This window comes from Kocuria nitroreducens (genome assembly GCF_042879195.1).
Classification (GTDB): Bacteria; Actinomycetota; Actinomycetes; order Actinomycetales; family Micrococcaceae; genus Kocuria; species Kocuria nitroreducens.
Map to the genome: position 1 here is coordinate 56,132 of NZ_JBHZTC010000009.1, position 99,209 is coordinate 155,340.

General features: G+C 72.3%; 100 protein-coding genes, 3 tRNA genes and 1 pseudogene (1 of these 104 cut by a window edge). 47 read left to right on the top strand and 57 right to left on the bottom strand.

Features of this window, described 5'->3' with window-relative positions; all coding sequences use genetic code 11:
- Both ACFYE1_RS07835 and ACFYE1_RS07840 read left to right on the top strand, forming a co-directional pair.
- Positions 1–144, top strand: the 3' end of a protein-coding gene (locus ACFYE1_RS07835; protein WP_387741607.1) for a M24 family metallopeptidase. 1,101 nt of this gene lie to the left of the window's left edge; the window shows 144 of its 1,245 coding nt (coding positions 1,102–1,245); the start codon falls outside the window, past its left edge; it ends in the stop codon at positions 142–144.
- 4 nt (positions 145–148) lie between these two features.
- Positions 149–1,435 carry an aminotransferase-like domain-containing protein gene (locus ACFYE1_RS07840; RefSeq protein WP_387741609.1) on the top strand — a complete coding sequence of 429 codons (1,287 nt, stop codon included), beginning with the start codon at positions 149–151 and terminating at the stop codon, positions 1,433–1,435.
- Positions 1,436–1,478: 43 nt separating this feature from the next.
- Here the strand turns inward: ACFYE1_RS07840 and ACFYE1_RS07845 are convergent, their stop codons facing one another.
- Positions 1,479–2,426, bottom strand: a complete 948-nt coding sequence (locus tag ACFYE1_RS07845) for a helix-turn-helix transcriptional regulator (RefSeq protein ID WP_387741611.1) — start codon at positions 2,424–2,426, stop codon at positions 1,479–1,481.
- Positions 2,427–2,634: 208 nt separating this feature from the next.
- Here ACFYE1_RS07845 and ACFYE1_RS07850 point away from each other — a divergent pair, with 208 nt between their 5' ends.
- Together ACFYE1_RS07850 and ACFYE1_RS07855 are read left to right on the top strand one after the other, a co-directional pair.
- Positions 2,635–3,885, top strand: a complete 1,251-nt coding sequence (locus tag ACFYE1_RS07850) for a phospholipase D-like domain-containing protein (protein ID WP_387741613.1) — start codon at positions 2,635–2,637, stop codon at positions 3,883–3,885.
- A gap of 236 nt (positions 3,886–4,121) precedes the next feature.
- Positions 4,122–4,907, top strand: a complete 786-nt coding sequence (locus ACFYE1_RS07855) for a trimeric intracellular cation channel family protein (protein WP_387741615.1) — start codon at positions 4,122–4,124, stop codon at positions 4,905–4,907.
- Positions 4,908–4,957: 50 nt separating this feature from the next.
- Here ACFYE1_RS07855 and ACFYE1_RS07860 read toward each other — a convergent pair whose 3' ends face one another.
- The 14 genes from ACFYE1_RS07860 to ACFYE1_RS07925 all read right to left on the bottom strand — a co-directional run bounded on the left by ACFYE1_RS07860 (position 4,958) and on the right by ACFYE1_RS07925 (position 18,694).
- Entirely contained in the window at positions 4,958–5,620 is a 663-nt protein-coding gene (locus tag ACFYE1_RS07860; protein ID WP_387741616.1) for a GntR family transcriptional regulator, read from the bottom strand.
- Between the two features lie 247 nt (positions 5,621–5,867).
- Complete coding sequence (locus ACFYE1_RS07865; RefSeq protein ID WP_387741618.1) at positions 5,868–6,287, bottom strand: DUF3151 domain-containing protein; 420 nt, start codon at positions 6,285–6,287, stop codon at positions 5,868–5,870.
- A 124-nt stretch (positions 6,288–6,411) separates the two neighbouring features.
- Positions 6,412–7,434: a class II fructose-bisphosphate aldolase gene (gene fbaA / locus ACFYE1_RS07870; protein ID WP_387741620.1), complete on the bottom strand. Its 1,023-nt coding sequence runs from the start codon at positions 7,432–7,434 to the stop codon at positions 6,412–6,414.
- Positions 7,435–7,533: 99 nt separating this feature from the next.
- Positions 7,534–8,187: a TrmH family RNA methyltransferase gene (locus tag ACFYE1_RS07875; protein WP_387741622.1), complete on the bottom strand. Its 654-nt coding sequence runs from the start codon at positions 8,185–8,187 to the stop codon at positions 7,534–7,536.
- Complete coding sequence (gene pyrE, locus ACFYE1_RS07880; RefSeq protein ID WP_387741623.1) at positions 8,180–8,761, bottom strand: orotate phosphoribosyltransferase; 582 nt, start codon at positions 8,759–8,761, stop codon at positions 8,180–8,182. Before pyrE ends, ACFYE1_RS07875 begins: the two co-directional genes overlap by 8 nt.
- A 25-nt stretch (positions 8,762–8,786) precedes the next feature.
- Entirely contained in the window at positions 8,787–9,545 is a 759-nt protein-coding gene (locus ACFYE1_RS07885) for an SDR family NAD(P)-dependent oxidoreductase (RefSeq protein ID WP_387741624.1), read from the bottom strand.
- A 77-nt stretch (positions 9,546–9,622) separates the two neighbouring features.
- On the bottom strand, positions 9,623–10,831 hold the full coding sequence (locus ACFYE1_RS07890) for an acyl-CoA dehydrogenase family protein (protein WP_387741626.1): 1,209 nt from the start codon (positions 10,829–10,831) through the stop codon (positions 9,623–9,625).
- A gap of 125 nt (positions 10,832–10,956) precedes the next feature.
- Entirely contained in the window at positions 10,957–11,595 is a 639-nt protein-coding gene (locus tag ACFYE1_RS07895; RefSeq protein WP_387741628.1) for a sulfate/molybdate ABC transporter ATP-binding protein, read from the bottom strand.
- A 17-nt stretch (positions 11,596–11,612) separates the two neighbouring features.
- Complete coding sequence (locus tag ACFYE1_RS07900) at positions 11,613–12,416, bottom strand: ABC transporter permease (protein WP_387741630.1); 804 nt, start codon at positions 12,414–12,416, stop codon at positions 11,613–11,615.
- A complete protein-coding gene (modA, locus tag ACFYE1_RS07905; protein WP_387741632.1) occupies positions 12,413–13,168 on the bottom strand; it encodes a molybdate ABC transporter substrate-binding protein in 756 nt (251 codons plus the stop codon). Before modA ends, ACFYE1_RS07900 begins: the two co-directional genes overlap by 4 nt.
- Positions 13,169–13,175: 7 nt before the next feature.
- Positions 13,176–13,574: a TOBE domain-containing protein gene (locus ACFYE1_RS07910; RefSeq protein ID WP_387741633.1), complete on the bottom strand. Its 399-nt coding sequence runs from the start codon at positions 13,572–13,574 to the stop codon at positions 13,176–13,178.
- A gap of 61 nt (positions 13,575–13,635) precedes the next feature.
- A complete protein-coding gene (gene recQ / locus ACFYE1_RS07915; RefSeq protein ID WP_387741635.1) occupies positions 13,636–15,441 on the bottom strand; it encodes a DNA helicase RecQ in 1,806 nt (601 codons plus the stop codon).
- Positions 15,438–17,792 (bottom strand): glycoside hydrolase family 65 protein, encoded by a 2,355-nt coding sequence (locus ACFYE1_RS07920; protein WP_387741637.1) that lies wholly within the window; start codon positions 17,790–17,792, stop codon positions 15,438–15,440. Before ACFYE1_RS07920 ends, recQ begins: the two co-directional genes overlap by 4 nt.
- A 50-nt stretch (positions 17,793–17,842) precedes the next feature.
- Positions 17,843–18,694, bottom strand: coding sequence for an enoyl-CoA hydratase (locus tag ACFYE1_RS07925; RefSeq protein ID WP_387741639.1), 852 nt, complete (start codon positions 18,692–18,694; stop codon positions 17,843–17,845).
- Between the two features lie 152 nt (positions 18,695–18,846).
- On the opposite strand from ACFYE1_RS07925, the gene nadE reads away from it, so the two are divergent.
- Positions 18,847–19,671: an ammonia-dependent NAD(+) synthetase gene (gene nadE / locus ACFYE1_RS07930; protein ID WP_387741641.1), complete on the top strand. Its 825-nt coding sequence runs from the start codon at positions 18,847–18,849 to the stop codon at positions 19,669–19,671.
- A gap of 75 nt (positions 19,672–19,746) precedes the next feature.
- On the opposite strand, the gene ACFYE1_RS07935 is transcribed toward nadE, so the two are convergent.
- The 4 genes from ACFYE1_RS07935 to ACFYE1_RS07950 form a co-directional block, all read right to left on the bottom strand.
- Positions 19,747–21,012: a CAP domain-containing protein gene (locus tag ACFYE1_RS07935; RefSeq protein ID WP_387741643.1), complete on the bottom strand. Its 1,266-nt coding sequence runs from the start codon at positions 21,010–21,012 to the stop codon at positions 19,747–19,749.
- Positions 21,013–21,149: 137 nt separating this feature from the next.
- Positions 21,150–21,878 carry a hypothetical protein gene (locus ACFYE1_RS07940; RefSeq protein WP_387741644.1) on the bottom strand — a complete coding sequence of 243 codons (729 nt, stop codon included), beginning with the start codon at positions 21,876–21,878 and terminating at the stop codon, positions 21,150–21,152.
- A 13-nt stretch (positions 21,879–21,891) separates the two neighbouring features.
- Positions 21,892–22,815: an ATP-binding cassette domain-containing protein gene (locus tag ACFYE1_RS07945; RefSeq protein ID WP_387741646.1), complete on the bottom strand. Its 924-nt coding sequence runs from the start codon at positions 22,813–22,815 to the stop codon at positions 21,892–21,894.
- Complete coding sequence (locus ACFYE1_RS07950) at positions 22,812–23,216, bottom strand: GntR family transcriptional regulator (RefSeq protein WP_387741648.1); 405 nt, start codon at positions 23,214–23,216, stop codon at positions 22,812–22,814. The genes ACFYE1_RS07945 and ACFYE1_RS07950 overlap by 4 nt, the downstream gene beginning before the upstream one ends.
- Before the next feature lie 107 nt (positions 23,217–23,323).
- Here ACFYE1_RS07950 and ACFYE1_RS07955 point away from each other — a divergent pair, with 107 nt between their 5' ends.
- The 9 genes from ACFYE1_RS07955 (at position 23,324) to ACFYE1_RS07995 (ending at position 32,075) form a co-directional block, all read left to right on the top strand.
- A complete protein-coding gene (locus ACFYE1_RS07955) occupies positions 23,324–24,130 on the top strand; it encodes an exodeoxyribonuclease III (RefSeq protein ID WP_387741650.1) in 807 nt (268 codons plus the stop codon).
- 6 nt (positions 24,131–24,136) lie between these two features.
- Positions 24,137–25,009 (top strand): hypothetical protein, encoded by an 873-nt coding sequence (locus ACFYE1_RS07960; RefSeq protein WP_387741652.1) that lies wholly within the window; start codon positions 24,137–24,139, stop codon positions 25,007–25,009.
- A 291-nt stretch (positions 25,010–25,300) separates the two neighbouring features.
- Complete coding sequence (gene glnT / locus ACFYE1_RS07965; RefSeq protein WP_387741654.1) at positions 25,301–26,674, top strand: type III glutamate--ammonia ligase; 1,374 nt, start codon at positions 25,301–25,303, stop codon at positions 26,672–26,674.
- 47 nt (positions 26,675–26,721) lie between these two features.
- Positions 26,722–27,627 carry a glutamine amidotransferase gene (locus ACFYE1_RS07970; RefSeq protein WP_387741655.1) on the top strand — a complete coding sequence of 302 codons (906 nt, stop codon included), beginning with the start codon at positions 26,722–26,724 and terminating at the stop codon, positions 27,625–27,627.
- A gap of 29 nt (positions 27,628–27,656) precedes the next feature.
- Positions 27,657–28,385, top strand: coding sequence for a GltB/FmdC/FwdC-like GXGXG domain-containing protein (locus ACFYE1_RS07975; RefSeq protein ID WP_387741657.1), 729 nt, complete (start codon positions 27,657–27,659; stop codon positions 28,383–28,385).
- An 11-nt stretch (positions 28,386–28,396) separates the two neighbouring features.
- Entirely contained in the window at positions 28,397–29,761 is a 1,365-nt protein-coding gene (locus ACFYE1_RS07980; protein ID WP_387741659.1) for an FMN-binding glutamate synthase family protein, read from the top strand.
- Positions 29,758–29,943 carry an FAD-dependent oxidoreductase gene (locus tag ACFYE1_RS07985; RefSeq protein ID WP_387741661.1) on the top strand — a complete coding sequence of 62 codons (186 nt, stop codon included), beginning with the start codon at positions 29,758–29,760 and terminating at the stop codon, positions 29,941–29,943. Before ACFYE1_RS07980 ends, ACFYE1_RS07985 begins: the two co-directional genes overlap by 4 nt.
- Before the next feature lie 55 nt (positions 29,944–29,998).
- Positions 29,999–31,249: an ammonium transporter gene (locus ACFYE1_RS07990; protein ID WP_387741663.1), complete on the top strand. Its 1,251-nt coding sequence runs from the start codon at positions 29,999–30,001 to the stop codon at positions 31,247–31,249.
- A 163-nt stretch (positions 31,250–31,412) separates the two neighbouring features.
- Complete coding sequence (locus tag ACFYE1_RS07995; protein ID WP_387741664.1) at positions 31,413–32,075, top strand: helix-turn-helix domain-containing protein; 663 nt, start codon at positions 31,413–31,415, stop codon at positions 32,073–32,075.
- Positions 32,076–32,401: 326 nt separating this feature from the next.
- Here the strand turns inward: ACFYE1_RS07995 and ACFYE1_RS08000 are convergent, their stop codons facing one another.
- The 3 genes from ACFYE1_RS08000 to ACFYE1_RS08010 all read right to left on the bottom strand — a co-directional run bounded on the left by ACFYE1_RS08000 (position 32,402) and on the right by ACFYE1_RS08010 (position 35,949).
- On the bottom strand, positions 32,402–32,830 hold the full coding sequence (locus ACFYE1_RS08000; protein ID WP_387741666.1) for a riboflavin kinase: 429 nt from the start codon (positions 32,828–32,830) through the stop codon (positions 32,402–32,404).
- A gap of 248 nt (positions 32,831–33,078) precedes the next feature.
- Positions 33,079–34,809: a BCCT family transporter gene (locus ACFYE1_RS08005; RefSeq protein ID WP_387741668.1), complete on the bottom strand. Its 1,731-nt coding sequence runs from the start codon at positions 34,807–34,809 to the stop codon at positions 33,079–33,081.
- 195 nt (positions 34,810–35,004) lie between these two features.
- The gene (locus ACFYE1_RS08010) at positions 35,005–35,949 is read right to left on the bottom strand and encodes a flavin reductase (protein ID WP_387741669.1); all 945 of its coding nucleotides are present in this window, start codon (positions 35,947–35,949) and stop codon (positions 35,005–35,007) included.
- A gap of 141 nt (positions 35,950–36,090) precedes the next feature.
- On the opposite strand from ACFYE1_RS08010, the gene ACFYE1_RS08015 reads away from it, so the two are divergent.
- From ACFYE1_RS08015 to ACFYE1_RS08055, 9 genes and pseudogenes are all read left to right on the top strand, one after another.
- On the top strand, positions 36,091–36,783 hold the full coding sequence (locus ACFYE1_RS08015) for a GntR family transcriptional regulator (protein ID WP_387741670.1): 693 nt from the start codon (positions 36,091–36,093) through the stop codon (positions 36,781–36,783).
- A 122-nt stretch (positions 36,784–36,905) separates the two neighbouring features.
- Entirely contained in the window at positions 36,906–37,532 is a 627-nt protein-coding gene (locus ACFYE1_RS08020; protein WP_387741671.1) for an amino acid synthesis family protein, read from the top strand.
- Positions 37,529–38,080, top strand: coding sequence for an amino acid synthesis family protein (locus ACFYE1_RS08025; protein ID WP_387741673.1), 552 nt, complete (start codon positions 37,529–37,531; stop codon positions 38,078–38,080). Before ACFYE1_RS08020 ends, ACFYE1_RS08025 begins: the two co-directional genes overlap by 4 nt.
- Positions 38,077–38,835, top strand: coding sequence for an alpha/beta fold hydrolase (locus ACFYE1_RS08030; RefSeq protein ID WP_387741675.1), 759 nt, complete (start codon positions 38,077–38,079; stop codon positions 38,833–38,835). The genes ACFYE1_RS08025 and ACFYE1_RS08030 overlap by 4 nt, the downstream gene beginning before the upstream one ends.
- Positions 38,828–40,309 (top strand): aldehyde dehydrogenase, encoded by a 1,482-nt coding sequence (locus ACFYE1_RS08035; RefSeq protein WP_387741677.1) that lies wholly within the window; start codon positions 38,828–38,830, stop codon positions 40,307–40,309. Before ACFYE1_RS08030 ends, ACFYE1_RS08035 begins: the two co-directional genes overlap by 8 nt.
- A gap of 13 nt (positions 40,310–40,322) precedes the next feature.
- Complete coding sequence (locus ACFYE1_RS08040) at positions 40,323–40,529, top strand: tautomerase family protein (protein ID WP_387741679.1); 207 nt, start codon at positions 40,323–40,325, stop codon at positions 40,527–40,529.
- A gap of 162 nt (positions 40,530–40,691) precedes the next feature.
- On the top strand, positions 40,692–41,735 hold the full coding sequence (locus ACFYE1_RS08045) for an LLM class flavin-dependent oxidoreductase (RefSeq protein WP_387741681.1): 1,044 nt from the start codon (positions 40,692–40,694) through the stop codon (positions 41,733–41,735).
- Between the two features lie 439 nt (positions 41,736–42,174).
- Entirely contained in the window at positions 42,175–42,480 is a 306-nt protein-coding gene (locus tag ACFYE1_RS08050) for a DUF4193 domain-containing protein (RefSeq protein ID WP_387741683.1), read from the top strand.
- Positions 42,481–42,689: 209 nt separating this feature from the next.
- Positions 42,690–43,640, top strand: a pseudogene (locus tag ACFYE1_RS08055) (Gfo/Idh/MocA family protein); the annotation flags it as partial.
- On the opposite strand, the gene ACFYE1_RS08060 reads toward ACFYE1_RS08055, so the two are convergent.
- Positions 43,583–45,097 carry a carboxylesterase family protein gene (locus tag ACFYE1_RS08060; protein ID WP_387741685.1) on the bottom strand — a complete coding sequence of 505 codons (1,515 nt, stop codon included), beginning with the start codon at positions 45,095–45,097 and terminating at the stop codon, positions 43,583–43,585. The pseudogene ACFYE1_RS08055 and the gene ACFYE1_RS08060 overlap by 58 nt on opposite strands.
- A 239-nt stretch (positions 45,098–45,336) precedes the next feature.
- Here ACFYE1_RS08060 and ACFYE1_RS08065 point away from each other — a divergent pair, with 239 nt between their 5' ends.
- Positions 45,337–46,398, top strand: a complete 1,062-nt coding sequence (locus tag ACFYE1_RS08065) for a DMT family transporter (protein ID WP_387741687.1) — start codon at positions 45,337–45,339, stop codon at positions 46,396–46,398.
- A gap of 67 nt (positions 46,399–46,465) precedes the next feature.
- Entirely contained in the window at positions 46,466–48,169 is a 1,704-nt protein-coding gene (locus ACFYE1_RS08070; protein WP_387741689.1) for a glycoside hydrolase family 13 protein, read from the top strand.
- Positions 48,170–48,209: 40 nt separating this feature from the next.
- On the opposite strand, the gene ACFYE1_RS08075 is transcribed toward ACFYE1_RS08070, so the two are convergent.
- The 6 genes from ACFYE1_RS08075 to ACFYE1_RS08100 all read right to left on the bottom strand — a co-directional run bounded on the left by ACFYE1_RS08075 (position 48,210) and on the right by ACFYE1_RS08100 (position 49,856).
- Positions 48,210–48,707: a hypothetical protein gene (locus tag ACFYE1_RS08075; protein ID WP_387741691.1), complete on the bottom strand. Its 498-nt coding sequence runs from the start codon at positions 48,705–48,707 to the stop codon at positions 48,210–48,212.
- The gene (locus tag ACFYE1_RS08080) at positions 48,704–48,862 is read right to left on the bottom strand and encodes a hypothetical protein (protein ID WP_387741693.1); all 159 of its coding nucleotides are present in this window, start codon (positions 48,860–48,862) and stop codon (positions 48,704–48,706) included. Before ACFYE1_RS08080 ends, ACFYE1_RS08075 begins: the two co-directional genes overlap by 4 nt.
- A gap of 65 nt (positions 48,863–48,927) precedes the next feature.
- Entirely contained in the window at positions 48,928–49,389 is a 462-nt protein-coding gene (locus ACFYE1_RS08085) for a hypothetical protein (RefSeq protein ID WP_387741694.1), read from the bottom strand.
- Between the two features lie 106 nt (positions 49,390–49,495).
- Positions 49,496–49,568 (bottom strand) — tRNA-Phe (locus ACFYE1_RS08090).
- A 63-nt stretch (positions 49,569–49,631) separates the two neighbouring features.
- Positions 49,632–49,705: transfer RNA gene (locus tag ACFYE1_RS08095), tRNA-Asp, on the bottom strand.
- A gap of 78 nt (positions 49,706–49,783) precedes the next feature.
- Positions 49,784–49,856 (bottom strand) — tRNA-Glu (locus tag ACFYE1_RS08100).
- 157 nt (positions 49,857–50,013) lie between these two features.
- Here ACFYE1_RS08100 and ACFYE1_RS08105 point away from each other — a divergent pair.
- Positions 50,014–50,367, top strand: coding sequence for a metallopeptidase family protein (locus tag ACFYE1_RS08105; RefSeq protein WP_387741696.1), 354 nt, complete (start codon positions 50,014–50,016; stop codon positions 50,365–50,367).
- A gap of 10 nt (positions 50,368–50,377) precedes the next feature.
- On the opposite strand, the gene ACFYE1_RS08110 is transcribed toward ACFYE1_RS08105, so the two are convergent.
- Complete coding sequence (locus ACFYE1_RS08110; RefSeq protein WP_387741697.1) at positions 50,378–51,457, bottom strand: universal stress protein; 1,080 nt, start codon at positions 51,455–51,457, stop codon at positions 50,378–50,380.
- A 179-nt stretch (positions 51,458–51,636) separates the two neighbouring features.
- Here ACFYE1_RS08110 and ACFYE1_RS08115 point away from each other — a divergent pair, with 179 nt between their 5' ends.
- A complete protein-coding gene (locus tag ACFYE1_RS08115) occupies positions 51,637–52,998 on the top strand; it encodes a D-arabinono-1,4-lactone oxidase (RefSeq protein WP_387741699.1) in 1,362 nt (453 codons plus the stop codon).
- 93 nt (positions 52,999–53,091) lie between these two features.
- On the opposite strand, the gene ACFYE1_RS08120 is transcribed toward ACFYE1_RS08115, so the two are convergent.
- From ACFYE1_RS08120 to ACFYE1_RS08155, 8 genes are all read right to left on the bottom strand, one after another.
- On the bottom strand, positions 53,092–54,519 hold the full coding sequence (locus ACFYE1_RS08120; protein ID WP_387741700.1) for an FAD-dependent oxidoreductase: 1,428 nt from the start codon (positions 54,517–54,519) through the stop codon (positions 53,092–53,094).
- Between the two features lie 99 nt (positions 54,520–54,618).
- Entirely contained in the window at positions 54,619–55,572 is a 954-nt protein-coding gene (locus ACFYE1_RS08125) for an ABC transporter permease (protein ID WP_387741702.1), read from the bottom strand.
- Entirely contained in the window at positions 55,562–56,326 is a 765-nt protein-coding gene (locus tag ACFYE1_RS08130; RefSeq protein WP_387741704.1) for an ABC transporter ATP-binding protein, read from the bottom strand. The genes ACFYE1_RS08125 and ACFYE1_RS08130 overlap by 11 nt, the downstream gene beginning before the upstream one ends.
- Positions 56,323–57,471, bottom strand: a complete 1,149-nt coding sequence (locus ACFYE1_RS08135; protein ID WP_387741706.1) for an ABC transporter substrate-binding protein — start codon at positions 57,469–57,471, stop codon at positions 56,323–56,325. Before ACFYE1_RS08135 ends, ACFYE1_RS08130 begins: the two co-directional genes overlap by 4 nt.
- 1 nt (position 57,472) lies before the next feature.
- Positions 57,473–58,864 (bottom strand): sulfate adenylyltransferase subunit 1, encoded by a 1,392-nt coding sequence (locus tag ACFYE1_RS08140; protein ID WP_387741708.1) that lies wholly within the window; start codon positions 58,862–58,864, stop codon positions 57,473–57,475.
- Between the two features lie 2 nt (positions 58,865–58,866).
- On the bottom strand, positions 58,867–59,799 hold the full coding sequence (gene cysD / locus ACFYE1_RS08145) for a sulfate adenylyltransferase subunit CysD (RefSeq protein WP_387741710.1): 933 nt from the start codon (positions 59,797–59,799) through the stop codon (positions 58,867–58,869).
- A 26-nt stretch (positions 59,800–59,825) separates the two neighbouring features.
- A complete protein-coding gene (locus ACFYE1_RS08150; RefSeq protein WP_387741712.1) occupies positions 59,826–60,593 on the bottom strand; it encodes a phosphoadenylyl-sulfate reductase in 768 nt (255 codons plus the stop codon).
- Positions 60,590–62,284: a nitrite/sulfite reductase gene (locus ACFYE1_RS08155; RefSeq protein WP_387741714.1), complete on the bottom strand. Its 1,695-nt coding sequence runs from the start codon at positions 62,282–62,284 to the stop codon at positions 60,590–60,592. The genes ACFYE1_RS08150 and ACFYE1_RS08155 overlap by 4 nt, the downstream gene beginning before the upstream one ends.
- Before the next feature lie 224 nt (positions 62,285–62,508).
- Between ACFYE1_RS08155 and ACFYE1_RS08160 the strand changes: the two genes are divergently transcribed.
- Positions 62,509–63,978: an NCS2 family permease gene (locus ACFYE1_RS08160; protein WP_387741716.1), complete on the top strand. Its 1,470-nt coding sequence runs from the start codon at positions 62,509–62,511 to the stop codon at positions 63,976–63,978.
- Positions 63,979–64,112: 134 nt separating this feature from the next.
- Positions 64,113–64,502 carry a YchJ family protein gene (locus ACFYE1_RS08165; RefSeq protein ID WP_387741718.1) on the top strand — a complete coding sequence of 130 codons (390 nt, stop codon included), beginning with the start codon at positions 64,113–64,115 and terminating at the stop codon, positions 64,500–64,502.
- Between the two features lie 10 nt (positions 64,503–64,512).
- On the opposite strand, the gene ACFYE1_RS08170 is transcribed toward ACFYE1_RS08165, so the two are convergent.
- The 3 genes from ACFYE1_RS08170 to ACFYE1_RS08180 all read right to left on the bottom strand — a co-directional run bounded on the left by ACFYE1_RS08170 (position 64,513) and on the right by ACFYE1_RS08180 (position 67,044).
- A complete protein-coding gene (locus ACFYE1_RS08170) occupies positions 64,513–64,878 on the bottom strand; it encodes a VOC family protein (protein ID WP_387741720.1) in 366 nt (121 codons plus the stop codon).
- A gap of 9 nt (positions 64,879–64,887) precedes the next feature.
- Entirely contained in the window at positions 64,888–65,751 is an 864-nt protein-coding gene (locus ACFYE1_RS08175; protein ID WP_387741722.1) for an SDR family NAD(P)-dependent oxidoreductase, read from the bottom strand.
- 231 nt (positions 65,752–65,982) lie between these two features.
- Positions 65,983–67,044: an AraC family transcriptional regulator gene (locus ACFYE1_RS08180; protein WP_387741724.1), complete on the bottom strand. Its 1,062-nt coding sequence runs from the start codon at positions 67,042–67,044 to the stop codon at positions 65,983–65,985.
- A 33-nt stretch (positions 67,045–67,077) separates the two neighbouring features.
- Here ACFYE1_RS08180 and ACFYE1_RS08185 point away from each other — a divergent pair, with 33 nt between their 5' ends.
- Both ACFYE1_RS08185 and ACFYE1_RS08190 read left to right on the top strand, forming a co-directional pair.
- On the top strand, positions 67,078–68,673 hold the full coding sequence (locus tag ACFYE1_RS08185; RefSeq protein ID WP_387741726.1) for a flavin-containing monooxygenase: 1,596 nt from the start codon (positions 67,078–67,080) through the stop codon (positions 68,671–68,673).
- Positions 68,670–69,629, top strand: coding sequence for an alpha/beta fold hydrolase (locus ACFYE1_RS08190; protein ID WP_387741728.1), 960 nt, complete (start codon positions 68,670–68,672; stop codon positions 69,627–69,629). Before ACFYE1_RS08185 ends, ACFYE1_RS08190 begins: the two co-directional genes overlap by 4 nt.
- Before the next feature lie 108 nt (positions 69,630–69,737).
- Here the strand turns inward: ACFYE1_RS08190 and ACFYE1_RS08195 are convergent, their stop codons facing one another.
- From ACFYE1_RS08195 to ACFYE1_RS08205, 3 genes are read right to left on the bottom strand one after another with little or no spacing between them, the layout of a single operon-like run.
- Positions 69,738–70,637, bottom strand: coding sequence for a spermidine synthase (locus tag ACFYE1_RS08195; RefSeq protein ID WP_387741730.1), 900 nt, complete (start codon positions 70,635–70,637; stop codon positions 69,738–69,740).
- Complete coding sequence (locus tag ACFYE1_RS08200) at positions 70,634–71,176, bottom strand: GNAT family N-acetyltransferase (RefSeq protein WP_387741784.1); 543 nt, start codon at positions 71,174–71,176, stop codon at positions 70,634–70,636. Before ACFYE1_RS08200 ends, ACFYE1_RS08195 begins: the two co-directional genes overlap by 4 nt.
- Positions 71,173–71,490 carry a thiamine-binding protein gene (locus ACFYE1_RS08205; RefSeq protein WP_344123859.1) on the bottom strand — a complete coding sequence of 106 codons (318 nt, stop codon included), beginning with the start codon at positions 71,488–71,490 and terminating at the stop codon, positions 71,173–71,175. Before ACFYE1_RS08205 ends, ACFYE1_RS08200 begins: the two co-directional genes overlap by 4 nt.
- A gap of 226 nt (positions 71,491–71,716) precedes the next feature.
- On the opposite strand from ACFYE1_RS08205, the gene ACFYE1_RS08210 reads away from it, so the two are divergent.
- The 4 genes from ACFYE1_RS08210 to ACFYE1_RS08225 all read left to right on the top strand — a co-directional run bounded on the left by ACFYE1_RS08210 (position 71,717) and on the right by ACFYE1_RS08225 (position 76,064).
- Complete coding sequence (locus ACFYE1_RS08210; RefSeq protein WP_387741732.1) at positions 71,717–71,974, top strand: metal-sensitive transcriptional regulator; 258 nt, start codon at positions 71,717–71,719, stop codon at positions 71,972–71,974.
- Between the two features lie 92 nt (positions 71,975–72,066).
- Positions 72,067–74,160 (top strand): phosphate acetyltransferase, encoded by a 2,094-nt coding sequence (gene pta, locus ACFYE1_RS08215; protein ID WP_387741734.1) that lies wholly within the window; start codon positions 72,067–72,069, stop codon positions 74,158–74,160.
- A 55-nt stretch (positions 74,161–74,215) separates the two neighbouring features.
- Positions 74,216–75,373, top strand: a complete 1,158-nt coding sequence (locus ACFYE1_RS08220) for an acetate/propionate family kinase (protein ID WP_387741736.1) — start codon at positions 74,216–74,218, stop codon at positions 75,371–75,373.
- Between the two features lie 181 nt (positions 75,374–75,554).
- Complete coding sequence (locus ACFYE1_RS08225; RefSeq protein ID WP_387741738.1) at positions 75,555–76,064, top strand: hypothetical protein; 510 nt, start codon at positions 75,555–75,557, stop codon at positions 76,062–76,064.
- A gap of 42 nt (positions 76,065–76,106) precedes the next feature.
- Here ACFYE1_RS08225 and ACFYE1_RS08230 read toward each other — a convergent pair whose 3' ends face one another.
- Genes ACFYE1_RS08230 through ACFYE1_RS08240 form a run of 3 tightly spaced genes read right to left on the bottom strand, consistent with a single transcriptional unit; the run spans position 76,107 to position 78,411 of the window.
- Positions 76,107–76,553, bottom strand: coding sequence for a MarR family winged helix-turn-helix transcriptional regulator (locus ACFYE1_RS08230; RefSeq protein ID WP_387741740.1), 447 nt, complete (start codon positions 76,551–76,553; stop codon positions 76,107–76,109).
- Complete coding sequence (locus ACFYE1_RS08235; protein WP_387741742.1) at positions 76,550–77,251, bottom strand: CE1759 family FMN reductase; 702 nt, start codon at positions 77,249–77,251, stop codon at positions 76,550–76,552. The genes ACFYE1_RS08230 and ACFYE1_RS08235 overlap by 4 nt, the downstream gene beginning before the upstream one ends.
- Positions 77,248–78,411, bottom strand: a complete 1,164-nt coding sequence (locus ACFYE1_RS08240) for an LLM class flavin-dependent oxidoreductase (RefSeq protein WP_387741744.1) — start codon at positions 78,409–78,411, stop codon at positions 77,248–77,250. The genes ACFYE1_RS08235 and ACFYE1_RS08240 overlap by 4 nt, the downstream gene beginning before the upstream one ends.
- 126 nt (positions 78,412–78,537) lie before the next feature.
- Here ACFYE1_RS08240 and ACFYE1_RS08245 point away from each other — a divergent pair, with 126 nt between their 5' ends.
- Positions 78,538–80,952, top strand: a complete 2,415-nt coding sequence (locus ACFYE1_RS08245; protein WP_387741746.1) for a glycoside hydrolase family 31 protein — start codon at positions 78,538–78,540, stop codon at positions 80,950–80,952.
- Between the two features lie 18 nt (positions 80,953–80,970).
- Here ACFYE1_RS08245 and ACFYE1_RS08250 read toward each other — a convergent pair whose 3' ends face one another.
- From ACFYE1_RS08250 to ACFYE1_RS08260, 3 genes are all read right to left on the bottom strand, one after another.
- The gene (locus tag ACFYE1_RS08250; protein ID WP_387741748.1) at positions 80,971–81,531 is read right to left on the bottom strand and encodes a hypothetical protein; all 561 of its coding nucleotides are present in this window, start codon (positions 81,529–81,531) and stop codon (positions 80,971–80,973) included.
- Between the two features lie 175 nt (positions 81,532–81,706).
- On the bottom strand, positions 81,707–82,084 hold the full coding sequence (locus ACFYE1_RS08255; RefSeq protein ID WP_387741749.1) for a hypothetical protein: 378 nt from the start codon (positions 82,082–82,084) through the stop codon (positions 81,707–81,709).
- A 210-nt stretch (positions 82,085–82,294) separates the two neighbouring features.
- Positions 82,295–83,593: an AI-2E family transporter gene (locus ACFYE1_RS08260; protein ID WP_387741751.1), complete on the bottom strand. Its 1,299-nt coding sequence runs from the start codon at positions 83,591–83,593 to the stop codon at positions 82,295–82,297.
- A gap of 59 nt (positions 83,594–83,652) precedes the next feature.
- Between ACFYE1_RS08260 and ACFYE1_RS08265 the strand changes: the two genes are divergently transcribed.
- Positions 83,653–83,967: a hypothetical protein gene (locus tag ACFYE1_RS08265; protein ID WP_387741753.1), complete on the top strand. Its 315-nt coding sequence runs from the start codon at positions 83,653–83,655 to the stop codon at positions 83,965–83,967.
- An 11-nt stretch (positions 83,968–83,978) separates the two neighbouring features.
- On the opposite strand, the gene ACFYE1_RS08270 is transcribed toward ACFYE1_RS08265, so the two are convergent.
- Positions 83,979–84,917 (bottom strand): metallophosphoesterase, encoded by a 939-nt coding sequence (locus tag ACFYE1_RS08270; RefSeq protein ID WP_387741755.1) that lies wholly within the window; start codon positions 84,915–84,917, stop codon positions 83,979–83,981.
- Between the two features lie 311 nt (positions 84,918–85,228).
- Between ACFYE1_RS08270 and ACFYE1_RS08275 the strand changes: the two genes are divergently transcribed.
- On the top strand, positions 85,229–85,639 hold the full coding sequence (locus tag ACFYE1_RS08275) for a hypothetical protein (protein ID WP_387741757.1): 411 nt from the start codon (positions 85,229–85,231) through the stop codon (positions 85,637–85,639).
- Between the two features lie 128 nt (positions 85,640–85,767).
- Here the strand turns inward: ACFYE1_RS08275 and ACFYE1_RS08280 are convergent, their stop codons facing one another.
- Together ACFYE1_RS08280 and ACFYE1_RS08285 are read right to left on the bottom strand one after the other, a co-directional pair.
- Positions 85,768–86,034, bottom strand: coding sequence for a hypothetical protein (locus ACFYE1_RS08280; protein ID WP_387741758.1), 267 nt, complete (start codon positions 86,032–86,034; stop codon positions 85,768–85,770).
- 66 nt (positions 86,035–86,100) lie between these two features.
- Positions 86,101–86,607, bottom strand: a complete 507-nt coding sequence (locus ACFYE1_RS08285; RefSeq protein WP_387741760.1) for a hypothetical protein — start codon at positions 86,605–86,607, stop codon at positions 86,101–86,103.
- 266 nt (positions 86,608–86,873) lie between these two features.
- On the opposite strand from ACFYE1_RS08285, the gene ACFYE1_RS08290 reads away from it, so the two are divergent.
- The 6 genes from ACFYE1_RS08290 to ACFYE1_RS08315 all read left to right on the top strand — a co-directional run bounded on the left by ACFYE1_RS08290 (position 86,874) and on the right by ACFYE1_RS08315 (position 91,227).
- On the top strand, positions 86,874–87,962 hold the full coding sequence (locus ACFYE1_RS08290) for a TerC family protein (RefSeq protein WP_387741762.1): 1,089 nt from the start codon (positions 86,874–86,876) through the stop codon (positions 87,960–87,962).
- A gap of 235 nt (positions 87,963–88,197) precedes the next feature.
- Complete coding sequence (locus ACFYE1_RS08295; protein WP_387741764.1) at positions 88,198–88,596, top strand: helix-turn-helix transcriptional regulator; 399 nt, start codon at positions 88,198–88,200, stop codon at positions 88,594–88,596.
- Between the two features lie 80 nt (positions 88,597–88,676).
- Positions 88,677–89,156 carry a DUF2975 domain-containing protein gene (locus ACFYE1_RS08300; protein ID WP_387741765.1) on the top strand — a complete coding sequence of 160 codons (480 nt, stop codon included), beginning with the start codon at positions 88,677–88,679 and terminating at the stop codon, positions 89,154–89,156.
- A complete protein-coding gene (locus tag ACFYE1_RS08305) occupies positions 89,156–89,362 on the top strand; it encodes a helix-turn-helix domain-containing protein (protein ID WP_253831304.1) in 207 nt (68 codons plus the stop codon). Before ACFYE1_RS08300 ends, ACFYE1_RS08305 begins: the two co-directional genes overlap by 1 nt.
- Before the next feature lie 88 nt (positions 89,363–89,450).
- Positions 89,451–89,618: a hypothetical protein gene (locus ACFYE1_RS08310; RefSeq protein ID WP_387741768.1), complete on the top strand. Its 168-nt coding sequence runs from the start codon at positions 89,451–89,453 to the stop codon at positions 89,616–89,618.
- Between the two features lie 445 nt (positions 89,619–90,063).
- On the top strand, positions 90,064–91,227 hold the full coding sequence (locus ACFYE1_RS08315) for an MFS transporter (protein ID WP_387741770.1): 1,164 nt from the start codon (positions 90,064–90,066) through the stop codon (positions 91,225–91,227).
- Between the two features lie 133 nt (positions 91,228–91,360).
- Here the strand turns inward: ACFYE1_RS08315 and ACFYE1_RS08320 are convergent, their stop codons facing one another.
- A complete protein-coding gene (locus ACFYE1_RS08320; protein ID WP_387741772.1) occupies positions 91,361–91,663 on the bottom strand; it encodes a hypothetical protein in 303 nt (100 codons plus the stop codon).
- 542 nt (positions 91,664–92,205) lie between these two features.
- Between ACFYE1_RS08320 and ACFYE1_RS08325 the strand changes: the two genes are divergently transcribed.
- Positions 92,206–92,817: a carbohydrate ABC transporter permease gene (locus tag ACFYE1_RS08325; protein WP_387741774.1), complete on the top strand. Its 612-nt coding sequence runs from the start codon at positions 92,206–92,208 to the stop codon at positions 92,815–92,817.
- A 112-nt stretch (positions 92,818–92,929) separates the two neighbouring features.
- Here the strand turns inward: ACFYE1_RS08325 and ACFYE1_RS08330 are convergent, their stop codons facing one another.
- Positions 92,930–94,099: a PP2C family protein-serine/threonine phosphatase gene (locus ACFYE1_RS08330; RefSeq protein WP_387741775.1), complete on the bottom strand. Its 1,170-nt coding sequence runs from the start codon at positions 94,097–94,099 to the stop codon at positions 92,930–92,932.
- Between the two features lie 83 nt (positions 94,100–94,182).
- Positions 94,183–94,380, bottom strand: coding sequence for a hypothetical protein (locus ACFYE1_RS08335; protein ID WP_387741777.1), 198 nt, complete (start codon positions 94,378–94,380; stop codon positions 94,183–94,185).
- 521 nt (positions 94,381–94,901) lie between these two features.
- Between ACFYE1_RS08335 and ACFYE1_RS08340 the strand changes: the two genes are divergently transcribed.
- Positions 94,902–95,165, top strand: a complete 264-nt coding sequence (locus tag ACFYE1_RS08340; RefSeq protein ID WP_387741779.1) for a hypothetical protein — start codon at positions 94,902–94,904, stop codon at positions 95,163–95,165.
- 174 nt (positions 95,166–95,339) lie between these two features.
- On the opposite strand, the gene ACFYE1_RS08345 is transcribed toward ACFYE1_RS08340, so the two are convergent.
- Positions 95,340–95,792, bottom strand: coding sequence for a hypothetical protein (locus ACFYE1_RS08345; RefSeq protein ID WP_387741780.1), 453 nt, complete (start codon positions 95,790–95,792; stop codon positions 95,340–95,342).
- Positions 95,793–96,189: 397 nt separating this feature from the next.
- Here ACFYE1_RS08345 and ACFYE1_RS08350 point away from each other — a divergent pair, with 397 nt between their 5' ends.
- Complete coding sequence (locus ACFYE1_RS08350; RefSeq protein WP_387741781.1) at positions 96,190–98,844, top strand: multicopper oxidase domain-containing protein; 2,655 nt, start codon at positions 96,190–96,192, stop codon at positions 98,842–98,844.
- Positions 98,845–99,209: the final 365 nt, after the last annotated feature.

Genomic DNA, 99,209 nt, shown 5'->3' on the forward strand with positions numbered 1-99,209 from the left:
GTGCTCGCCGAGAACATGACGTTCCACCTCATCTGCGGCATGTGGATGACCGGGTACGGCTACGAGGTCTCCGAGACGATCCGCATCACCGCCACCGGGACGGAGGCCCTGACCTCCTTCCCCCGCGCCCTCATCAGGAAGTGAGCCCATGACCACCACGTCCCTCACCACCGTCGACAGCCTGCTCACCAAGCCCACCGCGGGCGTGGGCGGCGACCCCGCCCGGGGTCTCCTGCCCCTGGCCCGCCGGGCGGACGGCCTCGTGGGATCGGTCATCGACTCCTCGACGTCCCTGCTCGCCGCCCAGACCCACGACATCGTCCGCTTCGCGGTGGGCGCCCCGGCCGCCGAGGTGATCCCCACGGAGCAGTTCCGGCGGATCGCCGCCGAGGTCCTCGACGCCGGCTCCTTCACGTACGGGGCCACGGAGGGCGAGCCCGGCCTGCTCGAGACCGTGGTGGCCCACCACTCCACGACCCCGGAGCCGACCCGGTCCGAGCGGCTCGTCATCACCTCCGGCGGCATGCAGGGCCTCGACCTCGCGTTCAAGCTCTTCGTGGACCCGGGCGACCTCGTGGCGGTCGAGTCCCCCACCTACACCAACGGCTCCGGGACCGCCCTGAGCTACGGCGCGGACGTCCTCGAGATCCCGACGGACGAGGACGGCATGGACGTGGACGCGCTCGAGACCCTGGTCGCCGAGGCCGGCCGGACCCCGCGGGTCATCTACACGATCCCCAACTTCCAGAACCCCTCCGGCACCACGCTGAGCGAGCCGCGCCGGCGGCGCCTCCTGGAGCTGGCGCACCGGTGGGGGGCCATGATCCTCGACGACGACCCGTACGGGGGCCTGCGCTTCACCGGGGAGGACGTCCCGGGGTTCCGGGAGATCAGCCCGGACGATCCGCTGGTGTTCTCCGTGCGGACCTTCTCCAAGGTGCTCGCCCCGGGCCTGCGCGTCGGGTGGGTGGACGCCGATCCGCGGCTGCGCCAGCTGCTGATCGCCGGCAAGCAGGCCATGGACACCTGCACGAACGTGCCCAACCAGCACATCGTGGAGCGGTTCGTGCGCCAGGGCGGCTACGACGACCACCTGGCCGGCCTGCGCACGGAGTACCGGAGGCGCAAGCAAGCCATGGACGCCTCGATCGCCCGCCACCTGGGCTCCCGGGTGGTCACGACCGACCCCGAGGGCGGCTTCTTCCTGTGGGTGACCCTGCAGGGCGACGACGCGGCCGTGACCACCCCCCGGCTGTTCGAGATCGCCCTCGCCGAGGGCGTCGCCTTCATCCCCGGTCCCGCACTGTCCCCCTCGGGCCGGTTCCAGGACGCCTTCCGGCTGTGCTTCGCGTCCACGAGCCCGGAGCGCACGGAGGTGGGCGTGCGGCGGCTGGCCCGGGCCCTGGACATCGCCCGCGCGGAGCTCTCCCCCTGAGCGGCGGGCGCCCTCACCGGGCTCTGCCGCGGGCCGGCGGAGCTCAGTGGTCGAGGGTGCGGCGCGGCGTCATGCCGTAGATCTGCCGGTAGTACTGGGCGAAGCGGCCCGGATGGGCGAAGCCCCAGCGGGCGGCGATGTCCTTCACGGTGTCCCCCGCAGCGGGGTCCCCGGCCGCCAGGTCGCGGTGGGCCGCCTCCATCCGGATCCGCCGCAGGTACTGGGCCGGGGTCAGCCCCAGGGGATGGTTGGCACGGAACGCGCGCACGAGTGCGCCCGTGGTCGTTCCGGCCGCACGGGCGGCGTCCTCGACGGTGACCGGCCCCGAGGCGCTGTCGTCGAGGAACTGCACCGCGATGCGGTACCGGCGGGCCTGGGCCTCCATCGACAGATAGCGCTCGTCGGGGTCCCCCACGAGCGGGAAGCACTCGAGCAGTCCCACGACGAGCTGACGGGTGAGCTCGGAGCGCACCAGCGGCTCGTCGAAGGCCGCCGACGCCAGGACACCGGCCCCGTAGCGGGCCAGGCCCGACCAGTACTGCCCCAGTCGGTTGCCGGCCGAGGTGGAGGCCGCGAAGGCCACGGGGGTCCTCGCCCCGTACACGGTGTCGGCGGTCTGCTGCACCAGCGCCACGGGCAGGTGCACCAGGGTGACGTCCACGTCCTGGGCCACCACCAGGGACGGATGCTCGGGGCGGAACAGCACCGAGGACCCGCCGGCGGCGGACCCGGACTCCTCGCGGATCTGCCAGTCGTACCGCACGCCGCGCACGTGCGCCACCGTGAAGACCTCGGTGTCCCCCCAGAGGGACATCGCCCCGCCCACGTGCACCGTGGACACGGCGACGTGCTCGTCCCCGGCCCGGGACAGCTGATAGGAGAAGTGCGGGTCGTCGGTGCTGTACCCGAAACGCATGCCGGTCCGTTCCGCCAGTGCGGACAGCACCGTGGCGTCCGTGACCGTGAGATCGTGCCGGAACTCCCCACCCACGAGCCGACACCACCTTCCGCACGGGCCTCACCCAGCGTCGGTTCAGCTCTCGACCCCATTCTCCAGGTTCAGCGGGGAGCGTGCATCATTGTGACCCGCTTCTCTCCTGTCCGCCCTCGCGCGCCGTCCCGCCGCCGCTGCCCGCGGCACCGGGACGGCCGACCGCAGGACGGCCAGCAGCGGGAAGCCCGGCAGGTAGGCTTTGCAGATGAGAATCACTCGTTCCTCCGGGCGCCGTCTGCTCCGTTCGTTCGCCGTGCGCTCCGTCCTGGGCACGGTGGCCGTGCAGGCGGCGGTGGTGACCACCCTGGTGGCCACCGATGCGATCCAGCGCCGGCGCCGCTCGCGGCGCTCCGGATTCCCGCGCCCGGGCACGTTCGAGCACACGGTCGCCGGGACCGGCACCACGGTCTACACCTACGGGGAGGACCTGTTCCGGGACATGCTGGCCGCCATCCGGGGCGCCCGGCACCGGGTGCAGCTGGAGACCTTCATCTGGAAGGACGACGAGGTCGGCCACGAGTTCCTGGACGCCGTCAACGAAGCCGCCGCCCGCGGCGTCGAGGTGCACGTGATGTACGACGGCTTCGGCAACCTCGTGGTGCCCCGCGGCTTCTACCGCTTCCACCCGGACGTGCACGTCTTCCGGTTCCCCGTCCTGCGCCCGCGCCTGCTGCTGAGCCCGTTGCAGGCGACCGGGCTGACCCACCGCAAGCTGCTGGTCGTCGACGACGAGATCGGGTTCGTGGGCGGCTACAACATCGGCTCGCTGTACGCCACGCAGTGGCGGGACACCCATGTCCGGCTCACCGGCCCCGCCGCCTTCGAGCTGGGCCACTCCTTCGCCGCGGTGTGGAACCATCCCTCGGCGCGCCGGCCCAGGCTCCCGCACGTGAACCCGGGCTCGTGGGACTCCCGGGTGCGCGCCATCAACAACATCCCGGCCAGCCTGGTGTACCCGATCCGCAGCGTCTACCTCGACGCGATCCACCGGGCCACGGACCACATCTACCTCACCACCGCCTACTTCATCCCCGACCAGCAGATCCTCTCCGCCCTGATCGAGGCCTCCCGCCGGGGCGTGGACGTGCGCGTCATCCTGCCCGAGGACTCCAACCACGTCCTGGCGGACTGGCTCTCCCGCGGCTTCTACTCCACGCTGCTGGCCGCGGACATCACGGTGCTGCTCTACCGGCACGCGATGATCCACGCCAAGACCGCGACCATCGACGGGCAGTGGTCGATCGTCGGCACCGCCAACATCGACCGGCTGAGCCTGGGCTTCAACTACGAGACGAACCTGGAGATCCACGACCGGGACGTCGCCGCGGACATGGAGAAGGTCTTCGCCGCCGACAGCGGGAACTGCCGGGAGCTGACCGCCGACGAGTGGGACGAGCGGCACCCCGCGGCCTGGTTCGCCGAGACCGTCCTGGTGCCGCTGCGCCCCTTCCTCTGACCCGCCGGTCCTGCGGGGTCGAGCGGGTCCGGCCCCAGCACCGGGTCCTCGACCGCCCGGTACCGGGCGGGGTGGGTGAGGTGCTCATGGGACAGCTCCTGGTGGTGGGCCGGGACGGTCGAGCGGCCGGCGCCGGACGTCGTGCGAGTTCTCCCCCGTCCGGCAGAGTTCCGCCGGCGCGGTGGCGGGAGCCGGGTGCTACCCTCGGGCGTCGGCAGGCCGTGGCGGAGGTGGACGTGGACGTGGACGTGGTGGCTGTGGAGAACCTGGACCCGAGCATGGCGTTCGACATCGTGGACCTGCTCGGCGTGCTGACCAACGGCGTCCTGGGCGGGGCGGTGGCGCGCCAGCTGAAGATGGACCCCGTCGGCTTCGCGTTCCTGGCCGTCGTCTCCGCGCTCGGCGGAGGCCTGCTGCGCGACACCCTCCTGCAGGTCGGCTTCCCCGTGGCCCTGACGAACCCCGCGTACCTGATCACGGCGATCGCCGGCGCCACGATCGCGTTCTTCCTCCGGCTCCGGGGGAAGTGGACCAACCGCGTGCTGGTCGTGGCCGACGCCCTGGCCCTGGGCTGCTGGGCGGCCACGGGCACGGGCAAGGCCCTCGACGTGGGACTGACCTGGCTGCCGGCCGTCATGATCGGGGTGATCACCGCCGTGGGCGGCGGGATGATCCGCGACATCGCGGTGGGGCGGGTGCCGATGATCTTCGGCGGCAACACCCTCTACGCCACCGGCGCGGTGATCGGCAGCGCCGAGATGGCGGTGCTGCACAGCCTGGGCCATCCCAACTGGGGCATGGCCGGGGCGATCCTCACCGCCGCCACGGTCACCGTGGTGGCCCGGCGCCGGGGGTGGCGGCTGCCCGGGGCTGGCGAGTGGAACGTGCGCCTGCCCAAGCGGGACTGGCCGCGCCCGACGTGGCGCCCCCGCCGCCCCGGCCGCCGGAACGGCGAGGGGCACCGGGACGCGGAGGGCGGCGGCGACGGTCCCGGCCGCAGCACGGAGCCCGGCACGTCCTGACGGCTCGCCGTCCGGCGCAGGACGGGGCGCAGGAGCGGGGCACGGTCCGGTCAGGCGCCCAGGATCCGCTTGAGGCCGTCCTGCATGTGGGCCCGCAGCAGGGAGTCCGCACGGTCCGCGTCCTCCACGGCGAGCGCCTCGACGATCTCGACGTGCTCCCGGAGGCGGGCGTCGGCGGACTCGTAGGTCCCCTGCATGCCGGTCAGGGACATCCGGATCTGGGTGAGCAGCGTCCGGTGCATGCTGAGCAGCCGGGGGCTGCCGGCCAGCTCCACGAGCAGCTCGTGGAAGTGCAGGTCCGCCTCCGACATCGCGCGCCCGTTCGGCTCCGGGGCGGCGTCCCGCATCCCGGCCAGCGGCCCGGCCAGGGCCTCGGCGACCCGGGGCCCGGTGCCCGTGCTCACGATCCGGCGCACGGCCGCGCACTCCACGGCCTCCCGGGCGAGGTACATGTCCCGGACCGCGTCCTCGGTCAGCTCCATCACGAACAGACCGCGGTTGCGGTGGCCGACGAGCAGACCCTCCTGCGTGAGGCGCTGCATGGCCTCGCGCAGGGGTCCGCGGCTCACGTTGAGCTCCCGGGCCAGCTCCTGCTCCACGAGCTGGCTGCCGGGCGGGAAGCGACCGTCGGCGATGGCCTCGCGCAGGATCCTGGCGATGAGCGCAGGGGTCGACTCCTGGACCACGGGAGGAAGGGCCGACCGGGCTGCCATGCTGCTCTCCATCTGTTGTCCGGTCCGGGGCGGAGCACCCGCGGCGTCGGCCGACGACGGCCGCGGCGCGCACCGTCTCAGCACGTCACGCACGGATCTCCTCCGGATGCGGTGATTGTCGACAATCCAACTGTAAGCTTTTCGCCGATCCGGTCCAACCCTCCCGGCCGGTCGACGACGACGATGGTGACCGCGCACGACGAAGGCCCGGGGACGTCCGGCGTCCCCGGGCCCCGACGACCCCCGGTCAGCGCTGCAGCTGCTCGGCGGCGGTGGGGTCCGAGTCGTTGAGGAACTTCTGGATCCGCTCGGCCTCGTCGAACTCGCCGATCGCCGCGGCGGCCCGGCCCAGGGCCGCGAGCGCCCGCAGGAAGCCGCGGTTGGGCTCGTGGGAGAACGGGACGGGCCCGTGGCCCTTCCACCCGTGGCCGCGCAGGGCGTCGAGGCCGCGGTGGTAGCCCACGCGGGCGAAGGCGTAGCCCTCGAGGGTGCGGCCCTCGGCGAGGGCGTCCTCGGCGCACATCGCCCACGCGAGGGAGGCCTTCGGGAAGCGCGCGGCGAGGTCCTCCGCCTCGTCGCCCGCCTCGATGCGCTCGACCAGGCCCGGGTCCTCGGAGAGGTAGGTGGGCTCGGGGCCGCCGAGCAGGTTCTTGCCGGTGAGGCTCATGGGGGACGGGGTCCTTTCGGTGGCGGGACGGCGGGGTCGTGCGGGACGGGCGCGGGAACGGCGGCGGCGCCCCGCTCGGGCGGGGCGCCGCCGCCGTGCTCCGCGGCCGCGGAGGGGAGAGCGGCTACTTGACGGAGGTCCCGGCGGAGCCGAGGTTCTGGCAGGCCTCCACCACGCGGGCGGCCATGGACTCCTCGGCCAGGGCGCCCCACACGCGCGGGTCGTACTTCTTCTTGTTGCCGACCTCGCCGTCGATCTTCAGGACGCCGTCGTAGTTCGCGAACATGTGCCCGGCGACCGGCCGGGTGAACGCGTACTGGGTGTCGGTGTCCACGTTCATCTTGACCACGCCGTAGGCGACGGAGTTCGCGATCTCCTCGGCGGTGGAGCCGGAGCCGCCGTGGAAGACGAGGTCGAACGGACGGTCCTGGCCGACCTTCTCGCCCACCGCCTCCTGGATCTGCTGCAGCAGCTCGGGGCGCAGCTTGACCCCGCCGGGCTTGTACACGCCGTGCACGTTGCCGAAGGTCAGGGCGGTGAGGTACCGGCCGTTCTCGCCGGTGCCCAGCGCCTCGACGGTGGCCAGGCCGTCCTCGACGGTGGAGTAGAGCTTCTCGTTGATCGCGTTCTCGACGCCGTCCTCCTCGCCGCCGACGGCGCCGATCTCGACCTCGAGGATGATCTTGGCCTTCGCGGTGCGGGCCAGGAGGTCCTGGGCGATCTTGAGGTTCTCGTCGAGCTCGATCGCGGAGCCGTCCCACATGTGGGACTGGAAGATCGGGTCCTCGCCGCGGGCCACGGCCTTCTCGGACTCCTCGAGCAGCGGCAGCACGAAGCCCTCGAGCTTGTCCTGCGGGCAGTGGTCGGTGTGCAGCGCGATGTTGACGTCGTAGTTCTTCGCGACCTCGCGGGCGAACGCGGCCATCGCGAGCGAGCCGGTGACCATGTCCTTGACGGAGGCCCCGGACCAGTAGGCGGCGCCGCCGGTGGAGGCCTGGATGATGCCGTCCGAGCCCGCCTCGGCGAAACCGCGGATGGCGGCGTTGAGGGTCTGGGAGGAGGTGACGTTGATGGCCGGGTAGGCGAAACCCTTCTCCTTGGCCCGGTCGATCATCTCGGCGTAGACGTCTGGGGTTGCGATGGGCATGCTGGCTCCTTCGGTTCGGGTGTGGCCTGGGTCCCACTCTAGCCAAACCGGCGCCGTGGGACGACGGGCAAACGGCAGGTGGACGCCGCGGGTCGCCCGTCAGGCGATCGGCTGGCCGAAGACGTGCCGCCGGATCCAGGCGTGCATCGCCACCGCGGCCGCCGCAGAGGCGTTGATGGAGCGGGTCGAACCGAACTGGGCGATCGACAGCGTGGTCCCGGCCGCGGCGTGCATCTCGGGGCTCAGCCCCGGCCCCTCCTGGCCGAGCACCAGCACGCAGCGCTCGGGCAGGTCGTAGGTCTCGAGCTGCTGCGAGTCCGGGAAGTTGTCGATCCCGATCACCGGGAGGCCCTCGGCGTGCGCCCAGGCCGCGAACTCCTCGACGCTCGCGTGGTGGCGCACGTGCTGATACCGGTCGGTGACCATCGCTCCTCGGCGGTTCCAGCGCCGTTTGCCGACGATGTGCACCTCATGGGCGAGGAACGCGTTGGCGGTGCGCACCACGGAGCCGATGTTCAGGTCGTGCTGCCAGTTCTCGACCGCCACGTGGAATCCGTGCCGGCGGGTGTCGAGATCGGCGACGATCGCCGCCATCGTCCAGTACCGGTAGGCGTCCACGACGTTGCGCCGGTCCCCGTGCTCGAGCAGATCCGGGTCCCAGTGCCCGCCCTCGGGCCAGGGGCCAGCCCAGGGACCGACGCCCACCGCGGGGGCGGACGCCGCGGCGCCGGTCTCGGCGGCGGGGTCAGTCAAGCCCGAGCTCGTCCTTCGTGAAGGCGTAGAGGCAGGGCACGCCCGCCGTCTCCTCGATGCGCTCCTTGGCGCCGGTCCGCCGGTCCACGATGATCGCCACGGCCACCACGTTGGCGCCGGCCCGCTGCAGGGCCTCCACCGCGGTGAGGGCGGACCCGCCGGTCGTGGAGGTGTCCTCCACCACGACGACGTCGCGGCCCTGCACCGGGGGGCCCTCGACCTGACGGCCCATCCCGTAGCTCTTCTGGGCCTTGCGGACCACGAACGTGTCGACGGCCCGGCCCTGGTCCCCCGCCGTGCGCATGATGGCGTTGCCCACGGGGTCGGCGCCCATGGTCAGCCCGCCCACGGATGCGCAGGAGATCCCTGCCTCGTCGAGCAGCGCCAGCATCACCTGGCCCACGTAGCGGGACGCCTCGTGGTGGAGGGTCACGCGGCGCAGGTCCACGTAGTAGTCGGCCTCGATGCCGCTCGCGAGCGTGACCTTGCCCCGCACCACGGCGAGGTCGACGATCAGCTGGCGGAGGCGGTCGCGGGCCGTCGCGAGGTCGACGGACGAGAAGTCGGTGGTCATGGGCCCCAGTCTATGGGGAGGGTTGTCAGCGGGGAGCCATGCGCAGCGCCCCGTCCATCCGGACAGTGGTGCCGTTGAGGTAGTCGTTGTCGAGGAACGTCGCCACCAGCTGAGCGAACTCCCCGGGGCGGCCGAGCCGGCGCGGGAACGGCACGCCCGCGGCGAGCCCGGCCCGGAACTCGTCGCTCACCGCCGCGAGCATGGGCGTCTCGAAGACGCCGGGGGCGATGGTGTTCACCCGGATCCCGGCGCTCGCGAGGTCCCGGGCCGCGGTGATGCCCAGGCTGTGCACCCCGCCCTTCGACGCCGCGTAGGCGGCCTGCCCCACCTGCCCCTCGAACGCGGCGACGGAGGCCGTGTTGACGACCAGCCCGCGCTGCCCGTCGTCGTCGACGGGGTCGGTGGCGGCGATCCGTTCCGCGGCGAGCGCGAGGACCGTGAAGGTGCCGAGGAGGTTGACCCGCAGCACGGTCTCGAACAGGTCGAGGTCGTGCACGCCCTTCTTGCCCAGCACCCGGGCCGACGGGCCGATCCCGGCGCAGTTGACCACGGTGCGCAGGGGCCCGGCGGCGGACGCGGCCGCCACGGCCTCGCGCACCTGCTCCCGGTCGGTGACGTCGGCGGGCAGGCGGGTGACGCCGGGGACGTCGGGGGCCGTCCTGACCGCGGCCGGGAGGTCCACGGCGAAGACGCGCACGCCGCGCCCGGCGAGCATCGCGGCGGTGGCCGCGCCGAGGCCGGAGGCGGCGCCGGTGACGAGGGCGGAGGTGTCGGTGACGTCCATGCGGGGTCCTTTCGGGGAGCTGCTCGGGGCGGTGGCGGAGCAGCGGAGGGGCGGTGGCGCGGGAGCCGCGGGTGGGCTCAGACGAACGCGGAGACGCCCGTGACGGCGCGGCCCACGATGAGGGCGTTGATCTCGTAGGTGCCCTCGTAGGTGTAGAGGATCTCGACGTCGTTGAAGAGCTTGGCCATCTCGTGGTCGGTGACCACGCCGTTGCCGCCGAGCAGGTTGCGGCCCAGGGCCGCGGACTCCCGGGCCAGGGAGGTGGTGGTGGCCTTGGCCAGGGCGGCGTGGGGCATGTCGAAGGCGCCGGCCTCCTGGAGCCGGGCGATCTGGGCCATGAGGCCCAGGGCGGCCGTGGCGTTGCCGAGGATCCGGGTGAGGGGCTCCTGGACGAGCTGGAACTTCGCGAGCGGGCGGCCGAACTGCCGGCGGGCCAGGGCGTAGTCGCGGGCGACGTCGAAGATCGCGAGCTGGACCCCGGCGCCCTGCCAGCCGACCCAGGCGCGGGAGTTGCGCAGCATCTCGTTGGCGGCCGCGAAGCTCTGCGCCCCGGGCAGGGCGTTGGTGGCGGGGATCCGGACCTCGTCCAGGACGATGTCGGCGTTCTGCATGATCCGCAGGCCGATCTTGTGCTCGATCTTGGTGGCGGTCCATCCCGGGCGGTCGGTCTCCACCAGGAAGCCCTTCACCTGCCCGTCGGCGGTGTCCCGGGCCCAGACGATCGCGACGTCGGCGATCGTGCCGGCGCCGATCCACCGCTTGGTCCCGGTGAGCACCCACTCGGTCCCGTCCCGGGTCGCGGTCGTGGCCAGGCCGCCGGCGATGTCGGAGCCGTGCTCGGGCTCGGTGAGGGCGAAGGCGCCGAGGGCCCGGAAGCGGCGCAGCTCCGGCAGCCACCGAGTCTTCTGCTCCTCCGATCCCAGGGCGTCGATCAGGCCGAGGATGAGCTCGTTGTGGATCCCGACGAGGGCGCTGAGGGAGACGTCGGCCCGGGCGACCTCGGCGTAGGCCAGCCCGCGGAACAGCCGGCTCGCGCCGGAGAGCTCGAGCTCGCCGAGCCCGTGGGCGGCCAGCGCCGGGAGCAGGTGGGACGGGAACTCCTCGCGGTTCCAGTAGGGCGTGACCACGGGGCGGACCTGCGCCTGGAGGAAGGCGCGCAGCTCGGTCAGCCGCGCCCGCTCGGGCGGCGGGAGGAGGGCGGTGAAGCAGAAGAGGTCGGCGTCCGGGAAGGGGATGCCGGGGTGCTGCTCCACGGACGGGGATTCGCCGGGCAGAACGGGAGTCATGGGTGGTCCTCTCGTCGGCCCGTCACGACGGGGTGGGTCGTGTGAGCCGGGTCATACGACAACGGTGGTGGTCCCGATCGTACTGCGCGAGCCCGGCAGCGGGCCGGACCGGTCCTGCCCAGCGGTCAGCCCGCCACGACCCGGCCGTGCTCGAGCACCACGACGTGCTCGGCCAGGGCGGCGGCGTCCTCGGGGTCGTGACTGATGACCAGGGCCGTCCGCTCCGCCAGCACCCGGGCGAGCAGCTCGCGGACGACCGGCGTGGTGGCCGCGTCCAGGGCGGAGAACGGCTCGTCCAGCAGCAGCAACTGCGGTTCGGCCGCCAGGGCCCGGGCGATCGCGACGCGTTGCGCCTGGCCGCCGGAGAGCTGGGCCGGCCGGCGGTCGGCGAACTGCTCGGCCCCCACCTCGGCGAGCCAGTGCCGGGCGGCGGCCCGCGACCGGGCGCGGCCCGCCCCGCGGCTGCGCGGGCCGAAGGCCACGTTCTCGAGCACGCTCAGGTGCGGGAACAGCAGCGGCCCCTGCGCCATGAGCGCGATGCCGCGCTCGTGCGGGGGCAGCCAGTTCCCGCGCCCGGCCTCGTCGAGGTCGAAGAGCACGGACCCGGCGAGGGTGCACCGGCCGGTGTCCGGCACGAGCAGCCCCGCGAGGACGGCGAACAGGGTGGACTTCCCGGCGCCGTTGTGGCCGGTCACCGCCACGGTGGCCCCCGGCGGGACGGCCAGCGAGAGGGACACGTCCCGCGCGGCCAGCCGGGCGGTCACGGACAGCCCCTCCGTCATCACCGGCCCGCTGCCCGGCGCACGGGGGTGGAGAGCCCCACGACGAGCACCGCCACGACCACGAGCACGAGCGAGAGGGCGACGGCGGCGTCCGGGTCCGTCTCCCGCAGCAGGTAGATCTCCAGGGGCAGGGTCCGGGTGGTCCCCTGCAGGCTGCCCGCGAAGGTCAGGGTGGCCCCGAACTCCCCCAGGCAGCGGGCGAAGGAGAGCACGGCGCCGGACGCCAGCCCCGGCAGCACCAGGGGGAGGGTGACGCGTCGCAGCACGGTGGTGGGCCGGGCGCCGAGCGTGGCCGCGACCTCCTCGTAGCCCGCCGCCGCGCTGCGCAGCGCCCCCTCCAGGCTGACCACGAGGAACGGCAGCGCCACGAACGTCTGGGCGAGCACCACGGCCACGGTGGTGAAGGCGATGCTGATCCCGGCCGGCTCGAGGTGGCGCCCGACCAGCCCGTAGCGCCCGAAGGTGTGGAGCAGGGCGATCCCGCCGACCACGGGCGGCAGCACCAGCGGCAGCAGGACCAGCGCGCGCAGCAGCCGTGCACCGGGCAGCCGCGCGCGGGCCAGCACCAGCGCCATCGGGGTGCCCAGCAGCACGCACAGCGCGGTGGAGACGGTCGCGGTGCGCAGACTCAGCCACAGGGCGGTGCGGGAGGACTCCGAGCCGATCAGGCCGAGGAAGCTGCCCGCGTCCACCCGGGCGAGCACCCCGAGGACCGGCAGCACCACCACCAGGGCGCCCAGGGCCGCCGGGACCCACACCCAGCCGGGGACGGTGCTGAAGCCGCGGGGACGACGCCGGGTCACGGCGCCCCGAACCCCGCCCCGGCCAGGACCTCCCGGCCGCGCTCGCCGGCGACGAGCTCGGTGAACTGCCGGGCCGTCTCCGTCTCGTCGGCGTCCGCGAGCGCGGCGACGGACAAGCGGTTGACGGCCCGGGGCGCCTGCGGGATCCCGACGACCTCGACCGCGTCCCCGGCCGAGCGCGCGTCCGTGGTGTAGACCAGGCCGGCGTCCGCCTGCCCCGAGGTGACCTTGCCGAGCACGTCCGTCACGGAGCCCTCCTCGCTGACCGGGCTCAGCCGCACGCCCGCGGCCTCCTCGATCCGCTCGGTGGCGGCGCCGCACGGCACCTGCGGCGCGCACACGACGACCTGCACGCCGGGGTCCGCCAGGTCCCGGAAGGACCCGACGCCGGCCGGGTTGCCGGCGGGCGCCACCACGGTCAGGACGTTGGTCGCGAAGACCTCGGGCTCGCCGTCGACGAGGTCGGCGTCCACGGCCCCGGCCATGCTCCGCTCGTCCGCGGTGGCGAGGACGTCGGCGGGCGCGCCCTCCGTGAGCTGCTGGACCAGGGTGGAGGACCCGGCGAAGCTCAGCGACACCTCGACCCCCGGGTGCTGCGCCTCGAACTGCCCGGCGAGCTCGGTGAAGACGTCCGTGAGGGAGGCTGCGGCGTGGACGTCGAGAACGGTCGCGGGAGCACCACCACCGGCCCCGCACCCGGCGGCGCCGAGTCCGAGGGCGGCGAGGAGGACGGCGGAGGCTCTCGCGTGCACCGCCGCCTCACGTCCCGGGGGTCTCGACGACGACACTGGTCGACTTGACGACGGCCGTGGCCACGCGGCCCGGCTCCAGGCCCAGGTCCCGGACGGCCTCGGTGCTCATGAGCGAGACCACTCGGTGCGGACCGCACTGCAGCTCCACCTGGGACATCACGGTGTCCGAGACGACCTCGGTGACCAGCCCCACGAACCGGTTGCGCGCCGAGCTGGCGACGCGCGCGGGGTCCTCGGGCCGGACGGAGCGCTCCTTGAGCAGGCAGGCCAGCTCCAGTCCGTCCACCACGGTCTGGCCGTTCGCGCTCCGGGTGCTGGCCAGCGCGCCCTGGTCGATCCAGCGCCGGACGGTGTCGTCGCTGACGCCGAGGAAGCGGGCGGCGTCGGCGATCCTGATGTCGGTCATGACGCCATGATATCCGCGTCTGCGGTCATGCACCCGCTGTGGCGTCCGCAGCTGCGGAGCCTCAGGTGCCGGTGACGACCTGGCGGACGGCCTCGCCGTAGCGCTCGAGCTTGGCCTCGCCGACGCCGGAGATCCCGCGCAGCTCGCCCAGCGAGCTCGGCCGGGCCTGCGCGATCGCGGCGAGGGTCGCGTCGTTGAAGACGACGTACGCCGGCACGCCCTGCTCCTTCGCCACGGTGGAGCGCCAGGCCCGCAGCTGCTGGAAGAGCTCCTGCTGGGGCTCGTCGAGGACCGGCCGTGCGGCCGCGGTCCTCGGCGGACGGACGGCCTTGACCCGCTCGGGCTCGCGGCGCAGGCGGACCTCCTCCTGCCCGCGCAGCACCTCCCCCGCCGCGCCGGTGATCGCCAGGACCCCGTACTCGCCCTGCACCTGGAGCAGGCCCTGGGCGAGCAGCTGGCGCACCACCCCGCGCCACTCCTGATCGCTCAGCTCGGTGCCGATGCCGAACGTGGAGAGCTCGGTGTGGCGCATCCGCACCACCCGTTCGGTCTCCCGGCCGAGCAGGATGTCCACCAGGTGCCCCGCGCCGAACTGCTGACCCCGCTCCCGCTGCAGCCGCACGATCGTGGACAGGAGCTTCTGGGCCGGGACCGTGCCGTCGAAGGCCTCGGGCGGGTTCAGGCAGGTGTCGCAGTTGCCGCACGGTCCGCTCGCCTCGCCGAAGTAGCGCAGCAGCTGCTGCCGGCGGCACTGGACCGTCTCGCACAGCGCGAGCATCGCGTCCAGGTGGAGCGTCTGGGCGCGCTTGCGCTGCCGGTCCCCCTCCCCGTCCTCGATCATCCGCCGCTGCTGGACGACGTCCTGCAGCCCGTAGGCCAGCCACGCCGTGGACGGCAGCCCGTCGCGCCCGGCGCGGCCGGTCTCCTGGTAGTAGCCCTCGACGCTCTTGGGCAGGTCGAGGTGGGCGACGAAGCGCACGTCGGGCTTGTCGATCCCCATGCCGAAGGCGATGGTCGCGACCATGACGACGCCGTCCTCGCGCAGGAAGCGGGTCTGGTGCTGCGAGCGCAGCTCGGCGGGCAGGCCGGCGTGGTACGGCAGCGCGGTGACGCCCTGCGCGGCCAGCCACTCCGCCGTGCGCTCGACCGAGGCGCGGCTGAGGCAGTAGACGATGCCGGCCTCGCCGTCGTGCTCGGTCCGGATCAGCTGCAGCAGCTGCCGGCGGGCGTCCTTCTTGGGCCCGACCCGGTACTGGATGTTGGGCCGGTCGAAGCTGGAGACGAAGACGCGGGCGTCGTCCAGGCGGAGGTTGCGGACGATCTCCTCGCGCGTCTCCGCGGTCGCGGTGGCGGTCAGCGCGATGCGCGGGACCCCGGGCCAGCGGTCGTGCAGGATCGTCAGCCCGAGGTAGTCGGGGCGGAAGTCGTGGCCCCACTGGGCCACGCAGTGCGCCTCGTCGACGGCGAAGAGCGCGATGCGGGCGCGGTCGAGCAGGTCGGCCGCCACCGGCAGCCGCTCGGGGGCGAGGTAGAGCAGGTCGAGCTCACCGGCCAGCAGACGGCTCTCGACGGCGCGGCGCTCCTCGGCCGTCTGGGTGGAGTTGAGGTACGCGGCGCGCACCCCGACCTGCTCGAGGGCGTCGACCTGGTCGTGCATGAGCGCGATGAGCGGGCTGATGACGACGCCGGTGCCCTCCCGGACGAGCGCGGGGATCTGGTAGCAGAGGCTCTTGCCGCCGCCGGTGGGCATGAGCACGAGCGCGTCGTCGCCGCCGGTGACCGCCTCGATGATCTCGGCCTGCTGCCCGCGGAAGGCGTCGTAGCCCCAGACGCGGGTGAGCACCTCGAGGGGCGCGGACGGCGTCATGGGGTGCGGGGGGCGCGCGGGGCGCGGCCCGGGGGCTGGCGCGGTGCGGGAGTGGGCGGGTGGGGCGCGTGCAGCGGGGCGGTCGCGGGCCGGCCGGCCGTGACGGTCAGGGGCTCGTCGTCGATCCGCAGCGCCACCTCGCCGGCGGCCCCGTCCAGGAGCCGCACCGTCGTGCCCGAGCGGATGATCTCCACACCGATCCGGTGGCCGCGCCACCGGAGGCGGAAGGCGATCCGGCGCAGCCGATCCGGGAGCCGGGGGGCCAGGCGCAGCTCGTCCCCGTCGGTGTCCAGGCCGCCGAACCCGCAGACCACGGCCAGCCACGACCCGGCGGCGGAGGCGAGGTGCAGGCCCTGCTCGGCGTCCTGCTGGATGTCCCGCAGGTCCACGAGGGCGGACTCGCGGAGGTACTCGAGGGCGAGGTCCAGGTGGCCCACCCGGGCGCAGACCACGGCCTGGACGCAGGCCGAGAGGGACGAGTCGCGGACGGTGCGCTGCTCGTAGTAGTCCAGGTCCCGGGCGGTCTGCTCGGGGGTGAAAGCCTCGGCGCACCACCACAGGGCGAGGACCAGGTCGGCCTGCTTGACGACCTGGCGGCGGTAGATCTTCGCGTAGTGGAAGTGCTCCTCCACGGGGTAGCCGTCGCACTTGGCCTCGAAGTCCCACTCGCGGTAGGTCGTGAACCCCTCGTTGGAGGGGTGCACGCCGCGCACGGCGTCGTACGGGACGTGGATCGCGTCCGCCAGGGCCCGCCACCGCTGGAGCTCGTCGGCCGTCACGGAGAGCCGGCCCACGTGCTCGGGGTGCTCCTCGCACGCGTCGGCGGCGGCCCGGAGGTTGCGCCGGGCCATGAGGTTGGTGAACACGTTGTCGTCCACCACGCCGGTGTACTCGTCCGGCCCGGTCATCCCGAACAGGTGGACGCCGCCCTCGTGGTCCTCGTGCACCATGGCCGCCCACACGCGCGCCGTCTCCACGAGGACGTCGAGCCCGCCGACCGCGGTGAGGTCCTCCCCGGTCACGTCGGCCCACCACCGGAAGGCCCGCGCGATGTCGGCGTTGACGTGCATGGCCGCGGTACTGGCCGGCCAGTACGCCGACGTCTCGTGCCCGTCGAGGGTGCGCCACGGGAAGGAGGCGCCGCCCAGGTCCAGGACCTGCGCCCGCTCCCGCGCCCGGTCCAGGGTCGAGGAGCGCCACTGCAGGAGCCGGGCGGCGTCGCGGGGGCGCAGCAGCGCCAGGGCCGGCAGCACGAAGCCCTCCACGTCCCAGAAGGTGTGCCCGCTGTACCCGCCGCCGGTCAAGCCCTTCGCCCCGACCGGGGCGTGGCTGACGCAGGCCGCCGCCTGCAGGAGCTGGAACAGGTCGAAGCGGAACGCCAGCTGCAGCTCGGGATCGCTGTCGATCTCCACGTCGGCGCCGTCCCAGTACTTGTCCAGCTCCGCGCGCTGGTCGGCGAGCAGCCCGTCCCAGCCGCGCCGCCGGGCCCCGGCCATCGCGGCGAGCACCTGACCGCGGAGGTCGTCGGCGGGGTCGTCCACGGCCGAGGAGTGGCACAGGTACTTCACGAAGCGCACGCTCTCACCCGGGCCGACGTCGGCGACGACGGTCGTCACCACGTGGTCCTCGTCGCACTGCGTGCTCACGGCGCCGTCGGCCGGCAGGTCCACGTCGTGCTCCACGGCGGCCGCGACCCCGATGCGGCTCTGCCCGGTGCGGTGGACCAGGACCCCGCCCGTGTCGTGGCAGTGGTGGAGCTCGGCGCGGAACGGCTTCTCCAGGACCGCGGCCACGCGCGGGTCCGAGTTCTCCACCTTGGGCGGGGTGCCGTTGGCCACGAGACCGGACCGGAGCACCACCTGGACGGGGCGGTCGACCGCCTCGACGACGTAGTGGATCGCCGTCACCGGGCGCTGCACCAGCGAGACCAGGCGGGTGGACGTCAGGCGCATCCGGGCACCCCGGGGGGTGGTCCACTCGGTCTCGCGGCGCAGCGTGCCCTCCCGCAGGTCCAGCACCCGCTCGTGCTGCTCCGGCGGCGACTCCCGCACGTCCAGGGGGACGCCGTCGACCTGCAGGTGCACGGTGCTGCCGTCGGCCACGCCGATGATGGCCTGCCCGTGCTCGGGGTGCCCATAGCCGCCCTCGGGATAGGACAGCGGGTGGTACTCGTGGACCCCCGACATGAAGGTGCCGCGGGAGGCGCTGGGCTGCGCCTCGTCCAGGGTGCCGCGCACACCGACGTACCCGTTGGACAGGGCGAAGACGGACTCCACGGCACCGTGCGCGCCGGGGTCGAGGGCGGACTCGCGCACCTGCCAGGCGGACGCGTCGATCGAGGGTTTCGGCATGGCACCACGGTAGCCCCCGCGACCGGGCGGCGCCCGGCAGCGGCGCGGGCTCAGCGGTGCGTGAACCGCGGCGCGCGCTTCTCCGTGAACGCGGCCATGCCCTCCTTCTGGTCCTCCGTGGCGAACAGCGTGTGGAACAGCCGCCGCTCGAGGTGCACGCCCTGCGCGAGGGTGGTCTCGAACGCCGTGTCCACGGCCTCCTTGGCCGCGAGGACCGAGGGCAGCGACTTCGCCGCGATGGTCCCGGCGACGTCCAGGGCCTCCGGCAGCAGGTCCGCGGCCGGCACGACGCGGGAGACGAGCCCCGCCCGCTCCGCCTCCGCGGCGTCGATGTGCCGGCCGGTGAGGACCATGTCCATGGCCTTGGCCTTGCCCACCGCGCGGGCCAGCCGCTGGGACCCGCCCATCCCGGGGATCACCCCGAGGTTGATCTCGGGCTGCCCGAACCGGGCCGTGTCCGCCGCGATCAGGAGGTCGCACATCATCGCGAGCTCGCACCCCCCGCCGAGGGCGTAGCCCGAGACCGCGGCGACCACGGGCGTGCGCACCCGGGTGAAGGCGTCCCAGCCCGCGAACCAGTCGGCCAGGTACATCTCCGGGGCGCTTCGTCCCGCCATCTCCTTGATGTCGGCGCCTGCGGCGAAGGCCTTCTCCGAACCCGTGAGGACGATCGCCCCGATCCCGGGGTCGGCGTCCAGGGCGGTGGACGCGGCGACGACCTCCCGCAGGGTCGCGGCGTCGAGGGCGTTGAGCGCCTTCGGACGGTTCAGGGTGATGACCCCGACCCTCCCGCGGACCTCGACCAGGATGTTCTCGTACGCGTCCTGGGGCGGGCTCTCGGGCGTGTTCTCAGGGCTGCTCCCGGGGGTGCTCCGGTGCTCGGTCCCGTGCTGCTCGCTCATGCTGCGCTCCTGGTTCGCTCGGTCGGTCGGATCTCGGTGCTCTCGGCCGCGGGGGCGGTGCGGGGCATGGCCCGCATCCTACGCAACGGCCCCGCTGCCTCCCGGCCGTGTTCCCTTGCCCTCCCTGGAGCGGCCCGCACTAGCATGGGCCCATGCGGACACTGCAGGCGACAATCATCGAAGAGATGGGCGTGAAGCCCGAGATCGACCCCCAGCAGGAGATCGAGGCGCGCGTCGGCTTCCTCTGCGACTACCTGCGGGCCAGCGGCACGAACGGTTTCGTGCTCGGCATCAGCGGGGGCCTCGACTCCACGCTGGCCGGCCGGCTCGCCCAGATGGCCGTGGACCGGCTCGCGGAGGAGGGTGTGGACGCGGACTTCGTGGCCGTCCGGCTGCCCTACAACGTCCAGCACGACGAGGAGGACGCCCAGGCGGCCCTGGAGTTCATCCGGCCGAGCAGCACCGTGACCTACAACGTGGCCCCCGCCGTGGACGGCTTCGAGGGCGAGTTCCGGGAGGCCGCCGGCCGGGAGATCTCCGACTTCAACAAGGGCAACATCAAGGCCCGCGTGCGGATGATCGCCCAGTACGCGCTCGCCGGGGAGCGGAACCTGCTCGTGATCGGCACCGACCACGGCGCCGAGTCCGTGACCGGGTTCTTCACCAAGTACGGCGACGGCGGCGCGGACGTGCTGCCGCTGTTCGGACTCGACAAGCGGCAGAACCGGCTCCTGACGAAGACCCTGGGCGCCGAGGAGCGGCTGTGGGCGAAGGCCCCCACCGCGGATCTCCTCGACGACGCTCCGGGCCAGACCGACGAGGCGGAGCTCGGGCTGTCCTACGACGACATCGACGACTACCTCGAGGGCCGCGAGGTCGACGACGCCGTGGCGGAGAAGATCGAGCACCGCTGGCGCATCACCCGGCACAAGCGCACCACCCCCGCCACGATCCTCGACCACTGGTGGCGGGACTGACGCCCCGGGCACCGGCAGCACGACGGAGCCGCGCACCCGATCGGGGTGCGCGGCTCCGTCGTCGTCGGGGGCCCGTCAGCGGGTGACCCAGGTCCGCCCGGCGGCGTAGTGGGCGGTGTAGCCCGTCGAGAAGCGCTGGCGCACCTCGGCGCCGTAGCGGTACTCGTCGGTGACGGGGAAGCCCCAGCCGCGCTCGGAGCCGGCGGCCTTCCAGGCCCGACCGATGGCCCCGTACTGCTTGATCGCGCGGGACCCCGTGCCGGTGCTCCACATGACCATGGTGGAGCGCCCGTCGCGGCGGAAGACCTGGTAGGCACCACCGGTGACCGGGCGCTCGTCCGTGACGGGCAGACCGAAGTTGTGCTCCCGGCCGGCCGCGACCCACCGGCCGCCGATGGATCCGTAGTTCTTCACGGCCATCGCCCCGTTGGCCGGGGCCCAGTAGATGGTGGTGGTGCGGGTGCCCTTCCGGAACTGCTGGTAGACGCCGCCCTCCACCAGGCCTCCGCGCTCGTTCATGGTGGGCTCGCCGAGCACGGAGGACCCGCCCAGGCGCTGGTACTTGGTGCCGATCGCGCCCCGGACGGCGTAGGTCGGCGCGGTCGCCGGCGGCACGAACCCCTGCGCCGGGCTCGCGAACGACCCGGGCACGGCCTGCCCGGTCGGATAGGCGTAGTAGTAGATCGTCAGGTAGGTCTCCCACCCGGGGCCGCCCGAGCCCGACGTGGCGACGTGGCTGACACCGATCCCGAGGTGGGTCAGGTCCCGGGCGAACTGGTCGGTCCCGTTGCGGGGGAAGAAGTCCAGCAGGTAGTGCGCGAGCGCCTCGACCGCGTCGACGCCCTCGAAGGCGCCGGTGAAGACGCCCTTCCCGTAGTACTGGTCCATCCGGACGCCGCCGGCGGGGGCACCCGCCCAGGGATCCGGGTTGCGCGACTCCTTCCGGGCCCCGGCCATGGTCTCCGCCCACTGCTGGGCGTTGCGGGACAGCGCGGTGTTGTAGACCAGCGGGGCGCGCCTGGCCTGGCTGCGGTGGTCGTTGACGATCCTGAAGGCCTCGGTGATGTGCTCGACCGTGGTCGGGTGGGCGCCCGCGGAGGCCGCCCCGGCCAGGTCGCCGGTGGCCGGGTCCGCCGGGGCGGGCGCCGGAGCGCCTGCCGGGGCGGCGTCGGCGCCCGAGCCCCCGTGCAGGCTCGGGGCGGGTGCACCGGCGGTGCCGGACGGCTCGGACAGCTCGGGCGGATCGGCCGGAGGAGTCGGCGCGGCGAGCGCCGCCGGTACGCCGCCGAGGAGGAGGGCGAAGGTGGTGGACACGACGAGCGCGGTCCGTGCGAGGTTCATGGGGGTCTCTCCCTGCTGGGGGCGGCGCCGCCGGGGGCACGGGCCAGCAGGAAATTAGCATGTGCAATCACTGGAGGGAAGGGGTGCGGGGAAACCCCTGGTCCCCCGGCGCGGCGCTCCCGCCACGCCGGGACGGGTCAGCGTACGGAGACCCGGCGGTACAGCCCCCAGCCCAGCAGCGCGAGCAGCACCGGCGCCGCCGCGGCCAGCAGCAGCACCAGCCCCTCCGGGAATCCTGTGGCGCCCGTGCCGGCGGCCGCACCGGAGCCCGGCGCCGTCGCGGCGACCCACACGAGCACGGCCAGGGTCGTCACGACGGTCCCGATGATGGACAGCGTCAGTGCCACGGGCCCGCCCCGCACGTACACCGTGGCGAAGACCGCCCCGACCATCTGCGCCCCGAGGTAGAGCAGGAACGCCACGAGGAAGGCCCGCGCCGGGGATCCGGCGGCGAAGAGGGCGACGTCGAAGGCGGGCAGGCCCAGGAACCACCCGCCGGTGGCGCCCTCGACCAGCAGGAACGCGGTGAGTACCGCCGCGGCCAGCAGGGCGAGGAGCACGAAGGTCACCACGGAGCCCCACCACATCGACCGGCGGGTGGCCCCCAGTGCCAGGGCGAGCGGCGTGCTCGTCCCGATCACCTGGGCCGCGTGGATGAGCAGGGCGATCCCCGGCCACCAGTACAGGACCTGGTTGTGCCGCAGGCCCGCGGCCACGGCCTCAGCGGGGGCGTCCAGGACGAGGTGCAGCACGGCCCCGACGAGCAGGCTGAGCAGCCCGGACACGGCGATCACGGTGATGACCATGCCGGTTCCGGCGAACCTGTTGACGGTGTTGAGCTTGAGGACGGGGGTGAGTCGTGACATGGCGGAGGTCCTCTCAGGCGTTCTGGAGCTGGTCGGCGGTCACCGGGACGAGCCCGTGGGCGGCGACGGCCGCCTGCAGGGAGACGGCGTCGATCTCGATCCCGTGGCGTGCGGCGGCCGCACGGGCGTCGTCGTCGTGGGGCGCCGCCACGGTCACGGTGCGCAGGGCACCGATCCGCTGCTCCCGGGACACCCGGTGCTCGAGCTGCCGCTCGGCCAGGTAGCCGGCGACGTCGGCGGCGGGACCCGCCACGGTGTGGGCGCTGGCGCGGGCGGTCTCGAGGCCGGCGTCCAGGACGAGCCGGCCGCGGTCGAGGAGCAGGACGTGGTCGAGGAGGTTGGCGACCTCGTCGACCAGGTGCGTGGAGATCACCACGGTGCGCGGGTGCCTCGCGAAGTCCGCGAGGAGCCGGTCGTAGAACAACTCCCGCGCCACCGGGTCCAGCCCGCCGTAGGGCTCGTCCAGCATCGTGAGCTCTGCGCGGGACGCGAGGCCCAGGACGATGCCGAGGGCCGTGTGCTGGCCGGTGGAGAGCTTCTTGATCCTGGTCCGCGACGGCAGCCGGAGGTCCTCGGCGAGACCGCGGGCGAGCTCCGCGTCCCAGCCGGGGTGGAACGCCGGCGCGGCGTCGAGGACGTGGCGGACCCGGAACTCCTCCGGATAGCGCTGCCGGTCCCGCAGCAGCACCGTGCGGGACAGCGCCTCGGGGTTCTCCCACCCGGGGCGGCCGAACAGTTCGACCCGCCCGCCGCGGTCGGGGCGGACCTGCTGGCCGATCACGGACAGCAGGGTGGTCTTGCCGGAGCCGTTGCGCCCCACCAGGCCGTAGATCCGGTCCGGGGCGAGGTCGAGGTCGACGCCGTCGAGGGCCCGGGTCTCCCGGTAGGTGCGGGAGACGCCGCGCAGGGCGACGACGGGGGATGGCGTGCCGTTCATGGGGTGGACTCCTGACGTGTCGGTGCAGCGGCCTCGGTCGGGCCGAGCGCGGAGCGGACGAGGTCGAGGACGTCCTCCGGCGGGAGCCGGAGGGAACTCGCCTCGGTGACGAGCGGTGCCACGTAGCGGTCGGCGAACTCCTGCCGCCGCTGCTCGAGGAGCCGTTCCCGGGCGCCGGCGGCGACGAACATGCCGATGCCCCGGCGCTTGTAGAGGATCCCCCGGTCCACGAGCCGGTTGACGCCCTTGCCGGCGGTGGCCGGGTTGATGCGGTAGAAGGCGGCGAACTCGTTGGTGGACGGGACCTGGGTCTCCTCCGGGTAGGCGCCCGCGAGGATGTCGGCGCAGATCCGTTCGGCGATCTGCTGGAAGATCGGGCGGTCGTCGGCGATCACGGCCATTCCCCTCACTGGTTCATTAGTTATGTAGCTAACCATGACACTCGGACGGACACCGCGCAAGGGGCTGCTGCGAATGCCCGTCCGGGCCAGCCGGTAACGTGGGGACCATGAGGATCGCCACCTGGAACGTGAACTCCGTCCGCGCCCGCGCCGACCGCGTGGAGGCGTGGCTGCAGCGCTCGGACGCGGACGTCCTGGCCATGCAGGAGACCAAGGCGAAGGACGACAACTTCCCCTGGGAGCTCTTCGAGTTCATGGGCTTCGACGTCGCCCACTTCGGCCTCAGCCAGTGGAACGGCGTGGCGATCGCCTCCCGGGTGGGCCTCGAGGACGTCGAGCGCACCTTCCCGGACCAGCCGGCCTTCGGCAAGCCCGGCGAGGAGCCCGTGCAGGAGGCCCGGGCCATCGGGGCCACGTGCGACGGCGTGCGGGTCTGGTCCCTCTACGTCCCCAACGGCCGCGGCCTGGAGGACCCGCACATGCCCTACAAGCTGGAGTGGCTGCGCGTGCTCAAGGACCACGCCAAGCAGTGGGTCGACGAGGACCCGCAGGCACAGGTTGCCCTGGTGGGCGACTGGAACGTGGCCCCGCAGGACGAGGACGTGTGGGACCTGCAGTTCTTCCTCGACAACGGCCTGACCCACGTCAGCGCGCCCGAGCGCGCGGCCTTCCGGGCCTTCCTCGAGGAGGCCGGCTACGAGGACGTGGTCCGCCCCCGGCACCCCGGCCCGGGCGTCTACACGTACTGGGACTACAAGGGGCTGCGCTTCCCGAAGAAGGAGGGCATGCGCATCGACTTCCAGCTCTACTCCCCCGCCTTGGCCGGCCGCGTCACGGACGCGTCGATCGACCGCGAGGAGCGCAAGGGCAAGGGCGCCTCGGACCACGCCCCCGTCGTCGTCGAGATCGCCTGAGCGGCCGTGGCCCAGCTGCTGCAGGTCGGCCGGACGTTCCGCTCGGCCACCGGGATCCCCCACCAGTTCGCCCTGCGGGTGTACGTGCCCGCCGAGGAGCTCGACGCCGTGTACGCCCCGCTGCTGCCCCGGGCGCTGTCCCCCGAGGAGGCCGGGGTCAACGAGCTGACCGAGCAGCTCGCCCGCCTGGCCGAGCCGGGCGAGGAACCCCTGCCCCCGGCCGTGGAGCCGCTGTGGACCCTGCCGTTCTCCGCGGCCCCCCGGGGCCGGGACATGCTTGCGGCGGGGGTCGGCGACTTCCCCGTCTACCACCCCCCGCAGCGGCTGCGCCGCTCGCTGCGGCTCGTGGCGCTCGCCGAGGAGGAGGGCGGCCAGCCCCTGCCCAACCTGCTCATCCCCGAGGACGCCGTCCGGGCCGCGGGCGATCGCGTGAGCCGGGAGCACTTCGTGCCCGTCCACGCGCGCCAGTCGGCGTTCACGGTGCCCATGGCGTGGTTCTCGCTCTTCACCGCCCAGGACCACACCGAGAGCTTCCACCACGGCAACCGCGTGCACCGGTGCGCCGTGCCGGTGGACCTCGCGACCCTCCGCGTGGTGCGGGCCGCGCAGGTGGTGGAGGACGCGGGCGGCGAGGACCTCGAGGACCTCGCCGAGGACCTCACGCACCTGGGCCGGTGGCTCGGAGCGTTCTCCGCCAACTCCCTCGTGGTCCTGCACTACGGCTCGCTCGCGGATCCGTTCCAGCCCGACGAGAGCCCGCAGGACTTCTCGGACGCCGTGGAGCTGCTGGCCTCCCAGGACGCCCACGGCGCCGCGGTGGCGTTCCGCCGGCTCATGCACCGCTGGCTGCGCCTCGCGCACCTGGAGAGCGCCAGCTGAGCCCTGCGGCAAGAGGTCGTCGCGAGTCCCAGGGCGAAGACGGCCGACCCCGCCCGCAACCCCCGGCCCCTCGCCGAAACCGTGCCCGACGTGACGCGCACGCGGGCAGTCCGGCGGCCGGACGGGGATCCCGGGCGGACCAGAGCACCCACGGTGTGCCCGGCCGGACCTCAGGAGGCTGTGAAGGAGCTTAAACACGGCGGTTACCGGCCTTCTTCAGCTCGAAACATCCCATGGGTTTACTAGTGGTGAACACCGTTTCACATTGTGACACTAGTGAAGGATGTTCCCATGACCGCCACCGCTCCGTTGACGCGTTCCGAGGTCGATCTCGACCCGTCCGCGCTGCCCGCGCCCACCCTGGCCGAGCTGGCCCGGGCCGACGGCGTCGACTTCCTCCTCGCCACGTTCGTCGACATGACCGGCCGCCCCTGCGCCAAGCTCGTTCCGGTCGCGGCCGCCGACGAGCTCCAGTACGACGGCATGGGTTTCGCCGGCTACGCAGCCGGCCTGATCGGCCAGGACCCCCAGGACCCGGACCTGGTCGTCGTCCCCGACCTGGCCTCCTACACCCCCCTGCACTTCGTCAAGCAGGGTCTGGGCATGGTCCAGTGCGACCCGCACGTGAACGGGAAGCCCTGGCCCTACGCCCCCCGGGTGGCCCTCAAGCGCACGCTCGCCCGTCTGGCCGAGCGCGGCCTGAACCCCATGGTCGGCGCCGAGCTCGAATACTTCCTGGTGAGGAGTCACGAGGACGGCTCCATCCGGACCGCCGACGAACGGGACTGCTCCCCCCATCCCTGCTACGACGCCCGCGGGGTGACCCGGATGTACGAGCACCTCACCTCCATCTCCGAGGCGATGAACTCCCTCGGCTGGGGCAACTACGCCAACGACCACGAGGACGGCGCAGGACAGTTCGAGCAGAACTTCCAGTACGCCGACGCCATGGTCACCGCCGACCGGGTCATCGTGGCCCGGTACATCATCTCCATGCTGGCCACCGAGGCCGGCATGACCGCCACGTTCATGCCCAAGCCGTTCACCGAGCGCCCCGGCTCGGGGATGCACATGCACCTGTCCCTGTGGGAGGGGAACCGGCCGTTGTTCCCGGACGACGACGACGCCCGAGGCCTGGGACTCTCGGCGCAGGCGTACTCCTTCATCGGCGGAGTGCTCGAGCACAGTTCGGCGCTGCTGGCCTATATGGCCCCGACCGTGAACTCCTACAAGCGACGCAACGCCCAGACGTCGGTCTCCGGGGCGACATGGTCCCCGCGCAAGGCGACCTACGGCGGCAACGACCGCACCCACTTCATCCGCGTTCCCGACGACAAGCGCATCGAGCTGCGCGGCGGTGACGGCTCCGGCAACCCGTACCTCATGATGGCCAGCGTCCTGGAGGCGGGCCTGGACGGCATCGACCGGCGGCTCGACCCGGGCGACCCGTGCGGACCCGGGGAGCAACCCGAGACCGCGGTCGAGCTGCCGGCCACCCTTCTGCACGCGACCGCGGCGCTGCGCCAGGACGACGTGGTGCTCGCCTCGGTCGGCGGCGACCGCGCGATCGGCGAGTACTACGCGAAGGCCAAGGAGGAGGAGTTCCTGTCCTGGCACAACCAGGTGAGCCAGTGGGAGCTGACCACCTACCTCACCCACTTCTGAGTCCCCGGCTCAGCATCCTGTCCCCAGCGCACCCGAGGAGAACCACCATGTGCGGAATCGCCGCCCTCCAGATCAAGAACCCGGCTCTGCGCCCGCAGCTGGGCGCCCTGCTGAACACCATGCTGTGCGAGGTGATCGAGCGCGGCCCCGACTCCGCGGGCATGGCCGTCTACGACAACCCGGAACTCAACGACCAGGACTCCACCGTGCTGAGCCTGCTCGGATCCGATCTGGGCAGGACCACCGCCCAGATCCAGGCCGAGCTCGACCTGCAGCTCCCCGGAGCCGAGGTGTCGGTCGAGGTCCTGGGCAACACCACGCTGGTAACGGGCAGGGCCACGTCGAAGGAGATCGCAGCCGCCCTGGACACCGTGCTGCCCGAGTACGACGTCATCGGCCGGGGACGGCACGTGACCGTCATGAAGAGCGTGGGCAACCCCCGCGACGTCGCCGAGGCGCACGAGCTGGCCTCCATGGCGGGGTCCCGCGGCGTGGCCCACACCCGCATGGCCACCGAGTCCGCCGTCACCGCGGCCGGCTCCCACCCCTTCTCGGTGGCCGACGACCTGTGCCTGGTGCACAACGGGTCCTTCTCCAACCACGCCTCGATCCGCAAGGACCTGCAGCGCGCCGGGGTGGTCTTCGACTCCGCCAACGACTCGGAGGTCGCCGCCCGCTACATCGCCACCCGCCTGGAGGCGGGCGAAGACCTCGAGAGCGCGCTGGAGAACCTCAGCGAGGTCTTCGACGGCTTCTACACCCTGGTCGTGACCACCAAGGACGGCATGGCCGTGGTGCGCGACCCCATCTCCTGCAAGCCGGCCGTGGTCGCCGAGACCGAGGACTGGGTGGCCATGGCCTCCGAGTTCCGGGCCCTGGCCGATCTACCGGGGATCGAGAACGCCTGCGTCTTCGAGCCCGAACCCGGCCAGGTCTACACCTGGCGCGCCTGAGAATCCCACGAACACCGGAGGAGAACGACATGACCGCTGTCGCCAACGAACCCACCCTGACCGCCGCCGAGACCGAGGGCACCACCGTGGTGGATCTCGCCCGGTCGTCGGTGCGCGAGCTCAACCAGGCGCTGCACGACCCCGCGGACACCAGCACCGAGTGGCTGGTGCGCAACCCGGCCGGCAAGCACAACATCGCCGTCGGCATCGACCGGGCCCTGACCATGACCGTCGAGGGCCACGTCGGCTACTTCTTCGCCGGCATGCACAAGAGCGCCGACATCACCGTGACCGGCAACGCCGGGCAGGGCCTGGCCGAGAACATCATGTCCGGCCGTGTCCACGTCAAGGGCGACGCCTCGCAGGCGGTCGCCGCCACCGGCCACGGCGGGCTCGTCGTCGTCGACGGCAACGCCTCCGCCCGCTGCGGGATCTCCATGAAAGGGGTCGACATCGTGGTCGGCGGCAACGTCGGGCACATGTCGGCCTTCATGGCCCAGGCCGGCCGCCTCGTCGTGTGCGGCGACGCCGGGGACAGCCTCGGGGACTCCCTCTACGAGACCCGCATCTACGTCAAGGGCACCGTGAAGTCCCTGGGCTCGGACTGCATCGAGAAGGACATGCGCCCCGAGCACTTCCGAGAGGTCGCGGAGCTGCTGACCGCGGCCGGACGCGAGGACGACCCGACGGACTTCCGCCGCTACGGCTCGGGCCGCACCATGTACCACTTCAACGCCGCCAACTCCAGCGCCTACTGAGGAGACCCGCCATGACCATCTCGGACGTCCACTCCCCCACCGCGGCCCCCCTTGCGCCCGCTCCGGGACAGCTCGGCCTGCGCGAGTCGGCCACCTTCGACCGGGCCACCATCGCCGACATCCAGCACGCCGCGACCACTGGCGTCTACGACATCCGCGGCTGGGGCGCCAAGCGCAAGCTGCCGCACTTCGACGACCTGCTCTTCCTGGGCGCCTCGATGTCGCGCTACCCGCTCGAAGGGTATCGGGAGCGCTGCGACACCGACGTCGTCCTCGGCGACCTCCACGCCTCCAGGCCCCTGCACCTGGACATCCCCGTCACGATCGCCGGCATGAGCTTCGGGGCCCTGTCGGCCAACGCCAAGGAGGCGCTGGGCACCGGAGCCAGCGCGGTCGGGACGTCGACGACGACCGGTGACGGCGGGATGACCCCCGAGGAGCGCGGCCACTCCAAAACGCTCGTCTATCAGTACCTGCCCTCCCGCTACGGCATGAACCCGGACGACCTGCGCCAGGCCGACGCCATCGAGGTGGTGCTGGGTCAGGGCGCCAAGCCCGGTGGTGGCGGGATGCTGCTGGGCCAGAAGATCACCGAGCGGGTCGCAGCGATGCGCACCCTGCCCGTGGGCATCGACCAGCGCTCGGCCTGCCGCCACCCCGACTGGACCGGGCCCGACGACCTGGAGATCAAGATCGCCGAACTGCGCGAGATCACCGACTGGGAGAAGCCCGTCTACATCAAGGTCGGGGCGTCGCGGCCCTACTACGACACCGCACTGGCCGTGAAGGCCGGCGCCGACGTCGTGGTCGTGGACGGCATGCAGGGCGGCACCGCCGCCACCCAGCAGGTGTTCATCGAGAACGTGGGCATTCCCACCCTGGCGGCGATCCCCGAGGCCGTGCGAGCACTCCAGGACCTGGGGATGCACCGCAAGGTTCAGCTCATCGTCTCCGGCGGGATCCGCACCGGCGCCGACGTCGCCAAGTCCATGGCACTGGGCGCCGACGCCGTGGCCATCGGCACCGCCGCCCTCATCGCCCTGGGCGACAACGACCCGAGGTACCAGCACGAGTACGCCGCGCTGGGCTCGGCCGCCGGCTTCTACGACGACTTCCAGGACGGCCGCGACCCCGCCGGGATCTCGACCCAGGACCCGGAGCTGTCGGCCCGGCTGGACCCCGTCGAGGGCGGGCGACGGATCGCCAACTACCTGCGCGTGCTCACCATGGAGGCCCAGACGATCGCCCGGGCCTGCGGGAAGTCGAACCTGCGCCACCTCGAGCCCGAGGACCTGGTGGCCCTCACCGTCGAGGCCGCCGCCATGGCCAAGGTTCCGCTGGCCGGCACCACCTGGGTCCCGGGACTGTCGCAGTGAGCGCGAGCAGGTGTGCGGTGGTCGGAGCCGGGCTCATGGGCGCGGCCACCGCGTGGCAGCCGGCCGCCCTCGGCGAAGAGGCCGTGCTCGTCGAGAGCGACGTCCCCGCCGGCGACTTCGCCACCGGCGCGTCGCCCGTCCCGGCCGCCTTCCGGCCGGGCACCGCAGCTCTCGTGCGCTGAGCTCCCGCCCCCGTTCCCTTCCTGCTCGCCGAACCGACCGCAAAGGACAGATCCGATGGACGAAGGACTCTCTGCAGGGGCCGTGTGGACCATCGCGGCCACCGCCCTGATCATTCTCATGACCCCCGCACTGGCGTTCTTCTACGCCGGCATGACACGGGTCAAGTCGACGTTGAACATGCTGATGATGAGCGTCGTCTCGATGGGCATCGTGGGCGTCGTATGGATCCTGTGGGGCAGCTCCATGGCCTCCAGCGACGGCGCCCTGTTCCAGCTGATCGGCAACCCGCTCGCCGACTTCGGGGCGAGGGCCTCGCAAGGCACCGACGCCCTGCTGGGTGTCGCCTTCAACGCCGCCTTCGCCATCGTCACCGTGGCCATCATCTCCGGCTCCATCGCGGACCGGGCGAAGTTCGGGGCCTGGTGCCTGTTCGTGCCTTTGTGGGTCACGTTCGCCTACGCCCCCATGGCCTACGCCGTGTGGGGCGGTGGCCTGCTCAGCGCAGACGGTGCGATCGGCGCGTGGGCCGGTGAGGCCCTCGACTTCGCCGGAGGCACCGTCATCCACATGAACGCCGGCATGGCCGCGCTGATCCTGGCCATGATCCTCGGCGTGCGCCACGGCTTCGGCCAGGATCCGGACCAGCGTCCCCACAACCTGCCCCTGGTGATGCTGGGCGCTGCGCTGCTGTGGGTCGGCTGGTTCGGCTTCAACGTGGGCGCGGCCGCCGACGACGTCCAGGCGGCCACCATTCTGGTCAACACCTTGGTCTGCCCCGCCGCGGCGATGCTGACCTGGTTGCTGACGGAGAAGATCCGGGACGGGCGGCCGACGACGTTCGGCGCCGCCTCGGCGATCGTTGCCGGCCTGGTGGCGATCTCCCCGGCCTGCGCCGACGTCGACGCGATCGGCGCGGTGCTGATCGGGCTGGTCACCGGGGTGGCCTCCGCCGTGGCCATCGGGCTCAAGTACAAGCTCAACTACGACGACTCCCTCGATGTGGTCGCCGTCCACCTGGTCTCCGGGTTCATCGGCACCGTGGCCCTGGGCTTCCTGGCACTGCCCTCGGAGGCCGGCTCCGGCGGGCTGCTCTACGGGGGTGGCCTGAACCGGCTGTGGGCGCAACTGGTGGCCACGCTCTTCGCCTGGACCTACTCGGCCGTGGTCACTGCGATCATCGGTGTGGCCATCCACCGGACCATCGGATTCCGCGTCGACGAGACGGTGGAGCTGGACGGTCTCGACGAGCACGAGCACGCCGAGTCCGCCTACCACTTCGGGGCCTTCAGCACTCCCGCGCACTGAACCGCTCGGGCGGGGTGGTGACGTTCCTGTCGGGGCGTCACCACCCCGTCCTCGGTCTCCTCCTCCGGCTGAGGGCACCGTGACCCCACTCGCCTCTCGCGGCGCCGCCCACCCTCTCCGGGCAGCAACGGTCCCGGGGGACTGCCGCGGCTACCATGGGGTGGTGGCCACCAGCGAGCAGCAGTCAACGGACGACGCGGCGGTACCGGCCGGCGCCCTGTCGTCCGTCCCGGGCCCTGGGGCGCCTCCCGTCGGCCGTCTCGAGCGCTCCATCGGGGAGCAGGTCAAGCACTTCCGACGCACCCTGGGGCTGACCGCCTCGGACCTCGCCGAGCGCACCGGGTTGTCCAAGGCCATGATCTCCAAGATCGAGAGCGCCTCGACCTCCTGCTCGCTCACGACCCTCGACCGGGTGGCCCACGAGCTCGGCATCCCGGTGACCGCGCTCTTCCGCGGCGTGGAGACCGAGCGGGAGGCATCCCACACCAAGGCCGGCGAGGGGGCCGTGGTGGTGCGCAGCGGTACGCGCCGAGGGCACCAGTACAAGATTCTCGGCAGCCTGCGCAACCGCGAGGACGCCCTCGAACCGACGCTGGTCACCCTCACCCGCACGTCCGACGTGTTCCCGCTCTTCCAGCACCCGGGCACTGAGTTCCTCTACATGCTCGAGGGCGAGATGGAGTACACGCACGGGGCCCACCAGTACCGGATGCTCCCGGGCGACTCCCTGCTGTTCGAGGGGGAGGCCCCGCACGGACCGGCGGAGCTCATCACCGTGCCGATCAGGTTCCTGGCCATCGCCGATCCGCACCCGAACCGTCCCTGAGCTCAGGCAACCGGCCCGCCGACTCGATGTGGTGGCGTGCCGGCGTAGTCGCCGGAACTGGAAGGTCGCCGAGTCCCGTGGGGCCCAGATGGTTCTCCGGCCCGGTCAAGCCTTCACCGGCGAGGTCCGGACGTCTGGGACGCGTGGAGCGTCGCCGGCAGGAGATGCCGTGGTCAGGTGGGCCTGGCATCGCCGTGCCAGGCCCTTGCTGAGTCCGGTGCGACGTGCCAGATCCGCCGGGTTCATGGTGCCTCGTCCCTCTGCACGTTCGGCCTCGAGGACACCAGATACTCGCTGGACAGCCCAGGGGGGAAGTTCTTGCCCGGTCATCCCAGCTCCCGTTCCGGGGCTGTGGGCACCCGGGCGGACAAGAGCCAGGGGCAATGAGCGGCAGCCCACGCCCGGGTGTCCTCGACGTCGCGGTGCAGTTGCTCGGTGAGGGCGTGGACGTCCGGGAAGCTCTGCTGCTCTCGCAGCTGGGTGATCAGCTCGATCCGCAGCGTCTGCCCGTAGAGGTTCCCGTCGACGTCGAGGAGATGGGCCTCGAGCAGCCGGGGGCCCTCGCCGGCGTAGAAGGTTCGGCGCCGGCCGACCGACACCGCGGCGACGGCCCAGGCTTCGGAGCCGATCCGGACCTGTGCGGCCCACACTCCGTCCGCGGGTTCGAGGTCAGTCAGCGCGATGTTGGCCGTGGGGAATCCGAGGGTTCTGCCGCGGGCATCCCCGTGTTCGACGACGCCTTCGATCACGGTCATGAGGAAGTCCTTTCTCGGCACAGAACGGCTCCGAGGTTGTCGGCCCGTCGGTTCCGGACCGGCGCCGACGGGCCGAGGCACGCATGTGTGCGTCGGGAAGTGGTGGAGTGGAGGGTGGTTTCCCGTGGGAGGGCGAAGGAGACGGTTGAGCCCGTGGGCGGCGTTGCGGCCTCCGGGGTGCTGGCTTCGACCGTCTTCTGCTGTGCTCGCGGAAAGCATCCGTGGGGGTGGACGCAACGCTGCCTGACCTATCGCGTTCGGGTTGCCGTCGGCGAGGAGTCGTTGTTCTGCACGGCAGTGGACCCGTCACGGGTGATGTCGGCATCGGTGGTCGTCCCGACGCCGCTCTGCGCAACGTTCTGTTCCTGCTGGGAGTGCTCCGTGCCGGACGGAACCGCGGTGGCGCAGTGCCGTCCCGGCTGCAGAGGGGCGATCAGCGGATCCCGGCGCAGAAGCATGACGATCGCGATGGCCAGAGCGAGGATCACGAAGATGAACGGCGCGGCCGAGAGGATCACTGCCGTCTGGAGTGCTTGCAGACCACCGGCGTAGAGCAGGACCGCGGCCATGGCGCCGGTGAGGATGCCCCACACGGCCAGGACGGAGCGCTTGGGGTACATGTCGCCGTCGCTGGAGATCACCGCCAGCACGTAGGTGTTGGAGTCGGCCCCGGTGACGAAGTAGAGCACGACGAGCACGATGGCCACTACGGAGGTCAGCAGGGTCAGCGGCAGCTGGTCCAGCAGGCCGAAGAAGGCGGTGTTCACGTCCTGGGCGGCGGCCTCGCCGATCCCGGCGTCCCGGTTCATGTCCATGAACATCGCGCTGCCGCCCATGACGGTGAACCACGCGGAGAACACCAGGGTGGGCACGCCGAGTACGACGGCCACGAACTGCCGGATCGTGCGCCCCCGGGAGATCCGGGCGACGAACACGCCCACGAAGGCGCCCCAGCTGATCCACCACGCCATCATGAAGTAGGTCCACCACTGCATCCAGGCCAACTCGTCCGCGGTGGTCGGCAGCATCAGGCTGATCTCGAGGAAGCCACCCACGTAGCCGCCCAGGGAGCGGAAGAAGATGTTGATGAGGTAGGTGGTGGGTCCCGCGATGAGGACGAACAGCAGCAGAGCCGCCGCGATGACCATGGTCGTCTGGCTCAGGTAACGGATGCCCTTGCTGACCCCGCTCATGGCGGAGGCGGTGAAGATGACCGTGATCACAGCGATGATGCCCACCTGGACGGGGATGCTCGTCAGCGTGGTGCCGGTGACCTGGGTGAGACCCTGGCTGATCTGAGCGGCACCGAGGCCGAGGGAGGTAGTGGTCCCGAACAGGGTGGAGAGGATCACCAGGACGTCGACGGCCTTGCCGACCAGCCCGTCGGCATGCCGCCCGATCAGCGGCCGCAGGATCGGGGAGACGAGACCCTTGTTGCCCAGCCGGTGGGTGGAGTACCCGATGGCCAGACCGAAGATTGCGAAGACGGCCCACGCGTGCAGACCCCAGTCCAGGAAGGTGAACCGCAGCGCCTCCACGACCGCGTCCTGACTGCCGGGCTCAGCGAGGTCATGGGGCGGTGTGAGGAGGTGGGAGACCGGCTCGGCCACGCCGTAGGTGATCAGCCCGATGCCCATCACTGCTCCCAGCAGCATCGCGATCCAGGCGTAGGTCGGGTACTCGGGCCTGGAGTCATCGGGCCCCAGGCGGATCCTCCCGTACTTGGTGACTGCCAGGAAGATGAGCAGTCCCATGAGGCCCAGCGGGATGAGCAGCATGGACCATCCGGTGGACTCGGTGACCCAGTTCAGGGCTGTCGTGCTGATCTCGCCCATCGGTGTGGGGAAGAAGCCTGCGAGGACGATGAAGACGACGATGAGGGCAACTGACACCCAGAACACCGGATTCTTGGTTCTGCCGTCCGCACGGTCGTTCGGCGGTGAGTTCGTGGCGCCGTCCGCAAGAGTGTCCTGGGACATGGTGGGCTCCGTTTCTTGGAGAGACTGAATCGTCTGGGGGGGGGGATCACGTGGGGCGGCGGTGCCCTGATGTGAGCCGATGGTGGTGTGGCCTGGGTCTGGACGAGCAGCTCCGGCCGCTCATGAACGGTGCAACTCCCACGGAGCCGGTCCTCCACGCAGGGTGCGAAGGTCGGAACCGGGTTGTTGGTGGGGTCAGAGCTGCTCGAGGTGGTCGCTGTCGTAGAAGCGGCCGGCCTTGTAGATGATGGGGCTGGCCTCACTCACCTCTGCGTGGCGGACGCGGCAGATGAACACGGTGTGGGTCTTGGCCTGGAAGCGCTCACGGATCTCGGCTTCCAGGCACGCCGGGGAGCTGTCGATCAGCGGGCTGCCGCTGGGCCCGGGGTGCCAGTCGACCTCGGCGAACTTGTCGGGGGCCTTGGAGGCGAAGGTGGCGATGGTCTCCCGCTGTTCCGTGCCGAGGATGTTGATGCCCAGGTGGGTAGCGGCGAACAGAGCGGGGTAGGTGGAGGAGGTCTTCTGGATGCAGACCATCACCAGCGGCGGTTCCAGGGACACCGAGGCGTAGGAGTTCACGGCCAGGCCCCTGGGGGTGTCGCTGTCCTGGGTGGTGACCACGGTGACGCCGGTGATGAACTGGCGGTTGAAAGTCTTCATCACCTGCGGGTCCGGCTCACCGGAGAGGTCGTCGAGCACGATCTCCTCCGGCTGCAGCGGGGTGTCGCTGAGGTGACGGACGCCGAGGCTGTGGAGCAGCTCCGAGCCGTCCCAGGTCACCTCCTCCCGGGTGATCCGCCCGTCCACCAGGCTCACGTGGTTGGATCCGCGGGTCTGGACCCGGCGGCCGGTGGGCGGCACCCCGAGGAAGGTCTCGGTGTGGGTGCCCGTGCTGGTCCAGAAGATCGCAGCGGTATCCCCCTGGGTGACCAGCGCATCGATGGTGGTCACCAGATCCGGGAAGCCTGCCCGGACGGTCCGGATCTCCTCCTGCAGCTGGGCCAACGTGATGGTGTGTCCGCTGGCCCGGCTCACCCGCACGTAGTCCGGGGCGGCCACGGTTTCCAGCGCCTCGACCTCCCCACGGTCCCAGGCGGCCTGCCAAACAGCTGTGAGCGTTACTTCGAGTTCCTGTTGCATGGCACAGAACGTAAGCCTCATCACACCTTGACGTCAATGGGTGGGGCAAACTTCGCCTCCTTACCAGGAAATACGGGACTAGTCCGCATATTCGCGGGTCGGCCCTTGACGACGCATGGCAGGCAACATACCGTGTGATGCATGCAACAGACGACGAAGATCGGGGAGCTGACCTCCTCCGCCGAGGTCCCACTGCTGGACCGGGTGCGGCACCTGGTGCTCAGCGGGCAGTTCCCGCCGGGAGCTCCGCTGTCGGAGATCTTCCTGGCCCAGGAGTTCGAGGTCAGCCGCACGCCCATCCGGGAGACCCTCAAACAGCTCCAGCACGAGGGCCTGGTGGAGATCCGCCCGAAGGTCGGCACCTTCGTGCGGGAGCCCACCCGTCGGGAGATCGTCGAGCTCTTCCAGCTCAAGGAGGGCCTGGAGGGTCTGGCCGCCGGTCTGCTGGCACGGCGTGGCAGCGTGCCGGAGCTCGACGTGCTCGAGCGCAACATCGCGGAATCCGACCAGGCGGCCACCGATCAGGACGCCACCCGGTACGCGGAACTGGTGCACGAGTTCCACCACACGATCATCACCGGAGCGGACAACTCCAAGCTGGCCGAGCACTACGACCGGCTGATGAACCAGCTGGCCTACCACCGCCTGGTGCTGCGCACGGCCGAGCACCCCGGGCGCATCAAGGCCTCCACCAGCGAGCACCGCGTCGTACTGGAGATGATCCGGGACAAGGACCACTTCGGCGCTGAGGCCGCCATGCGCAACCACGTCTACGCCTCTGCCCGGGAAGTCCTCACCGACTCCCGCACAGCCGGCGCCCCACTCCACTCTTGATCATCGCTTCAACCACTGCCGGCCACGCCGGCGCGAAAGGACCACGCCATGCGCTGCCTGGAGCTGTTCCCCGGGAAGGTCACGCTGGACTTCCCCCACACCCCGCACCTGGTGGGTGCGCGATGACGAGCACAACGACCCGCCTTGCCGAGAAGGCCGGCATCCGCAAGATCGTCCACTACCAGGAGGAGATCCTGCTGGAGAACGGTCAGGCCCCGGCCGTGCCGGTCGTGCGCGCCACCGTCGCCGCAGTGGTCTCCAACCCTTGGGTCGGGACCGGCCCGGAGACGGACCTCTCCCCGGCCACCGAGCAGCTGGCCCCGCCCCTGGCGCGCGTGCTGACCGACCGGCTGCTGGAGAGCCTCGGCGGGGCCGGACAGGTCGAGGCCTTCGGCAAGGCCGCCATCGTGGGCACCGCCGGGGAGATCGAGCACGCCGGGGCGCTGATCCACACCCCGTACTTCGGCAATCTCGTGCGGGAGTTCTTGGAGGGCTCCTCGATCATCTGCTTCGCCGACGACCGGGCCGAGGCGGGCCAGGCCCTGGTCGTGCCCATGTGGCACAAGACCCAGGCGGCCACGCGCAGCCACTACCAGACCATCACCACCCGGGTCAGTGATGGGCCCCGTGCCGACGAGATCGTCGTCGTCGCCGCCGCCTCCACCGGCCCCCGCCCGCATCCCCGCATCGGGGACCGGGTCACCGACCCCGCCGTCACGTCCGCCGTTCTCGAAGGAGCCTCCGCATGAGCACCCGCAAGATCATCACCCTCGTCGAAGAGACCGTCACCGAAGGCGGCCGTCCCGTTGAACCTGCCGCCCGCGTGGCTGTGGTGGCCGCCATCATCGCCAACCCCTGGGACGGTCAGGGGTTCGTCGAGGACCTCAACCCCGGCATCGAGGCCACCGCCTCCGAGGTCGGCGCCCTGCTCGCTGCCCGGGTGGTCGAGGCCCTCGGGGCTCCGGTGGAGGCCTTCGGCAAGGCCGCCATCGTGGGCCTGGACGGAGAGATCGAGCACGGCTCGGCCCTGATCCACACCCTGAAGTTCGGCGACCACTTCCGCAAGGCCGCCTCCGCGACCACGCTGCTGCCGGCGGTGGAGAAGCGCGGGCCCGCCGGCGTCGTCTTCGACATCCCGCTCAAGCACGTCACCGACGCCACCATCCGCTCCCACCACCAGAGCATCGAGGTGCGCCTGGCCGATGCTCCGCACCCCGGGGAGATCGTCATCGCCCTGGCCGCAGCTGCCCAGGGACGACCGCAGCAGCGCCTGGCCTCGCTGAGCACCGAGCAGTGACCACGGTCCAGCCCCTGCCGATCGTCCTGCTCCACGGCGTGGGGCTGGACCACACCATGTGGGAGCCCCTCCGCACGGAGCTCGCCCAGTGCACCGACCGCCCGGTCGTGGCCCTGGATCTGCCCGGCCACGGCGCTCAACCACCCCTGAGCGGCACGGCCACCCTGACCGGGCTGGCCGAGGACGTCGCCGCCCGCCTGCCCGGGCGAGTCCACCTGGTGGGGTTCTCCCTGGGCGCGCTCATCGCCCAGCACCTGGCCCGGTACCGCCCGGAACTGGTCGCCACCCTGACCAGCGTCAGCTCGGTGTGCCGGCGCACTCCGGAGGAGGCGGCCTCGGTGCAGCGGCGGCTGGACAGCGCCCGGGCGGACTTCCCCGGCAGCGTGGAGACCTCGATGCAGCGGTGGTACCCCGCGGACAGCGGGGTGGACCAGGGCACGGTTGCCGGAACACGGATCACCTTGCTGGCGAACTCCGTGGAGTCCTACCTGCATGCCTACGAGGTGTTCGCCACTGCCGACGCCGAGATCGGCCCCGAGCTGGACAGCATCGGAGTCCCGGCCCTGGCGGTGACCGGGGAACTGGACCCCGGCTCCACCCCGGAGATGACCGGACGTCTGGCGTCCGCGACCCCGGGTGCCCGGGCCGTCGTGGTTCCCGGGGCCCGCCACATGCTTCCCGTGGAGCAACCGGGGGAGCTGGCCCGCATCATCCACCACTTCATCGAGGAATCGAGCCGAGAAGACCATGCCTGAGCGCTACGACCACTTCATCAACGGACAGTACGTCGCCCCGGTCGAGGGCGCGTACTTCGAGAGCACCAACCCGGCCACCCTGGAGACCCTGTACTCCGCGGCCCGCGGCACCGCCGCCGACGTCGACGCCGCGGTCCAGGCCGCCGACCACGCCTTCCACGACCCCCGGTGGCGGGACCTGTCCCCCACCAAGCGCGGACACCTGCTGCGCCGCCTGGGCGATCTGGTCGGGCAGGACGCCGAGGAACTCGCCCGGATGGAGTCCCAGGACAACGGCAAGCTCCTGCGCGAGATGCGCGGGCAGCTGGCCGGCCTGCCGGAGTACCTCTACTACTACGCCGGTCTGGCCGACAAGGTCCAGGGCAGTCAGATCCCCACCAACTCCGTGCAGATGCTCAACTACACCCAGCGCGAAGCACTGGGCGTCGTCGGGGCCATCACCCCCTGGAACTCCCCGCTGACGCTGACCACCTCCAAGCTGTCCCCGGCCTTGGCCGCGGGCAACACCCTGATCATCAAGCCCTCGGAGTACACCTCACGCACCGTGCTGCGCCTGGCCGAACTGGCCACGGAGGCCGGGTTCCCCGACGGGGTCATCAACGTCGTCACCGGCTACGGCGTCGAGGCCGGCGCGCCGCTGGTCGATCACCCCGGCATCGCGAAGATCTCCTTCACCGGCTCCACCGCCACCGGCTCGACCATCGCGGCCTCGGCCGCGTCCCGGTTCATCGGGTGCACCCTGGAACTGGGGGGCAAGAGCCCCAACATCGTGTTCGAGGACGCCGACGTCTCCAACGCCGCCATGGGCGTCATCGCCGGGATCTTCGCCGCCGCCGGCCAGACCTGCATCGCCGGCAGCCGCGTCTTCGCCCACCGCTCCGTCTACGAGGAGCTGCTGGAGAAGGTGGTGGAACGCGCCCGCAGCATCGTCATCGGCGACCCGATGCTCGAGACCACCGAGCTGGGCCCGCTGGCCTTCGCCGCCCAGCAGGAGAAGGTCAACTCCTACGTGGAGCTGGGCGTCTCCGAGGGCGCGACCGTCCTCACCGGCGGCGGCCGGCCCGAGGTCGAGCTCCCGGGCTACTTCTACTCCCCCACCGTGCTGACCGGGGTGAACAACGACATGCGCGTCACCCGGGAGGAGATCTTCGGACCCGTCGCCGCGATCATGCCCTTCGACACCGAGGACGAAGTGCTGGCCCTGGCCAACGACACCGAGTACGGGCTCGCCGCCGGGATCTGGACCCAGAACCTCGCCCGGGCCCACCGGATGGCCCGCCGCCTGGAGGCCGGCACGGTCTGGGTCAACACCTACCGGGCGATGTCCCCGATGTCACCCCGGCAGGGCTTCAAGAACAGCGGGGTGGGCATCGAGCACGGCCTGGAGTCCATGCACGAGTACACCCGCCTCAAGAGCGTGTGGATCAACACGGACGAAGGCCCGGTTGCGGACCCCTTCGTCATGCGCAGCTAGAGAGGAGAACCCGATGCCCTTGATCGACGTGTCCATCGCCGAAGGCCGCAGCCCCGAACAGCTGCGCGCCCTCGTCTCTGCCCTGCACCGGGCCACCGAGGAGTCCGTCGGCGCCGTCCCGGAGAACACCACGGTGATCATCCGCGAGGTGCCGACCACCCACTGGTCCAAGGCCGACCGCACCATCGCGGAAAGAAGCAGCACCGCAGCACCGAACTGACGGCCTCCGGCCACGAGAAGCACCACCGCAGCACCGAACACGTCATCCGGACACGCGGCCATCGCCGGGCGTGGAGCCGCAGGCCGGGGCTCCCATCCGACAGCCCGGGGCGGCCGCCCCGGAACAGACCGCATGCAGTCAACCTACAGAAGGGCAACCACAATGCGATTCTCCCTCTTCGTGCACATGGAACGCTGGGACGACCAGGTGAGCCACCGGCAGCTCTTCGAGGACCTCGTCGACCTCGTGCACGTCGCCGAGGACGGCGGGTTCTCCACCGTGTGGATCGGCGAGCACCACGCGATGGAGTACACGGTCTCCCCGACTCCTATGCCGCTGCTCGCCTACCTGGCCGCCGAGACGGAGACCATCCGCCTGGGTGCCGGCACCTTGATCGCACCGTTCTGGAACCCCGTCCGCGCGGCCGGCGAGAGCGCACTGTTGGACGTCATCAGCGGCGGACGCCTCGAGCTCGGGGTCGCCCGCGGCGCCTACCAATTCGAGTTCGACCGGCTCGCCGGCGGCATGCCCGCCGCCGCCGGCGGCCAGCACCTGCGCGAGATCCTCCCGGCCATGCGCGCCCTGTGGCAGGGCGATTACACCCACGACGGGGAGATCTGGCAGTTCCCCACCTCCACCAGCGTGCCCAAGCCGGTGCAGGGCGAGATCCCCATCTGGGTCGCGGCCCGTTCCCCCGAGTCCCACGAGTTCGCCGTCGAGAACGGGTTCAACATCATGGTCACCCCGCTCATGAAGGACGACCGCGAGGTCGCCGACCTCACCGACAAGACCAAGGCCGCGATGGCCAAGTTCCCGGACGCGGACAAGCCTGAGGTCCTGTGCCTGCGCCACACCTACGTGCACAGCCCCGAGGAGCCGGACGCCTGGCGTCCAGCGGCCGCAGCGATCAACCGCTACTACCGGACCTTCGATGCCTGGGCCGGGAACAAGACCACCCCGGCCAACGGCTTCCTCGCCCCCTCGCCGGAGGAGAAGTTCGCGGACCGACCCGAGTTCGAGCCCGACAGCCTGCACAGGTCGGCGATGATCGGCACACCCGATGAGGTCATCGAGCGGATCAAGCACTATCAGGACCTGGGTGTCGACGAGTTCGCCTACTGGATCGACAACGGCATGACCCACGCCGAGAAGAAGAAGTCCCTGGAACTGTTCGTCGATCACGTCGTTCCCGCCTTCAGCGCGTGAAGCCCTCGGCTGCGCCGCTGTCACCCCCCACCAGGGACAGAGCGACGGGCCCGCCGTGCTCACCGGCCAGGCGGTGTTCCTTCCCGGCGTGACTGTCTCGACCGGACGCTGCAGTGCCGGGCCTCCGCACACGCCGTTCCAGCCGGCCGACACCGGAAGCGCCCGGGTGCGGCGGTCAGAAGTGGCCCGGGACATGTGCCCCAGTCCCGGGCCACCGGGGCGGCAGGCTCCCCGACCTCGATCATCCGGACTGCGGTGCGCATCCGGAGGTCGGTGACGATGGAGCGCCGCCCGCCGGAACATGCCCATCGCGACGCCGAAAATCCATCGATCCGGCGGGGATTCGACAGTTCCTCATGTCGTGGGGGTACACTCTGGTCCTTCCCTGCAGGGCACCCCCTGCACAGCAGCACCCCGTTCCAGGAGGACGCACCACATCATGGCCACCGATTACGACGCCCCGCGCACCCGGCCCGAGGACGAGCCGGCCAACGAGTCCCTGGAAGCGATCCAGGTCCAGCGCAGCGCCACCACCCAGACCGCGGTCATCGACGCCGAGGACTTCGACACCGCCGAGGGCATCGACCTGCCCGGGGCCGATCTCTCCCACGAAGAGCTCACCGTGGCCGTCATCCCGGAACAGGTCGACGAGTTCACCTGCGGCTCCTGCTTCCTGGTCCGGCACCGCTCCCAGCTCGCCCGCCAGGCCGGCGCGGTGAAGTACTGCACCGACTGCGAGAGCTGAACAGGCCGTTGCACCCCGCCCGCACCCCGCCGCCGTCGCACCCCGTGACAGAACGGGCCGGTGCCGGAGTCCACCCCGCCCTCTGACGGTTCCCCTGCCCCGCCCCGCGTGCCGGAGTGGCCGGTGCTGCTCGCGGTGGTGATCGTGGCGCTCACAGTCGGGCCGAAGCGCGACGGTGCGGCGCGGCACCGAGCGGCTATCGTGAGCGCATGAGCGAACAGGGTGCAGGACGAGTGCTCACCGCCGGACTCGTCGGATACGGCATGGCCGGGCGGGACTTCCACGGAGACCTGCTGCGGCGGGCCGGCGGCCAGGTCACCGACGTCGTCACCGGCAGCCCGGAACGGGCGTCCCGCGCGGGCGCCGACTGGCCCGGGGTGCAGGTGCACCGGGACCTGACCGGCCTGCTGGAGCACTCGCGGCCCGACGTGCTGGTCGTCGCGTCCCCCACCGGTCTGCACGCGGAGCACGCGCTGGCCGGCCTGGAGGCGGGGATCCCCGTGGTGGTCGACAAGCCGCTGGCCATGGACCACGAGGGTGCGGCGGCCGTGGTCCGACGCGCCGAGCAGAGCGGGACGCCGCTGACGGTCTTCCACAACCGGCGCTGGGACAGCGAGCAGCTGACCCTGGCCCGCGTACTCGCCGAGGGGCACCTCGGGGACGTGCACCGGTTCGAGCGCCGCTGGGAACGGTGGCGCCCGGTGCCCAAGGACCGGTGGCGGGAGAACGCGGTCGGCCAGGGCGGCGGACTGCTGCTCGACCTCGGTCCGCACCTGGTGGACGCCGCGATCCAGCTGTTCGGGCCGGTGGCCGCGGTGCGCGCCGAGCTGCGCGACCTGACGACACCCACCGAGGACGACGTCTTCCTGGCCCTGGACCACGCCTCGGGCACGACCAGCCACCTGTGGGCCGGGAGCCTCGTGGGGGCGCCGGGGCCGCGGACCCGGGTGCTCGGCTCGGCCGGCGCCTTCCTGGTTCCCGGGCACGACGACTGCTCCGGGCCCTTCGACCTCCTGGACCCCGGGGAGGGCATGACAGGCCTGCTCGTCCACGGCACCGGGACCGCCCCCGTGCCCACCGCCCCCGGCGAGCCGGCTGACTTCTACCGGGCCGTGGCGCGGTGGCTGCTCGGCGACGGCGAGGTCCCGGTGGACCCCTGGGACGCCGTGGCCGTCGCCGCGGTGCTGGACGCGGCCCGGCGCAGCGCCCGCACGGGGGCGCGGGAGGTGCCGGCGGCCCCCTGAGCTTGGCGCAGCGCGCCGCGGACACGGCCGAGGGGCTGTGCGCCCCCGGCCGACCGGTAGCGCAGGACACCGGGGACGCACCCGGTGTCCGCCAGCGGCTCGCCGCGGGCGAAGTCGGCCCACAGCCGCCGGAGGGGCCGGCCGTGGGCCTGGACGTCCTCCCACGCGGCCCCGGCGAGCAGCCCGGTGCCGGCCCACGTGGCCTCGTCGCCGAACAGCAGCGGGAGGTCGATCGTGTGGGCGGATCCGTACGGGCTGCCGGGCGCGCCCCAGCCGAGCACGTAGGTGTGGGCGCGGCCGCCGGCCCGGACGTGCCGAGCGGCGAACCGGCGGACGGCCCGGGCGTAGACGGCCGCGGTCACGTGACCCACGACGGCCCGGCGGAGTAGCGGGCCGATCAGCGGGAGCCGTGTGACCCGGTGCAGGACGGGCAGCGTGGGCAGGTAGAGCCGGGCCTCCTCCGCGGTGTGGCCGATGAGCACGTCGACGTGCGGGGCCACCCGGTCCCAGGCGGCCTCGACGCCCTTCTCGACGGGCAGGGGGTGGTGCCCGTACTGGGTGCCGAACGGCATCCGGCCCCTGAGTCCGAAGGAGGACGCGCCGGCCTCGACCTCGGCCTGCCGGGCCACCACCTCGGCGGCCGGCATCCCGGCGGTGACGGCCCCGGCCGCGGCCGCCATGGCCGCGCTCATCGCAGCCCGGCCGCGCGCGATGCCCAGCGGAGGACTCTGGAGGATGGCCCGGCGGAACAGCAGCTCCGCGCCCGGGACGGCCATGAGGTGGGCCACGGCGTCACCACCGGCGGACTGGCCGAACACGGTCACCCGGTCCGGGTCCCCGCCGAACGCCGCGATGTTGCGCCGCACCCAGCGCAGCGCCTCGAGCTGGTCGAGCAGACCGAGATTGGCCGGGCGGTCCCGGCCCGCGCCGAGGTAGCCGAACAGTCCCAGCCGGTAGGTGACGTTCACGGCCACGACGCGCTGCTCGGCGACCAAGGGCCGGGGATCCATGATCGGGGCGTCGCCGGCCCCGGTGGTGTAGGAGCCGCCGTGGATCCAGACCATCACCGGCAGCCGCTCCTCCTCTCCGCGATCGAGGGGCAGGGTGACCGACAGCCGCTGACAGTGCTCGTCCTGCGGGAGCCCGGCGAGGGTGTCGCCGAGGAGTTCCGTGAGGAAGGGCGAGTGCGCCTGGGGGCAGGCCGGGGCCGGGGCCGTGGCGGTGAGCGGCTCCTCCCGGTCCGCGACCGGGACGGGCGCGGCGAACCGGCCGGCCGTGGCGTACGGGATCCCGGTGGCCCGGACGACGTCGCCGTCGACCCGGCCGCGCACCGGACCGCAGGGAGGACTGAACGTGGGAGGGGCGGCGGTCATGCTCTCCTTCTACCACGACCCGCCGGGGACGTCAGGGGCGCCTGCGGACCGGACGGCACCGGGGAGCTCCGTCCCCTCCCGGCCCACCGCGCCGTGCTCGGCGGCACCCGTCGACGGTCCTGGGTAGATTGGGCTACCGACCGACAGGAGCCTTCCATGACCGCACACCCGCAGCGCCCGGCGCGACTCCGCGGCTCCGCGCGCGCCCGCGCAGGGGCAGACGACGTGCTGGCGGCGCCGTGAGCCGCACGGGCCACCACGCCGGCGTCGCGGCGATCCTGCTGACCTCGGTGCTGTGGGGCACGACCGGGACCGCAGCGACCTTCGCCCCCGGGGCCGGGCCGCTGGCGATCGGAGCCGCCGCCCTAGGGGCGGGCGGGCTGCTGCAGGCGGCGATCGCCCTGCCCGCGCTGCGCCGCTCGCGGCGGGCGCTGCGCTCGCAGGCCGGGCTGGTGGCGGTCGGGGCCGTGGCCGTGGCCGTCTATCCGCTGGCGTTCTACAGCTCGATGCACCTGGGCGGCGTCGCGATCGGCACGGTCGTCTCACTGGCGTCCGCGCCGCTGGCCTCGGGCGTCCTCGAACGCTTCCTCGAGCGCCGCCCCCTCAGCCGGTGGTGGATGGTCGCCGCGTTCCTGGGCGTCCTCGGCAGCGCCCTGCTGTGCCTGTCCAGGGCCGGCGGGTCCGAGGCCTCGGCCGCGGACACCGCCGCCGGCATCGGGCTCGGGCTGGTGGCCGGGGCGACCTACGCGTTGTACTCGTGGGTGGTCCACCGGCTGATGGGCCGCGGGGTGGGGCGTGCGGCCTCGATGGGCTCGGTCTTCGGGGCCGGCGGGGCGCTCCTGCTGCCCGTCCTCGCCCTCACGGGGGCGCCTCTGCTGACCTCGGCGCAGTCGTTCGCGGTGGCCGCGTACATGGCGCTGGTGCCGATGTTCCTCGGGTACTTCCTGTTCGGCATCGGGCTCACCCGGGTGCGCCCGAGCACGGCGACCACGCTTACCCTGACCGAGCCCGCCGTCGCGGCGGTCCTGGCCGTCGTCGTCGTCGGCGAACGGCTGACGGGCGCCGGCTGGACCGGGCTGGCCGTCATCGCCGCCGCGCTCGTCGTCCTGGCCCTCGCCCCCACCAACGTCGTCGCGAACCGGCCGGGAACGTCCGTCCGGCCACCGTCCGGCCAGGCACCGTCCGCCCACGCACCGCCCGCCGAGGCGCCGTCTGCCCCGGCGCCCGCGGTGGGGCACCCGGCCGCCGCGCGGACGGCCGCCGTGCAGGCGGCCGTGACACCGCACCCGGGGACTGACTAGGTTGGGGACGCCCCCACCGGGCAGCCCCCCAACCGGACACGCCGAGGAAGCACCCGAGGAACAGCCCATGACGCAGCAGGTCAGCCAGTCCCCCATGACCGAGGACGGCCAGTGGTGGCGCTCCGCGGTGATCTACCAGATCTATCCCCGCTCCTTCAACGACTCCAACGGCGACGGCCTGGGCGACCTGCCCGGCATCGTCGACCGCCTCGACTACCTCGCCGACCTCGGCGTGGACGCCCTGTGGTTGTCCCCGTTCTACGTCTCGCCGCAGCACGACGCCGGCTACGACGTCTCCGACTACCGGGACATCGACCCCCGTTTCGGCACCCTCGAGGACTTCGACCGGATGCGCGCCCGGATGGCAGAGCTGGGCATGCGGCTGATCGTGGACCTGGTGCCCAACCACACCTCCAGCGAGCACGAGTGGTTCCGGGCCGCCGTCGCCGCGGGGCCGGGCAGCCCCGCGCGGGACCGGTACATGTTCCGGGACGGCCGGGGCGAGCACGGCGAGCTGCCGCCGAACAACTGGCGCTCCGTGTTCGGCGGCGAGGCCTGGACCCGCCTGCCGGACGGGCAGTGGTACCTGCACCTGTTCGACAGCACCCAGCCGGACCTCAACTGGGAGAACCCGGAGGTGTGGGAGGAGTTCCGCTCCGTCCTGCGCTTCTGGCTGGACCGGGGTGCGGACGGCTTCCGGGTGGACGTGGCCCACGGCCTCGTCAAGGCCGAGGGGCTGCCGGACTGGGACCACCAGGTGCACATGGTCGAGGGCGAGCACGACGCACGGGAGCACGACGCCCCGGACACCCCCCTGAGCAACGGCAGCCCCTACTTCGACCAGGACGGCGTGCACGAGGTCTACCGCGACTGGCACCGGGTGCTCGCCGAGTACGAGGGCGACCGGATGATGGTGGCCGAGGCGTGGGTCGAGCCGGCGCACCGGCTGGCGATGTACGTCCGCTCCGACGAGATGCACCAGGCGTTCAACTTCGACTTCCTGGTGGCCGGGTGGGACTGGGGCCGGATGTCCCGGGCCATCGAGGACTCCCTGGCGGAGTCGGCGAAGGTCGGCGCGCCCACCACCTGGGTGCTGTCCAACCACGACACCGTCCGGCACGTCTCCCGCTTCGGGCTGACCGACCCCATCGCCTACCCCAAGGGGATCGACGCGGACGGCGAGCAGCCCGACCACGAACAGGGTCTCGCCCGCGGCCGCGCCGCCGCCCTGGTGGAGCTCGCGCTGCCCGGCTCCGCCTACCTGTACCAGGGGGACGAGCTGGGCCTGCCCGACCACACGCGACTGCCCGCCGAGGTGCGCCAGGACCCGGCGTTCGCCCGCACCCGGGGCGAGGAGGTCGGCCGCGACGGCTGCCGCGTCCCGCTGCCCTGGACCGCGGGAGAGCCGGGCCACGGCTTCGGGGCCGACCCGTGGCTGCCGCAGCCCGAGGCCTTCGCGGAGTTCGCGGCGGACCGGCAGGTGGGGGTCCCCGACTCCACGCACACGGTGTACCGCACGGCACTGCGGGTGCGCCGGAAGCTCGGTCTCGGCCGCGGCACATTCGGGTGGCACGCGACCCACGACGCCGCAACGGGCCTGCTCTCCTTCGTGAACACCACCGGCGCCGGGGAGCGGGTCCTCGTGGCGGCGAACATCGGCGGCGCCCCGGTGACCCTGCCCGCGGGAGAGCCGCTCGTGCTCAGCCGTCAGGACGCCGTGCAGGACGGTGCGCTGCGGCCCGAGCGGGCCGTGTGGTGGCGCCTGGCGTGAGCGACCGCGCCCGGCCGGGCCGGACGGTGCGGCCTGCGGATCAGTGGCTGGTGCGCCCCCGGGTCGACGCGAGCACCGGCGTGAGCAGCCGGTCCGCGAGCACGCCCGTGGCCACCGAGTACACCGCCTTGTGCAGGACGTCGACGGCCTGCTCGCCCGCCGGCCAGGACGCCGGCGGGGCCCCGACGCCGGTCGCGTTCTCCACGGTCTGGTCGAAGGCCAGCCGGACCACCGTGTGCCAGGCGTGGGCGTGCGGGCCGCGGATGCCGGTAACGGCCCACACTCCGCGCAGGGCGCCGAGGGCGGCGCCCGTGCCGTAGTGCATGGCGGAGTTCCAGCCTGCGGGCTGCTCGCGGTCGCCGGGGTGCCGCCCCAGCAGGGTGAGCAGGGCGCGCGCGGGGACGTAGGAGTCCGGGCGGTGGGTGAGCGCCTGCTCGGCCTTCTCCCCCAGCACCATCAGGCCGGCACCGGCGATCCCGGCCGCGGCACCGGTCGCCGCGGCCCGTCCGAGCACGCTCCGGCGGGCGGGCCCGGTCACGGCCGCTCCTGCCCGTCGGAGGTCCGGTCGGCGTCGAGCCCCTGCTGCTCCAGGTCGCGGTCGAGCTCGGCGCCCGGCTCGATGACCACGCCGTCCTCGCGCTGGTCGTCGACCGGTCCGTTCCCCGGTTCCTGCTCGCGTCCGTGCTCGGTCATGTCGACTCCCTCGGTCGTGGCCCCCGGGCCGGGCGGCCTGCCTCCCAGTGTAGGCAGGATGCTGATCATTCCGAGGGGGTGGGCTCCGCGCACGCCCGGCGCAGCCAGTCGCCGACCGGCGCCAGCGTCCGCTGCAGCTCGGCCAGCTCGGCGGGCTGCACGGACGGGCCCGCGGCGTCCAGGGCGGCCACGGCGTCGTCGAACGCGGAGCGCAGCTCGGCGGGCAGCCGGGGGACGAGGTCCCGCACGGAGGCGGCCGCCCCCTGCGGGCGGAAGTGGGGGTCCGGCTCGTCGCCGGACAGCGGCACGAGGCTCAGCGCGGCGTAGGCGCTCGCCACGTCGAAGCAGGCCTCCGGTTCCGAGGAGGACCCGGACGGCACCGGGGCGGGCGAGCCCGCCGTCGGCTCGAGGACGAGCCCGGACGGCTGCTGGCCGGCGCCGCAGCCCGCGAGCGCCAGCAGGCACAGGACGGACAGCGCGGCCGCTGCTGCCCCGCGGGGGCTCGGGCGTCGGGGATACCGGATCACGGCTCCCAGGGTAGGGAGCGAACCTCGGTGTCCGCTGGCAGCCGGCAGCACGCCCCCGGCACGAAGAAACCGCCGGCCCCCACGAGGGGACCGGCGGTTTCCGCGGTGGCTCCGACCGGCGTCGATCCGGTGACCTTACGATTTTCAGTCGTACGCTCTACCAACTGAGCTACAGAGCCCCGGCACATCCGCAGCGGATATGCCGCGACGGCGCCGCATCGTGTCGATGAACGCCGTCCGAGCGACCCTGACGGGACTTGAACCCGCGACCTCCGCCGTGACAGGGCGGCACGCTAACCAGCTGCGCTACAGGGCCTTGCTGTTTCCAACGAGGACTGATCCTACCAGCATTCCTCGGCGGTTGTACAAATCGGCGGGGGACCCTCCGATCGCGTACCCCCAACGGGATTCGAACCCGTGCCGCCGCCGTGAAAGGGCGGTGTCCTAGGCCGCTAGACGATGGGGGCCAGAACGCCCGCATCGACGACCACGACCTCGGCGACCGAGGACCGTGACACGGGAGAAACCGAGTACAGCTTAGAGGCTCGCCCGGATCCTGCACAATTCGAGCCCGGTCCCTCGGGACCCAGCCACCGCCCGGGCGCGTCCGGTAGGAATGGAAGGATGATCGAGATGACCCGCGAGGAGTTCGACGGTGCCGTCGACGACGCCATCGACCTGATCCCGGACCCGCTCTTCCGCGCGATGGACAACGTGGTGATCCTGGTCGAGGAAGAGCCCCCGGCGCACTCCCCCGAGCTGCTCGGCCTCTACGAGGGCGTGCCCCTCACCGCCCGGGACGGCGGGTGGGGCGCCGGCTCCCTGCCGGACCGGATCTTCGTCTACCGGGGACCGCTGCAGCGCATGTGCGCGGAGCGCGAGGAGCTCGTGGAGGAGATCACGGTCACCGTCATCCACGAGGTCGCCCACCACTTCGGCATCGACGACGAGCGGCTGCACGACCTGGGCTGGGGCTGAGCCGGCCCGCTCAGGCGTCCCAGGGGCGGACGTCGTCGGAGTCGAAGTCCTTGCGGGTCTCGATCCGCTCGTCGTGGCGGTCCGGGACGATCAGCACGGGCCCGGCGGCGTTGTGCAGCACCCCCTGCGACGCGGAGCCCAGGAGCATCCCGGCGAACCCGCCCCGGCCGCGCGTGCCCATCACCACCAGGCCGTTGCGCCGGGTCTGCTCGACCAGCACCTGCACCGGCGCCCCGTCCGCCAGCTCGGAGCCGATCTCCAGGTCCGGGAACCAGCTCTCGAGCCAGGCGACGCCACCGTTGAGCGCCCGCGCGACGTCCTCGTACATCACCTCGAAGTCCACCGCCGTCGGCATCCACGCGAGCGCCCCGCTCACGGGCGGCAGCGCGCACAGCACCGTCAGCGGGACGCCGAGCAGTCGTGCCTCCTCCGCAGCGTAGAGCATGGCGGCCCGGGCCTGGGCGGAGCCGTCCGAGCCGACGACCACGCGGTCCACGAGGGCCCGGGTGCTCGTGAGCTCCTCCGCGCCCAGGTGCTCCTGCGCCCACGGCAGGGGCACCACGCCCGTGGGGCACTTCGCGTGCGCCGGCACCGCCGTGGAGACCGTGCCGAGCAGCCGGCCCAGCAGGCCGCCCCGCCCCCGGGAGCCGAGGACCATCAGCTCCGCCGTGCGGCTCAGCTCGATCAGGGCCCCGGAGGGGTCCCCCGTCTCGACGGTCGCCCGCAGCTCGACCTCCACGTCGCGGACCTGGTCCGCCGCGTGGTTCAGCAGCTCCTCGACGCCCTGGGTGAGGGCGGCCTCGTCCACGGTGGCGTAGCCGGTGTCGAACCCCGAGCCCGAGAACACGGGCAGGCTGTACGCGGTGACCAGCCGCACGGGGCGGCCGCGGCGGCGCGCCTCCCGGGCCGCCCAGCGCAGGGCCCCGAGGCTCTGCTCGGACCCGTCGATGCCCACGACGATCTCTCCGGTGGCGTCGAGGGACCGGCCTTGCCCACCGCCCGCGGGGACGCGGTGGCGCACCGCCTCCCCGCCCAGCGTGGTCTCGTGCGGATCCTCGCGCTCCCGGTCCGGGGACGGGTGGTCGGTCATGGTGCTGCCTCCTGTGCGCGTCCTCGGTCCGCGGCGCTCCGGCCCCGCCGCGGGCTTCGCCTCCGATGGTACGCGCGGCGGGGCGGCAGGGCGGGGTCCCGCGGGGCGCCGGAGCGCCCCCGGGATGAGAGGATGAGGGCGCACTGTGCACCTGCCTGCGAGGAAGGACGGTCCCGCCGATGAGCGAGATCTCGTTGCCCGGCGCCCTGCCCGGCGAGACCGGGACGGAGGAGTGGGCCACGTGGGCCAGGACCCACTCCGTGACCCCCCGGCACGTGCTGCGCCCCACCTCGGTCCCGGAGCTCGCGGAGGGCGTCACCGCCGCCGTGCGCCGCGGACTGGGCGTGCGCGCGGTGGGCTCCGGGTGCAGCTTCTCGGCGCTGCCCCTCGCCCCCGACGTCATGCTCGACCTCTCCGGGCTCTCCGGGCTGCCGGCCGTCGACCGGGAGAGCCTGCGGGTCACGGTCCTGGCGGGCACCACGATCCGCGACCTGAACCAGGAGCTGGACGCCCACGGGCTGGCCGTCACCAATCTGCCGGACAGCGACTGGCAGACGGTCGCCGGCGCGGTCTCGACCGGCACCCACGGGACCGGCCTGGCCTTCGGCTCCCTGTCCCAGCAGGTGGTCGCCCTGAGCCTGGTCACGGCCGGCGGCGAGCTGGTGGAGTGCTCCGCCGAGCAGCGCCCCGAGCTGTTCCAGGCCGCACGCGTGGGCCTGGGAGCCGTGGGGGTCGTCGCGAGCGTCACCCTGGAGTGCGAGCCGACGTTCCGGCTGCACGCGGCGGAGCTCAAAGAACCCCTCGGCCAGCTCGTGGACACCCTGGGCAGCCGGATGGCCGGGGCCGACCACTTCGAGTTCTTCTGGACGCCGGGCACCGCCACCGCCCAGACCCGGATCCTGACGCGCCTGCACAAGCTCCCGGACTCCTACACGCGGCCCGGGTCCCCCGTGGCCCGCACCGTGCGCCGGCTCGACGACGCCGTGCTGCGCAACACCCTCACCGCGGGGCTGAACCAGCTGGCCACCGTCCTGCCCCGCTCCACTCCGGGGCTCAACCGCCTCGACGCCCTCACGAACAGCCCGCGGCAGTACAGCGACCTCTCCTTCCGGGTGTTCACCGTACCGCGCCGGACCCGGTTCGTCTCCTCCGAGTACGCTCTGCCCGTCGAAGAGCTCGTCGTCGCCTTCCGGGAGCTGCAGACGCTCATCGAGCGCCGGGACTACTCGTTCTCGCTCCCGGTGGACGTGCGCTGCTCCGCGGCGGAGGACGCCTGGCTCTCTCCCGCCCACGGCCGGGAGACCGGCTGGATCGCGCTGCGGCAGTACTGGCGCCGGTACGATCCGAAGGTCTTCGCCGCGGCCGAGGAGATCTTCGTGGCCCACGGCGGCCGCCCGCACTGGGGCACCGTGCACACGCAGGAGGCGGAGCACCTGCGCTCGGTGTACCCGCGGTTCCAGGACTTCCTCGACGCCCGGGCCTCGGTGGACCCGGACGGGGTGTTCCTCAACGCCCACGTCCGCGGGCTGCTGGGCCTGTAGGCCCGGCCTCCGCCCCCGGTCCGACAGCGCGAGGGGCCGCGTCCGGCAGGACGCGGCCCCTCGCGGGTCAGCACGGCGGCTCGGAGCGGCGGCTCAGACGGGCGAGGTGACCGGCTCCGTCACGCCCTCCCGGGAGACGCTGACCATCTCCTCGCGCTCGACCACCTTGACGCGCTCGCGCGGGTTGCCCTCGGCGTCGTGGGAAGACTGGCCGAGGTTCTGCTCGTACTCGTCGAGGGCCAGCCACCCCTCCCAGGTGGTGTACTCGACGCCGCGGGCCTCGAGCACGTCGTTGACGGACTCGGGGTCGGGACGGCTGGCGCCCGGCAGCACGGAGCGGTCCTCCAGGAGGTGGGTGACCGTCTCCAGGGCGTCGGACTTGGTGGCCCCGATCAGCCCCACCGGACCACGCTTGATCCACCCGGTCGCGTAGAGACCGTGCAGCACGGTGCCGTCCTCGGCCAGGACGCGGCCCTCCGCGTTGGGGATCACGCCGCGGCCGTCGTCGAACGGCAGCTCGGGCAGCCGGGAGCCCAGGTAGCCCACCGCGTGGTAGACGGCCTGCACGGGGTAGTCGACGTGCTCGCCGGTCCCGGTCACGGAGCCGTCACCGTTGAGACGCGTCCGCTCCATGCGCAGGCCCGTGACCCGGCCGTCCTCCCCCAGCACCTCGCGGGGGCTCTGCAGGAAGTGCAGGTGCAGCCGGCGGGAGGCGGTCTGCGGGGAGTCGTCGGCCCGCCACTTCTCGAGCGTCTTGACCATGACCTTGACCTGGTTGTTCTCGGCGATCGTCCGCTCGGAGCCCTCGTCGTACTGGTAGTCCTCGTCGTAGACGACGATGTCGACGTCCCGCGACTTGGCGAGCTCGCGCAGCTCGAGGGGGGTGAACTTCACCTGGGCGGGGCCGCGGCGGCCGAAGATGTGCACGTCCGTGACCGGGGACGCCTTGAGCCCCTGGTAGACGTTGCCGGGGATCTCCGTGACCAGCATGTCGTCGGCGTGCTTGGACAGCACGCGGGCCACGTCGAGGGCCACGTTGCCGTTACCGATGACCGCGATCTCGCGGGCCTCGAGCGGCCAGGTGCGCGGGAAGTCCGGGTGGCCGTCGTACCAGGCCACGAACTCGGCGGCCCCGTGCACGCCCTTCAGGTCGTTGCCGGGGATGTTCAGCGGGGCGTCGTAGACGGCTCCCGTGGCGAAGATCACGGCGTCGTAGTGGGCGCCGAAGTCGGCGAGGGTCAGGTCCCGGCCGAACTCCACGTTGCCGAAGAAGCGGATGTCGCCGCGGCCCAGGATGGCGCGCAGCGCGGTGATGATGCCCTTGATGCGCGGGTGGTCGGGGGCCACGCCGTAGCGGATGAGGCCGAACGGGGTCGGGTAGCGGTCGAACAGGTCGATGCTGACCTCGAGCTCCCCGTTCTTCACGGGCCCGGACTTGGTGAGCATGTCCGCGGCGTAGATGCCGGCCGGGCCGGCGCCGATGACGGCGACGCGCAGGGGGCGGGTGGTGGTGTCAGCCACGTGGGTTCCTTTCGATTGCGCGCACGGCGTCCGCCGCGCGCATCGTAGACCGGGTCCAAGGGTAGTGAATCTGGCGCAGAATCTCCTGGGTGAGGAGGCTCACGAGCGGTGGCCGAGCAGCCCTCGGCCGCGCAGCAGGCGCCGTTCCACGGGGTTGAAGAACAGCAGCTCCACGAGGATGCCGACGGCGAGGATCGCGATCACCGCGACCATCACCACGGCCATGTTCGACACGGTCCTGCCCTGGGCGAGCAGGGAGCCGAGGCCGAACCCGATGGAGCCGCCGATCGCGATGAGCTCGGCGCCCATGAGAGAGCGCCACGAGAACGCCCAGCCCTGCTTGAGGCCGGCGACGTAGCCGGGCAGGGCCGCGGGCAGCACGATCCGGCTCGCCATCGTCCAGCCCGACGCCCCGAGCACGTGCCCGGCACGGCGCAGCTGCGGGGGGATCTGGTCCACGCCCGCGAGCATCCCGTTGACGATGGAGGGCACGGCGCCCATGAGCACCACGAAGTACACGGTGGCGTCGGAGAGCCCGAACCAGATGATCGCGGCGGGCACCCACGCCACGGAGGGCAGCACCTGCAGCCCGGAGATGAGCGGGCCGACGGCGTTGCGCAACCCCTGCCACTGCGCCACCAGCAGGCCCAGCGGGGTGGCCACGGCCACCGCGATCAGGAAGCCGCTGATCCCGCGCCACAGGCTGGTGCCCAGCGCGCCGAGCACCGTGCCGTCGGAGAGCAGCACGGTGACCTGGCGGGCGACGTCGAGCGGGCCCGGCACCACGTCCGGGCGGGGCCCGAGGACGGCGACGAGCAGCTGCCACAGCAGCAGGGCGAACAGCAGGGCCACCAGGGGCGGGGCCACCTTGGTGCGCAGCACCTCGACCCCCGACGTGCGGCGGGTGCGCTCGGTCTGCAGGGCGTCGAGCCCGGCGAGCTCGTCCCCGGCGGGGCCCGGGCGGGGGCCGACCGGGGCCGGAGGGGGCGCGACGGCGGGGCGGTCCACGGCGGACCGGGCCGGGACGGAGGGTGCGGCGGTCTCAGGCGGCATGGCGGCTGATCTCCTCCCGGAGTCGTGCGGTGATCGTGCGGGTCAGTTCCCCGAGGGTGTCGTCGAGCGACTGGGCGTTGCCCTCGAAGCCGTAGGCGTCGGGGTCCTTCCAGGGGCGGGTGTCCCACTCCTGGACGATCCGCCCCGGGCGGGAGGACATGAGCAGCACGCGCTGGCCCAGGCGCACGGCCTCGCCGACGTTGTGCGTGATGAACACGATCGTGCGGCCGGTGGCCCGCCAGATCCGCAGCAGCTCCTCGTGCAGCAGGTCCCGGGTGATGGCGTCCAGCGCGGAGAACGGCTCGTCCATGAGCAGCACCTCCCGCTCCTGGGCGAGCGCCCGGGCGAGGGCCACGCGCTGGCGCATCCCGCCCGAGAGCTCGTGCGGGCGCTTGTCCGCGGCGTGGCCGAGCCGGACGAGCTCGAGCAGCTCGCGCGCCCGCTCCGGGCGCTCGGCCCGCGGCATGCCGCGCAGCTCGAGGGCCAGCTCCACGTTGCGGCGCGCGCTCAGCCACGGGAAGAGGGCGGCGTCCTGGAACATCAGGGCCGCGCCCTCGGCCGGGACCGTCACGGAGCCGCCGGTCGGCTCCTCCAGGCCCGCCACGATGTTGAGCAGCGTGGACTTGCCGCATCCGGAGGCGCCCAGCAGCGCCACGAACTGGCCCCGCTCCACCTCGAGGTCCACGTCCTCCAGGACGGGACCGTCCGCGGGGCCGAAGCTCTTGCTCAGGCCCTCGAGCCGGATCGCGGTCACGGCGACTCCTCCCCTGCCGGTGCGGACGGTCGCAGCCGCTCCAGGAACCGCTCGTCCACGAGCCCCTCGAGCGAGGCGTCCTGGGTGGTCCCGGCCGCGATGCCGTCGGCGAGCAGCGCGGGATAGGTCCCGGTGAGCGGGTCGACCGTCCACTCGAGCGCGCCGAGCGCGTCGATCAGGGTGTTCTGCGGCAGCGCCTCGGTGCCGGCCGCCACGAGCCCGTCGTTGAGGGTGCCGGCCACGGTCACGGGGTCGTCCTCGTGGGTGTCGAGCCAGTCCACGGACCGCTCCAGGCCGCGGACGAGCCGCTCGACGGTCTGCGGGTGCCGGGCGAGGTAGTCCTGGCGGACCACGAGCACCGTGGTGGGGAACCGGCCGTCCGCCCACAGGTCCCGCTCGTCCACGAGGACGCGGGCGCCCTCCTCCTGGACGGCGCGGGTGGCCCAGGGCTGGGGCAGCCAGCCGCCGTCGATCTGGCCCTGCCGCAGCATCTGCAGGGCCTGCCCGTTGGGCATGGGGGTGATCGCGACGGAGCGCGCCCCGTCGCCGTCGACCTCGTAGCCCTGCCCGGCGAGCCAGGTGCGCAGGGCCACGTCCTGGGTGCCCCCGAACTCGGGGCTCGCCAGGGTGCTCCCCGCGAGGTCGCCCTCGTCCGCGAGGTCGCCGGCCACCACGAACTGGGCACCGCCGGAGGCCGCGCCCGCCACGATCGCGAGGGACTCCCCGCCCGACTGCGCGTAGGAGTTGATCGCCGGGTTCGGGCCCACGAACGCGGCGTCCAGGGTCCCGGCGTTCATGGCCTCCACGGCGGTGGGCCCGCTGCCGAAGACCTGTGCGGTCAGCGCGGTCCCGCCCAGCTCCTGGGCGAAGAGGCCCTCCTCGAAGCCCACCAGGGCGGGTCCGTGGGTGAGGTTGCCGAAGTAGCCCAGCCGCAGCTCGGCGGCGTCGGAGGTCTCCACCGAGGCCTGCTTCCACGCCTCGAAGGTCCCGTCGGCGCGCAGCCACGTGGCGGCCGCCGTGAGGGCGGTCAGGAGCGCGAGCGCGGTCAGCACCAGCGGCCAGCCGGGGCGACGACGGGACGCGGCGGGACGCCCGCCGCTGCCGGCCGTCACCGTGGCGAGGTCCAGCGGCTGCTGCCCGCCCACCTCAGGCGTCCCGCACGAGCCCGGCCGCGAGCGTGTTGCCCGTGGCCGGGTCGACGACCAGGAAGGCGCCGGTGCGCCGCAGCCTGTCGTAGGGGTCGACGGGCAGCGGGGAGGCCAGCCGGAGCCGGACCCGCCCGATGTCGTTGAGCTCGAGGGTGGTGGCGTCCCGCAGCACGAGCTGCTCGAGGTCCAGCCGCCCCTCGAGCTCCTGGACCATGGCCTGGACCGTGGCGGCGCCGTGCTTGACGAGCACGCGGGCGCGGGGCTGCAGGGGCCGCTCGCCGAGCCAGGCCACCGAGGCGACGAGGTCCCGGACGGGCTCCGGCAGCTCGTCGTCGGCGCTCGCGACGAGGTCGCCGCGGGCGATGTCGATGTCGTCGGCCAGCTGCAGGGTCACGGACAGCGGCGCCGCGGCCTCCGTCAGCCGCTCGCCGGGCAGGGGCGCTCCGGGGGCGGGCGCGGTGCCCGCCACGTCGATGCCGGTGACCGTGGTGCGCCGGCCCGCGGGCAGGACCACGACCTCGTCGCCGACCGCGACGGTGCCCGAGGCGATCTGGCCCGCGTAGCCGCGGTAGTCCCGCAGTGCCTCGGCGTCGGCGCCCGGTGCCGTGCCGCCCTGCGGGCGGATGACGTACTGGACGGGGAAGCGGAAGGGGCGGGCGGTGCCGCGGCCGGACTCGTCCACCGTGGGCAGCTCCTCGAGCACCCGCAGCAGCGGCCGGCCGGAGTACCAGGGGGTCCGCGCGGAGGGCTCCACCACGTTGTCGCCCTCGAGGGCGGAGACGGGCACCACGTGCACGTCCTCGACCCCCAGCCGCGCGGCGATGCTCGTGGCGTCCGCCGCGACCCGGTCGAAGACCTCCTGGTCGTAGTCGACGAGGTCGATCTTGTTCACGGCGACCACCACGTGCGGCACGCGCAGCAGCGACACGACGGCCAGGTGCCGTCGGGTCTGCTCGACCACACCGTGCCGGGCGTCCACGAGGAGCACCACGGCGTCGGCCGTCGAGGCGCCCGTGACGGTGTTCTTCGTGTACTGCACGTGGCCGGGGCAGTCGGCGAGGATGAAGGAGCGGCGGTCCGTGGCGAAGTAGCGGTAGGCCACGTCGATGGTGATCCCCTGCTCCCGCTCGGCGCGCAGGCCGTCGGTGAGCAGGGCGAGGTCGAGCCGGCCGGTGCCGCCGCCGAAGCCGCGCTCGGCGGAGGTGCGGCCCACGGCCTCGAGCTGGTCGGCCAGGATCGCCTTCGCGTCGTGGAGCAGCCGGCCCACCAGGGTGGACTTGCCGTCGTCGACGGAGCCGGCGGTCGCGAAGCGGAACAGGGAGCCGGGGTCGATCGTGGGGACGTGCTCGGCCGCGGGGGCGTGCCCGGTCACGGTGCTGGGGGATGTCATGTCTAGAAGTACCCGTCCTTCTTGCGGTCCTCCATGGCGGCCTCGGAGATCCTGTCGTCCGCGCGGGTGGCCCCGCGCTCGGTGAGCGTGGACACGGCGACCTCGGCCACCACGTCGGCCACAGTCCGCGCCCCGGAGAGCACGGCGCCGGTGCAGGACATGTCCCCCACGGTGCGGTAGCGCACGGTCTGCCGCTCCACGGTCTCGACCCCGTCCGGCGCCGAGAACTCGCCCACGGCCATCCACATCCCGTCCCGGCGGAAGACGTCCCGCTCGTGGGCGTAGTAGATGGGCGGCAGCTCGATGTTCTCGCGCTCGATGTAGCGCCAGATGTCCAGCTCGGTCCAGTTGCTGATCGGGAACGCCCGCACGTGCTGGCCGGGGGTGTGCCGGCCGTTGTAGAGGTTCCACAGCTCGGGACGCTGGTTGCGGGGGTCCCACTGCCCGAACTCGTCGCGCAGGGACAGGATCCGCTCCTTCGCGCGGGCCTTGTCCTCGTCGCGGCGGCCGCCGCCGAACACGGCGTCGAACCTGTTGTCCGCGATGGCGTCCAGCAGCGGGAGGGTCTGCAGCGGGTTGCGGGTGCCGTCGGCGCGCTCGAGCAGCCGGCCGTCGTCGAGGTAGTCCTGCACGCTCGCCACGACCAGCCGCAGGCCGAGCCGCTCCACGGTGCGGTCCCGGAAGCCGAGGACCTCCGGGAAGTTGTGGCCGGTGTCCACGTGCAGCACGGGGAAGGGGATCCGGCCCGGCCAGAACGCCTTGGCGGCCAGGTGCAGCATGACCACCGAGTCCTTGCCGCCCGAGAACAGCATGGCCGGGCGGTCGAACTCCGCCACGACCTCGCGCAGGATGTGGATGGACTCGGCCTCGAGCGCGTCGAGGCTGCTGTGCACGCCGGCCTCCGCGGAGGCCGGGGCGGTGGTCGGGGTGGTCACGTTCGTCTCCGTCGTCGTGGGTGCGCTCACAGGTGGATGCCGCACTCGATCTTGTCCTTGCCGGCCCAGCGGCCCGCGCGCGGGTCCTCGCCCGGGGCGGTGGGCCGTGTGCAGGGGGCGCAGCCGATGGAGAGGTAGCCCTCCGCCATCAGCGGGTTCGTCGGCACGCCGTGGTCCTGCGACCACTCGACCAGCTCGTCGAGGGTCCAGCGCACCATGGGGTTGACCTTGACGAGCTTGTGGGTCTCGTCGAAGGTCACCATCGGGGCGTTGGTGCGGGTCCAGGACTCGTCCCGGCGCACGCCGGTGAACCACACCTCGTAGCCCTCCAAGGACTTCTTGAGCGGGGCCACCTTGCGGATGGCGCAGCACAGGCCCGGGTCGCGGGCGAACAGGTCCTTGCCGTGCTTCTCGTCCTGCTCGGCCACGGTCAGCTGCGGGAGGGCGTCGACCACGGTGATGTCGAGCATGTGCGCCACGGCGTCCCGGGTGCCGATGGTCTCCGGGAAGTGGTAGCCCGTCTCGAGGAAGAGCACGTCCACGCCGGGCAGCTGCTCGGCGACCAGGGCCGGGAGCACGGCGTCGGCCATCGAGCAGGCCACGGTGACGTTGCGCAGGTCGAAGTTCTCCGCGACCCAGCGGATCGCCTCCGCCGTGGAGGCCTCTCCCTCGGCCGGGACCCGGCCCTGGGCGTCGAGCTCGGCGTGCAGCGCCGCGGCGCCGGCCGCCGCGAGGTCACGCAGCTGCTGCTCGTCGCGCAGGGCGGGACGGAGGCCCGTGTCGGTGCCGGTCATGCCAGTTCACTCTCCTCGACCCTGCGGGTCCACTCGGCGAAGCTCTCGTCCTCGGTGCGCTGGGCCAGGAAGCGCCGGACCAGTCCCTCCACGTAGTCGGCGAGGTCGTCCTGGAACACCTTCAGCCCGCGCACGGTCCGGCCCAGGCCGGCCTCGGCGCGGTCGTCGGCGGCGAGCCCGCCGCCCAGATGGACCTGGTAGCCGGGCTTCTGCCCGCCGTCCTCGGTGGGCAGCAGCTGGCCCTTGAGCCCGATGTCCGCGGTCTGGATGCGGGCGCACGAGTTGGGGCAGCCGTTGACGTGCATCGAGATGGGGTGGGGCAGCTCCACGCCGTCGAGCCGTCGCTCCAGCTCGTCGATGGTGTCCGAGGCGGTCTGCTTGGTCTCGACGATCGCGAGCTTGCAGTACTCGATGCCGGTGCACGCCACGGTCGAGCGGCGGAACGCGGAGGGCTTCGCCTGCAGGTCCAGGGCGTCGAGGTCGGCAACGGCGTTCTCGACGTCGGCCTCCTTGATGTCGAGCAGCACGAGCTTCTGGTGCGGGGTGGTGCGCAGCCGGTCGGAGCCGTACTTCGCCATCACCTCGGCCAGGGCCAGCAGCTTCGCCCCGGAGACGCGGCCCACGCGCGGGGCCACGCCGATGTAGAACCGGCCGTCCTTCTGCCGGTGCACGCCGATGTGGTCGCCGGGCGTGGCCGCCTTCTCCGGCGCGGGACCGTCCGCGAGCTCGTAGCCGAGGTACTCGTCCTGGAGCACCTGCCGGAACTTCTCCGGCCCCCAGTCCTGCACCAGGAACTTCAGCCGGGCGCGGTTGCGCAGCCGCCGGTAGCCGTAGTCGCGGAAGATGCTCGTGACGCCCTTCCACACCTCGGGGGCCTGCTCCTCGGTCACGAAGGCGCCGAGGCGCTTGCCGAGGAACGGCACCACGGACAGGGCGCCGCCGACCCACAGGTCGTAGCCGGGGCCGAGCTCGGGGTGGACCACGCCCACGAACGCGCAGTCGTTGATCTCGTGCACCACGTCCAGGGACGGGTGGCCGGTGATCGCGGTCTTGTACTTGCGCGGCAGGTTGGAGAACTCCGGGGAGCCGATCCAGGTGGACTTGATCTGCTCGATCACCGGGGTGGGGTCGATGATCTCGTCCGCGGCGATCCCGGCGAGCGGGGAGCCCAGGATCACGCGCGGCACGTCACCGCAGGCCTCGGTCGTGTCCAGGCCCGCGTCCTCCAGCCGGCGCCAGATCTCCGGGACGTCCTCGACGCGGATCCAGTGGTACTGGATGTTCTGCCGGTCCGTGATGTCGGCCGAGTCCCGCGCGAAGTCCGCGGAGATCTGCCCGAGCACCCGCAGCTGCTCGCGGGTGAGGGCCCCGCCGTCGAGCCGGACGCGCATCATGAAGTACTCGTCCTCGATCTCGGCGTCGGACAGCGAGCCCGTCCGCCCGCCGTCGATGCCCGGCCTGCGCTGGGTGTAGAGACCCCACCAGCGGAAGCGTCCGTGCAGGTCCTGGGGGTCGATCGAGGCGAAGCCGTGCTTCGAGTAGACCTCCTCGATCCGGGTGCGCACGTTGAGCCCGTCGTCGGCCTGCTTGAAGACCTCGTTCGGGTTCAGGGGGTCCCGGCCGTCGACCTTCCACTGCCCCTCGGGCTTCGGCTTCCGGGCAGCGCGGGGCGCGCGCGTCGTCTGTGTCATGCCGTCGATTGTTCGCGCGTCCCGCGGGCCAGTCACGCCAGGCGTCACAAACCGCCATGAACCGTCTCGACGGGACACAGGGGTGGACACGAGGGCCGATCCGTGCATGGGCGCCCGGGCGCCGGAAGGTAGTGTCGTCACGGTGGCACGCCGGTGCCGCCGTCAGCCCGGGAGCCCTCCTCGTGGAGTCGTGCTCCCTCCCGTCGAGTGCCTGAAGGACCACCATGGCATCCTCCGCTTCCGTCTCCACCGAGACTCCCTCCGGTCCGCCGCGCAGCGGCCTGGACCGCTTCTTCAAGATCAGCGAGCGCGGTTCCTCGGTGACGAGCGAGGTCCGCGGCGGCGTGGCGACGTTCATCGCGATGAGCTACATCGTGGTGCTCAACCCGCTGATCCTCGGCTACGGCCCGGACGGCGCCGGCAACGTCCTGGGCGGCGAGCGCGTCGCCGCCGTGACGGCGCTCGTCGCCGGTGTGCTGACCATCCTCATGGGCGTCGTGGCCCGCGCGCCCTTCGCGATCGCCACGGGCCTCGGCGTCAACGCGTTCCTCGCCGTGACGATCGTGACCACCCCCGAGCTCACGTGGCCCCAGGTGATGGGTCTGGTGGTGTGGGCGGGCCTGATCATGTTCGTCCTGGTGCTGACCGGCTTCCGCACCGCCGTGTTCAACGCCGTGCCGGCGTCCCTGAAGACCGCCATCGTGGTGGGCATCGGCCTGTTCATCGCCCTGATCGGCTTCGTGAACGCGGGCTTCGTGCGCCGCATCCCGGACGCCGCCGGCACCACCGTGCCCGTGCAGCTCGGCGACGGCGGGACGCTGCTGGGCTGGCCCATGCTCACGTTCGTGGTCGGCCTGCTCCTGACCCTGGCCCTGATCGTCCGCAACGTCCGCGGCGCCATCCTGATCGCCGTGGTCGCCACGACGGTCCTCGCCCACGTGCTCGAGGCCGTCGTGCCGTCCGGTTCCTCGGTGGACGCCCCCACCGGATGGTCGCTCGTCGTGCCCGCGGCCCCCACTTCGTTCGTGGCGCTGCCGGACCTCTCCCTCGTGGGCTCGGCCGCCCCGCTCGAGGCGTTCCAGAGCCTCGGCGCCCTTGCCGCGGCGCTGCTGATCTTCACGATCCTGCTCTCGATCTTCTTCGACGCGATGGGCACGATGGTCGGGCTCTCCCAGCAGGCCGGTCTCGTGGGCCGCAACGGGCAGATCCAGAACGTGGACAAGATCCTGCTCGTGGACGCCGCCGGCGCGATCGCCGGCGGCGCGGGCTCCGTGTCCTCCAACCAGATCTTCGTGGAGTCCTCCACCGGCATCGCCGACGGCGCCCGCACCGGCCTGGCCAACGTGGTCACCGGCGTGCTGTTCCTGCTCGCCATGTTCATCACCCCGCTGGTCAACGTGGTGCCGTTCGAGGCCGTGGCCCCGGCCATGGTCGTGGTGGGCTTCCTCATGGCCAAGCAGGTCGTGCGCATCGAGTGGGACGACTGGGGCCTGTCCGTGCCCTCCTTCCTGACCTTCGCCGTCATGCCGTTCACCTACTCGATCGCGGACGGCATCGGCGCGGGCTTCGTCTCCTACGTCTTCATCCGCCTCGTGCAGGGCCGCGGCAAGGAGGTCCACCCGCTGATGTACGTCGTGGCGGCGGCCTTCGTGGTGTTCTTCGGCAAGGGCGTGGTCGGGGGTTGGATGGCCTGACCTCCTCCTCCCTCGCCGAGGTCGCGGACAGCGGCCGCCGGACGCGTTCCGGTGGCCGCCGTCCGCGACCTCGCGCACCGGGGAGCGGTCCCGGGGGCGGCCCCCGAGGGCCGGGGCGATGAGAGGATCGGGGCATGATCGACGACGACGCCCGCTGCCCCTGCGGCACCGGGGAGACCTACGGCGGTTGCTGCGGCCGCTTCCACGGCGGCCGCCCGGCGCCCACGGCCGAGCTGCTCATGCGCTCGAGGTTCAGCGCCTTCGCCGCCGGGGACGAGACCTACCTGCTGGCCACGTGGCACCCGGGCACGCGTCCGGAGTCGGTCGGCGCGGACCCCGCGCTGCGCTGGACCCGGCTCGACGTCCACGGAGCCACGGGCGGCGGCCCCTTCGACGACGAGGGGTGGGTGGACTTCACCGCCGCCTGGCGCGCCGCGGGCGGGTCCCGGGGGACCCAGCGGGAGAACTCCCGGTTCCGGCGCGAGGACGGCCGGTGGTACTACGTGGACGGCGTGGTCGCCTGAGCCCGCCGGCTCATTCGTCCTCGAGGTCGGAGAGCACGCAGAACTCGTTGCCCTCCGGATCGGCCAGCACCACCCAGGTCACCTCGGGCCCCTGCCCCACGTCCACGCGGCGGGCCCCGAGGGACTCCAGGCGGGCGACCTCGGAGTCCTGGTCGGTGTCCACGGCGCGCAGGTCGAGGTGCAGCCGGTTCTTGACCGTCCGCGGCTCGGGGACGACGACGAAGTCGAGGCGCGGGCCGCTGCCCTCGGCGGGCACGATCCCCACGAAGCCCTCGGCCTCCCCGTGGACGACGTAGCCCAGGGCGGCGCACCAGAAGCGGGCGAGGATCTCGGGGTCGCGGCAGTCGATGGCGACGGCGGACAGGGTGCTGGTCATGCGCTCAGCCTAGGCCCGGCGCCGCCGCCCGGAAAGGTGCTGCAGGACCCGCGGCGCGAACCGCAGGACCGGCCAGTAGGAGCCGGGGAGGAGGCGCGCCACGAGGTCCGGCAGCACGGCACTGGGCGCCACGAGCAGCCGGTTCCGGCGCCGCTCCACCGCCCCCAGGATGTCGGCGGCCGCCCGCTCCGCCGGATAGCTCAGCAGCGCCGCGAAGTCCTCCCGGTCCTTCCGCGCCCGCTCCTCGGGCACGGCGGCCGGGGTGCGCGCGGTCTCGGCGATCCTCGTCCGGACCCCGCCCGGGTGGACCACGGTGACCCCCACCCGGCCCGCCAGCTCGTGGCGCAGGCCCTCGGTGAACCCGCGCAGGGCGTACTTGCTCGCGGAGTACGCCACCTGCCCGGGCGGGGCGATGAGGCCGAACAGGCTGGAGAGGTTGACCAGGTGGCTGCCGGGGGCGGCGAGCAGGGCGGGCAGCAGCTCGCGGGTGAGCACCACGGGCGCCCGGAAGTTGATGTCCATGAGCCAGTCGAACTCCTCGGCGGAGACCTGCTCGAAGGACCCGCCCAGGCCCACCCCCGCGTTGTTGACCAGCAGGTCGATCCGCGGGTGCTCGGCCCGGATCCCCTCGGCCACGCCCGGCAGTGCGGACAGCTCGGCCAGGTCGGCGACGACCGTGCGCACCGGCAGGTCCGGGTGACCGGCGCGGATCGCCCCGGCGACGGTCTCGAGTCCCGCCGCGTCCCGGTCGAGGAGCACCAGGTGGGTGCCGCGGGCGGCGAGGCCGTGGGCCAGCTGCTCGCCGATGCCGGAGGCGGCGCCGGTGAGCACCGCGGTGGCGCCGGCGAAACGGAAGGGGGCGGACGGGGACATGGGCTGCTCCTCGGGTCGGGGATCGGGAGGTCGGGATCGGGAGGTCGGGATCGGGAGGTCGGGATCGGGAGGTCGGGATCGGGAGGTCGGGATCGGGAGGTCGGGATCGGGAGGTCGGGATCGGGAGGTCGGGATCGGGAGGTCGGGATCGGGGCGTGCTGTCCAGTGTGCGGGCGGGAGCTCCTGGTCGCTTGACCTTTCACGACAGGAAGTTGACGCGCGGCGACACCGTCAGGCGACCGGGACGCCCCGGCGGCGGACGTCCCGCGGCGGGGCGCCCCACCAGCGGCGGGCGCACCGGGTGAGGGCCGAGGTCTCCGAGAGGCCCACGAGCGCGGCGATCTGGCCGAGGGGGACGTCGGTGGTGGTGAGCCAGCGCAGTGCGGCGCTGCGCCGGGTCTCGTCGAGGACGGCGCCGAAGGTGGTGCCCTCCTCGGCGAGCCGGCGCTGCAGGGTGCGGGGGTGCAGGTCCAGCACCCGGGCCACGGCCTCGATCTCGGGGGCCGCGGTGCCGAGCAGCTGCACCAGCACGCCCCGGACCCGGGGCGCCCACGCCGAGCCGGTCCCGGGGAGCTGGGTGTCGAGGAAGGCCAGCGCCACCTGCCGGACCCCGGCGTCCCCGTGCAGCGGCCGGGCGAGCGTGCTCGTGGGGATCCGCAGGAGGACCTCGGGGCGGCCGGTGCGAACGGGCGCCCCGAAGAACTCCTCGTAGGCCCGCAGCGGCGCCACCGGCCGGTGGGCCAGCTCGACCGTGCGCAGCCCGTAGCGGCCGCCCACCAGGGAGGTCAAGGCCCGGTGCAGCAGGCCCAGGCCGAGGTCGGTGCCCTGCGGGCTGCCGCTGCCGGGGTCCTGGGCGGTCGCGGAGGTGCCACCGTAGCGCACCGCCGTCACCCCCCGGGCGCCGTAGGGGTCCTGCACCAGCGCCAGCTCGAGGGACGGGGCGTGCACGAACAGGTACCGGGAGGTGCACTCGAGGGCGTCGCGCACCGTCTCTGAGTGGCGGGCGGCGAGCGCGAGCGGGCCGAGCACGCCCGGGTCCTGCCGCGCGGCGACCCGCAGCCCCAGATCTGGGCAACCCAGCTCCCGGGCGGCACGCTCGAGCACCCGCCCCACGGCCCGCTCCGGGACCAGGAGGTCGTCGGTGTCCAGGGCCGCCCGGGGCAGGCCGGCGGCGTCGGCCAGAGCCTCGGCGTCCCCGCCGAGCTCCGCGACCGCGGCGCGGAAGCCGCGCAGACCCGCGGACCGGATGACCGTCATGTCGCCCAGGGTCAAGCAATCGTCGCGCAGCGTCAAGTCTTCACGAGCGCGGCGGGCGATCCTGGAGGCATGCCAGCACCTGCCACCGCCAGCGAGCCGTCCCGCGAGATCCCCGGCAGGTCTCCCGGCGGGTCCCCCGACCAGCTCCCCGGTGGGTCCGTCCGCGGGACCGACCACCGGGACGTCGTCGTCGTCGGGGCCGGCCTGTCCGGCATCGGCGCGGCCTACCGCCTGCAGACCGAGTGCCCCGAGCTGACCTACGCCGTGCTGGAGGCCCGGGACGACCTGGGCGGGACCTGGGACCTGTTCCGCTACCCGGGCGTGCGCTCCGACTCCGACATGTTCACGCTCGGCTACTCCTTCAAGCCGTGGCGGGACCCGCAGGCACTCGCAGACGGCCCGTCGATCCTCGCCTACATCCACGAGACCGCGGAGGAGTTCGGCATCGACCGGCACCTCCGCCTCCGCACCAAGGTGGTCTCGGCCGACTGGTCCGGTGCCGAGCAGCGCTGGAACCTCGGCCTCGAGGTCCGGGGCGAGGACGGCACGGTCCACGGGCGCACCATGACGTGCTCGTTCCTGTACTCCTGCGCCGGCTACTACGACTACGACCGCGGCCACGACGCCGCGCTGCCCGGCCTCGAGGACTTCCGGGGCCGGGTGGTGCACCCGCAGTTCTGGCCCGAGGACCTCGACTGGGCCGGCCGGCGCGTGCTGGTGGTCGGCAGCGGCGCCACCGCCGTGACCCTCGTGCCGGCCATGGCCCGGGACGCCGGGAGCGTGACGATGCTGCAGCGCTCCCCCACGTGGATCAGCGCCGTGCCCGGCCGGGACAAGCGGGCCGACGCGCTGCGCCGGGCCCTCCCCGCAGGGCTCGCCCACCGGGTCATCCGGACCAAGAACATCCTGTTCAGCACGGCCGTGTACCAGTTCTGCCGCCGCCGCCCGGCCGCGGCCCGGCAGTTCTTCACGTCGCGGGCCGCGCGCATCCTCGGCTCCGTAGAGCTCGTGGCGGAGCACTTCACCCCCTCCTACGACCCGTGGGACCAGCGGCTGTGCGCGGTGCCGGACGCGGACCTGTTCAAGGCGCTGAAGAAGGGGCGGGCGGAGGTCGTCACCGGCACGATCGACACCTTCGTGCCCGAGGGCGTCAGGCTGAGCGACGGCCGGGTCCTCGAGGCCGACCTCGTGGTCACCGCCACGGGCCTGCGGCTGCTCCCCTTCGGCGGGATCGTGCTCACCGTGGACGGGACGCCGGTGGAGCTGTCCGAGCAGTTCGTGTGGAACGGCGCGATGCTTACGGGCGTGCCGAACTTCGCGCTGTGCATCGGCTACACCAACGCGTCCTGGACCCTGCGCGCCGACCTCACCCACCGGCTGGTGTGCAAGGTGCTCCGGCACCTGGAGCGCCACCACGCCGGGGCCGTGGTGCCGCACGCACGTCGGGGCATGGCCGAGCAGCCGCTGCTGGACCTCAGGTCCGGTTACGTCCAGCGCGCCATCGGCGCCTTCCCGCGCCAGGGCGACCGGCACCCGTGGCGGGTGCGGCAGAACTACCTGCTGGACTCCGCGACCACCCTGCGCACCCCGCTGTCCCGCACCCTCGACCTCGTCCCCCGCACCGCGGCCCGCCGCGACGCCCGCCCGCAGGAGGCCCACGCATGACCGACCAGCACGTCCCGCGCCCCGCCGCGGACTCCCCCGCCGACGCCCCGGAGGCCGCGACGACGGTGGAGGCCACGACGACGACGACGACGGTGGAGGTCGCCGGCCGGCCCGTGCGCATCCGCCGCTCCGGGCCCGCGGACGCGCCGCCGGTCGCGCTGCTGCACGGCATCGGCCGGAGCCTGGAGGACTGGTCGGCCGCCCACGAGCTGCTGGCGCAGGACCACCGCGTGCTCAGCATGGACCTCCCCGGTTTCGGGCTCACCCCCGCCGGCGCGGACCGGCCGGGGCTGGGGACGTTCGCCCGCGCCGTGCTCGGCGTGCTCGACGCGATCGGCGAGGAGCGGCCGGTGCACCTCATGGGCAACTCCCTGGGCGGCGCCGTGGCCATGACCGTGGCCGCCGAGCGCCCCGAGCGGGTCGCAGGGCTGCTGCTCGCCAACAGCGCCGGGTTCGGCCGGGAGGCCAACGTCTCCGCCCTGCCCATGGTGTGGGCGGGACTGTCCAGGCTGCCCGTGGTGGGCCACCGGTTCCTGCCCCTGGCGAGGGCCGCCGCGGTGCGGTCCAACCAGAACTGTTTCTTCGACCCGTCCCTGGCCACTCCCGAGCGGCTCCGGCACGCGGCGCGGGTGGGCGCCCAGCCGGACTTCCGGGCCACGTTCCTGGGCACCTACCGGAGCATCGGACTGCCGATGATCGGCGTGCTGCCCGGCTGGCGGAGGACCCTGCTCGAGAAGGTGCGGGCGTCGGGCGTGCCCGTGCTCGTGGTGTGGGGCGACGCCGACGCCGTGCTGCCGGCCCACCACGCCGGGGCAGCGGCCGCCGCACTGCCGGAGGCCCGGGTGCACGTCTTCCCGGACACCGGGCACATGCCGCAGATCGAGCGCACCCGGGAGCTGGTGGAGCTGGCCCGGGGATTCGTCGCATCGGTCGAGGAGTCGCGCTCCGCCCGCTGACTCCCTGATCCCAGGGGACGCCTCCGAAGGGTTGCCCTCCGCGCCCAGCACCCGCCGCGGGGCAGCGTTCCACCGCCGAGCGCACGCACGTCCTGCTCGGTCGCGGTCTCAGGCTCCACGGCCGTCCACCACGTTCTCCGGGTCGTGGCGCGGCGGGGTGCTGCCCACGAACGAGCGCACCCACGCCGCGTCCTTGTACTGGGCGGGCACCGCGCCGCCGAGCAGCTCCCGGCCCAGCGCGGCCGCCCCGGGCGAGCCCTCCAGCGGCAGCGGCGCGGAGGAGGCGGCCAGCACGATGTTGCCGTAGCGGCGGCCCTTGAGCATCGCCGGGTCCGCCACGGCGGCGACGTGCGCGAACACCTCGGACAGCGCGGCGAGCTCGGCGCGGGCTCCGGCGAGGTCCCGGGTGTCACCGCAGTTGAGCACGTACAGCCCGCCCGGGGCCAGGACGCACTCGACGTGCCGGGCGAACTCCACCGTGGTGAGCGGCTCGGGGGTCACGGCGCCGGCGAAGACGTCGCGGACCACCACGTCCCGGGTGGCGGGGCTCAGCGACTCCGTGACGGCCCGGGCCTCCCCCACCCGGATCCGCAGCAGCGGGGCGCGCGGGAGGTCGAACCACTCCCGGACCAGCGCGGCGAGCCGCCCGTCGAGCTCGACGACGACCTGCCGCGCCGACGGATGGGCGTGGGCGAGGAACCGGGCGAGGGAGCAGGCGCCGCCGCCGAGGTGCAGCACCCGCAGCCGTTCCGGGTCCGGGTGGGCGCCGAGGTGGACGTCCACGACGGCGGCGATCCAGCGCATGTACTCGAAGTCGAGCCGCTCGGGGTGCTCCGGATCCACGTGGGAGGAGGGGACGCCGTTGACGTGCAGCACCCAGGAGCCGGGGGCGTAGGCGTCGGGCACGAGCTCGGCGGTGCCGGTCGAGATCTCGTAGTTCCCGGCCGCGGGACCGGTGCGGGCGGCAGGCGCCGGCGCGGCGCGCGAGCGGCGGGACGCCCGGCTCACGCGGTCCTCGTCCGCAGCATGCGGTGCATGCGCTGACCGGCCCAGGGTCCGCCGGCGGGGAAGGACTCGGCCAGGGCCCGGAAGCCGTGCTTGGCGTAGAAGCGCTCGGCGCGGGCGTTGCCCTCCATGATCCACAGGTAGGCGTCGGCGGGGCCGATCGCGGCCTCCTGCAGGGCGGCGCCGACGCCCGTGCCGTGGGCGGCCCGCAGCACGTAGAGCTGGAACAGCTGCAGCGGGACGAGCGGGGCGGGCACCCCGGCCCGCCCCTCCCACGCGGCGGGGGACGGGCCTGCGGAGACCAGCCCGAGGGCGGTCCCGTCGTCGTCGACCGCGAGGAGGGTGCGCACGTCCGGGTCGGCGAGGAGGGCGCGGTCGTACCCGGCGGTGCGATCGGCCGCGGCCCGCTGCCGGTCGGCGAAGGCGTCGCCGAAGATCGGACGGTAGGTCTCGTCGAGGTAGCGCAGGTGCAGGGCGGACCAGGCCGGGGCGTCGGACGGGCCGGGGGTCCGCAGGTGGACCGCGGCGGGGGCCGTGCTCAGGACTCGATGGCCTGCCGCTGGATCGCGGCCTCGAGGCGCTCGACCTTGCCCTGCAGCTCGCCCGTGCGGCCGGGGCGGATGTCGGCCTTGAGCACGAGGGAGACCCGCGGCCCGTAGTCGCCCACGGCCTCGGTGGCGCGCTTGACGACGTCCATGACCTCGTCCCACTCGCCCTCGATCGTGGTGAACATGGCGTCGGTCTCGTGCGGCAGGCCGGACTCGCGGACCACGCGGACGGCGGCGGCAACGGCGTCGTGGACGGAACCGCTCGGGTTCTCGCCACCGGACGGGGAGACGGAGAAGGCAACCAGCATGCCCCCATCCTCCCACCCGGCGGCTCCCGGGTGAACCCCGGGGACGACGACGGTCCCGCCGCCACGCAGGCAACCTGGCCGGGCAATCGACCCTCGAGGTGATGCGGCAGTTCCTCCTGGGCTGACGGGAGGGTGGTGCCCTGGTGCACCATACCCCTCGGGGTATGCCAGATCCCCCCGGGGGTATAGAATCCTCGGAGCAGACCGTCCCACCCAGGAGCGTCCCGTGCATCTCGACCCCCAGAACCTCACCCCCGCCATCAACCGGCTCAAGCGGGCCCAGGGCCAGCTCGGCGCCGTCATCCGCATGCTCGAGGAGAGCCGCGAGTGCAAGGACGTGGTGACGCAGCTCGCCGCCGTCTCCCGGGCCCTCGACAAGGCGGGCTACTCCATCATCGCCACGGGCCTGGAGCAGTCCCTGCGCTCGGAGGACCCGAGCCTGGACAAGGCCGAGCTGGAGAAGATGTTCCTCTCCCTGGCCTGAACGGCTCGACCCGAGCGGTCCCGGCCGGGGCGGCGGCGTGCGAGCCTAGACTGGGCACGGACCCAACCCGACCGCCGGAGGACCCCGCCACCATGACCCAAGGCATCTACGTCAGCGCGATGACGCCGCAGTCCGGCAAGTCGCTCGTGGCCCTCGGCCTGGCCGACTCGCTGTTCCGCAAGACGGACCGCTTGGGCTATCTCCGCCCCGTCCACCTCGGGGAGACGCCGGCGGAGGATCCGATGGTGCAGCTGATGAAGCGCAACTTCGACCTCCCGGACGAGCGCTGCCGCGGCGGCACCTCCCTGGCCCGCACCCGGGAGCTGCTCGCGGCCGGGGACCACGACGAGCTCGACGCGATGGCCGTGACCGTCTACGGCGAGATGGCCCGGCACTGCGACGTGGTCGTGGTGGACGGCACCGACCTCCTGGCGCACAACGCGGCCACCGCCGAGTTCGACATGAACGCCCGGTTGGCCAACAACCTGGGCGCCTCCGTGCTCGCCGTCATCGGCGCCGACGCGTCCGAGAGCCCCGAGGACGTGCTCAACGCGGTGGAGGTCACCCGCGCCGAGCTGCACCAGGTGCGGTGCGACATCTTCGCGGTCATCGTCAACCGCGCCCGCCCCGACTGGGTGGAGCAGATCGAGCACAACGCCGCCCGCGGCGTGCGGGGCCTGCCTGTGTACGTCATCGCCGAGAACGAGGCGGTCGCCGCGCCCACGGTCGCCGAGCTGCAGGACCGGCACGGGTTCGGGGACGGCCCGTCCACGGTCTCCCTGGACCGCGACGTCAAGGGCGTCAAGGTCGCCGCGATGACCGTGGCCCACTACCTCGAGCAGCTCGCCGACGGCGACTTCGTCATCACGCCGGGAGACCGCTCCGACATCGTCGTCGCGTCCCTGGCCTCCGCCCTCTCCCCCGCCCTGCCCGTCCCCTCCGGGATGCTGCTGACGGGCGGCTTCGACACCGAGGGGCGGATCCGGGAGCTCACCGCCGCGGCGCCGTTCCCCGTCCTGACCACCGGGCTGGACACCTACCGGGCCGCCCGGGAGGTGTCCCGGACCCGGGGCACCCTCTCCGGGGCGCACCCGCGCAAGGTCGCGGCCGCGCTCGGCGAGTGGGCCCGGAGGGTGGACGGCGAGGAGCTCGTGAGCCGGCTGGACCTGCCGCGCCCCGCCATGCGCACGCCCCTGCGCTTCCTGCACGAGCTCGTCGAGACCGCCCGGGCGGACCGGAAGAACATCGTGCTCCCCGAGGGCGAGGACCCCCGCATCCTCAGGGCCGCGGAGATGATCCACCGCCGCAACTTCTGCGACCTGACGGTCCTGGGCGACCCCGGGCGGATCGCGCAGCTGTGCCAGACGGAGGGCATCAACCTCGACTTCGCCGAGGACGGGCTGACCCTCGTGGACGTCGTGCACGACGAGGAGCTGCGCGAGAAGTACGCCGGCGAGTACGTGCGGCTGCGCTCCCACAAGGGCGTGCAGCGGGACACGGCCCTGGAGCGGATGCTCGACGGCTCCTACTTCGGCACCATGATGGTGCAGATGGGGGACGTGGACGGCATGGTCTCCGGGGCCGCACACACCACCGCCAACACCATCCGCCCCGCCCTGGAGTTCGTGAAGACCTCCGAGGGCGTGCGGATCGTCTCCTCCGTGTTCTTCATGCTCCTCGAGGACCGCGTGCTGGTCTACGGCGACTGCGCCGTGAACCCCAACCCGGACGCGCAGCAGCTCGCGGACATCGCGCTCGCCTCCGCCCGCACGGCCCGCCAGTTCGGGGTGGAGCCCAAGGTCGCGATGCTGTCCTACTCCACCGGCGGCTCCGGCTCCGGCCAGGACGTGGAGAAGGTCCGTGCGGCCACCGAGATCGTGCGCGGCGCGGACCCGGACCTCGAGGTGGAGGGACCCATCCAGTACGACGCCGCGGTGGACGCCTCGATCGCGGCGTCCAAGCTGCCCGGCTCCACCGTGGCCGGGCAGGCGACCGTTTTCGTCTTCCCGGACCTCAACACCGGCAACAACACCTACAAGGCCGTCCAGCAGTCCGCCGGCGCCGTGGCCGTGGGCCCGGTGCTGCAGGGGCTGCGCAAGCCCGTCAACGACCTCTCGCGCGGGTGCACCGTGGACGACATCGTCAACACGGTCGCGATCACCGCGATCCAGGCCCAGGGCATGTGACCCACCGGCCCACCGATCCCACACCCACCGTCCCCACAGCCCCCGGGAGTCCTCCATGCTCGTGCTCGTCGTCAACTGCGGCTCGTCCTCGCTCAAGTACCAGGTCCGGGAGCTCGAGGCCGGCGAGGACGGCGGGACGGTGCTGGCCTCCGGGCTGATCGAGAACATCGGCAGCTCGCAGATCGAGGACCACACGCAGGCGCTCGAGCTGCTCGCGGAGCGCCTGGGGGTCGAGCTGGAGGGACGCACGATCGACGCCGCGGGCCACCGCGTGGTGCACGGCGGCGAGCGGTTCTCCGCGCCGGTGCTCGCGACCGACGAGATCATCCAGGACATCGAGCGGCTGGTCCCGCTGGCACCCCTGCACAACCCCGCCGCAGTGCTCGGCCTGCGGGCCGTGCAGAAGACGTGGCCGCACCTGCCGCAGATCTGCGTGTTCGACACCGCGTTCCACCGCACCATGCCCGAGCACGTGTGGCGCTACGCCGTGCCGGAGGAGTTCTACGAGCGCTGGGGCATCCGCCGCTACGGCTTCCACGGCACGTCCCACGACTGGGTGACGGGGCAGGCGGCGCAGTTCCTGGGCGTCCCGCGCGAACGGTTCAGCTGCGTGGTGGCGCACCTGGGCAACGGTGCGTCCGTGACGGCGGTCAAGGACGGCGCCTCCTACGACACGTCGATGGGCTACACCCCCCTGGCGGGCCTGGTGATGGGCACCCGCACCGGGGACCTGGACCCGTCCGTGGTGACGGCCGTCCTGCGCCGGGACCCGGAGATGACCCCCGAGCGGCTCGACGCCGTGCTCAACAAGGAGTCCGGTCTGCGGGCGATCGCCGGCAGCCACGACATGCGCGCCGTCCAGGAGGCCGCCGACGGCGGCGACGAGCGCGCCGAGCTGGCCCTGGAGATGGCCGCCCACCGCCTGGCGAAGTACGTGGGCGGCTACCACGTGGCCGTGGACGGCGCCCAGGCGCTGGTCTTCACGGCCGGGATCGGGGAGAACGCCTCGGCCTTCCGCGCCCGCGTCTGCGGCCGGCTGGGCGCCCTCGGGGTCGTGCTCGACGACGACGCCAACGCCGCCCGCTCGCGGGAGGTCCGACGGATCTCCGCGCCGGACTCCGCACTGGAGGTGCTCGTGGTGCCCACCGACGAGGAGCAGGCGATCGCGGCGGCGACCGCGGCCCTCGTCGCGGACGGGAACCCCGCCGCCTGAGCAGGTTCGGCCCCGCCGTTCGGGCAAGTGCGGGGATCACGCCGTCCGAGCAGTGCGGGCGTCACGGTCCGCCGCACAGGAGGAGCCGCCCCGCCGTGTGTTCGCGAAAGCGATCACGACGGATAGGTTCGGTGCTGGGGCCCGTGCGGCGGCCTCGTACCTGCGTCAGGAGGCACCGACCATGTCCCAGCAGCCCTACGAACCCCGGGGCCACGGCGGCCCTCCCCCGCTCCCCGGTGCTCCCCCCTACGCCAAGGTCCGCCCGCCCCGGCCACCGGCGACTCCCGACCTGCGGCTGCTGCTGCGGCTCACCGTGGCGTCCTTCGTGGTGGCGGTCCTCGGCGGCGCGGTGGGGTACCTGGCGGCGCCCGAGCAGTATTCCGGCCTGCCCGCGGGGACGGCGTTCAGCACGATCGTCCTCGTCATCTCGGTCCTGTTCGGCTTCGGGCTCACCGCCGGGCTCTACGCCCTGGTGTACTTCCCGCTGCGCGAGCAGCGGCAGTGGGCGTGGATCCTCGGCCTCGTCCTCGCGTCCATGGCGCTCCTGACCACCCTGGCCAACGTCGTCCTGGTGCTCGCGGCCCCCATCGACGCGTCGCTGGGCCTCGTGACGGGAGCGCTCAAGGCCGTCGTGGACACGGCCTGGCTCGTGGTGGCCGTCCGCCCGGGAGTGCGGGCCGTGCTGCGCTGAGCGCGCGGGCCGGGACAACGGCGCCGTGGCCCCGGCCCGCCCTCAGGACAGGGTGCGGGCCACCCGGTCCATGACGGCGGCCAGCCGGTCGGCGTCGTCACCCTCGAGCGCACGGAGGAACAGCTCCTCGACGTCGCGGGCGTGGGCGGGCCGCAGACGGCGGAAGGCGCGCAGCCCCTCGTCGGTGAGCTCGGCCTCGAGGCCGCGCGCGTCCTCCGCGCAGCGCCGCCGCCGCACCCAGCCGCGCTTCTCGAGCACGCCGATCTGGTAGCTGAGCCGGCTCGGGGAGAAGACCATCCGCTGGGCCAGCTCCCCCATCCGCAACCGGTGGTCGTGCGCGTTCCGCAGCAGCAGGAGCACCTGGTAGTCCATGAGCGAGCAGCCGTGCTCCTTGAGCCGGGCCTCGATCTCGGTGGTCAGCCGCGCGGTGGTCTCGAAGTACAGCTGCCACACGTCCCACGGGCGGGCGGTGGCCTCCGGCCCGGTCACTGGCCGACCCGGGCGAGCAGGTCCGCGAAGTCCGGGACTCCGTCGAACCCGTCGCCCCGCTCGCGGCCGCCCGCACCGGCCCGGACCGAGCCGGCCGTCCGTGCGGCCGGCTCCACGCCCGGCCTGAGCTGGGGCCCGAGCCGGTGCGCCAGCTGGGCGCCGGCCCGCCGGATGCGCGACTCGAGCGAGACCCCGGCCCAGTCCTCGGCGGCCGCGTAGACCCCCAGGGGCAGCACCAGCGCCTTGAGGTGGGAGAACAGCGGGCGCATGGCGGTGTCCAGCATCAGGGAGTGCCGTGCGGTGCCCCCGGTCGCCGCCACCAGCACGGGCAGGTCCTCCAGCGAGGCCTCGTCGACGAGGTCGAAGAAGGACTTGAACAGCCCCGAGTAGGAGGCCTGGTACGTCGGGGTGGCGGCGATCAGGGCATCCGCCCCGGTGACCGTCTCCAGCGCGGTCCGCAGTTCCGGACCGGGGAACCCGGTGAGCAGGTGGTCGGCGATGGCATGGGCCAGGGGGCGCAGCTCCACGCGCCGGATCAGCACCGGCGCCCCGTCCAGGGCGTCGCGGGCGGCCTCGGCGAGACGGTCGGCCAGCAGGGTGGTGGAGGATGCGTCGGACGTCCCCGCCGACACCACGGCCAGAGTGAGCGGACGTGCCGCGCCGGGGTCCGGCGTCGTCGGAAGGTCCCGGGCGCTCATCGGTGGGCCTTCTCCGCGGTCTGCGCGGCGCGGGCCCGCCCGGCGGGCGAGTCCTCGGCGCCGCCGGGCACGGGGTCCTGGCCGGCGCGGTGGCGGGCCACCAGCGAGGCGTGGGTCGGGGCCTCCGGGACGTGGGCGGGCTTGAGCGCGGCGAACTCCTGGCGCAGCACGGGCACGACCTCCTCACCGAGCAGGTCGAGCTGCTCCAGGACGGTCTTCAGCGGCAGACCGGCGTGGTCCATGAGGAACAGCTGGCGCTGGTAGTCGCCCGCGTAGTCACGGAACGCGAGGGTCTTCTCGACGACCTGCTGCGGGGAGCCCACGGTCAGCGGCGTCTGCGCCGTGAAGTCCTCCAGCGAGGGCCCGTGGCCGTAGACGGGGGCCTTGTCGAAGTAGGGGCGGAACTCCCGCACGGCGTCCTGGGAGCTCCGGCGCACGAACACCTGGCCGCCCAGGCCCACGATCGCCTGGTTGGCGGAGCCGTGGCCGTAGTGCTCGTAGCGCTGCCGGTAGAACTCCACCATCCGCCGGGTGTGCTCGGCGGGCCAGAAGATGTTGTTGTGGAAGAACCCGTCGCCGTAGTAGGCGGCCTGCTCCGGGATCTCGGGCGAACGGATCGAGCCGTGCCACACGAAGGGTGCCACGTCGTCGAGCGGGCGCGGGGTCGAGGTGAAGCCCTGCAGGGCGCTGCGGAACCGGCCCTGCCAGTTCACCACGTCCTCCCGCCACAGCCGGTGGAGCAGGCTGTAGTGCTCGATCGCCAGGGGGATGCCCTGGCGGATGTCCTGGCCGAACCAGGGATAGACCGGACCGGTGTTGCCGCGGCCCATGGTGAGGTCCACGCGGCCGTCGGTCAGGTGCTGCAGGTAGGCGTAGTCCTCGGCGATGCGCACCGGGTCGGTGGTGGTGATCAGGGTGGTGGCCGTGGACAGCTCCAGCCGCTCGGTCTGCGCCGCGATGCTCGCCAGCAGGATCGGCGGGTTGGCCGGCGCCACGAACGGCGGGTTGTGGTGCTGCCCGGTGGCGAAGACGTCCAGGCCCACCTCCTCCGCCTTCTTCGCGATCGTGACGGTCGCCTTGATCCGCTCGTGCTCGGTGGGGGTGCGCCCCGTGGTGGGGTCCTGGGTGACGTCCCCGATGGTGAAGATGCCGAACTGCATGTGCTCCTCCTGCTCCGCGGCGGCGTCCGGCCGGACGGCCCGCACAGTTTTTTCAAATTTGAACTACTACGGTCAAGGAGTCCCCGCTCCGGATTATTCCCGCCCGGCTCTGCCTAGGCTGGGCGCATGCCCCTCCCCCACTTCCTGCCCACGGGTGACGGCACGGTCGACCCGGGCGCCGTCGTCGCCGGCGAGCACTACCGCATCAGCGTGCTGAGCCCCGGGCTGCTGCGCCTGGAGTACAGCCCGGCCGGCCGCTTCGAGGACCGCCCGTCCGCGTTCGCCGTCGACCGCCGGTTCCCGGTGCCGGACTTCCGGGTGCAGCGCACGGCGTCCGGGATCGAGCTCCTGACCGAGCGGATCCACCTCAGCTACGACGAGCGGGCCTTCAGCCCGACAGGGCTGTCCGCGCAGATCCGCGGCGGCGTGACCAGCTACCACAGCGTGTGGCGCTACGGCGCCCCGGTCCCCACCCTGGGCGGGACCGCCCGCACCCGGGACGAGGCCGACGGTCCGGTCGCGCTCGAGCCGGGCGTCACGTCCCGCGAGGGCTTCGGGGTGATCGACGACTCCACCTCGGTGCTGCTCACGGACGACGGCTGGTACGCGCCGCGCGCCGGTGAGGAGGGTGCCGTGGACCTGTACTTCTTCGGCTGGGGCCACGACCACCAGCAGGCGCTGCGCGACTTCTACGCCCTGTCCGGGCCGCAGCCCGTCCTGCCCCGCTGGGCGCTCGGCAACTGGTGGAGCCGGTACCACGCCTACGACGAGGCCGAGTACCGGCAGCTCGTCGCCGGGTTCGACCGGAGCCGGCTGCCGTTCTCCGTGCTGGTGGTGGACATGGACTGGCACCTCACGGACGAGCACGTGGAGCGCCGGCACGGCTCGGGCTGGACGGGCTACACCTGGAACCGCGAGCTGTTCCCGGATCCCCGGGGCTTCCTCGCGTGGGCGCACGAGCGCGGCTACCGGGTCACGCTCAACCTGCACCCGGCCGACGGGGTCCGCTCCTTCGAGGACCCGCACCCCGCGATGCTCGAGGCCCTGGGCCGCGAGCCGGGCTCGGAGGAGCCCGTGGCCTTCGACGTCACCGACCGGGACTTCGTGGCGGCGTACTTCGACGTCCTGCACCGCGGCCTGGAGGCCGACGGCGTGGACATCTGGTGGGTCGACTGGCAGTCCGGGCCGTACTCCCGGCTGCCGGACGTGGACCCCCTGTGGGTACTCAACCACTACCACTTCCTGGATTCGGGCGCGGACGGGTCCCGCCCGCTGACGCTCTCCCGCTACGCCGGGCCGGGCAGCCACCGGTACCCGGTCGGCTTCTCCGGCGACACCGTCATCTCCTGGGCGTCCCTCGCGTTCCAGCCGTACTTCACGGCGACGGCGGCGAACATCGGCTTCGGCTGGTGGAGCCACGACATCGGCGGGCACATCTGCGGCGCCCGCGACGACGAGCTGGCCACCCGCTGGCTGCAGTTCGGGGTGTTCTCGCCGATCCTGCGCCTGCACTCGGGAGACAACGACTTCATCGCCAAGGAGCCGTGGCGCTACCGCTCCCCCTACGCCGAGGTCATGGAGCGCGGACTGCGGCTGCGGCACCGGCTGGTCCCCTATCTGCACACCGCCAACCGGGCCGCCGCCGTGGAGGGCATCCCCCTGGTCCGGCCGCTGTACCACGAGCACCCGGAGGCGGAGCAGGCCTACCGGTACGGGCACCAGTACCTGTTCGGGGCCGAGCTGATGGTCGCCCCGGTCACCTCTCCCGCGGACCCCGTGGTCACCCGCGCGGCGGTGCCGGTGTGGCTGCCGGAGGGGTCCTGGACGGACCTGTTCACGGGCACCGTCTACGACGGCGGGCGGGAGCTCGTGCTGCACCGGGGCCTCGGCGACGTGCCCGTCCTGGCCCGGGCCGGCGCGATCGTGCCCCTCGCCGGGCCCGACGACGACGCCGCGCCGGACATCGTCAATCCCGTCGAGCTGGAGGTCCTGGTGGTCGCCGGCGCCTCGCACCGCACCGCGCTGGACGAGGACGACGACAGCGGCGACGGCCGCGACCCGGTCCGCTGGGCGCGCACCCCGCTCGCCGTCGACATCGCCGCTGGGGAGTTCACGGTCGGCCCGGCGCAGGGCCACCTCGGCTGCCTGCCGGCGGCGCGCACCTGGGTCCTCACCTTCCTCGGCTTCGAGGAGCCGGCGGAGCTGACCGTGACCGTGGACGGGAAGACGGTCCCGGCGCGGGTCGCCCGGCGCGGGAACGGGGTGCACGGGCACCGCACCTCGGTCACGGTCGACGACGTGGCGCCCGGGGCGCGGATCGTGGTGCGGTCGGCGGGCTTGCGCACCGTGGCCGCCCAGGATCCCGCCGACCGCGTCTTCGACCTGCTCAACGACGCCCAGATCAGCTACGAGGCCAAGCGGCGGGTGCACGAGGCCGTGCGGCGGGATCCCGTCGGGGCGCTCGGGCAGGCGCCGGCCCTCGGGGTCGAGGGGCCGCTGCTCAGCGCGCTCACGGAGCTGGTGCTGGCGGCGCGGGCCTGATGCCGCGCGCAGCGAGGATCAGCACCCCGCCGTGGGTCCGTCCTCGTCCAGGCCGAGCTCGACGACGAGGATCGGCAGCCTCAGCCGTTCGGCGGTGAAGGACACCACCCGGGCGTGCGGGATGCCCTTCTCCCGGACGAAGCGGCAGGCGACCAGCCCGTGGTCACGGTTCTGGCCAATCATCAGCAGCCAGTGCCTGCCCGCGGCGTCGAGCGCGTGCGCCTGGCGCTCCAGGTCTCTTCCCGCCGGGTCGGTTTCGGTGCTTCGCCGGGCGAAACGGGCCGCATAGGCCCTCATGTCCGCCTCGGTGCGCAGCATCCCGGCGGCGACCCGCCGGACGTCCTGGTTCCTCAGTTCGGGGGCGATCTGCTCCTCGCGGATCCCGTCGGCACAGCCCCCGTGCTCCTCGCCGGCGCTCCGGTGACCGGCGTGGATGATGCGCTCGATACGACGCAGTCGCGCGTCGTCCTTGTGCAGCTCCTGGTAGTCGCTGATCAGCGCCGCGATCTCGGCGTCCAGGTGGTTCTGCTCGGGCTCCTGGGGATCGTTGCCGTCCCGGGCCGGTCGTGATGGGGACAAGCCGGCCTCCTGCGGGCTGGACACTGACGTTCCAACGTCAACGGTGACACCCGCAGGACCTATTCCGCCATGGCTGCTCGACGACCGCGACGCAGCCTGACCCGGACGGTCCTGCACCCGGCACCGAGGTGGCGTCGGTGCCGGGCGCAGCCGGGGTCCGGAAAGGGAGGTGGGCTCAGCCGCCCAGGCCGGCCTGGTGGTTGGTCCCCACCTGGTCGACCTTGCGGTGGAAGCGCATCCCGGCCATCCCGCCCAGCACTGCCCCGATCAGCGGGACCAGGGCGGCGATGATCAGGGCGATGATGCCCCTGTCGTCAGGGCCCCTTCCCCGATCGGGATCCGGGGGAAGCCGTTGAGCTGAGCCAGGACGTTGAACTGGGATCCGGCCACCGCACCGAGCACTGCCAGGACGATGGCGATCAGGATCGCCCAGCCACACGGCGATGCCCTGCTTGGCCCCGTCGAAGCGGGCCATGCGCCCGGCCACGTAGCCGCCGCAGAAGTAGGCGATGAACAGGATCACGGCGAGCACGACCCCGCTGACGATCCCCACCGTGGTCGCATCCTGCGCGGCCTGCTGGGCGACCTGTCCTGGATCGGTGTCGGTGGCCCCCCCACCCCGGCCCCGATGGCTGACAGCAGCGCGGTGAGCAGCACCGCCATGCCGGTGGCGGTGAGCCAGCCGAAGAACGCCGAGCCGAATGGCCGGGGCGGTGTGGCACGTCGCATCCGCTTCTTGCCCTGCCCCTGCGGGGTGTCGGGGCTATTCGGCGTCCTTGTCCTCGCGGGCGGCCCGGGCTTGTCGGCGCTCCTTGGCCCGGACCCGGTGGAACCGCTCGAGCTGTCCCAGGACCTGCTCTCGGGTCATGTCGTGGAGCCTGGCGTACCTCTTGATCTCCCAGGGATAGTAGAACGGTTCCCATCCGATCTCGTCGTCGGCCCGCCACGACCCGCCCACGAGGTAGCGCACCACGGTGTTGAGGAAAGCCATGACCGGCACCGCGAACAAGGCCCCGGCGATGCCGTAGAGGATCGCCCCGGTCGCCACGGTCAAGAACACGGCCAGTGGGTGCAGGGAGACGGCCTTGCCCAGGATGAGCGGTTGCAAGACGTTGCCCTCCAGCTGCTGGACGAGCAGCACCACCCCCAGCATCAGGAGCGCGTTCGTCGTCCCGTTCGCCACCAGCGCCACCAGCACCGCGACCGCCCCCGTGACGACCGCCCCCACGATCGGGATGAAGGAGCCCAGGAACACCAGGATGCCGATCGGCAGGGCCAGGGGCACCCCGAGCAGGGCCGCGCCCACCCCGATGCCCACGGCGTCGATGGCCGCCACCAGACCCTGGGCCCGGGCGTACTGGACCAGCGCCGTCCACCCGTGCCGGCCCGCGCCGTTGACCGCCCGGCGCACGGGCGACGGGAAGAGACCGACCAGGAACAACCAGATCCGTTCGCCCTCCATCAGCAGGAAGAGCAGGGTGAAGAGCAGGATCACGACACCGGTCAGCACGTGCCCGGCCGTGGCGCCGAAGGACATGGCCCCGTCCAGGATCGCTTCGCTGTTGTTCTCGACAGTGGCCCCGAAGTCGTCGATCCAGTCGTCGACGGAACCCACGTCCCATCCGAACGGGGTGCCCTCGAGCCGTTCCAACAGTTGCCGGGTGCCGGCCACCACGCTGCCGGACAGCTGGGCGAAGCCCAGCACGATCTGCCGCCCGGCCAGGAGCAGCAGGCCCACGACCACCCCGACCAGACCGAGAACCGTCAGACCGGCGGCCGCTCCCGCCGGCACCCGGTGGCGGCGGGCCCATTTCACCGGAGGGAAGAGCAGACCGGCCAGCAGACCCGCCAGGAGCACGGGAATGACGACCACTGTGATCGTCGAGAGCAGATACCCGAACAGTCCCACGGCCGCGACCACGGTCAGCAGCCGCCAGGACCACGCGGCGGCCACCCGCACCGGAACCGGCACGCCTGCGGCGGCGTCACCGTGCGACGGCGGCAGCTGCCGGTCCGATCCCGGGTCGGTGGGACGCAAAGCGCCGTGTGCTGTCGAGGGCATGGTCGAATCCTGACACGATCGCCGGCAAGCACACCCCGTCAAGGTCCAGAAGGAGCACCATGCCCCCCCTCGGGCTCTCCTGCGCCGGGCAACAGGTTTCCCTCACCGGGGAGGTCTCCGATCTGGTCCCCTCCCGCTCCGCCCTGGTCCTCCCCGACCCTGAGAACCCGGACCTGGACCCGGTGCTGGTCAGCGCCCAGTACGCGTTCCCCGACACGGCGCAGGGCGCGGTCGTCGAGGTCACCGGCACCGTTCCGTCGGATTTCCAGGCCCGGGTGGACCAGGACGACGAGGCCGGCATCTACGACCGCCACGTCGGGCAGCCCTGCCTGGACCGGGCGACCCTCGGCATGACGGCCCCCTCCGGGCAGTGACCAGGGCAACCTCAGGCCGGGTGCAGTTCGACCGTCAGCAGCTGCGGTGGGGCGTTGATCCGCACGGGGAGCAGGCTGAAACCGATCCCGCAGGTGACGTACATGGCGTTGCCCTCGGCCCCGTAGCCGGCCGGGGCGAAGCCGTCGGCCACGATCTCCTCCTCCTTGGTGAGTCCCAGATGGGCCCAGGAGGACAACAAGGGGAGGGCGATCTGCCCGCAGTGGGTGTGCCCGGCCACCGCCATGGGGGCAGCCCCGGCGGCCAGCTCCGGGAACGTGGTCGGGTGGTGCATCATCACCAGTCTCGGCGCCGCCTCGGGCACCTCGTCGAAGGCCTCCGCCGGCTCTGCCCCGCCCACCGAGGACGGGCCCACCCCGACCACGAACAGTCCCGGTCCGGGGCCGGAGCCGAGCACGGGGACGGCCTCATTGGCCAGGACCTGGATGCCCTGTTCCTCGAGGGCGGTGGTGAGTTCCTCCACGGCCCCGACGGCGTGGTCGTGGTTGCCCATCACCGCGTACACCGGGATGCCCGCCGCGGTCAGAGGTTCCAGCAGCCGGGCCGCGTCCTGCACCCGCTCCTGGACGCTGGCCTCGCCCCGGTAGAGGAAGTCCCCTGGAAGCAGCACGGCATCCGGCTCGGCTGCCACGGCCCGGTCCACCACCCGCTCGATCATCCCGGTGTTGTCCCACCACATCCCCACCTGCAGATCGGAGAACACCAGCACCTCCGCACCGTTCCAGTCCGGGCCCAGCCCCGGGATGCGGGCCTGAATGCGCTCCTCGTCGAGGATGAGCCGCGGCTCGATGGCGACCCCGTAGCCGGTCACGAGCAGTCCCAGGGTCACCACCACCGCTGCCAGGCGCGTGCGGAAGCGGCGAAGGCGGCGGTGTCGGTGTCCTCGGCGGCCGGGACCGGGCTCGTCCTCCGGGGCAGCGAGGTGGGCCATCGCAGTCCTCTCGTGGACGAACCCGACAGCACGCGGCGGGCTCGGTTTCGCAGGAACAGCGCTGCCGGGACCAGCACGCCGGCCTTCCACCCTAGCGGCCCGGGCCGTGCTACGACCGGTTCTGGTGGCCCGGATCTCCTGGAGGATCGCACCGACCGCGGTGTGACGTGGAGGGGAAGGGCACGGCTGTCCGGCCGTCGACACCCGGCCGCTCCCACGCCCCGACCAGCTCCGGCGGCTAGGGTGGGGCGACACAGGTCAAGGACACGCCACCTGGAACAACCGTCACCGGAGAACCGAGGAGCACGCTGATGACCCATCGCACACTGACCCTTGCCGCGGCCGGTCTGGCCGGGGCGCTGCTGCTGACCGGGTGCCAGGACGAGACCCGGTTGACCCAGCTCGACCAGTCGGAGGTCCCCACCGAGGAGCTGGTCGGGCAGGAGATCACCCTGACCAACGAGGTGGAGGAGATCTTCGGCGAGGAGTTCCTGACCATGGGCGACGAGCAGACGGTGGTGTTCGTGTCGGAGATGCCCGCCGACCTGCGCCCCGGCGACGAGGTCGAGGCCACCGGCATGGTCGAGGCGGGCGACCTGTTCAGCGAGCCCGGAGACCGTGACCGTCTGCTGGGGCTCACCGACGAGGAGACCGCAAACCACCTCGTCAACCGCGAGTCCGAGCCCTACCTCACCGAGGCCAGCGTCACCGTGGTCGAGTGAGAAGCCGGGTCGCTCGTCCGCGCGTCACCGGGCAGCCCGTCGCCGAGAACCACAGAGCATCCGATGAAGGGAGCTCCTCCGACCGCACCGGCGGCTGGAGAAGTTCCCGTCGTCGTTCGGGGTGAGGTCTACTCCTCGATCACCTGGACGTCCTCGGCGACCACGCCGAGGTCGAGTGCTCGCTCGACGAGGTAGGACGTCTCGTCGTCGTTGAAGTCGACCCCCCATCCGGTCTCCACATCGGTCTCCACGACCTGGCGGACCGTTCCGGTGACCTGGACCATGTCCCCGTCCTCGATGTCTTGGGCGGCCGCGTCCACGCCCACGATGGGGGTGTCGTCCTCACCGACGGTGAAGAGGTTGGGGCCGAGGATCTCGGTGACCTCGTTCTGCATCGTGACGGTCTCGTTGAGGATCGCGGCCTGGGCGGTGGGGCCGGCCTCCTTGATGTCACGCAGGCATCACGAGACCCTGGGCGTCGGATGGGCGCGACGTCGTCGAGCCCTCCATACCCGGCCTTCCACCGTCTGGACACAGGCGGTGGCGGAGGTGCCGGACTGCTGGAGGGCGGCGGTGAGGCGGGCGGTGTTGTCCAGGTGCTTCTGGTGCCAGGGCCGGCCCAGCCGGACCTCCAGGTCCAGTTCGTGGCTGTTCCCCCGGCAGCCGGCCACGATCTCGTTCAGGCGGCCCACGAAGTCCTGACCGGCGACCAACAGGTTGACCTCGTGGTCGCGCACGAAGGAGCGGATGTCCATGGTCGAGGAGCCCACCACCGCGACCTCCTCGTCGATGAGCACGAATCCGGAACGCAGCACCTGGCAGACCAGCCCGCCCGGGGAGGGCTCATCCAGCTCCGGAGCCTGAGCCGAAGCAGGTTCCAGGACCAGGTCGTCGGTCTCGCAGTACCAGTCGGTGGCGAACAGTGCCTCCAGGTGGCCCACCGCCGAACCGTGGATGCAGACCGTCATCCCGATCCGCTGCAGGCCGCGGCTCGGGGGCTGCAGGCGTCCAACAACCCCGGCCGAACGTCGCCCTGCATCTCGGCGGGCGGCAGGGAGACGGCATCGGAGGACCTGGAACGAATAGGTGAAGTGTGCTTCACTTGTCGGACTGGGAGGGGAGTATCCCACCGACGTCCTGTCGTCATTGCGGTCCACGAGGACCCGGCAGGCGGGCTCGTGAGGGCCGGGAGAGACCTCCGGTTCGTTCCTCACGACCGGGAGGTGTTCTTCTGATGGATGTTCCGTTCTGGACATGGGCCGCAGTGCTCGGCTTCATCGTGGTGATGCTGGCCGTCGACTTGTTCGCCCACCGCCACGCCCACGTCATCGGCGTGCGCGAGGCCGCGGCCTGGTCGGGGGTGTGGGTGGCCTTCGGCGTCGCCTTCGGAGCCCTCGTCTGGTGGATCTGGGGAGCCGAGTTCGGTCAGCAGTACTTCGCCGGCTACCTGATCGAGAAGTCCCTGGCCGTGGACAACGTCTTCGTGTGGGCCATCATCTTCAGCTACTTCGCCGTGCCCCGGGCGTTCCAGCACCGGGTGCTGTTCCTGGGCGTGCTCGGCGCGCTGGTCTTCCGCGGGATCTTCATCGCCGCCGGCGCCCTGCTGATCCAGAACTCCTCCTGGATCCTCCACGTCTTCGCCGCGTTCCTGCTCTGCACCGGGTGGAAGATGATCCGCCAGCGCGAGGAGCACCTGGACCCCGAGAGCTCTGCGGTGCTGCGCGCCTTCCGCCGCTGGGTGCCGATGACGGATGCCTACCACGGGCAGAAGCTCCTGGTCCGGAGGAACGGCGTGCTGCTGGCCACCCCGCTGCTGGCGGTGCTCGTGCTCATCGAGGTCACCGACGTCGTCTTCGCCGTCGACTCCATCCCGGCGATCTTCGCCGTCACCGACGAGGTGTTCCTGGTCTTCACCGCCAACGCGTTCGCGATCCTGGGGCTGAGGGCCATGTACTTCCTGCTGGCGGACATGATCCACCGCTTCGTCTACCTCAAGACCGGCCTGGCCCTGGTGCTGATCTGGGTGGGCATCAAGATGCTGCTGAAGATCGACGTCGTCTACATCCCCACCCCGATCTCCCTGGCCGTGGTGGCCACGATCATCACCGTGTCCGTCCTGGCCAGCCTGCGGGCGACCCGCGGCCAGGGTCGTCGAACTCCGCCGAGCCCGGCGAACCCGCCCTTCCACGTGGCGACCGAGGCGGAGAACGCCACCCTGGAACCCGTCAGGGGCCGTCGTCGATCCTCCCGACCGCAGGAGGACCGAGCCCACGGCTCCCTCAGCGACACCGAGCACGCCCACCACGAAGGAGACCTCCGATGACCACCACCACCGGCCCCCGACGCCCTGTGGCCGCAGTGCTCACCGACGACCCGATGGGCCGTCACGGTCGCCCGGTGCGCAGCACGTGTCGCCGCCGAGCAGGACGGGCCGGTGGTGCCGCTGGGGCCGCTGCTGCGAGCGGCCTTCACTGCCGACCCGGTCGTCGCCGTCCGGCCGGCTCCCGCAGGCTCGCTGAACTCTGACCCACCCACCCCGTTCAGGAAAGGACCCCGGCATGACCCGCGGCGCTCATCCCGACACCACCGAGGCCTCCTCCGCGCCCCGGCACCACCCCGAGGGACCCGGACCGCGGCGCCCCAGCCCGCTCCGGCGACCGCCATGGACGCTGCTCACCAACCACGGTCATGTCCTGCTGGCCGTGGCCGGCTCCCCGGACGCCCGGGTCAGCGAGATCGCCGCCCGGGTCGGGATCACCGTGCGCGCCACGCTGGCCATCCTCAAGGATCTCGAGGCCGCCGGCTACCTCACCCGGCACCGGGTCGGCCGGCGCAGTCACTACACGGTCGACCGGCACCAGCACTTCCGTCACCCGGCCACCGCCGACCACGAGGTGGACGAACTGCTGGCCATCTTCAGCCCGACCCCGGCCGGCCCACCACACTCCGGGACCTGAGGCAGCGCCCATTGCTCCGCCCCGACCACAGAACAGCGCACTCTATTGACATTCGATAGATATCAAGTGACACTCGATGCATGAGTATTGAACACCGGGCCGTTGCCCCCCTCAGGATCTTCCTCGTGCTGCTGTTCGCCATCCTGGTGCTGTTCCAGTTCATGTCGCTGCCGGGGCAGTTCGCGCACATGGCCCAGGAGTCCCCGGACATGGCGTACCTGAGGTGGCCGGCGACGGCCGTGACGGTGTTCTGGGTCCTGTGCGCCCAGGTGGTGATCGTGTCCACCTGGAAGCTGCTCACCCTGGTCAAGAAGGACCGCATCTTCAGTACAGCGTCGCTGGTGTGGGTCGATGCCATCGTATGGGCGATCGGCGCCGCGTGGGCGGTGCTGCTGGGAGTGTTCCTCTACGTCGGCTTCAACGCCGACGACCCCGGGCTGCCGCTGCTGCTGTTCTTGATGCTGACGGGTGTCACCGTGCTGGGACTGCTGATGGTGGTGATGCGGGCGCTGCTGCGCCAGGCCACGACCCTGCGCACCGACATGGAAGCGGTGATCTGATGCCCATCGTCGTGCGCATCGACGTCGAGCTGGCCAAGCGCAAGATGAGCGTCGGTGAGTTCGCCGAACGCGTCGGGCTGACTCCGGCGAACGTCGCCGTGCTCAAGAACGGCCGGGCCAAGGCCGTGCGCTTCTCCACCCTGGAAGCCATGTGCCGGGTGCTCGAGTGCCAGCCCGGCGACCTGCTCGAGTGGGTCGAGGACTGAACGACCCGGCGCACCTTGATCCAGCTCGCTCCAAGCCGCCGCCCTCCCCGCGATCCGCGGGCGCTCCGCGCCCGTGAAAGGACATCCCGTGAAGCACATCCTCCCCCTTCTCACCGTCGTCGTCGGCCTCGCCATGGGTGCGGCCGGCATCGTCCTCGGGGAGGCCGACGACTCCCCGGGCCTCCAGCTGTTGGGCGTCCTGCTCGTCCTCGCCACGGTGGTGTTCGGCGTGCGGACCGTCCGACGCAGCAGCTGACCGCCCGGACGCCGGCACCGCCGGTCGAAGCAGGCCGAGGCGCGCTCCACCTCTGACCGGCCGGCGACCGCACGAGAAGCAGCTTCGGGCCCTCTCCCCGACCCGAGGGCGGAGGTCCGCTCGTGCCACCCCCAGGTCGGAGGCCGCCTGCGTGGCGGGTCCCTCGCCTCGCACCCCGGCTCCAGAGCACAGAAGGCCTGCAGACAGAAGGCCCGCACGGAACCCCTCCTGCCGAGTCCGGGAGCTGATTCTCGGAACAGTTCCGAGCGGAACGGTCAGCGGTCACGTACACGGCTGGGGAAGGCCGGGCATAGGCTGGCGCCACCATGTCGATCATCCGTCTCCGCAACCGGCAGCCTCCCGCTGTGCCACTGGACCACAGGGGGAGCCCAGTCATCGCTGAGGCATGCCACGAGGGCGGAGCCGTCAACAGAGGCCTCGGTCGGTGCTGAACAACTCGGTCTGGCGGGTGCCGGGGATGCCGCTGCTGCTGACGATGACCGTCCTGGGTTTCTCGGGGTACGCCGCTCTGCTGGCGGCCGCGCCGCTGTGGGCGGTGCGCGGCGGCGCTGACGCCGTGGGCGCGGGGCTGGTGAACGGCGTGCTCATGCTCTTCACCGTGCTCACGCAGCTGTTCGTCCCCAGTGCGCTGCGCCGCTTCGGCTGGGCGCCGGTCCTCGTGGCGGGCATGCTCCTGCTGGGTCTGCCCGCACTGGCGCACGGCCTCAGTGATGCACTGGGACCGACCCTGGCGCTCTCCGCGGTGCGCGGGCTCGGATTCGGGGTGCTGACGGTGACCGGCAGCGCCCTGGTGGCCGAACTGGTGGAGCCACAGCGTCGCGGGAAGGCGATCGGTGCTTACGGCCTGGCGATCGCGGGACCGCAGATTCTGCTCTTGTCGGCGGGGCCCTGGATCGCCGAACAGCTCGGTTTCTGGGTCGTGTTCGCCGTGGCCGCCCTCCCCGTGGTTGCTGTCGTGCCCGCGATCGGTCTGGCCCGGATGCTGGGCCATGTCCCGGAGGCGGAGATCGAGGACGGGCGGGCGCCCTACCGGCGGCTCCTCCCTCCGATGGCACTGCTGATCGGCGTCACACTCGCCGGTGGTGCGCTGATCACCTTCATGGCCCAGATGAGCAGCAGTGCCGGGCTCACCGCCCTGGCGTTGCTGGCGATGAGCGTCGCCGCCGCGCTCACCCGCTGGCGGATCGGCGCATGGTCCGACAGATACGGACCGCACGGGTTCATCTGGCCGCTCGTGCTGCTGACCACGGCAGGCATGGTCGTACTCGCCTGGGCCGTCCGCGATCCCCAGGCAACAGCGGCCCCGGTGCTGATGATCGGAGCCACGATGGTGGGCATCAGCTACGGCGGCCTGCAGAACCTCACTCTGGTCGTGACCTTCCAAGCCGTCGACCGGCAGCACTACGGCCCTGCCAGCGCGGTGTGGAACATCGGCTTCGACGCCGGGACCGGTCTCGGTGCGGTCGTGGTGGGGATGGTCGCCGCAGGAACGTCCTTCAGCACCGCACTGCTGGTTGCCGGAGCGATGTCACTGCTGACCTTGCCGTTGGCGCTGCGGCGACGCACCCCCGGGGCGCGGGTGAACTGACGCATCAGCGCACTTCCGGCGCGGGCGCGGCGCCGCGGCACGGGGTGGGTGCCACCTCGTCCGCCGCACGTCCTCGGGCGCGTGCTCAACGACCGTCGTCGACGTCATCCACCGCTCTGCCCGCTCCGGGGCCTCACCTCCTGTGCCGGCAGGCGGGCTCGCTGGTGTAGGTGAGGATCACCTCGTCGTCCTCGGGACGTTCCCGGGTGGAGCGGTGGATGACGGTGGCCAACACCGCGGTGATGACCGCTTCGTCGTCCTCGGGGCGTTCCCGCTCGGCGCTCCGACGGCTGGGGGGACGTCCGACGTTCTCGGCCGATGAGGCGCCGTGCCGGGTCTGCTCCAGGGTGTGAGCCCGGAACCCTCGAACCGTGCCCTCGCTCTGCTGCGGTGCCGGCGGTGTTGATCTGGAGTGGATGCTGGGTGCCGTGGTCATTGCGCTTCCCTACTTCGTTGTAGTGGTGTGCTCGGCCGGTGCCCGCCCATGCGGGGCGTGAGGGGCCCGGTGGAGTGCCTTGTTTCCCGGACCTCCTGGCCCGCCGCGGGGCCGGTGGGGTCTCGAGGATCCGGGTGGAACCGGGCGTGCTCGTAGACGCCGAGGACTCCGGGATGTGCGGACGGCGCGCTGGTGGGGAACTCGCGCTTGCCCGCAGGTGCACCTGACCCTAGTGAACTGGATCACGGACCGGAACCGCCCGGTGAAATATGTCGACTCATGGGGACCTGAGAACGGGCCAGAGCGTGTTCGGCCCTGGGTGCGGCCGGAGCTCCGGTGCAGCCGGGGTGGGAGAGGCAACCGCCGAGCACGGTTCAGCAGCCTGATGTCGTCTTGGCGGACCGGGGACCAGGACTGCCCACCATCGCGCCAGGTCACGGGTGCGGCGGTCCCCTGAGGCCGGACTTCTCAGGGGGAGCAACACGCACGGACATCCCACGACGAACACTGTTGCGCGGGCGGCCGGTCTGTCGAGGACAGCGGTGCCGTCCGTGTACCTCCTCTCGCCGCTGATCCTGACCTGGATCGTGTCCTTCCAGGCGGCCCCCCTGGGCACCCAAGGGTGGGTGGGCAACCTGGTGACCTCCCTGATGGGTCTGCTGCTGTTCAACGAGGGCGTGGGCGTGGTCAACGGCCTGTTGCGGGACCTGGCCGGGGACGGACTGCCCTGGCCGTCCGACGGGACGCCGGCGATGCTGTCGGTGGTCGCCATGACGATCCGGACGCGGGTCGCTTTCGCGATGGCCTTTCCCCTGGCCGCGCTGCAGGACGCGCCCGAACGGCTCTGCGAGGCGGCCCGCCCGGACGGGGCCGGTGCGTGGCAGGTCTTCCGCTGCGTCGCCCTGCCCCTGCTGGCGCCCTCCACACCGTTCCTGGTGGTCATGAACGTGATCTGGTCCTTCCAGATCGTCGGCATCGACTGCACCTTCTGCAACGTGATCCTGCCCTCGGCAGCCACCGCCCCGGGCATCTTCCTGGCCCGGCAGTTCTTCCTGTGGACGCCGCAGGAGCTGCTGGAAGCCGCCCGCCCGGACGGCGCAGGACAGCCGCGCCTCCTGGCCGCACCCGTTGCCCCCCACCCCCCGGGGCGGTGACGCCCGTGCACCGGACCACGGGGGCGCGCGACAGATCCGCCCTGGTCGCAGCAACTCCGCCCCCGGTGGTGGTGCTCCGGGACTGGGTGCTCCGGACAGGAGAGGATTCTTCTCAGTCGTGATCCGTCGGCCCGCAGCGGCGCAGAGCCAGGGCGGTCGCGTCGTCGTCGAGCCCGTGAGCCAGGGCGTAGGCGGTGAGCCGGGTGACCAGTTCCTGGGCGGTAGCGCTCGACCGGGCGGCTTCGGCAGCCTTGGCGAGTGCGGCAGGAATGTCCGGGAAGTAGTCGAGGAACCCGTCGGAGACCACCAGCAGGGTCTCTCCCGGGGCCAGGTTCTCCCGGTGGGCACCCCAGGTGATGCCTGCCACGGCTCCGAGCGGGGGCCCTGAGGAGGCCAGTCGACGGTAGCCGCCGTGGGAGTCGTAGATCACGGCCAGCCCGTGCCCGGCATCGACGTAGGTCACCGTGCCGGTGGCCGGGTGCAGGCGGGCGGAGAAGACGGTGACGAAGGTGGCGGTGTCGGCGAGCATCTTCTCCACCGCCGCTCCGACCCGGTTGATCGTCTCCTGCTGGTCGTTGTACCGGGAGGCCCCGTGCAGCACCGCCCGCATCGAGGCCGCTACCAGGGCGGCCGGGATGCCCTTGCCCATCACATCGGCCACGTGCAGCTGCAGCTGTTCACCCAGCAGGTACCAGTCGTAGAAGTCCCCGCCCAGCTCTCGGGCCGGGGTACAGCGGGCGGCCAGTTCGTAGCCGCACAGATCCGGTGCTGTGTCCGGCATCAGCGCCTGCTGGATCTGCCCGGCCCGTTCGATCTCGTGCTGGGCCGCCAGCTCCCGCTCCACCCAACCGGCCATCTCCGCCAGGATCCGCCGCTCCCGGGGGTCCAGGTCCCGCGGTGCGGGATCGGTCAGGCACAGCGTGCCCACCCGCTCCCCGCCCGGGGCCCGCAGCGGGTGCCCGGCGTAGAAGCGGATGTGCGGCTCCCCCACCACGAACGGGTTGGTCCGGAAGCGCGTGTCCTCGGCGGCGTCCTCCACCACCAGCGCCTCCGGCCGCTGGATCGTGTAGGTGCAGAACGACTGGTCACGGTCACAATGGCCCGCCCCGTCCAGGCCGACCTCGGCCTTCGTCCACTGCCGGTCCGCGTCGAGGAGGTTCACCGCCGCGGCCTTCACCGCGAAGATCTCCTGCGCCAGGCGCACCACCCGGTCGAAGCGCTCCTCCCGCGGGGTGTCCAGCACGTGGAGGGCGTGCAGGGCTTGGACTCTTGCGGCATCCATGACATCCATGAAATTCACTGTAAGCGTGTCGCTCCGGGGCGCGAACCCGGACGGGCAGTATGACGAGGGTCACAGTCGGTGGATCACAGGATGTGGTTGCCGCTGGACGGAGCGCAGTCGGCCAGGACGGTCAGGCTGCGCCGGATCGTTCGGACCCGGCCCGGCCACCTGAGTTCGCGCAACGGCACCCGGTCTTCTCGGGCGATGGCCAATCGTCCGATGACGGTGTGCGCCGCAAGCACGGCGGTCATGGCCAGGACGAGGAACAGGAACGAGATCATGGCTGGCTCCTCCAAGACGTGGCGCCCCGACCGGGTCGTTGCACTTGGGGACAATACGGATCTGTCGGGACTTTGTGCTGGGTCATCAGTGGGCGAGGCACCGTCGACGCGGCAGGAACCGTCGGGACTGCTGCACGCATAGGTGGCCTCTGATCCGGCTTGCCCACGGGGAGGCCTGGCGGGAATCCGCGGACTGCCCGCATGCTGATCTCAGGACACATCGAAGGAAATCCCTGTGCCGCCTCTGATGCCTGCACTGGCTTCCACCAGCCCGGCCCCAGCCGTCACCGTCATGCTGGTTCTCGGTGCGGTCCTCGCCGTGGTGTGCGTGGTGGTCCTCGTGCGTCTCTACCGGCCGAAGCGCCTCGCTGAACGTGCCCTGACCCACCGGAGTGTCTCAGCTGACGGCGCCACCGTGGCACTGGGTGGGACCGGCGCGACGCATGCCAACGGCGGCTTCGACGAAGGGTGCGACGGTGGCGGGGGCGGGGGCGAGTGCTGATCGAACCCGGGTCCTTGCCGTGCTCGTGCTGGGCTGCCCGGCGCTGATCAACGCCCAGCTCGTCGTCGAGGCACCGATCCTGCGCCGGGAGCCGGCCCGCGCAGCGCAGGCCGGTGCAGCGACCGTGCCGGCGATCATCTCGCTGCTCGCCGCCGCACCGCCGCTGGTCATGGTTCGGGCGCCGGGCGCCTGCGGGATGTTGTCGCTGGGTGGCCTGGTGGGCCCTGGGGTTCTCGCACTCGTCCGCGTGGATCAGCCCCCGCGTGCCGATGCGACCCGCTGACCGAAGGGCTCCCCCGAACAGTGGATCGGTGCGGGGTGAGGCAGACGTCGGTCCGGGCGCCCTGGCCGAGGCCTGTTCCTCGTTGCTCGGTGTTGGATCACTGGATGCCCCGACCCTGCGGCATGGGTGGGTCCTGCTGGGATGAGGAGTCCACTGGCCGTTCAGCAGTGGTGTTCAGGAGGCCATGGGCTGGGCGTGGTCTGGGTGAGTGAGGCCGACGGGGGCGGCGATGACGGTGAGCCAGTCGGTGTCGCTCAGCCAGCCGTGGGGACGGATGGTGTGGTGCGTGTGGAACGCGACGTCAGGGACCGTGCACAGCTCGTTGAGATTGATCCGGTAGACGTCCTGGCTGTTCTCGTCGTGAGCGACGGCTTCCTGGATCGCTCGGGCGGTGCGGTGCCGGCCCGAGGCGTAGTGGCGGTCCTCCAGGAGAAGGGCCTCGTGCTGTGTGTGGCAGACGTACCACTGCGCCAGGGCCGGGTCCTTCGCCGCGTCAGGGTTCCAGTACTCTTCGACGTCCTCGAGACGGATGGCGGCTGTACCAGGGCCGTCGATGCCGGCATGGCAGTAGTGGCAGATCCAGCGGATCAAGCCGCGGGTGACAGTGGCATAGATCTCGGGCCGCATTCGGGCTCCTCCCCCTGGTGGTGGGGTCAGGTTAAGACCTCAGGTTCACTATCGGAAAGAGGCCGAAGGGCCTACAACCATCGACACCCGGGCTGTTCGCGGACCGCATCGGGTCCGTACGGCCATGTCCCGGTCGACGGACCGGCCGTCGGCCACGACATGCCCAGCACGGGCAGGCGGAGACCGGATCGGGCCGTCGTGGTCGAGCACCGGACCCCGCAGCCAATGCGTCTCGTCAGGTCCATGACTGCCTCACGTTGGGAACGACCCCGAGCGACGCTTATACTCGCATTTGATTCGCAATATTGAGGAAGGGACCAGGTACGTGCACAGCACTCCGCGGCCCCCCGGCCGTGCCTCGTGGCATCGCAAGGCTGCCGCACCGATACGTGTCTGGATGGGCGTGCTGCTGGTCGTCATCGTGGTCCATCGCTGGGTCCCCGACACCCGCTGGCTGATGGTGCACCTGGTGACCCTGGGCCTGGTCACCAACTCGATCATGGTGTGGTCCCAGCACTTCAGCGAGTCGTTGCTGAAGAACCGGCTCCCTGACGACGCCAGGGGCCGGCAACTGGCCCGCATCCGCCTGCTCAACGCCGGGATCGTGGTGCTGATCGCCGGGTTGCTGAGCACCTGGTACTGGCTGATCGTGCTGGCGGCGGCCCTGATCGGGTCGGCACTGGCGTGGCACGGGACTGCGCTGCTGGGACAGCTGCGAACGGCGCTGCCGTCGCGGTTCGCTGTGACCGTGAAGTTCTACGTGGTGGCCGCGTTCCTGCTGCCCGTCGGGGCCGTGCTGGGAGCCGTGCTGGCCTCAGGGATGCCCGAGTCGTGGCATGCGCGGGCCCTCTTGGCGCACGAGGCGACCAATGTGCTGGGCTTCGTGGGGTTGACGGTGGCGGGGACGTTGCTGACGCTGTGGCCCACGATCCTGCGCACCCGCATGGTCGAGACCTCCACCCGGATCACCGCAGTCGCTCTGCCGGTGATGACCGGAGGGATCATGACCACGGTCGTCGGGTCCTTGTCCGGGGCGGTGTGGGTGGCCGTCGTCGGTCTGGCCGTCTACGCGGGCGGACTGGCGGCCGTCGTGCTGGTCATGGTCCGCACTGCAGCGCGTCGGCGGCCCGTCGACTACGCGGGCTTCTCCATGGCTGCCGGGGTGGCGTGGTGGCTGGCCACGACGGTGGCCATCGTCTGGCTGGTGGGCGCCCGGGGCTTCGACACGGCGGTGCTGCGGCAGCTGACCGCGCCGTTCGTGGCCGGCTTCCTGGCCCAGGTGCTGTTGGGGGCCATGACCTACCTCCTGCCCGTCACGATGGGCGGGGGCCCGGCGACCGTGCGGGCAGCCCGCCAGGCGATCAACCGGGCGGCCATGTTCCGTGTGGTGGTCATCAATCTGTGCGTGCTGCTCTTCAGCCTGCCCCCTGACCTCCTGCCGCCCTGGGTGCGGGCGGTGGTCTCGCTTCTGGGTGCCGCGGCCTTCTTCGCGTTCGTTCCCCTGATGGTCTCCGCCGCCAGGATCTCGGTGGCCGGGCGGAAGGCCGCCGTGGCGCAACGGGCTCGAACCGATATGCCGACGCCGAGCCCGGTCCCGCCGACCGAGGTGGTGCCGCCGTCCCGGCATGCCCGAGGGGCCGTGGCCGGGGTCCTCACCGTAGCCCTCGGCGTGGTCGTGGGCATCGCCCTGAATCCGGCGGCGGCCGGCTTCGATCTTCGCGCCCAGGGTGCAGGCCTGGTGCCGGCGACCGGGAGGACCACCACCGTGCAGGTCAGCGCCGAGGAGGGCATGCGGTTCGAACCGGCCTCGGTGGAGGTCCCGGTGGGTGACGAGCTGGTGGTCGAGCTGACGAACAACGATCCGACGAACGTCCACGACCTCGTGCTGGCCTCCGGGTTCAGCAGCGGCAGGGTGGCCCCCGGGCAGACCGTGACCGTCGACGCCGGGGTGATCGGTGGGCCGGTGGAGGGGTGGTGCTCGATCGTCGGGCACAGGACCATGGGCATGGGCTTCGACGTCGTCGCGGTCGGTGCCGACGGTACCGCCGTGGATGCAGCACCGTCGGCAGCGCAGGAGGTGGCCGGGCACACCGGCATGCACGCGGTCGGCTCGGAGCCGGCTGCGGATCCGGCCGTGGCCGTGGACCTCGACGCCGCACCCGGGGATCGGTTCGACACCCGTTCCCCCGCGCTGGGGCCCGTGGACGGTGCGGTGGAGGACGGGCGCCGGATCCACCGGGTGGAGCTCGACGTCGAGGAGATCACCCAGGAGATCGCTCCAGGAGTGCAGCTGCAGGCCTGGACCTACAACGGCCGGTACCTGGGGCCCACGCTGCACGGGCAGGTGGGCGATCTCTTCGAGGTCACCCTGGTCAACGGCGGGTCGATGGGACATTCGGTGGACTTCCACGCCGGTGCGATCGCCCCGGACGGGCCCATGCGCACCATCGCCCCCGGAGAGTCGCTGGTCTACCGGTTCGAGGCCACCCGTTCGGGCATCTGGCTCTACCACTGCTCCACAGCCCCCATGAGCACGCACCTGGCGTCCGGGATGTTCGGAGCCGTGGTGATCGACCCGCCCGGACTGCCGGCGGTGGACCGGGAATACCTGCTGGTGCAGAGCGAGACCTACCTGTCCCCGGCCGAGGACACCGCCGACGGGGAGGCGAACGCGGTCGTGGCCCCGGAAAAGGTGGCGCAGGGTGTGCCGTCGCTGACGATGTTCAACGGGCACGCCACCCAGTACGTCCACGACCCGCTCACCGCGCGGACCGGTGAACGGGTGCGGATCTGGGTGCTGGCGGCCGGACCGTCGAAGGGAGTGAGCTTCCACGTGGTGGGTGGCCAGTTCGACACCGTCTACAAGGAGGGCGCCTCCCTTCTGTCTCCGAGCGGCACGGGGCAGGGCGGGGCCCAGGCCCTGGACTTGGCGCCGTCCCAGGGCGGGTTCGTGGAACTGGAGTTCTCCGAGCCTGGAACCTACCCGTTCGTCAATCACTCCCTGGCCGAGGCGGAACGCGGGGCACGGGGCCTGATCCGGGTCTCCCCGTGACGAGTGTTCCCGCGTCAGGCGCACCCCGCCAGCACCTGCCTGCCAGGCCTGCAGACAGGGGCGTGCGGAGTTCCCGCCTGCCCGAGACGCAGAGCGTGGTGAGGGCCGTATGGGCGGCCGGGATCCACCGGCCGCGGGCACCCGCGATCGTGCACGCTGATCGTCCAGCTTCCTGTTGGGCGAAGATGCGGCGCCTGCCTTGTCGTCGCCACGGGATCCCGTCGGAACCCCCGTCATTGCTCGGCCAGGAATCGCAGGAATGCAGACCCACCGAACCTCGTGAAGGAGAAAAAATGCTGTCGGACACCGCTTACCCCGTCGTGAGGGCCACGCTGCCCGTGGTGGGGGAGAACATCCAGGAGATC

Coding starts and splice junctions, on each gene's coding strand:
- ACFYE1_RS07840 (WP_387741609.1), top strand. CDS start 149: ATGACCACCACGTCCCTCACCACCGTCGACAGCCTGCTCACCAAGCCC.
- ACFYE1_RS07850 (WP_387741613.1), top strand. CDS start 2,635: ATGAGAATCACTCGTTCCTCCGGGCGCCGTCTGCTCCGTTCGTTCGCC.
- ACFYE1_RS07860 (WP_387741616.1), bottom strand. CDS start 5,620: ATGGCAGCCCGGTCGGCCCTTCCTCCCGTGGTCCAGGAGTCGACCCCT.
- ACFYE1_RS07865 (WP_387741618.1), bottom strand. CDS start 6,287: ATGAGCCTCACCGGCAAGAACCTGCTCGGCGGCCCCGAGCCCACCTAC.
- fbaA (WP_387741620.1), bottom strand. CDS start 7,434: ATGCCCATCGCAACCCCAGACGTCTACGCCGAGATGATCGACCGGGCC.
- pyrE (WP_387741623.1), bottom strand. CDS start 8,761: ATGACCACCGACTTCTCGTCCGTCGACCTCGCGACGGCCCGCGACCGC.
- ACFYE1_RS07885 (WP_387741624.1), bottom strand. CDS start 9,545: ATGGACGTCACCGACACCTCCGCCCTCGTCACCGGCGCCGCCTCCGGC.
- ACFYE1_RS07890 (WP_387741626.1), bottom strand. CDS start 10,831: ATGACTCCCGTTCTGCCCGGCGAATCCCCGTCCGTGGAGCAGCACCCC.
- ACFYE1_RS07910 (WP_387741633.1), bottom strand. CDS start 13,574: ATGACCGACATCAGGATCGCCGACGCCGCCCGCTTCCTCGGCGTCAGC.
- recQ (WP_387741635.1), bottom strand. CDS start 15,441: ATGACGCCGTCCGCGCCCCTCGAGGTGCTCACCCGCGTCTGGGGCTAC.
- ACFYE1_RS07920 (WP_387741637.1), bottom strand. CDS start 17,792: ATGCCGAAACCCTCGATCGACGCGTCCGCCTGGCAGGTGCGCGAGTCC.
- ACFYE1_RS07925 (WP_387741639.1), bottom strand. CDS start 18,694: ATGAGCGAGCAGCACGGGACCGAGCACCGGAGCACCCCCGGGAGCAGC.
- nadE (WP_387741641.1), top strand. CDS start 18,847: ATGCGGACACTGCAGGCGACAATCATCGAAGAGATGGGCGTGAAGCCC.
- ACFYE1_RS07935 (WP_387741643.1), bottom strand. CDS start 21,012: ATGAACCTCGCACGGACCGCGCTCGTCGTGTCCACCACCTTCGCCCTC.
- ACFYE1_RS07940 (WP_387741644.1), bottom strand. CDS start 21,878: ATGTCACGACTCACCCCCGTCCTCAAGCTCAACACCGTCAACAGGTTC.
- ACFYE1_RS07945 (WP_387741646.1), bottom strand. CDS start 22,815: ATGAACGGCACGCCATCCCCCGTCGTCGCCCTGCGCGGCGTCTCCCGC.
- ACFYE1_RS07950 (WP_387741648.1), bottom strand. CDS start 23,216: ATGGCCGTGATCGCCGACGACCGCCCGATCTTCCAGCAGATCGCCGAA.
- ACFYE1_RS07955 (WP_387741650.1), top strand. CDS start 23,324: ATGAGGATCGCCACCTGGAACGTGAACTCCGTCCGCGCCCGCGCCGAC.
- glnT (WP_387741654.1), top strand. CDS start 25,301: ATGACCGCCACCGCTCCGTTGACGCGTTCCGAGGTCGATCTCGACCCG.
- ACFYE1_RS07970 (WP_387741655.1), top strand. CDS start 26,722: ATGTGCGGAATCGCCGCCCTCCAGATCAAGAACCCGGCTCTGCGCCCG.
- ACFYE1_RS07975 (WP_387741657.1), top strand. CDS start 27,657: ATGACCGCTGTCGCCAACGAACCCACCCTGACCGCCGCCGAGACCGAG.
- ACFYE1_RS07980 (WP_387741659.1), top strand. CDS start 28,397: ATGACCATCTCGGACGTCCACTCCCCCACCGCGGCCCCCCTTGCGCCC.
- ACFYE1_RS07990 (WP_387741663.1), top strand. CDS start 29,999: ATGGACGAAGGACTCTCTGCAGGGGCCGTGTGGACCATCGCGGCCACC.
- ACFYE1_RS08000 (WP_387741666.1), bottom strand. CDS start 32,830: ATGACCGTGATCGAAGGCGTCGTCGAACACGGGGATGCCCGCGGCAGA.
- ACFYE1_RS08005 (WP_387741668.1), bottom strand. CDS start 34,809: ATGTCCCAGGACACTCTTGCGGACGGCGCCACGAACTCACCGCCGAAC.
- ACFYE1_RS08010 (WP_387741669.1), bottom strand. CDS start 35,949: ATGCAACAGGAACTCGAAGTAACGCTCACAGCTGTTTGGCAGGCCGCC.
- ACFYE1_RS08015 (WP_387741670.1), top strand. CDS start 36,091: ATGCAACAGACGACGAAGATCGGGGAGCTGACCTCCTCCGCCGAGGTC.
- ACFYE1_RS08020 (WP_387741671.1), top strand. CDS start 36,906: ATGACGAGCACAACGACCCGCCTTGCCGAGAAGGCCGGCATCCGCAAG.
- ACFYE1_RS08025 (WP_387741673.1), top strand. CDS start 37,529: ATGAGCACCCGCAAGATCATCACCCTCGTCGAAGAGACCGTCACCGAA.
- ACFYE1_RS08035 (WP_387741677.1), top strand. CDS start 38,828: ATGCCTGAGCGCTACGACCACTTCATCAACGGACAGTACGTCGCCCCG.
- ACFYE1_RS08040 (WP_387741679.1), top strand. CDS start 40,323: ATGCCCTTGATCGACGTGTCCATCGCCGAAGGCCGCAGCCCCGAACAG.
- ACFYE1_RS08045 (WP_387741681.1), top strand. CDS start 40,692: ATGCGATTCTCCCTCTTCGTGCACATGGAACGCTGGGACGACCAGGTG.
- ACFYE1_RS08050 (WP_387741683.1), top strand. CDS start 42,175: ATGGCCACCGATTACGACGCCCCGCGCACCCGGCCCGAGGACGAGCCG.
- ACFYE1_RS08060 (WP_387741685.1), bottom strand. CDS start 45,097: ATGACCGCCGCCCCTCCCACGTTCAGTCCTCCCTGCGGTCCGGTGCGC.
- ACFYE1_RS08070 (WP_387741689.1), top strand. CDS start 46,466: ATGACGCAGCAGGTCAGCCAGTCCCCCATGACCGAGGACGGCCAGTGG.
- ACFYE1_RS08080 (WP_387741693.1), bottom strand. CDS start 48,862: ATGACCGAGCACGGACGCGAGCAGGAACCGGGGAACGGACCGGTCGAC.
- ACFYE1_RS08105 (WP_387741696.1), top strand. CDS start 50,014: ATGATCGAGATGACCCGCGAGGAGTTCGACGGTGCCGTCGACGACGCC.
- ACFYE1_RS08110 (WP_387741697.1), bottom strand. CDS start 51,457: ATGACCGACCACCCGTCCCCGGACCGGGAGCGCGAGGATCCGCACGAG.
- ACFYE1_RS08115 (WP_387741699.1), top strand. CDS start 51,637: ATGAGCGAGATCTCGTTGCCCGGCGCCCTGCCCGGCGAGACCGGGACG.
- ACFYE1_RS08125 (WP_387741702.1), bottom strand. CDS start 55,572: ATGCCGCCTGAGACCGCCGCACCCTCCGTCCCGGCCCGGTCCGCCGTG.
- ACFYE1_RS08140 (WP_387741708.1), bottom strand. CDS start 58,864: ATGACATCCCCCAGCACCGTGACCGGGCACGCCCCCGCGGCCGAGCAC.
- ACFYE1_RS08150 (WP_387741712.1), bottom strand. CDS start 60,593: ATGACCGGCACCGACACGGGCCTCCGTCCCGCCCTGCGCGACGAGCAG.
- ACFYE1_RS08155 (WP_387741714.1), bottom strand. CDS start 62,284: ATGACACAGACGACGCGCGCGCCCCGCGCTGCCCGGAAGCCGAAGCCC.
- ACFYE1_RS08160 (WP_387741716.1), top strand. CDS start 62,509: ATGGCATCCTCCGCTTCCGTCTCCACCGAGACTCCCTCCGGTCCGCCG.
- ACFYE1_RS08165 (WP_387741718.1), top strand. CDS start 64,113: ATGATCGACGACGACGCCCGCTGCCCCTGCGGCACCGGGGAGACCTAC.
- ACFYE1_RS08170 (WP_387741720.1), bottom strand. CDS start 64,878: ATGACCAGCACCCTGTCCGCCGTCGCCATCGACTGCCGCGACCCCGAG.
- ACFYE1_RS08175 (WP_387741722.1), bottom strand. CDS start 65,751: ATGTCCCCGTCCGCCCCCTTCCGTTTCGCCGGCGCCACCGCGGTGCTC.
- ACFYE1_RS08185 (WP_387741726.1), top strand. CDS start 67,078: ATGCCAGCACCTGCCACCGCCAGCGAGCCGTCCCGCGAGATCCCCGGC.
- ACFYE1_RS08190 (WP_387741728.1), top strand. CDS start 68,670: ATGACCGACCAGCACGTCCCGCGCCCCGCCGCGGACTCCCCCGCCGAC.
- ACFYE1_RS08205 (WP_344123859.1), bottom strand. CDS start 71,490: ATGCTGGTTGCCTTCTCCGTCTCCCCGTCCGGTGGCGAGAACCCGAGC.
- pta (WP_387741734.1), top strand. CDS start 72,067: ATGACCCAAGGCATCTACGTCAGCGCGATGACGCCGCAGTCCGGCAAG.
- ACFYE1_RS08220 (WP_387741736.1), top strand. CDS start 74,216: ATGCTCGTGCTCGTCGTCAACTGCGGCTCGTCCTCGCTCAAGTACCAG.
- ACFYE1_RS08225 (WP_387741738.1), top strand. CDS start 75,555: ATGTCCCAGCAGCCCTACGAACCCCGGGGCCACGGCGGCCCTCCCCCG.
- ACFYE1_RS08235 (WP_387741742.1), bottom strand. CDS start 77,251: ATGAGCGCCCGGGACCTTCCGACGACGCCGGACCCCGGCGCGGCACGT.
- ACFYE1_RS08240 (WP_387741744.1), bottom strand. CDS start 78,411: ATGCAGTTCGGCATCTTCACCATCGGGGACGTCACCCAGGACCCCACC.
- ACFYE1_RS08245 (WP_387741746.1), top strand. CDS start 78,538: ATGCCCCTCCCCCACTTCCTGCCCACGGGTGACGGCACGGTCGACCCG.
- ACFYE1_RS08260 (WP_387741751.1), bottom strand. CDS start 83,593: ATGCCCTCGACAGCACACGGCGCTTTGCGTCCCACCGACCCGGGATCG.
- ACFYE1_RS08265 (WP_387741753.1), top strand. CDS start 83,653: ATGCCCCCCCTCGGGCTCTCCTGCGCCGGGCAACAGGTTTCCCTCACC.
- ACFYE1_RS08270 (WP_387741755.1), bottom strand. CDS start 84,917: ATGGCCCACCTCGCTGCCCCGGAGGACGAGCCCGGTCCCGGCCGCCGA.
- ACFYE1_RS08275 (WP_387741757.1), top strand. CDS start 85,229: ATGACCCATCGCACACTGACCCTTGCCGCGGCCGGTCTGGCCGGGGCG.
- ACFYE1_RS08280 (WP_387741758.1), bottom strand. CDS start 86,034: ATGCAGAACGAGGTCACCGAGATCCTCGGCCCCAACCTCTTCACCGTC.
- ACFYE1_RS08285 (WP_387741760.1), bottom strand. CDS start 86,607: ATGACGGTCTGCATCCACGGTTCGGCGGTGGGCCACCTGGAGGCACTG.
- ACFYE1_RS08290 (WP_387741762.1), top strand. CDS start 86,874: ATGGATGTTCCGTTCTGGACATGGGCCGCAGTGCTCGGCTTCATCGTG.
- ACFYE1_RS08295 (WP_387741764.1), top strand. CDS start 88,198: ATGACCCGCGGCGCTCATCCCGACACCACCGAGGCCTCCTCCGCGCCC.
- ACFYE1_RS08300 (WP_387741765.1), top strand. CDS start 88,677: ATGAGTATTGAACACCGGGCCGTTGCCCCCCTCAGGATCTTCCTCGTG.
- ACFYE1_RS08305 (WP_253831304.1), top strand. CDS start 89,156: ATGCCCATCGTCGTGCGCATCGACGTCGAGCTGGCCAAGCGCAAGATG.
- ACFYE1_RS08320 (WP_387741772.1), bottom strand. CDS start 91,663: ATGACCACGGCACCCAGCATCCACTCCAGATCAACACCGCCGGCACCG.
- ACFYE1_RS08330 (WP_387741775.1), bottom strand. CDS start 94,099: ATGGATGCCGCAAGAGTCCAAGCCCTGCACGCCCTCCACGTGCTGGAC.
- ACFYE1_RS08335 (WP_387741777.1), bottom strand. CDS start 94,380: ATGATCTCGTTCCTGTTCCTCGTCCTGGCCATGACCGCCGTGCTTGCG.
- ACFYE1_RS08345 (WP_387741780.1), bottom strand. CDS start 95,792: ATGCGGCCCGAGATCTATGCCACTGTCACCCGCGGCTTGATCCGCTGG.
- ACFYE1_RS08350 (WP_387741781.1), top strand. CDS start 96,190: ATGGGCGTGCTGCTGGTCGTCATCGTGGTCCATCGCTGGGTCCCCGAC.